Genomic DNA, 113,408 nt, shown 5'->3' on the forward strand with positions numbered 1-113,408 from the left:
GCGGATCAGTCCTGCTTGGCTGACGAGTTGTTTGACGTGGAAGAAGCTTTTGGGATCACCGGGTTTTACGGTGGGAGCTGGAGATTCCAGCAGAGAACTGCGAGGCAAATAATGTCCTTGATAGGGGCGACTCGCGATGTCTTGAAAATGTTTGAGCAAGATTCGGAGCCAGTAGGTTACAGTCTAGCCGGGCGTAGGAGCTTTACGATAGCGCCAGACTCATGTTGACCATCATAGAATCGCAGTCTTTGAAAAGACCGCGATCGATTGGTGCACGCCGAGTCTGTGCTCAATGCTACGCAGCAAGGCTACCCAGGTCTCACTTGTGGAGGTTCTGTTTCTGACCCCGATTTTTGGCGCTAGTTGTTGCTCAGAGCGATGGAAGCTGCAATACGCGTGAGCGCTTCCTCATTGCTGATCTGCAGCAGGTCAGCAATCATGGCAACCATCGCCTCGCCTAGCCGCGCGAGGATGGCCACGGCTTGAGCATTACCGCCATCGAGCTCGGAAGCGATGGTTAAGAAGGCTTCACGGTCTTGGCGCACAAGTGAAGTGAGAAGTGCAATTCCTAGTGCTGCTTCAGGGCTATTGCCCATGAGATATTCCCGTCGATGAAGATGAAATCGGATGATTCTTCAGTACTTGCGGCGTAACGTCAGCGGCTTCTTGAGCCTAGCAGGATATTGAACCCTTATAAGCTTCGTATTCTTGTCCGGTGAAGGCGTGCTGCATAACGACCCTGGTGTTGTAGCTGTGCATAACCTCCGAGTGGGGGGCAGATTCCTAATTGCAGGCCTACAGTTCCAGGAGTGAGTAATCCAATGAGGCCGCCCCCCGCTGAGGACCCAAGTGAGCGCAAATTCCAATACCACGGTGTCACCTACGATGTACTGCGCTTCAACCCCAATGTGAATGCCACGACGGTCTTTTACTCCCCTTTCAAACAAGTATCGGCAACACTGCCCATCTTGGGTGCCAACGTGTGCCTGGAAGCGAAAGCCACCAAGCGCGCCCAAGGGCTGGTCTATGTCCTCGCCAACGATGACACCGGCGAGCTTTTCGGCATCTGGTGTTTTGCTGAGGACATCGTCTATCACGATTGAACACCATCAGCCCATACTTGACGAGAGAATTCTAGACCTAGCCCGGGGCAGTAAGGACCGTCACCTGTGGCGAGCCATTGGAGCCCTCCTACTTAAGTTCGATTTACAGCGAAAATAGGAGCTGTTAGCGTCGGGGTGAGAGATTAATCCATACGATAGTTAGGAAAACATCTTGTCACCAAAAACTGTGACCAGGCCATCCATCGCTATCCTTGCAGCTGCTGCGTTAGCTGCGACGTTTGCGGCTCCAGCTAACGCAGCGCCAGTACAGAACTCAGCTTCGTTAGCTGTTGAAGCTCAGAACATCATTGAGGATCAGAAACAGGCGGAGGAACTGCTTCGAATCATCGACGACATTCCAGAGTCGGTGCTCTTGCAGGGAGACGAAGCAACGCGTCAGTGGATTTCAGAGCACCTGGTGCAAGGAAGCAACATTGAGGGAGTTGCCACGCGAGCAGGTTTCCTTGAGTGCTCGGGAGCTATCCTTCTTGCCATCGGTACTACTGCGATCCCCGTAGCCAAGGTTCTCAAGATCAAGAAGCTCATGAACTCTCTCGGCGGCGTGAATGAGGCCATCAAGATCATGTGGGGAGCAAGTTTCTCCTACGAGAAGCTCCAGGCACTAGGCGGAGCCGCCGCAGCTCTCGGAGCCGAGCTTCTAGGCATTGCTGCCATCAAAACTGCTTGCACCTAAGGAGTAATCGCCATGAAGAACTACATCAGACCTGTTCTTACGTTGCTGTGCGTTGTTGCTGCAGCAGTAACGTATTTCGCATTCAACAACATCCTTATTGCGCTGCTCTTCGCGGCCTGCGGTGTGATGCTCTGGGCCTTCTTCGGGAAGGAAAATGATCCTTCTGTAGAGATCACGAAGAAGGTGGATCCCAAGGAACTGAAGGAATATCGTCGTCAGAACCCAGAGGCTTCGATAAGCGACGCGATTCGAGCAACTCAACCATAGCTTTTGGAAAGCTCCTATTTTTGAGGGTGCTCCATTTTTGGGGCACCCTCTACCAGTTAAGATCGCCGCCAACGCTGGTTCCACAGGGTCTCTTCTTATATACGGTTAGCTCATGAAAGAGACACTTCGCCAGGGATCTCGGGAAGCACCATAGTATTCGTGCCGGGGGTTTTTATGAGTCAACGCGCGGGGTAGGAACCTCATGCGAAGAGGAGTATGCTCAAAGGATGCCCATCGATGGGCTCTTCGCACTGTTTTAACATACGGCATGTAGGAAGTCATCGACGGTAGGCAATCAGAGGCATCTTTCTCTGAAGCCTTAAACAACGGAGACCCGCATGTTCCAGATACAGCCACCAGCTCGGATTACCCAAGAACTTCGCCAACTATTCGACGGTCCAGAAACACGGCATCATCTTGCCACTCATGGCGGACTAGCCGATAAACCGAGAATTTTTACTCCACCGCATGAGCTCCTAACTGGCGTCCTAGGAAAATCACTTAAGCTCAAACCATCTCTAATTCTCGCTGTTTTTGATGCAGCCACGGATGATTTGAGTCTGTGGCTCGTCTCGCGCTCTACGGCTGTAAATAAGCCAGTACAAGCTCAGCCGCGGGGGATCACCATCCGCGAATTCTGCCAGACCATGCGGGGACTATCACCTGGGCTTTTTCGTTTGGCTGGGTGGGCGGAGAACGCAGTGATTCATGAAATCCCTTGGAATGTTAGAAACGATATTCGGCACTCCTTCCGCTACACGCACACGTGGTCTTAAAAGTCGGAGCCTATTAGCAGCGAGGGTTCTGACTCTGGCTCTCGACAATACTCACGCCCGATCGGTTGTAGCAATACACGGAATTCTCCAAGTTTATTGATTGGGTTTCACGGATTCGAGGCTCCACCACCCCTTGAGTGCGCGTTTTGGTTCCTTCACTCCTTGAAGCTGTATGCCGCAGTGCGATCCTGAGGAGTAATCGCTCATGTACCCCACCAAATACTCGTAGTCATGTTTTCGAGGTTCTGCTGGAAGAGTAAGAGAATTTTTCGCAGCGATCCGGAACTTGCCTCGTTATTGGTTTTTGTCCTCCATGCGAGAGTGCAATGGAGCGGGGCACGGCCATGGGCTGCCGCCCAGCTTTTGGAAGTTGCGGGGAGCCCTCTCGGAACCTGAAGACATTCTGAGTGGGGCGGGCTTTGATTTTCTACAGCTTGTAAAATTCGGGGTATGGAAACTCAGAATTTAACGCCATTTGATGCGGTCGTCCTAATGTCCTTCGGTGGACCGGAGAAAAACGAAGATGTTCTTCCGTTTCTCCAGAACGTCACCGCAGGGCGGGGTATTCCCGACGATCGCCTGGTTGAAGTCGGCGAACACTATTACGGGTTTGGCGGTAAATCGCCCATCAACGACCAGAACCGCCGATTGCTTGATGCCCTGCGTCGGGAGTTTGAGCGACGTGGAATCACGACTCCAGTACTATGGGGAAACCGAAATTGGGATCCATACCTCACGGACACTGTCCGTGACTTCGCTAAGCGTACGGGAGGCTCGCGATTCCTTGCTATCGATACCTCCGCATACTCTTGTTATTCATCATGCCGCCAGTATCGCGAAGACTTCGCCAACACTCGGAATGTCCTTGCCCAAGAAGGACTGGCAGTGTCTTTCGAGAAGGTCCGCCAGTACTACAATCACCCTGGTTTTGCGTACGCAGAACTGGACTGCGTACATCGTGGACTAACCAATTTGATCCAAAAAGTCGGCCCTTTGGATCCACAGAAGCATCGCCTGCTCTATGTCACTCATTCCATTCCACTGTCTATGCAGCAAGCTTCTGAACGGCAGACCGCCGGGTATCGCGAGCAGCACCTACAACTGATTAAGTGGATCGATCAGGAACTTGGAGAAAAGCAACCGTTGAGCGCTGAGTTGGTGTTCTGTTCCCGTTCTGGTTCCCCTGAAACACCATGGCTGGAGCCAGATATTAACGATCGCCTCGAGGAACTCGCCGCCGCCGGGACGGAGGGGGTTGTCGTCGTTCCGTTGGGATTCGTCTCCGATCATATGGAAGTAAAATACGACCTTGATACCGAGGCCGCGCAAACCGCCAAGGACCTAGGGCTGGTCTATGTGCGTGCAGCGACTGTCGGGGTTGACCCGGTGTTCGTATCGGGACTTGTCGACGCCGCGCTGGAACGGTCGGCCCAGTATCGTGGCGAGCCTGTCGATGCTCCGGCGGTCACCCCCGAGGGTCCGTTGAGCCCTGGCAGCGGTTCATGTTCAACGACCTGCTGCTTGGGAAGACAGCAGAAGCCCACAACGCCCAGTTGGGATTCCCTAGCGGACATCGACTGATCCTATTAGTTGATGGAGGAAGTTCGGATATAAGAATTCAGGAAGAATAACGCTCGTGCAGGCCATGAACCACTTGGTTCACGGCCTGCACTTTTCTCAACGATAGACAGTGGACTTCGCAAGAACCGCATTCGCGGATGTCGGATCCGAGAGATCCAACGATCAGGTTGGTGGCGTTGGAGCGAAATTGCCCGCCACCTTCGCGCCGCTACCAAATTGTTTACAGTTGAAGGTTGATATCCGCTCAGGAAAGTACATGAGAGGACGATTGGCAAGCTCGTGAGGAGAGAGTCCCTACCAGCGGTTCGGCTAAGAATTGGGTTCCGAGCAACTCTCCCAATATTGGTGTGACATGCATTGTCATGGCGACGCGGGAAGCGCCCAATGATCAAAGCAAGCGGCTATTCCAGATCCCGCGAACACCTGTTCAGCCACCCCGGGCACATTCACCCCCAAACACACCGCGGTAATGAGAACCATTCTTATGCCCAGCCAAGGAGGCGGCCTATGCGGCGGCTACGACTCAATGAACGACTGGTCCACCCGCTGAACTCGGATGAGGTCACCGACGAGGTGAACAAATGCTGGGACCTGGGCGCGGGTTCCGCCACGAGCCCCTGACCTGGCCGGGTGGCTGTGCAATATATGGAAGCCAGTTCGAGTTGAGAACCCGTGGTTCAAGGGCGGCAACTTGCACCGGTTGCGCCGTTGATCCAAGAATCCGGGGTTGCTACTGAAACTTGGGGATGCATTACTGCCTATTCGGCTTTGGCCCTGGCATTCTCATTCGGTATCTGTTCGACGTCCGGCGTGCCGTTGGCCGGGCGGAACCGAATCTCGCTGACCAGCGTGCCGAGAACGATCACCGCAGCACCGCACAACGCCAGAGCGGACATCCGGTCCCCGGCCAGACGGCCGAAGATGCCAGCCCACACCGGTTCACCTGCATAGATGATGGTGGCGCGGGTCGGGGAGACCGACTTCTGTGCCCAGTTCATAGTGGCCTGGATCAGGCAACTCGCGGCACCCAGCCCGACAGCTGGAAGCACCCAGTACCAGGATAAGGTCGGCGCTGTCTCGCCCACGGCAGGCATTGCAGCGAAGCCCAACAGGCCCGCAACCAGCAGCTGCACCACGGTAACCCGCCCCAAATCGACCTTACGGGCGAAGACGCTGATCAGAACGATTTCCGCGGCCATGGGAAGGGTGCTGATCAAGGTAGCGATCTCTCCTGGACCTAGTCCCGTGCGCACCGCGTCGGGGCCGGCGAGCAACAGCAGCCCGACGAACGCCAACCCGGCGCCAGTCAGCATCACGGCACCGGGCCTCTTACGGAAGACGATCCACTGCAGCAGCGGCACCAGCGGGACGTAGAGCGCGGTGAGGAACGCCGAAGTGCTGCTGTTGATGGTTTGCAGCCCTTGCGTCTGCAGGCCGTAGCCCAGGAAAATCATCAGGCCAATCGCCGTGCCGGCACCGAGTTCCAATCGCGTCATGCCGCGCATGGAACGGCGGAAAACCAGCGTCGCAGCCAGACCGGCCACGAGGAAGCGGACGCCGACGAAGAACATCGGCCCGCTGTGGCGCATGGCCAGATGGACCAGGAGAAAGGTTGAGCCCCAGACAGCGGTGATGGCAAGCAACGCGGCTTCCTGGCGGCTGATCGAAACATACTGCCGCACCGCGGAAATTCGCATCATTCTACATATCTTGAAGTGACGATCACCGGACCGGCAAAACCAACGGCTGCCTCAGCTCGGATCCGATCGTGCGCAAGAAGCTGTCGTGGAAGTTCGGGTCCGGCACGAATGCACGTCGATTCCAACCGCTGGCGAATAAATGAATGATTATGAACGCATCAGTTCGGTTTGGGTCGAATGAATACTTGAGTATTTCGATTTAAGAAGCGAAATATTTGACCATATGGCGTAACCGCCCATATCGTTCTAACCAGAATCAAGAGCGTCAGCTATAAGCCCTGGCTTGCTGGCCGGCAACCCTCTCAACGGTAGTGGGGTGCTCCAGGTGAGGATTCGGTTCCACGCAAAAACGCGTGGCACAAGTACCGCACATCGAGTGTGCCAACATTTGGCATCGCGCAGGGGAGTCCGTGCGCCACCGCCGGACGTTCACGCTCGCTGGGCACGACCCGAAGGAATCGAGCCATGTCTTTGAATCAGGATCTTGACCCGCTGACCTTGCGCAAGGTTTTCGCGCAGCATCCATCCGGTGTCGCCGCATTATGCACCGTTCTCGACGGAGAGAAAACCGGCCTTGTTGCATCATCCTTTACCGTCGGCGTATCACTGGAACCGGCACTGGTCATGTTTGCGGTGCAGAAGACTTCCAATACCTGGCCCAAGCTGCGTACCGCGGACCGCATCGGTGTCTCGGTGCTCAGCGAACGCAATGACGGGGTTTGCGGGCAGATTGCCTCCAAGCATGGCGACCGTTTTGCCGGCGTGGAAACCCACGAAACGGAACAGGGTGCACTTTTCATTCAGGAGTCCACCCTTTGGCTGGAGACCTCAATTTACAAAGAAGTGGAAGCCGGAGATCACTGGGTGATCTTTCTGGAGGTGCATGGCCATGATTTCTCCAACCATTCCCCGCAGATCTTCCACGATTCGCGATTTCACTCATTGCCAGTGCCCGAATTCGTTTAACTGATATCACTTGACGCTGCGGCGCGGAGGGAGAACTTTCGCGCCGCAGCGTCATTTAACATCGCGAGTGACGGGTGCCCATGGGATGGAATGATTTTCATCGCCGGCCGCGCGCCGAGCCGCTGGTTTTCACGGCCGGTCGGGCGATTGTGACAGAACAGCTGTCCACAACACTATCCACAGCTTTGTGGATAACCTGTTGAATATGGTTGATAACTTGTGAGAAACGCCTTGATTCCGGGTATTTGGCTGTTGATAACGCCTTAGGGGTCTATGGGTAGTGGAACAAATTAACCTTCTATCCACAGCTGTGAGAACACGAATGTCCAAGTCAAAGCTTAGTTAACGCCCATTAAGTGGGGTAATCCACAGGGTTATCCCCACGTAGTGAACAGGGGAATCCACAGGTAGGTGTGTGTTATCCACACATTCTGTGGATATCAGGGTTTACCTCTGTTAACAACCCACCTAGTGTTGGCACTGGGAACGACTATCCACAAGGGCCTTAGGCCTAATTGTCGGTTGGTACTGAAACGATAGGCAGTTGCCGTCGGGGCAAGAGTGGTTTCCCAGCGTGTACATAGGGGATGGAAGTGTCTGTAATGAGTGCAGAGCCGATCTACGAAGAACGAGGATCCGATGCGGCGCGCAAGCCGCCGCAGGACATCGAAGCGGAAATGTCAGTTCTTGGCGGCATGATGCTCTCCAAGGATGCCATTGCCGACGTCGTCGAGGTCCTCCGCGGCACCGACTTTTACCGCCCCGCCCATGAAGCAATCTATGAAGCGGTGATCGACCTCTACGGCCGTGGCGAACCCGCGGATGCCGTGACCGTGGCCGACCTGCTGACCAAGCGCAATGAAATTTCGCGTGTCGGCGGCGCCGCCTACCTGCACAACCTGATCCAGCAGGTTCCTACCGCCGCTAACGCCGGCTACTACGCGGAAATCGTGCGCGAACGCGCCGTGCTCCGCCGTCTGGTGGACGCCGGCACACGCATCGTCCAGATGGGCTACTCGCCGGATGGCGAGGTCGACGCCATCGTCAATGAGGCGCAGGCCGAGGTCTACAAGGTTTCCGAGAACCGCGGCAGCGAGGACTACGTGCGTCTGTCCGAGATCATCGAGGGCACCGTCGACGAGATCGAGAACGCCGCCAACGCCGGCGACGGCATCACCGGCGTACCCACCGGCTTCTACGAATTCGATGAACTGACCCAGGGTCTGAAGGGCGGGCAGATGATCATCATCGCCGCCCGTCCCGCCGTAGGCAAATCAACGTTCGCGCTGGATTTCGCCCGGTCCGCGGCGATCAAGCACAACATGGCCACCGTGTTCTTCTCCCTGGAAATGGGCCGCAATGAGATCGCGATGCGCCTGCTCTCTGCGGAAGCTTCCATCCAGCTGCAGGACCTGCGCAAGGGTTCGGTGGAAGACGCCCAATGGACCAAGATCGCGACCACCATGGGCCGGTTGAACGAAGCCCCGCTGTTCATCGATGATTCGCCGAACATGTCCATGATGGAGATCCGCGCCAAGTGCCGACGACTGAAGCAGCGCAACGAGCTGCGCATGATCATCCTCGACTACCTGCAGCTGATGAGCTCGGGCAAGCGCGTGGAATCGCGCCAGCAGGAAGTCTCCGAATTCTCGCGTAACCTCAAGCTGCTGGCCAAGGAGCTCGACGTGCCGTTGATCGCGCTGTCGCAGCTGAACCGCGGTTCCGAGCAGCGTACCGACAAGCGGCCCATGGTCTCGGACCTGCGTGAATCGGGCTCGATCGAGCAGGACGCCGACATGGTCATCTTGCTGCACCGCGACGACGTCTACGACAAGGAAAACCGTCCGGGCGAAGCCGACGTGATCATTGCGAAGCACCGTGCCGGCCCCACCAAGACCATTACCGTGGCGTTCCAGGGCCACTACTCGCGCTTCAGCAACATGTCCTCCGAGGGCTAGGCGCAAGTAAACATTCCATGGCACCCGCTGGGTTGGCTGACCGCCAACTATAGTGGGTGCCATGTTCGTTTCCCTCCAAGCGTTGCTCTGGGGCACCGCGGCCGGATCGGCCCTGCTGATCGGAGCGGCCGCGGCCTGGTGGCTACGAATTTCCCGGGTCTGGGTCTGCGCCGTCATGGCCTTCGGCGCCGGCGTGCTGGTCAGCGCGCTGAGCTTCGAGCTGGTGCTGGAAGCCTTCACCCTGGGCGGGCTGGCCGCGACCGTCGCCGGAGTCGTGGCCGGCGCCCTGCTCTACTTCGGGGCCAACACGCTGCTGGCCAAGCGCAGCCGCAGGAAAAGGCGTGCGCGGGGTGCCGGCGGAGCCGAGTCCTCCTCGGGGTCTGCCATCGCCGTCGGTGCGCTCATCGACGGCATCCCCGAATCCGTGGCGCTGGGCCTGGGGCTGGTCGCGGGGGCCAGCGTGAATCCGACGATGCTGATCGCCATCTTCGTCTCCAATATTCCCGAGGGCCTGGCCAGTTCGGCCGACATGAAGGCCTCCGGGCGCAGCGGACGCTCGGTCTTCACCCTGTGGGCGTCGATCGCGCTGGCCAGCGGCCTGGCCGCCTTCATCGGGGCGATCGCCCTGGAGGGCATGCCTGCGGAGGTGCTGGCCTTCACCACCGCCGTGGCGGCGGGAGGCATCCTTACGATGATTGCCGACACCATGATTCCCGAGGCCTACGCGGTGGACCACGACTACACCGGGCTGCTGGTCACCGCCGGGTTCCTCAGCGCGTTTTCGCTGCATGCCATCGGCGGATAGCCGCCGGTCCCGGGGGCGGAATGAAGCCTTCGCGGTTCTGCGAGAATGAACCCATGCCCCTGAACAAGAGCTCCCGCACCGGTGCGCCCGGCATCGAGACCATCTACGCGCCGCAGTACCTGTCCACGACCCTGGGCATGTTCATCCTGGTGTTCCTCGTCGCGTTCGAGGCCATGGCCGTCACCACGGTGATGCCCTTGGTGAGCGAGATCCTGGATGGCGAGCGGCTGTTCGCGCTGTCCTTCGCGGCGCCCATGGCCAGCGGCATGCTGGGCATGGTGGCGGCCGGAGAAATCACCGACCGCTGGGGCCCGAGGATTCCGTTGTTCGCCTCGGTAGCGGTCTTCCTGGCCGGGCTGCTGGTGTGCGGCACCGCGGCCAGCATGGAGATCCTGATCGCCGGACGCATCCTCCAGGGAATCGGCGGCGGCGCGATCACCGTGGCGATCTACGTGCTCATCGCCCGGGCGTACCCCGGCAGCCTGCACGCGAAGATCTTCGCGCTCTTCGCCACCGCCTGGGTGCTGCCCGCGCTGATCGGCCCATGGCTGGCCGGGATGATTGCGACGTTCATCGGCTGGCGCTGGGTGTTCCTTGGCGTCATGGGCTTGGTGGCCCTCGCCTTCTGCGCCATCGTCCCGGCGCTGAACCGGCTGCCCAGGGAGTCGCACAGCGAGCTGGGCCCGGTCTCCGCGAAACGACTGCTGCTGGCCGGGCTGACCGGAGCGGCGGTCATCGCCATGAACCTGCTGGGAAGCAGCGGCAGTTCCTGGTCGTTGCCCGCCCTGCTTGCGGCCCTGCTGCTGGCGCTGTTCACCATCCGTCCGCTGCTGCCCAAGGGCACCTTCAGCGCGCGCCGCGGTCTGCCGGCCACGATGAGCACACGGACGCTGACGGCCGGCGCATTTTTCGGCGTCGAGGTGTATCTGCCCTACCTGCTGCGCGAGGACTACCACCTGAGCCCGGACCGCGCCGGGCTGGTGTTGACGGCCTCGGCGCTGAGCTGGTCAGTGGGCTCGTGGTTGCAGGGAAAGCTGGGCGAGCGGCTCTCGAATTCGCGCAGCATCACCATCGGCGCGCTGGCCAGCACCGTCGCGATTTCGACGGCGCTGCTCACCGCGGTGTACCACCCGCCGGTTGCGGTGCTGATCCTCGGCTGGGCGGTGGGAGGCTTCGGCATGGGCATGATCTACCCACGCCAGAACGTGAACATGCTCAAGCTGTCGGCCGAGCATGAGCAGGGTTTCAATTCTTCGGCCATGACGTTGGCCGATTCGCTGGGCACCGCGGGCGCAACGGCGCTGGGCGGAGTCATTTTCGCCGCGGCCGCCGCCGGGTGGGGCTTCATCTCGGTGTTCAGCTTCTGCCTGATCCTGGCGCTGCTCCTCATCCTCATTTCGCCGCGCACCAAACCTGTCGCCCAGCCTTCCGCGTGACTACGCTGGGGCTATGGACACCGATCTTCCGAAAACCAGCAACCCCGCCGCCAGGGCCTTCGAGCAGGCCGGCATCACCAGCCTCGAGCAGGCGGGCAAGGCCGGCGCCGCGGCGTTGCTTGCGCTGCACGGCGTCGGTCCGAAGGCCATTCGCATTCTCCGCGAAGAGCTGGCCGCGCGCGGACTGGAGATGAACCCCTGAAACTCCGGGCTTAGCCGCGCGGCAGGATCCCCAAGTGGCTCGGGGCAGGCTGCACCAGATGCGTCTGGTACTCCGGATGCTTGGCGACGTATCCCTTGACGTACGGGCAGACGGCCACGATCTTCGCCCCGCTGGAGATGGTATTTTCCAGTGCGAACTTCACCATGACGCTGGCCAGGCCCCGCCCGCCGTACTCCTCGTCCACCGTGGTGTGGAAGAAGACGCGTTCCACCCCGTCGGACCCGTCGTAGTCGCGGTAGTGGGCCGCGCCGATGCGTTTGCCGTTGTCGTCCAGGGCAAACCGCTGGCACTCGGGGAGGAATACGGGCTTGATTTCACTCATGACTTTGTTTCCTTTGCAGAGTTACTAGGACGGGTTGACGCGTGGGCGCAGCTTGACGGTCGGCAGCGCCGGCGCCGGAAGTGCTGCCGGGGTATCCGGCGGGAACGGGCCGAAGCGGTCTTCGCTGGCGTCGCCGGGTTCGGCGCCGATTTCCGCCTGCCACTGCGCGCGGAACGCCAGTACCTCGTCATGGGAGCGTCCCACGAAGTTCCACCACATCAAGATGTCTTCGTTCAGCGGCTCGCCGCCGATGACAAGGGCGAGAACGGGTTCATTCCCGGCCTTGAGGCGCAGGCGCGTGCAGCCGGCCCGCACGTAGCCCAGCTCGCGGGCTTCCAGCTCGTGCCCGTTGACTTCCAGGCCGCCGGAATCCAGCAGGACGCCGTGCTCGTGATGCTCCGGAACCATGATCTCGATTTCGGCTCCCGGTTCCAGGCGCAGCTCCGCGCCGGAAAGTTCGGTGTGGGTCTTGACCGGAGAGGTGGAGCTCTGCGAGCCGACGGCATGGCTGCCCAGGAATACCGACAGGGACCAGCCTTCGCCCTGCAGCGGTTCCGGGCGGTAGTTCTCGAAGGTCGGCTGCATGTTGCGCGCGCTGTCGGGCAGGGCGGTCCACAGCTGGGCCCCATGCAGGATGGTGGTGCCTTCGGTGAGGATCTCCGAATGGCTGATGCCGCGCCCCGCGGTCATCAGGTTCACTTCGCCGGGGCGCACGGTGGCCGCGAAGCCTGCCGAGTCCAGGTGGTTGATGTTGCCGCTGAAGAGCCAGGAGACGGTTTGCAGCCCGGTGTGGGGGTGCCGTGGAACGTTCATGCCGCCCGTAACCTTGACGTCGTCCGGTCCGTAGTGGTCGAGGAAGCACCACGCGCCGATGAGGCTGCGCTGCTTCTGGGGGAGCGTGCGGAATACCGTCATGGCCCGCAACCCGCCCAAGGGAACCTCGCGTGGTTCGAGGATCTCGATTTCGGACGGGGATTGACCCGCGCAGCAGTCGATTTCTGCCGGTGCCTGCTCAAGGTTGCTCATAGGCATAAGGCTATGCAGTGGAACCGGCTTTCGCTACCTATTGGCCGGCGGCGTGGCGACGGGTCTCAGGCACCGTTGGCGGCAAGATTCGCGGTCGCCAATTCCCGGCGACAGCGTACGATCATTAGAAGGACAGCGTCGTGACGAGGAGAAGTAGAGGCCGTGGAGAGCATGAATCTGCAAGACGAGGAACTGCTGCAGCTGGAGAAGCAGGTGTGCTTCGGTTTGGCGGTCGCCTCACGTGCGGTGATTTCGGCGTACAAGCCCGTACTCGACCCCATGGGATTGACGCATCCGCAGTATCTGGTCATGCTGGCGCTCTGGGAGTTCGCGCCGATGAGCGCGCGAGAGCTGAGCGGCCAGCTGCACCTGGATCCGGGAACGCTATCCCCGCTGCTCAAGCGCCTGGAGACCGCCGGCCTGATCACCAAGACCCGCAATCCGCACGACGAGCGGGCCATCGTCATCACGACCACCGAACGGGGCGCAGCGCTGCGAAACGAGGCCGTGAAGGTGCCGAAGGAAATGATGGAGCGCTTGCACCTGAGCCTAGAGGACGCGGTGGAGCTCCGCACGATTCTGGACCGGATGATCGCCGCCGGTTCGGCGGCTCCGAAGGAGTGAACCGTCAATTCGTTGGTGCACCAACTAATATCGTAGACTTGGGATACCAGGGGATGCTGACGGCGTTTCCGATAACACCGAAGAGGAAAGACCATCATGGATGAGTCCCCGCTGCCCATCATCGAAGACACTACGGGCCTGAGTTTGGGTTATCGGGCGCTGTGGCGTCTGAAGTACCTTGGTTTGAGCATCTTCGGCCCGGCCGAGCGCAACCTCGGCGACAGCCCGCGCGAACGGCACAAATGGGACCGCGCCTACAGGGTGCTCAAGGCCCACGAGGCTGCTGGCACCCAGGCCGATGAGCTGACCATATATACCGCCAGCCGCATGGAGCCTCGTCGCCGCCCAGGGCAGTAGATCTCACATCGACCAGGGCGGGCGGAACGCGATAATCTACTAAGCATGGATTCGATGACTGAACTGGTTTTGTCCCGCCAATTTTCCGCGCCGCGCACCGCGGTCTGGGCGGCTTTCGTGGAACCGGAAATCATCTGCCAGTGGTGGGGCCCCCATGGCTGGTCCATCGAAGATGACTCGATCATTTTCGAACCAATGGTCGGCGGCCGCCATGAACTGACCATGGTGCAGGTCGACAACCCGGAGGCCAGGGTCCCGCTGAAGGCGGTCATCACCGCCTTTGACGAGTACACATGCCTGGTCAGCGATGACGGGCCGCACGAAATGACCTTGGACCTGGTGATCAGCACCCGCGTCGACTTCCGTGAATTCGCCGGGAAGACCAGCATTACGCTGACGCAGGGCCCGCTGCCCTACGAGGTCATCGAATCCAGCACCAAGGCCTGGAACTCGGCGTTCTCCAAACTGGAGAACCTGCTGTCCGAGTTCTTCTAGCCTCGCCCGATGTACGGCATGCCGCCGGCGGTGATGGTGAACTGGTTGATTGAGGTTCCCAGCGGCATTTGGGCGATGTAGGCCACCGCATCCGCCGCTTCGGCCAGCGGGAAGGTCGGTTCGACCACGCGCTGGCCGCTGGGCTGCAGCGCGCCCTGGGTCGCCCCGAAATCATCCAGCAGGTCGCTGGCGGTGTTCCCGATGTCCAGCTGGGTTGCGCGGATTCGATACGGACGCCCGTCGAGCTCCAGCGACTTCGTCAGGCCGGCGATTGCATGCTTGGTCACCGTGTAGGCGACCGAATTCACCCGCGGAACCTGTGCGGAGATCGAGCCGTTGTTGATGATGCGTCCGCCGCCGTGCAGCTTGAAGTGGGCGAAGGCCGCCCGCGCCGCATTCATCGCGCCGGTGAGGTTGATGCTGCAGACTTCGTCCCATGCTTGGGAGGTCAGTTCGTCGATGGCCACCGCCGGGCCGAAGATCCCGGCGTTGTTGAAGAGCACGTCCACGCGGCCGAAGCGCTGCGTAGCCTGCGCGAACACCGAGTCCACCGCCTGCGGGTCGGTGACGTCGGCGGGAACCACCAAGGCATTGGGGTGGCCTTCGGCGGCCTGGACCAGGGTGGCTTCGGTCCGACCTGCCAGCACCGCATTCCAGCCACGGGCCAGCAGCAGCCGCGCGGTGGCCTTGCCGATGCCGGTACCGCCGCCGGTAATCACGATGGTGCGGGCGGCCGGCGGGTTCTCGGGTGACGGGGTCATCAATTCTCCTTGGAGTGTTCAGCGGGACATTGGTGAGGCGTCTGCTCTCATCCTAGGAACCGCGGCACCCAAGTCCCAGAACCGCCCGGGATGTTGCGCCCGGAGCGGCTTAAGCAGCCGGGCCCCGGGGGAAATCCCCCGGAGCCCGGCTGGCGGCAATGCGGCTAGACGCCCAGCGGCTCCTTCTCCCGCTCGGTTTCGGCCGGCTGGCCGGCCTCGGCGTCGACCCCGTTCGGCAACGCGGCGGCCTCGGCGGCCTTGGGCTGGTGCTTCCCGCCCTTCAAGGCAGCGAGCTCCTCCTCGGGCACCGGGTGCAAGAAATCGACGACCGGCTTGAGCTGGTCCAGGACCATGACCACGGCCAGGCTGGCCAGACCCCAGATGGCCAGGGTGGTCAGGTGCGTTCCGAGGCCGGCCGCATCGAAGTAGAGGATCGAGCGGATGGCTTCCGTTGCGGCAGGCATCGGCAGAATGCCGTGCAGCCAGCCGAAAGCCTCGGGCACCATGTAGATCGACAGCGACGCGTTGGAGGCTGGCACACCCAGGAACATCACCACGGCCAGGATGGGCAGCATGGCGATCATGCCCATGAGCCGGCTGAAGATCGTACTGAACATGGCCACGGCGCTGATCGCCAGCATGCCGGTGCCCCACAGGGACCAGAAGTGGCCCTGGACCGCGCCGGTGAACGGGCCGGCGATCAGGTAGAGCACCGCGGACATGAAGGCGGAGTAGCCTGCGACCAGTGGCAGCAGGTTCTTCAGCCGCCGGGCGTGCGGGGCGGCGGTGTCACCGACGATGATGACCATGAAGCCCGCCATGATCCAGCCCATGCCCAGGTACATGGCGGCCATGCCGACGTTGTCGCCCTCGGGCAGCGGGGCCAGCTCCTGGTGATCCAGCGGCAGCTGCTGTGCGCCGGCGACCTGTCCGAAGACGGTGGTCAGCACCTGCACCGCGGAGTTGCCCGAAGCCTGTGCGGTGTAGAGCACGGCCTGCGGGTTCTCCTGCGACGGCAGCACGAACGCGCCGGCCAGCTCCTGTTCACGGATCAGAGCCTCGGCTTCGCCGGCGTCATCCAGCGCGGTGAAGTCGAACATGCCCTCCATATCGGCTTCCAGCCCGGCGACGGTTTGCTCGGCCTGCTCGATGGTGGAACCGACTACGGCTACCGGCATGTCGCGCACGGCAGGGGACTGCATGGCGCCGAGCATGAAGGTCAGCATGATGCCGATCATGCCCAGCGGAATGGCGCCCAGGGTGATGTAGCGCCAGGCGCGGCGCTTCGGGCGCGGACCGCCATGCAGGCCCGCCACATTGACCTCGGTCGGGGTCGGGCTCTTGCCCTTGGCGGTGCGCACCGCGTCCAGCACGTTGGTCAGCAGCAGTGCCGCAACGGCTCCGCCGACCAGGATCAGCAGGTGGATTCCCGCGCCGTCGCCGTTGAAATACATTACCGAGCGCAGTGCCTCGCCGAGCGCCGGCATCGGCAGGAACTGGTGCAGGAAGGTGTAGAACTCGGGCAGCACATGGATGGACATTCCCAAGTTGGAGGCCGGCTGGCCGAGCACCATAAACAGGAACATGCCCGGGATCACGGCCATTGCGCCGAACAAGCGGGTCAGCAGCAGCTGCCCGGCGCCCACGGCGAACACGCCGAGGGCCAGTACGCCCATGACCTGCAGGCTCTGCGCGCCGTCCAGCACACCGAGGATCGGGCCGGCGATGAGCGCGCCCAGCGCGGACATCAGGACCGACCAGCCGGCCAGCAGCGGGAAGGCACGGCGGCGGCGCAACAGCTCGGGGGAGTTGGAGAACGCCAGCGACCACGGCATGTAGCCGGCGGTGACCATCGCGGTGGCGAGGAACATGGCGCCCATGCCGCTCGGGTCGTTCTCAGGGAGCGGCGCGACGTCCTCGGCCGAGATCTCCAGGCCTGCGTCCAGCAGCACCGGCGTGAGCGCCGACTCCACGGCGGCGGAGGCGGAGACGCCCGCGCCGCTGGCGGTGTAGAGCATGGCCGTCTTGCCGTCCAGGTAGATTGCGGCGCTGGCGTCGCGGTCGTAGACCTCGTCACGGGCCTCGAGCTCGGAGCCGACAATGCTTGCCTCCAGGGCCGGGCCGTTGGCCTGCTCCAGGACGGCCGCGAAGTCCTCGGCCTCCGAGGAGCTGGCGGCGGCGATCGCCACCGGCATGTCACGGGCTTCCTGGTGGTGCATGGCGCCCAGGTAGCCCCAGATCATCATGCCGACGATCAGCAGCGGCATGATGAACACGGCTGCAGTGCGCCCGATCTTTTCAGCTTTGGCGCGCTTGGCTGCGACAGCCTGCGGATCGGGGGCTTCCTCCTCCCGCCTGGACTTCCGCCGGAGCGGAGTCTGGTGTCCGGGGCCGGTGGTGTGGTTGCTCAAGCTGTCGTGCTCCTCGATGTTGATCGTTTTCGGCGGCGTTCGAATAACGCCTTCGTTGCAGTCTATCAACTAATTTACGCCACATGGCGTAAAATTTCCTGTGAAGGTCATGAGGATAGACTTGGCGACCGGAGCAAGTGGCGCGGGGAAGGAGTGTGCGGGCATGAGCCGGCATAGCGAGAAGGCGCGCGAAGCGCTGATGGATGCGGCGGAAGAACTCTTCGCCGTCCATGGGATCGACGGCGTTTCGAACCGCAGGATCACCGAACATGCCGGCACGGCGAATCATTCGGCGATCAAATACCATTTCGGGACCCGCGACGACCTGCTCAATGCGCTGATCCGGCGCGCCATCACCGAGGTGTCCAGATTCCGTGCAGGACTGGCGGTGAGCGAGGACCGTGACGGCGGGCTGCGCGAGGTGGTGACCCACCGGGTGCTTCCGTGGATCTACTACTTGTCCGACCAGCCTGCGCCGTATTGCCGGGCGCAATTCCTCTATCAGGTGCGCGGTTATCCCGGGTTGTCTAATATCGGCACGGAATTGCTCAGCGGCGATGAGCTCCAGGCCGATCTGGTGGGACGAACCCGTGCTGAGCTGGAGGGAATCCCGGCCTCGGTGATCCGCGCGCGGGCGGGAATTCTGGGCTACATGACGCTCGGGATCTGCGCTGAATTCGAACGACAGGTCGCCGACGGTGCGCGCGAAGCCACCTGGGATGAGCTCGGCTATTTTCTGGTGGATGCCATCGTGGGCATGGTCGCGGCACCGAGCACCGCGAAATCCGACTTCCTTGATTTCGGCGACCCGCCCTTCGGGTAGGCGCGGAAAATTAGGCTGCAGATCAACCCACTTATCGAAGGGCACTATGAAAAGCTACGGAAAATCCCGAGGCGATGATCAGTCCTCGCCCCAGGAGCTGGCCAGCAGGCTGAAGGAGCGCGTTTACGTCACCTTCACTGCGCTCGCGGTGCTGCTGGCGATGAATTTGCACAGCCATGACCCGAAGCCCGGGGCCTCGGCCGTGAGCTTGGTGGTGACAGTGGCTGCAATCCTGATGGCCGGGCTGGTGGCCGACCTGATTTCCCACTCGACGGTCCATTCGTCGCTGCCCACGCGGGCGGAGCTGCGCCATCAGCTAGAGGTCGCGTGGGGAGCTGGCGGAGCCATCGTGGGGCCGCTGGTCCTGCTGGGGCTCAGCGCGTTCGGGGTCTTCTCCACCTCCACGGCGCTGATCTGGGGGCAGTGGATGCTTGTGGCTGCGTTGGCGTTCTTCGCGTGGCTTTCGCTGCGCCGGAGCAAGCTCGGATTTTGGCGCACCTTGTGGTTGATGTTCGTGCTCGGCCTTGTCGGCGTCGTGGTTATCGCGCTGCAGCTGCTGGCCCATTCCTAAGCCCCGCACAGTGCGGCGCGGGTCGCCCCCGATTCCCTGTTTACGCGAATTCCTTGACCGCCCGAGAACTCCGGGACATGCTGTTATCCAACGTCGCGGGGCGGAATGCCGGCGGCGTCGGGCGCTTAGGCTCCCTGATACCTGAAACGGGGATGACATGAAGAAATTTTCACTCGCAGCCATTGCGCGCAGCGAATTGCGCGAAGCCGTGAATGCCAGCAATGGCCGTGCGGCGCGCACGGTCTTCGGCGGGCACGAGCACGTCATGCGGCAAACCGTGATGGCGCTGGCGCAGGGCACCGAACTGCAGGAGCATGAAAACCCGGGGGAGGCCACCATCCTGGTGATATCCGGGAGGATCCGTGTCAGCTCCGGCGGAGAGCAGTGGGAAGGGCGAAGCCAGGATCTGTTGATTCTTCCCAGCGGCCGCATCCAGGTCACTGCCTTGGAGGAATCGAGCATTCTCTTGAGTGTGGCCAAAAGCGGACGTTGACTGTTCCTTAAATAACGTAGAGACCATGCCCGACGCCTCAGGAGAATGGTCTCTACGCAGTTCTTGGGTGCACCTCAGGTGCAGTGCTGGTTACCGGCCGAAGAGCTTGGCCCAGATGCTCGGCGCTTGCGGGGTGATGCGAATGCGCGGGGCGATGTCGGGGTCCAGGTTCTCGATCGGTTGAAAGAGCCCTGTCCGCAGTGCTTCGGTGGCCGCGACCAGGCTCTGTCCCTCCGGTGAGCAGTTGAAATTGGCTGGATTGATAGCGGTCATTGCGACCCTCCTTCAGATCATTCAACTTCCGAATGGTGGAAGTTTTATTTTGCTTTACGAAACCAGTATGAGACCCGTTGAGGGCGGATGGCAATAGCCGCAGGCAAAAAAACTTATCCACGGTGCGGAAGAATCCTTAAAGTCTGACATATCCAAGATTTTTCGCCGCCCCACTTGACGGCCATGGTGTGAACTGGATTACAGTGGTGAACAAGTTCCACGGAGCCAACATCTAGTCGAAGCCGAATTTTTCGGTGGTAAGGGTGTTCAGCTAAGGCTCCCTGGGTTAACCCCTGAGTTAGAAATGAGCTGAGCACCCGATGCATCTGAACGTATTCAATGAAGTCTCCGCCGCTGAAGCGGCCGAAGTTCTGCGTCCATGCATCGATGTTGAGCGCTGGATCAATGATCTGGTTTCTGCTCGCCCCTTCTCCTCGTTCGCGGACCTCGAAGAGTCTGCAACCCGCAGTGCCGCCCCATTCAGCCCCGACGAAATCGCCGCGGCCCTGGCCCACCACCCGCGCATCGGAGAACAAGCCGGCGGAAACAGCCAGGAAGCAGCGCTCTCCCGTGGCGAACAGGCAGCCCTGGACCTCAACGCGGGCATTGTCGAACGCCTTGCCGCAGCCAACCGCGCTTACGAACAGCGTTTCGACCGCGTCTTCCTCATCCGCGCCGCCGGTCGAAGCAGCGAAGAAATCCTCGCTGAATGCCAGCGCCGTCTGCAAAACACCGACGAGGCCGAGCTGGCCGAAGTAGCCGACCAGCTGCGCCAAATTGCCCTGCTGCGGCTGCAGGATGCGGTCAAGAACTAAATTTCAGACCACCTTCCCTCCATCGACCGACCTCATTAGCCAGGAGACGAACACATGGCAGCTGACAGCGCAGAGCGCAGCCATATCACCACCCACATTCTCGACACCGGGACCGGGAGGCCTTCCTCCGGTGTCAAGGCCACGCTGGAAGCCAAGACGGCATCCGGCTGGCAAGAAATCGGCTCGGGGATCACCGATGCGGACGGCCGCATTAAGAACCTCGGACCGGCTCAGGTTGAAGCAGGCCACTACCGGGTTTCATTCGAAATCGGGGACTACTTCGGGAAGCAGGGAACGGAAAGCTTCTTCCCCGGGGTAACCATCGACTTCTACGTCAACAACGTCGATGAGCACTACCACGTACCTCTTCTTATCAGCCCGTTTGCATATTCCACGTACCGAGGGAGTTAGAGAAATGACTACCGAAATCACCGCCCCAGCATCCACCGTCATCGTTCTTGGCGAGAACCAGTACGGCAAGGCCGAGGTCCGCCTGGTCAAGATCACCCGCGACACCGCCCGCCACCAGATCGAAGACCTGAACGTCACCAGCCAGCTGCACGGCGACTTCACCGAAGCCCACCTGGAGGGCGACAACGGCAAGGTCGTGCCGACCGACACCCAGAAAAACACCGTCTACGGACTGGCCCGCGACGGCGTGAACAGCCCGGAGGAGTTCCTGCTCCGCCTCGGAGCGCACTTCACCGGCGAGTTCGAGTGGATTACCGGCGGCCGCTGGGCGGCCCAGCAGTACTTCTGGGACCGCATCAACGACCACGACCACGCCTTCTCGAAGAACAAGAACGAGGTCCGCACCGCGGTGCTGGAAATCGCCGACGACGGCTCCAAGAGCATCGTCGCCGGCCTGGAGGACCTGACCGTGCTGAAGTCCACCGGCTCCGAGTTCCACGGGTTCCCGGTCGACCGCTACACCACCCTGAAGGAAACCAGCGACCGCATCCTGGCCACCGACGTCACCGCCCGCTGGCGTTACACCTCGGAGGCCATCGAGGCGGGCATCGACTTCAACACGGTGTACGCCTCGGTGCGGGAGCAGCTGCTGACGCTGTTTGCCAACACCCACTCGCTGGCACTGCAGCACACCATGTTCGAGATGGGCAAGGCAGCGCTGGAGGCCAACCCGCAGATCGCCGAGATCAAGTTCTCGCTGCCGAACAAGCACCACTTCCTGGTCGACCTCGAGGTCTTCGGCCAGGACAACCCGAATGAAGTGTTCTTCGCCGCGGACCGCCCCTACGGGCTGATCGAAGCCACGGTGACCCGCGAGGGCGGCGCGGCCAAGCACCCGATCTGGGCCAACATTCCGGCATTTATCTAACTGAAAAGCGGCGAGGGTGTGCCGGTGCGGACACATCGGCACACCCTTGGCAGCGACTGACTTAGGAGGTCAGCCATGAGCGCTACACAAGATGAATCTATCAAAGGGACGCGTCCCGAAGATGCCAAGCTACCACTAGGCAAGACTTTCGCCTACGGCCTGCAACACGTCTTGACCATGTACGGCGGCATCATCGCCCCGCCGCTGATTATCGGCAGCACAGCCGGTCTTTCACCCGCAGAAATCGGCCTGCTGGTCGCCAGCTGCCTGTTCGTGGGCGGCCTGGCCACCATCCTGCAGACTATCGGCATCCCGTTCTTCGGCGCGCAGCTCCCGCTGGTGCAGGGCACGTCCTTCGCCTCGGTGGCCACCATGGTCGCCATCGTCAACGGCGGAGGCGGCATCCAGGCGGTCTTCGGCGCGGTCCTTGTCGCAGCGCTCATCGGTTTCCTCATCGCACCGTTCTTCGCAAGGATCGTCAGATTCTTCCCGCCGGTCGTCACCGGCACGGTCATCACGATGATCGGCATCTCGCTGACCCCCGTGGCCGCGAACTGGGCCATGGGCGGCAACGCCAAGGCGGAAGACTACGGGTCGCTGGCTAACATCGGCCTGGCCGCCGGCACCTTGCTGGTAGTCATCCTGCTCTCAAAGGTCGGCAACGCCGCGATCTCCCGCATGTCAATCCTGCTGGCGATCGTCATCGGCACCGTCGCCGCCGCGCTGCTGGGCATGGCGGACTTCTCCAAGGTCGGCAACGGCGCGATCTTCGCCTTCCCGCAGCCGTTGGCCTTCGGCATGCCGATCTTCGAAATCGGCGGCATCATCTCGATGACCATCGTGGTGCTCGTCATCCTGACCGAGACCACCGCCGACATCCTGGCCGTCGGGGAAATCGCGGACACCAAGGTCGACTCCAAGCGCATCGCCGACGGCCTGCGCGCCGACATGGCCTCCTCCGCGATCGCGCCGATCTTCAACACCTTCACCCAATCCGCCTTCGCGCAAAACGTCGGTCTGGTCGCCATCACCGGCATTACCAGCCGCTTCGTGGTCGCCGCCGGCGGCGGCATCCTGGTGGTCCTCGGCCTGCTGCCCATCCTGGGCCGCGTGGTCGCGGCCATCCCGACCCCGGTCCTGGGCGGTGCGGGCATCGTCCTGTTCGGCACCGTGGCCGCCTCGGGCATCCGCACCCTGTCCAAGGTCAAGTACGACGGCAAGAACCTGATCATCGTGGCGGCGTCCATCGCCTTCGGCTGCGTGCCGATCGTGAAGCCCGACTTCTATGAGAGCTTCCCGGTATGGTTCCAAACCATCTTCCACTCGGGCATCTCCTCGGCCGCGGTCATGGCCGTGCTGCTGAACCTGCTGTTCAACGTGCTGAAGGCTGGCAACACCAAAAACAACTCGGTCTTCGCCGCGGCCCCGCCGCGCATGGTGAGGGAAGAGGAGATCTGCGGCCTGATCGATGGCGACCACTTCGAGGGCGGCAAGCTGATTGACAAGGACGGCTACGAGATTCCGGTGGTCACCTCCGAGGACTACGAGAAGATCCAGACCGGGGCGATACAGATGCCTGCACCCAGGCTCGCCGGGAACTCGGAACACTGAGTCGAACCCGGGAGAACCCGAACAGGACCGGAACGACCGCGAAGAGATCGGCAAGGATCCATCCTGAGCGGAATCAACGCCCGCAGGCCCCAAGCCTGCGGGCGTTGTCTGTTCTGATGGGAGCAAAGGGCTGGCCGAAATGCCACGGCAGGCCTAGCCCCGGGCCGTGCGACTCGGAAACGGTTCCGGGCGCCCCGCATTCAGCCTCTGCTCGGTGGCGCGTAGTGCCGACTGCGTGCGCCATGCGGCGACCGCTGCGCCCAAGGCGACGAACGCCGCGGCCGGCAGCAGGAAACCTGCGCCTTCCCAGCCGACGAGCCCGGCTACCAGAATGCCCGCAGGAAGGCAGAGGACCGCCGCAGCTGCGGCGGCTGTCGGAACTAGCCGCTGCATGACACCGTCGGGCCTGCGGCGATGACGGAAGGCGAGGACGGCGTAGACCCCGCCCGCAACCAGCAGCCCGTACAGCGCCCCGAAAGGTACGCCATACAGGATTGAGATGACAGCGTAGCCGTCATTCTCAATGAGTGTCAGAACCGCGATGCACAACGAGGCCACGGCAAGACCTGCCGAGGTTCCGCGTGCCAAGAGCGGGAACAGCAGCTCCGAAGGATGCATCAGGCGCAGACGGTTCATCTGCCCAGACTAGGCCATCACACCTCGGCCATGCGCGCTCGCCGGCAGGCACCCTGCCGATGCTCAGGCGGTCAGCAGCGGGTCGCCGGTGTTGACCGGCTGCCCGTCGACGTACGTTCCCAGCACGCCAACCGTGCAAAGCTGCTCGGGAGCCAGCGAGAGCGGATCTTCCGCGAAGACTGTCAGGTCCGCAGGTGCGCCGAGCACGAGCCGTCCGCCAACAGAACCCGTGCTGGCGTGCACGTTCACGGTGTATCCTTCCAGAGCCTCGCGTGCGCTGAGCTTGTGACGGGGCTGGGCCGAATCGCTATCCGGGACCTCGGTACGCCGGCGGGTCTGGGCATCGGCCAGGATCAGGCGCGGGTCGTACGGGGCGATGGGCCAGTCGGAACCCAGAGCCAGGACCATGCCTGCGTCCTGCACATCGCGCAGGCGGAAGGCGAACGACGCGCGGTGGCCGCCCAGCCGGCGGGACCAGGCGTCCGAACCGTCGGCGCGCACGAAGTGCGTGCAGTGGGTCGGCTGCATGCTCACCGTGGCGCCGCTGGACTTGAGCGCGGTGAAGTCTTCGTCGTTCATTTCCTCCAGGTGCTCGATCCGGTGCAGGACGCCATTCCCAGGCAGCTCGCTGATGGCCTTGATGACGAAGCCGATGCCCTGGTCGCCGATGGCGTGGGTCGTGGTGGTGATCCCTGCTTCGGCCAGCGTCCGCAGGTTGTCGACGTACCGCTGGGGCTCAAGGTACAGGGACTCGGTGGACTCGCCCTCGGTGTCCGGTTCGTAGAGCCAGGCGGTGCCGTTGTCGACGGTACCGTCGATCATCAGCTTCACGCCCCGCACCTGCCAGCGCCTGCCGTGCTGTCCTTGCAGCTCGATCAGATGCCGCAGTTGCTCGGGAGCGTCGCTGGCCATGATCCAGGGAGCGACTCGCAATTTGATCGGCAGTTCCGTGCGTTCTTCGAGCCTGCGCAGGATCTCCAGCGAGTCGGGATCCGCCAGATCCAGCATTTCACCGCCGGTCAGGCCGCTGGCGGCCATGCCGCGCAACAGGCGTTCCAGTCCGTCGACCTTGTCCTCGATGGTCAGTGGAGGCAGAGCCTCTTCCACCAGGGCCATGGCGGAGAATTCGCGGATGAAACCCGTAGGCCGACCCTCGGAATCCACCACGATGCTGGAGGCATCGTCAAACGTCTCCGTGCCGGTGATGCCGGCTGCTGCCAGCATGGGCTGCGAAGCCAGAGCCGAGTGCGCATCAAAACAAGTGACGTAGCTGGCCCGTCCGGGAGCTGCCTCGTCGAGCAGCCCGCCGTGGGGTTCGGCTTCGCCGAAGACCGCTACGTTCAGGCCGTAGCCGAGCACCGGTGCATCTCCGGACTGTGCCTCGGCATGGCGGGCGAAAATCTCGCGTGCGTCGTCCAGATCCTTCGCATCGCCCAGGAATACTCCGCGGGCGACCGACTGGCCGAAGATCGGATGAATGTGCGCATCGACGAGACCTGGGGTGATGGTTGCCGTCCCGTGATCGATCAACTTGGTGTCCGGTCCCGACCACTCAGTTGCCTCGGAGCGGGAGCCGAGGTGCGTCACTACTCCCGCAGTGATGCCCATGGCGGTGTACTGCTTTTCGCCGTCCAGGCTGTGAATGGTGTCCGCGAAGATCACGGTTTGGGGCGTCTGCGTCAACTCGACTCCTAAATGAATGGTGTTAATTATCGTTGAGTCTAACCACTGGGTCCTTTGCTGTCCATGATTGGATAGGAAATAACCAAGGGAGTTAGTGCATGTCTTCTACGCCGCATCGTGTTGCCGGACGCCCGGCCAAGCCGATCCTCACTCAGCAACGCATCGTCGAGGCCGCCTTCTCGCTGCTCGATGAGGGTGGGGCCGAAGACTTCTCAATGGGTAAGCTCGCCCGTTCGCTGGGCGTGCGAACACCGGCGCTTTATAACCACGTGGACAACCGGCAGCACCTGATCAACCTCATGCGTCGCGACATGATTCGCTCCATTGACCAGAGCCTGATCGCGGTGCTCCCGTGGCCAGAAGCGCTGTTCCATTTCGGCCAGCTGTTCCGGGACGCCTTGCTGCGGGTTCCTGCGGCCGTCGAGCTGATAGTAGCCACGCCGATCACGGAAGAATCCGAATCGGGTCTCATCTATGAGGAGCTGGGTGGCATTCTTCGCCGCGCCGGAGTGGCCGTTCCTCGGATCCTCATGATCATGATTGCCTTTGAATCCCTTGTGGTTGGCGCAGCTCTGGACATCGTAGCTCCCGGAGCCCATGTTGCAGTGGTGCCCGAGGGGAATTCTGCAGCCCGCGAGACCCGCCATGTGGAAGTCCTGGAGCTGGGTGGGAAATTTGCGCGACAAGCGCGCTCGACAGTCAGCGAGCAATCGTTCGACTTCGGGCTGCGCGCCATCATCGCAGCCGTTGAGCGAGAAGTGGGACAGCGAGATCACGGCGGCATGTAACGCCAATGTTGCGTGTAAATTAACAGTATAAATTTTCTTTCACGGGCGCACACTCGGTGTTCAGCCGGCCGGTTCTAGCGTCGGCGATCCTCTGTTTCGCCTAGTCGAATGCCCTTTATCCCTGAATTGAGCGCCACATTCACTATGCTGGACGGGCTTTCCGAGACCCCTTGCGCTGCTGATGGTGCCAGTCTCGCCCTTGCGCCAAGTGACTCCAGTCACTACCTTTAGTGAACGTTCTTCATTTAAATCTGGCCCTTGGCTTCCAGCCCCTGCACTTCTAGCAGGTGCATTATGCCGGGTAGCGGACGGAAAGGTGCCCATTATGTCGAAATCTCTACTCAAGCCACCGGGTGGCGCAGTGCTTGCCACCGACCAGATGAACCGGGTTCTAGGCCTGCCCAATCTGGTGCTCTTCGGCATGGTCTACATGGTTCCGTTGACTATTTTCAGCACCTACGGCATCGTCACCGAAATTACCGGCGGGCGATTGCCGCTGGCGTACCTGATTACCATGGTGGCGATGATCTTCACCGCGCGCTCCTATGGTCTGATGTCGCGGGCCTTCCCAGTCGGCGGGTCGGCATATGTGTACACGCAGCGATCCTTCGGCCCGAATATAGGGTTCATGGCCGGCTGGGCCCTGCTGCTGGACTACCTCTTCCTGCCGATGATCAATTACCTGCTGCTCGGGATCTACATGCATGAGTTCTTCCCGGCCGTCCCGCCGTGGGCGTTCATGCTGGCTGGAATGGTAGTGGTGACGGTGCTGAACGTCGTTGGAATTGTCTCCGTGGCGCGGACGAACATCGTTATCATCGGCTTCCAGTTTCTCTTCATCATCCTGTTCGTCATTTTTTCGGTTGCCTACCTCAAGGAGCAGGCCTCCGTGGATCTCTGGGCGCCGTTCCGGGGGAACGGAGAGCTCGGCGGCTTCGCGCCACTGGCTGCGGGAGCAGCGATCTTGTGCCTGTCGTTCCTCGGGTTTGACTCCATCACGACCTTCGCCGAAGAAGCACACAACCCGAAACGGGACATGCCGCGGGCAATTCTACTGACCACATTGATCTGCGGACTCATGTTCGTGGGCCTGGCTTACCTGTCTCACTTGGTATACCCCGGCCACGAATTCGAAAATGCTGACTCCGCATCGATCCAGGTGATTTTCGCGGCGGGCGGAGACTTCCTGACCATCTTCTTCACGGCAGGATTCATCTGCGGCGCACTCGGATCCGCCCTGATTTCGCAGGCTTCGGTGGCGCGTATTCTCTACAGCATGGGCCGGGATGGAGTTCTCCCGCGCAAGGTGTTCGGCTATCTGCACCCACGATTCAAGACACCGACCTTCGTGATCCTGATCGTCTCGCTCATTTCGCTCACGTCCTTGTTCGCCAGCCTGGAAATGGTGTCGGCGATGATCAGCTTCGGCGCTTTGGTTGCATTCTCCGCAGTCAACCTTGCCGTGATCAAGTACTACTTCCTAGCACACCGTCAGCGAGGTCTGGCTTCGACCGTGAACTACCTTTTGCTGCCGCTGGTCGGCCTGTGCCTGACCATCTGGCTCTGGACCAGCCTGAGCCCGCTGTCTCTCCAGATCGGCTTGGCATGGATTGTATTGGGTCTTGCCTACCTCGGCTACGTCACCGGCGGATTCAAGCGCAAGGCACCAATGCTGGATCTATCCGAGTAGCGGGAGAGCATCGCCTGCCCGGGTAAGGCCATACCCGTGATCCATGCAGCTCTCTTCTGGGGAGGGCATCTGGCTATCGCTGGTGCCCGCTCCGTCGTGTTATCCAAGGGTTCCCGGCGCGCGAGACTAGAGGTCGACGGCGTTGGCCAGCACCGGAAGCTTCCTGCGGGCCTCATCGACCAGGTTCAGGTCAAGGTCCACGATGAGCAGCTCGGGCTCGCGCCCGGCCTGCGCGATGACGCGGCCCAGCGGGTCGACGGCCATCGAGTAGCCCACGCCCAGCGGCGCGGCGCCCTTCAGCGGGCGGCCGACGCTTTCGGGATCCGCCTGGTCCACCGCGATCACGAAAGTGGTGGTGTCCAGCGCGCGGGCCTGGGCCAGCGCCTTCCACTGCTCGGCCTTGCCTTCTCCGCCGCCCCAGGAGGCTGAGACGATGTTGATCTGCGCGCCGGCGCGGGCGTTGCGCACGAACAGCTGCGGGAAGCGCAGGTCGTAGCAGATCGCCAGGCCGATCGTGGCGTCCTCCAGCTCGAACTGCACCGGGGTGTCGCCCGGGGTGACGGCATCCGACTCCAGATAGCCGAAGGCGTCGTAGAGGTGGATCTTGTCGTAATGGGTGTCCACGCCGGGGCCGACCACCAGCAGGGTGTTGCGCACCCGGCCGCCCTCGCCCGGGGTGAACATGCCGGCGGCGATCGCGATGTTGTGGTCGCGCGCCTGCTGGCGCAGCAGCCCGGCCCAGCGGGCGTTGACGGGCTCGGCCAACTTTTCCACGGGGTTGCCGAACGCGACCTGCATGGCTTCGGGGAAAACGATCAGCGCCGCGCCCGCCTCGGCGGCCTGCTTGGCATGGTCGCGGATGATCGCCAGATTGCGCTGGGGATCGCCGGTGCTCAATACCTGTGCCAGCGCGATCTTCATGATGTTCCTGTCCCTTCGCCGTCGGCGCTTGAAGCGCGCCGCATCTACTTCGACTCTACGTAGGCGGGCTGAAAAATGGCAATGCGACCAGTCGCGCGCGCCGGATTCGGACTTATGATGAATGCACGCAGTTCGTACTCGTTGCATGGAGGTGGTACCCGATGTCCGCACGACCGACCGTGGGCGCACCCCTGTCCCGTACGACGGCCCGGCACTCCTAGCCGCGGCCGCTGGTGAGCCCTGAGGACTTCTTCCGAAAGGCACCCGCCATGAACTTTTTCTCCTTTCCGACATCCCGCGCCAGCTCGGCGTACCCCTACCTTTCCCACCTGCCCGAAACCACCGGCGCACGAGCCCTGGTGCTCGGCGGCGGAGGGGCCACGGGGAACGCCTGGCTCATCGGTGTGCTCGCAGGTCTGGCCTCCGAAGGCCTGGACATCAGCACACCGCAGCTGACCGTGGGAACCTCCGCCGGCTCCACCGCGGCCGCCCAGCTGGCCGGCTCCACCCCGGCAGAGCTCTACCAGGCAATCATCGGCAGCCCTGCGCCACCTGCGGCAATCCCGCGTCCTGCGGCCGCACCGGGTGCGGTCCGCGTTCCCGAACAGCTGTCCCGCATCAAGTCAATCAGCGCAGCTTCCTCCGGCCCCGGGGACATGCACCGCAGGATGGGTGCTGCGGCGCTGGATCTGCCCGGTGCCGGAGACAGGGAACTGAGCGTTCGCTGGAGATCCATCGTCCAATCACGCATGGTGGAGACGGACTGGCCGCAGCGGCTGGTCTACCTCACCGCGGTGCAGGCGCAGGGCGGCGAGCCGGTGGTCTTCGACAACTCCAGCGGGGTTCCGCTGGTTGATGCGGTGGCCGCCAGTTGTTCCAGCGGTCCGCCGTATTGGCTCGGGGAACGCGCGTACATTGACGGCGGCTACCGCCGGAATGAGAACGCCGATCTGGCGCAGGGCTACGGCAAGGTGCTGGTGCTTTCACCGCTCGGCGGGCGGAGCCTGCACCCGGAGCGCTGGGGTATGCAGCTGTCGGCGCAGGTGGACCAGCTCCGCGCTTCCGGAAGCCAGGTCCAGGCCATCGTGCCGGATGCCGCCGCCGAAGCCCATCTGGGAGTCAACGCCATGAACCAGGCACTCCGCCCGGCGGCTGCCCGCGAGGGATTTCGCCAAGGCCGGGAACTGGCCGGAGAGCTCCGGGCATTTTGGTGCTGATCCGCCGCGGAACCCTGCACCGAGCAGGTCAACGCAGTAGTTTGGCCTGCTGCAGAAATAGATGTCCGGCTGGCGCTCGCCGGCCGCCCGGGCCGCGAGCGCGTATCCAGCCTTCGAGGCTTTGGGCGGACAGCGCCACTTTCGGCGGCAAGATATTCGGTAGGCGGCGACCGGGATCAGCCTGAAGCTGCCTGCCACAGGTGCATGGAGGCGTAGGAGCGCCAGGGGGACCAACGCTGGGCGTAGTCCTCGAGCAATCGGTGGCTGGCGCTCTTCGAATGCGGCGGCTCCAGAATGCCGAGGCGTGCCGCTCCTGAAACCAATGCGACATCGTTGCGCATCCAGGCATCTGGATCAGCGAGCACGCGCATGGAGAGATAGGCGGCGGTCCACGGCCCGATGCCAGGGGTGCGAAGCAGGTTCTGCCGCAGCAGTTCGGGATCGCTTTCGAACCCGATAGCCAGTTCACCGCTCTCCAACGCACTGGCTGCACCGCGAAGTGCGGAGATCGACCGGCGGGGGAGCCGCAGAACGCGCTGGGGATCCAGCGGGGCTTCTGCTGCCGGTTCGGGCACGGTTTCAATGATCTCCCGGGAGGTGGGAAAGAGCCTGTCCAAACCGTCGAAGCTCGACGTGTAGAGGCCTCCGGCTTGAGTTGCGAGCCTGGAGAGATGAGTGCGAGCTGCCTTGACCGAAATCTGTTGGCCGACAATGGCTCGGATAACCAGCTCATGCGGGTCGATCGCGCCTGGCACCCGGATTCCCGGGGTGCGAAGAACACTCGGAGCCAGTGCGGGGTCTTCCTGCAGCGCTGCATCGATGGCGCTGGAGTCGGCGTCCAGATCCAAGAGGCGTCGTATCCGGGAGATTGCAGCAGTCTGATCGCACAAATCCGCGAGTTCAAGCTCAGCAGTCAGGGACCAGCCTTCGGATCCATGATTGCGTGCGACAAGTCGAACGGCGGCGGGCCCACTTGGGAGTATGAATGATCTTGCATATATCAATTTGTCTTGCTGTGAAAGATCCGCAATCTCGACCCCAGCTATCGCCCTTGCTTCCAAGAACGAAAAAATCCCCCGGGCATCAAAGGGGTGCCGAGTGGGCAGCTCGATGTTGAGAACCGGGGTTTCAGCGCTGTCGGGGCGTTGCTGGCCAAAGGGTGACCCCACACGGGGGAGCGCATGGTTCCTATCAGCAGTCACGTTGCCATCCAAAGAATACGTCGAGAATTCGAAATCACAACGAGCGTAACCATTCGATGCAGAATTCACTGTGGATGCGAAATAGGAAGAAAAACGTGGTGAAAAATTCGAATTAACTGCATCATTGTTGTTCTAGATTCGTCTAGATCTGGTGCCAGTTCCCGTGAGATGCGGGTTCAGATCTCGCCAGACTACTCTGAAAACCCTTCCGAAAGCACTGAACTGAACAAATTTTTTGTTCAGTGGTCGCTGCCTGTGGAATCAACGTGACTGTTCGTTGGGGTGTCGATCCGCGAGCAGAAAACCGCACTGAACAAATTTTTTGATCAGATTCCGTTGCCAGCGGCCCAGCCAATGCCAGTTGCATTGGCGGGAGGGTTTCTGATGCCCGATTCGAAGCTGCCAATCGGTGGGTGTTCGAGCTGGGTCTCATCTGAACAAATTTTTTGATCAATTCGCCGATGGGCCATTGGTAGAAGTCCGGCAAGGATGAACAAATTTTTCGTTCAACTTCGCGCGGCAACCTTAGGCTTTTGGCCGCGGTGAAGGATTGATGTCGATCGAATCCAAGTTCGCGCGGCCACCCAAAGCAAGCGCGGTCATGAGAGCCTGGGCAACTTGTTCGGGGCGGACCCAGTTTTCCGCGTCGTAGGCCTTCTCTTCCCAAGAATGCAGTTGCTCCTGCATCGGTGTGGCAACACGCCCCGGATGGATGGAAGTGACTTTGAGGCCATTCGAAGCTTCTTCGAGCCGGAGGGTGTCAGCAAACGCTTTCATGGCGAATTTGCTGGCGCTGTATGCACCCGACCCTGCAATGGTGCGGTGCCCGAGGCCTGAATTGATCATGAACACATGGCCGTGCGCCCGGCGCAGGGCTGGCAGTAGGGCGCGGGTGAGCTCTACCGGAGCAAGCACATTAACCTGCATGCTTTGCTCCCAGTCATTCTGAGCTGTCTCTTCCATGGTTCCCATGCGAAGTATCCCGGCGCTATGCACCAAGACATCAAGGGAGGAGATCTGCGCAGCGAGCTGATCCATGCCGCCCGGGAACCCGAGGTCGGCGAGCAGTGGCGTGGCGGACGGAAAGCTGGCAGCAACGAGCTGTAAAGCTTCGATATTCCTCCCCGCCAGAAAGAGGTGATGGGTCGGTGCCAACGCTCCGGCGATGGCGTGTCCAATGCCGCCGGTGGCTCCGGTGATCAGGGCGCTGGGTGTCATGCTGTCATCCTTGCTTGATGGGACGGTGCGATAGGGGTGTTCCGGAAGTGAGCGCTACTGCGGGCCATGTGTGGGGGCCGCGATTTCGGTGAGTTCGCCGCTGAACTTTCGCGCTCCATCCCATTGGGCGGCGGCGCCGGCGATCACGACGATGACGACGCCAATAGCCTGGTAAGTCGAAGGGGCTTGGCCGAGAACCAGCAGGCCGATGAGCACGCCAAAAGCCGGTTCGACTGACAGGAGCGTGCCGAAGGACGTATGATTCATGCGCTTCAGCGCCAGCATCTCCAGCCCGAAGGCGATGACCGGCGTAATCAAGGCGATCCCGGCCGCCGCGGGCAGTACCCACCAGACGAGATTGCCGTTGATTACCTGGGGAAGCCCGACCGGAAGGGTGGCCAGCGCGGCGATGGGAATGGTCAGCGACAAGCCGCTGATGCCGGCGAATCGGTCGCCGACGCGCTGGGTGAGGATGTTGTACAAAGCCCAGCATGCGCCTGCGGCCAGAGCCAGTCCGACACCGATGGGGTCGAAGGAACCGGACCAGGGCTCGGTCAACAGGATGATGCCGACCAGTGCTGTGGCGGGCCAGATCAGGGCCCTGCGGTTGCCGCTCATGATGCCGGCAACTGCCAGCGGCCCGAGGAACTCGATGGCTACCGCCGTGCCCAGCGGGATGCGTTCCACTGCTCCCAGGAAGAACACCGTCATGAAGCCGGTGACGGTGCCCAGAATCAGCAGCGAGGGAAGGTCCTTGCGGCGGATGGAACGGATCGCCGGGCGGGAGATGATCCAGAGGAACACAACGCCGAAACAGAGCCGGAGCCATGCGGTGCCCGCCGGGCCGACTTCGCGCAGCACTCCCACGGACAGGGCGTTGGCCAGCTGGATGGAGAGCATGGCGGCGATCGCCATGCTCCATGGAGGAAGGCTGTAGCCGGTATGGCGCGCCGTCATCGTCGACTCCTCAAGCGGTTCCCGGCCGTAGCCCGGATGAAGTTAATTGGCAGGTGCATCGGAGCCCAACTGGCGGTGGGACGTTCCGACCCCCGGCTCGAAGACGGTCAGCGTGAAGCGCAACGGTGCGTTTGAATTGTTCTCGTAGGCGTGGGGCTCGTCGCCCGGGAAGCACAGTGCATCGGATTCTCCGAGCACATGGGTTTCGGCGCCTACCCGCACCGTGAGTTCGCCCTCCAGTACCTGGAGGAGCTCTTCGGTGCCCGTGACGTGCGCGTCGCTGTCATGGCTTTCGCCCGGCTTGAGGGTCCAGTCCCAGAGCTCGATGACATTGGGGGAGCGTGTGCCACCCAGAAGCACGCCGCGGCCGCCGTGTTTGCCGGCCCACAGTACCGCGCCCTCACCCCGGCGGGTGATCTTGACGGCTTTGAGCGGCGGTGGTTCAACCAGCGCAGGCAGGCCGACCCCGAGGGAGTCGCTGAGTCGGAGCAGCGTTCCGACGCTGGGGTTCGCAGCTCCCTGCTCGACATTGACCAGCATGCGCCGGCTGATGCCGGCATGTTCCGCCAGCTGGTCCAAGGTCCACTGAAGGGACAGGCGCTCCTGCCTGACCCGCGCGCCAATGGAATTGGCAAGCCTCTGGGTATTCTCGTCCATGGATGCATAATAGTGCACTTATGGTGCACTGATCCACATTTGCTGCGCGCCCGCTCTCAGGAAGCGCGTCGAAGGTTCCTGAGAGCCTGCAGATTTTACATAGCCAAGCTATGTGATCGAATGTATAGTGTCACTATGTAATAGCTCATTGCCCTTGAGCTCCACGGGTCGGCAAGTGGGCGGTGCCGGGGCAGCCGCCATGAATATTCACGAAGAGCGCAGATCGCGCGCAAGAGAAAGACATCGCATCAGCGGGAAATGAGAACGATCGAATGACGCAAGCCGGAAGCACACGGACGTCGCTGCTGAAGCAGCCGGGCTCGGTCTGGGCCATCGCCTTTGCCTGCATGGTCTCCTTTATGGGCATCGGCCTGGTCGACCCCATCCTCCCGGCCATCAGCCGGGCGCTTGAGGCAAGCCAGTCCCAAACCATGCTGCTGTTCACCAGCTACCTGTTCATCACCGGCATTGCGATGTTCTTCACCAGCTGGGTGTCCGGGCATCTGGGTGTGAAAAAGACCCTGGTCATCGGGCTGGTCCTCATCGTCGCATTCGCTGCGCTGGCCGGCGCCAGCTCCAGCGTCAACGAGATCCTGGGATTCCGCGCGGGATGGGGCTTGGGCAATGCCTTGTTCATCTCCACCGCGCTGGCCGCCATTGTCGGCGCCGCCAGCGGGGGCAGCCGCCAGGCAATCGTCCTCTACGAGGCGGCGCTGGGTGTCGGCATGGCCGTCGGGCCGCTGGTTGGCGGAGTGCTGGGCAACCTGTCGTGGCGCGGCCCGTTCTTCGGCACTGCGGTGCTCATGGGCATCGCCCTCGTGGCGATCCTCGCCTTTCTCAAGCTGCCGTCTGGGGCCCCTGCACCTGCCAAGATCTCCATAGCCGCCAGCTTCAAGGCGCTGCGCAACCCGGCCCTGCTGGCCCTGTCCCTCACGGCGGTGTTCTACAATTTCGGCTTCTTCATCCTGCTTGCCTACACTCCCTTCCCCCTGGAAGCCGCGGCGCATGCTGCCGGGCTGGACTTCGGCGCCACCGAGCTCGGACTCGTGTTCTTCGGCTGGGGGTTGGCGCTGGCGATCACCTCGGTGCTGGTGGCGCCGCCGGCAACCCGCAAATTCGGGCTGCGTCCGGTGCTGTTCGCCATGCTGGGTCTGCTTGCCGCCCTGCTGGGCTCGATGGGGCTCTTCCACGAGCAATTGACGACGCTGGTCATTCTGGTCATCGTTGCCGGCCTGGTGCTTGGCGTCATGAACACCGCGTTGACCGAAGCGGTCATGGAAGCGACCGATCTGCCGCGGAACGTGGCCAGCAGCACCTACTCCGGCGTGCGATTCCTCGGCGGCGCGGTGGCCCCGGCTGTCGCGGGCCCGCTGGCCGCAGCCCTGGGCGCTGCGGCTCCGTACTGCTTGGGCGCCGGCGCGGTGGCGGTGTCCATCCTGGTGCTCGCCCTCGCCGGACGCAGGCTCAGCCACATCGGCGCCGTGCACGAGAGCGCGCAGGAAGTTGCGCAGGACGTGCTGCTCGGTGAGGCCCAGTAGCTTATCTGCGCAAGCCGTAGATTATTTGCCGCCGTGCTTCGTATTCTTGAGCAGCAGATACTTTTTGGACTCAGGAACGAAGCGTGGTCGCCGTGCCGGACAATCATCCCTACGCCCCGGGCAAACTGCGGGTCAAGCGCATGCGCCCGAGGGATCCCTCGGAGATCTTCAGGTCCTCCAGTCCGCTGGAACTGTTCTTCGACCTGATCTTCGCGGTATCCGTCTCGCTGGCATCGGCCCAGCTGGTGGCCGCCGAAACCCACGTCGATATCGCCGGCGGGCTGCGGGCCTACCTGATGGTGTTCTTCGCGGTGTGGTGGGCCTGGATGAATTTCACCTGGTTCGCCAGCGCCTTCGATGCGGATGACTGGCTCTACCGGGTGCTGGCGCTGACCCAGATGGCCGGCGTGGTGATTCTCGCGGTGGGAACCACCCCGGCGATGGCCGACGGGAACTTCCACCTCATCATCGCCGGATATGTGGTGATGCGCCTGGCGCTGGTGGCGCAGTGGATCCGGGCATCGCGCAGCCACCCGGGGCTGCGGAAAACCGCCCTGCGCTATGCGGTGGGCATCGCCGTGGTGCAGGTTTTCTGGGTCTGCTATCCGCTGACTCCCGCCGGATGGGCCATTCCGGTGTTCCTTCTCCTGGTCGCCCTGGAGCTGCTGGTGCCGTTGATCGCCGAGCGGAGCGGCCAGACGCCGTGGCATCCGGAGCACATCGCCGACCGCTACGGATGCTTCACGCTGATCGTGCTGGGCGAATCGGTGCTGGCCTCCACCGTCGCGGCGGCCAACGCGGTCGAGAACGCCAACCAGCTGCTCCAGTTTTCGCTGCTCGGCGTGGGCGGATTCATCCTGGCCGCCGGGCTCTGGTGGGTGTACTTCTCTTCGAACGCCAGCACCTGGCTGCGCACGCGGCGGGCGCCGATGATCTTCGGCTATGGCCACTACTTTGTCTTCGCCGCCGCCGGCGCATTTTCCGCCGGGGTCAAGGTGCTGCTCGACCATGAGGCCGGCAGCTCCGGGCTGAGCTCCGCCGCGGCGGTGGCCACATTAAGCATTCCGGTGTCGGTTTTCCTCCTGGGCGTCTGGGCGCTGATCCTTCGGCTGTGCCTGCGCGGGGCGTATAAGTGGCTCTTCCCCGTGGGCGCGCTGCTGATCGGCGGCGCTCCGCTGCTGGCGCAGCTGACGCCCACCGCCGAATCCGACGTCCAGATTGCGGTGATCTCGGTGCTGGGCGCCGCGGCAGTCATGGTGCTGCTGGTGGTGCTGATCGAGGCCTCCGGGGTCCGCGAGCAGGAGGAGTCCGCCGCGGCCCCAGCGGCCGGGTAGCGGCTCAAGGGCATCCTCCGCTTTCCGGGTTGGGCGCGGCCGGGTTTATGCTGTGTGACTATGCAAACCTCCGAACCTTCCATCGGCGTCGACATTGGCGGAACCAAGATCCTTGCTGCGTTGGTTGATGCCAGCGGCGCCGTCACCAGTCAGATCCACCGCCCCACGCCGGCCCGGGACGTTGCCGCCACCGAACGGGCCATCGTGGGGCTCGTCCGGGAGCTGGGCGACGGGGACCTGCGCTGCCCCGTGGGCGTGGGGGCCGCAGGGTGGATGAACCGCGATTCAAGTCGCGTGCTGTTCAGCCCGCACCTGTCCTGGCGCGACGAGCCGGTGCGCGACCGGCTGGAAGGCCAGCTGGGCCAGCCGGTCACCCTGGTCAACGACGCGGACGCGGCCGGATGGGCCGAATACCGATTCGGCGCCGCGCGCGGCGTCAATGACGTGGTCTGCCTGACCCTTGGTACCGGGATCGGCGGATCGATCATCCTGGGTGGCGAGGTGCACCGCGGCAATTCAGGCATCGCCGGCGAGTTCGGCCATCAGGTGATCGTGCCCGGCGGACACCGCTGCGTCTGTGGAAACCGCGGCTGCTGGGAGCAGTACGCCTCAGGGAACGCGCTGGGCCGCGACGGCGCGGAACTGGTGCGCTCCAAGTCTCCCATCGCCCACAACCTGCGCGAGGCATGCAACGACGATCCGGAGGCCGTGACCGGCGCGCTGGTGACCGAGCTCGCGGCCAACGGGGATCTGGCCTGCCGGGATCTGGTCGAGGAAATGGGCCAGTGGCTGGGGCTTGGCATCTCGAACCTGGTCTCCGTGCTGGATCCGGGCATGGTGGTCATCGGCGGCGGGCTGGGTTCGGCGCAGACCGAGCTGCTCGCCGTGGCCGAAGCGCACTACCGGCGCACCCTGTCCGGGCGGGGATACCGCCCCTTCGCGCAGGTCTGCCGCGCGCAGTTGGGCTCTTTAGCCGGATTGATCGGGGCCGCGGACCTGGCTCGGGCTTCGGCCTCAGCGGCATGAAAAAACGCGCCGAATCTCAGAAATGAACTGGAGCGCGGGTCTCGGCGCGCGGCGTGGGTGGTTGCCAGCGGGTTGGTTGACAACGGAGTTTCGAGGAACGGCATAGCCAGGAACAGGCCAATGCCGCGCAGTCCCCTCCCGGACGGGAAGCTGCTGCGGCATACGCGGCGTTAAGTCAGAGGGCTCTTTTGCCTGCGTAGCCGACCCTGGAGGGAGCGCCGGAGCGGCTCGGGAAGTGCGTCGCCCATCTGCCGGAGCCTGCGAGGCTGGCTGCGCCCGGCAGCCGCCCTGCGTGCGGCTGGGGGAGCGCTCCGGATGGGCGTCTGGATAATTCCGCAGGCAGGAGCTCCTGGAATGCAGGTCGTCGCCTAAGCTGACCCTAGCTGGAAGCAACGGCCCGCTTGCTGACACCATGGGCAGGTAAGTTGCAGCATTGGCCCGAGTAGGAACGCGAGAAGACACAATGAGCATGGAAAATGCCGCTTGGCATTCCCTCTGGAGGCTGTCGGGGGACAAGGGCAAGGCCTACGCCCCTACGACGCCGAAACGCGTTCTGAAATTTGCCGCGGGCTACAAGACCCGACTGCTCATCTTCGTGGTCTTTTCCATCTGTTCGGCGGTGCTGGCGGTCATCACCCCCGTGCTCGCGGGCCGGATCGTGGATGAAATTGTGGCCCAAAGCGGCATTCGGATCATCATCAACCTGGCGCTGATCATCGCGGCGGTGGCGGTGCTGGACGCGATCGTCTCCGTCGTGGTCCGCTGGTTCTCTTCCAAGCTCGGCGAGGGAATCATCTTCGACCTGCGCACGGCGGTGTTCGACCATGTGCAGAAGATGCCGGTGGCGTTCTTCGCCCGCACCCGCACCGGCGCGCTGGTCAGCCGCCTGAACAACGACGTGATCGGCGCGCAGGCCGCCTTCGCGGGAACCTTGTCCGGACTGGTTTCCAATACCGTGGCGCTGATCCTCACCGCGGCAGTCATGTTCACGACTTCCTGGCAGGTCACGGCCATCGCGCTGGTGCTGCTTCCGCTCTTCCTGCTTCCCGCGCGGCATTTCGGGCGATCCGTCGCGATGCTGCGCAGGGAATCCGCGGACCTCAACGCCGCGATGGGCAACCAGATGACCGAGCGGTTCTCGGCGCCCGGCGCGACCCTGATCAAGCTTTTCGGCCGGCCCAAGGATGAATCCCACCAGTTCGCGCTGCGCGCAGGCCGTGTCCGGGACATCGGCGTGAAGATGACCATGCGCCAGTACTACTTCATGGCGACCCTGACCCTGGTCGCCGCCTTGGCCCTGGCCTTGGTATATGGCTTGGGCGGCATGTATGCGGTGCGCGGGGAACTGGCCGCCGGCGACGTGGTGGTCCTGGGAATGCTGCTGACCCGGTTGTACGCTCCGCTGACCGCACTGGCCAACGCCCGGGTGGAGATCACCAGCGCACTGGTCAGCTTCGACCGGGTGTTCGAGGTGCTGGACCTGGAACCGCTGATCAAGGATGCACCCAACGCCCGCCGCCTGGAACCCGGGCCGGTACCGGTGAAGTTCTCCCACGTGAACTTCTCCTACCCGAGCGCGGACAAGGTGTCGCTGGCTTCTCTGGAAGAGGTCGCGGTGCTGGATACCCGCGGCGGACAGGAAGTCCTGCACGACATCGATTTCGAGGTGAAGGCCGGGCAGACCGTGGCGCTCGTCGGCTCCTCGGGCGCAGGCAAGTCGACCATCGCCTCCCTGCTGGCCCGCCTCTACGACGTGGATTCCGGGACCGTTGAACTGGCGGGAACCGACATCCGCGAGCTGAAGCTCGATTCGCTGCGCGAAACCGTCTCCATGGTCACCCAGGACGGGCACCTGTTCCATGAGTCGATCCGCTCCAACCTGCTGCTCGCACGCCCCGGAGCCGAAGATTCGCAGCTCTGGGAAGCGCTGGAACGCGCCCGGCTGAAGCCGGTCATCGCCGCCCTGCCCGACGGGCTGGACACCGTGGTGGGAGAGCGCGGCTACCGGCTCTCCGGCGGCGAACGCCAGCGCATGACCATCGCCCGGCTGCTGCTGGCGGCCCCGCAGGTGGTCATCCTGGACGAGGCGACGGCGGCGCTGGACTCGGCGAACGAGGCGGCGGTGCAGGCTGCCCTGACCGAGGCACTGGAGAACCGCACCGCGCTGATCATCGCGCACCGGCTGTCGACCATCCGTTCCGCGGACCAGATCCTGGTGGTCGAGGGCGGGCGCATCATCGAGCGCGGCACGCACAGCGAGCTGCTGGCCCTGGGCGGGAAATACACCGAGCTTTACGAGACGCAGTTCGCCCAGTAGATTCTGCATTATTTATCACCGGCGAACCCGCTACTTTCAGCAGGCCCCTGCGGATCCGTGTATGTGCAGGGAAGGTGGAGTTTTCCGGGCGAAGGATGATTGCAGATCCTTCGGGCGGCAATTACCTTCCCGCCGGCCCGGAAGCCGTCTGCCCTGCCGGCGCAGACGCGCTGGGCCGGAGCGGCGGCAGCGGAGGCTGGGTCCGAAGACCCAACGTCCGCTACTGCCAGTCCAGCCCAGCGCGGCCGATTTCCATCATTGTCCGCAGCCGCGCATCTCGCGCAGCTGCCCGTGGTGCAGGGCGAAGACTACGCGCTGGCGACCAGGTCGCGGGCCTTCTGCGCGGCGTGGGTGGCGATGATGGTGCCGAAGACCAGCCCCTGCCCAATGGTGGCGCCAGCGCCCGGGTACACGTTGCCGAAGATGTTCGCGGCGGTGTTGCCCTGGGCGTAAAGGCCCTCGATGACGTCGCCCGAGGTGTCCAGTGCGCGGCCGTGGGCGTCGGTCATCACGCCGCCGCAGGTGCCCAGGTCCGAGAGCACGATCTTCACCGCGTAATACGTCTTGCCGTCCAACGCGCGCAGGTTCGGGTTCGGGTGCTGGGTCGGGTCGCCGTAGTAGCGGTCGTAGGCGGACTCGCCGCGGCCGAACTGGTCGTCGATGCCGGTTCCTGCCCCCTCGTTGAATGCCTCCAGGGTCTTCTCCAGAGCCTGCACGGGAACCTCGATCTTGCTGGCGAGCTTGCTGATCGACGAAGACTTATGTGCGACGCCGGCCTTGTACCAGGACTCGGGAAGTGCCATGCGCGGGTAGCACTGCCCGGCGAAGATGTAGCTGTCGCGGTAGGTCTGGTCGAAGATCAGCCACATCTGGCCCACCGGGTCGCCTTCCGCTTCGCGGCGCAGGATCTCCTGGCCGAAGCTCATGTAGTCGGTGGACTCGTTGATGAATCGGCGTCCCGACTGGTCGACCATGAAGGATCCGGGCAGCGAGCGCTCGGCCAGCAGGATCTTTGCCGAGGATCCGGGCTTGAGCGGCGACACTGCCGGGAACCACCAGGACTGCTGCATGCTCGCCAGCTGGGCGTTGTGCTTCTGCGCCACTTCAATGGCATCTCCGTGGTTGCCCTTGGCGCCCAGGCTCAGGTCCTCGACGAGGGAGGGGCTCTGGTGCTCCTGGCGCATCTTCATGTTGTGGTCGTAGCCGCCGGCGGCCAGCACCACGCCATACTTGGTGCGCACGCTCACGCGTTCGCCGGCCTGCTCCAGGAGCGCCCCGGTGACAACGCCGTCGGTGAATTCCAGATCCACCAGCTTTGCTTCGGTCCAGACCGGGATGCCTGCATCCAGCGCCCCGGCATACATGCCCCCGGCGATGGCCTGGCCCCCGGCGCTGTAGTTGCGGCCGATCAAAAGCCCTCCGGCACCCTGGATGAGACGCTTGACAATCAGCGGGAATGCCTTGTGCGGCGCCTTGGCAATGAGGTTCATCCACTTGTAGTCAGCGCCGGTGACCGGCATCGGCATGGGAGCGGCCATGGTGGCCGGCTGGAAGCGGCGCAGCTGGTCGCCGAGCTTGTTCAGGTCGAAGGGGCGCGACTCGACCGAGCGGCCCGCGGCGCTGCCTCCTGGCTTTTCGGGGTGGTAGTCGGAGTATCCCTTGGACCAGAAGAAGCTCAGCTGGGTCATGCGTTCGAGCATCTTGACGGTCTCGTCGCCGTACTCCAGGAAGGCTTTCCAGCGCTCGGCCGGCCCCGAGCCGTCCACGACGGACTCGATGTACTTCTCACCGCGGTCCAGGGAGTCGACGGCTCCGTCGCGCTTGAGCACCGTGTTGGCGGGAATCCAGAAGGCACCGCCCGAACGGGCGGTGGAGCCGCCCACGTATTTGGTTTTCTCGGCCACGGCTACGTTCAAGCCGAGTTCCTTGGCGGCCAACGCGGTGGCCAGGCCGGTGCCGGAGCCGATGACCAGCAGGTCGACTTCGAGCTGGTCGATTTTGACGGGTGCAAGAGCGGTTTTCGATGCCATGAAGCGGTCTCCTATGAACGACGCCGGGCGTGAGCCCTGAGTTAGTTCATGCTAGCCAAGCGACAGCCCTGTCCGAAGTGCAGTCCCGATAACAGGGATTTGCAACCTGACGACCGGGGAACTGTCCTATAGGGGTGCGGCGCCGCCTCCCCGACAGGGAGCTGGCTCGTCGGCCGGCCGCTGATGATCGTGCGGCAGCGCGAAGACCACGATTCCCGGCAAGGAGTTGCAAACATCGATAGATTAATGAACGATGGGCGGAACGGACCTATTCCGATATCTATGGAGGTAATCCATCCATGCCACCATCGACTCGAACATGCTGCCCTCCGGCTGTTATCGCCGGGTTATGCGGACTTGGACTCTTGCTGGCCTCCTGCTCCACCGGAGGAAACGGCATGGAGCAGTCTGCGGAAGCCTCGAATCCTCCCAGCGTTTCCTCCAGTGCTTCGAGTACCGCGACTACGCAGGATGCCAGCCCGCCTGCGGCTGAACAGCGACGCCGGATCGAGGGCCTGAGCTGGGCGGACGGCACGCCGGTTGAAGCTTCGGTTGTTTCGGTGGGGGACGCGGTGAAGCGGCCAGACGACGAAATCGCCGATCGCGCAGCGCACGATCTTCCCGAGGGGGAGCAGCTGCTGGGCGTCTTGAGTGATGCCCGCCCCGTCGTGATGCGCAAGGGTCTGCCTTACACCGTCGACGAATCAGGCACGTACTCGTTGTACTGGCCCGATGCCAAGCGAGACGCCGCCACGGACGACTCCTCGTGGTCCATCCACGGCGATACCGTTGTGGCAACGGTCCGCGGCGGCGACGGCGGAAGCTCCACCACCCTGATGGCCTACGACGACAAGGGCGGGATCCAGGAGATCAGGGACTTCCAGAAGGTCAGCGACTCGAACAGCGAGTCCCTCGTCCTGGACGGCGGCAAGGTGTACTGGAGCGAAGCGGACGCGAATGCCTACCGCGTGGCTTCGATCCCTTTGGCCGGTGGAAGCAAAAAAGTAGAAGCCGAGAACGCGGGGGCCGTTTACCGCACCGACCAGGGCATCGCCGTGCTCAAGCAGGAAGAGCCTCGATCCGCGGACAAAATGAACCAAATCGGCGGCGTGCGGCTTCTCGACGGCACCGAATTGCTTCGTGCCACGGACGAGTTCGAACTGGGAGGATTTAGCGGCGACCCGTATAGCCCGAGGCCGATCATGAAGGGCGGTTCCAGCATGAGCTTCAACCTTGACAGGGGTGAAAACAGCTTTGACGTGGCCGTGCTGAATATCGAGACTAGACAGGCTTGGCTCATCGAGATACCGGATGGCCGGATCCCCTTCGGGCAGTCAACCTCGGGACCCTACTCCTTCATTGCCTGGTCTGCAGAGCAGATGGATGAACTGGGGGCCTTGGGCAATGAAGCGGTGACTCTCGATGCTGCGACGGGCGAGCTCTTTGCCTTCAGCCCGGAAAACAACTTCGAGAATATTTTCGGCAACGACAAGGCCTTGGCGTGGAGCACCAAGAACGGCTCGGGCTCTGTGAGCTTCGCCAGCGAGATCCTCAAGTAGGGCGAATCCAGCTTCGCGCCCCTTAAAGAGAAACTGCCCGGGAGCCACGCATGGTGAAATGCGGGCAGCCCGGGCGGCTGGATCCGATGCGCTAGTCCGCGGCGGCAACGAGCTGGCGGCCAAGCTCGCGCGCGGCCTCCTGGAGCTCGGGCACCGCGTGCGCCATGAAGGCCTCGTCCACGCGGGTGACCGGGCCCGAGACCGAGATGGCCATCGGGGTCGGCGCACCGGGAACCGGGACGGCGATGCAGCGCACGCCCAGCTCCTGCTCCTCCTCGTCGATGGCGTAGCCGCGCTCGCGGGTCGCTTCGACATCGGTGAACAGCTTGCCCAGCGTAGTGATGGTGTTCGCGGTCTTCGGCGGCATGCCGGCCTGGGCCACCAGGCGCTGGACGCGGTCGTCGTCGAGGACGGACAGCACCGCCTTGCCGACGCCGGAGTTGTGCAGCATGGCGCGTCGGCCGACCTCGGTGATCATGCGCATGGAGTGCGGTGACTGGACCTGCGCGATGTAGGTGACCATGTCCCCGTCCAGCACGGCGATGTTCGCGGATTCGCCCAGCTTGGCAACCAGCTCCTTGAGGACAGGGGAAGCCAGGGCCCCCAGCTGGCGGTTGGCGACCTCGCCGAGGCGGATCAGCCGCGGGCCCAGCGAGTAGCGGCGGTTGGGCAGCTGCCGCACGTAGCCGACACCGACCAGGGTCCGCAGCAGGCGGTGGATGGTTGGCAACGGCAATGGCGTGTCAGCGGCCAGTTCGCTCAGGGCCGCTTCCCCTCCTGCGCGGGCGATGACTTCGAGGAGTTCAAACGCGCGTTCAACGGACTGGACGCCGCCAGTCGTCGACTTGCTGGTTGTCTGCGTCATTTATGACTCCTCGTAGCCTTTGGATCGTGGAAGTTGTTGGTAGTTAACTTCTGCGATGCGAAATCTTTTCTCTAAGAATAGCCCCATGGCGAGCAAGGATTCCATGATGCGAAAAAAATAAGCGTGAAAAGTTGTGTCACGCTGCACAAAATGACCTTGCGTTTTCATTTTGAGGATATTAGTATCCACTATACGGAAACTTTTACAGGAGGACCTCATGGCAGCACCTAGCCCGGGATATTCATTGACGCTTCGCGTGGAGACCCCAGCGTCGATCACCGCGACCAGCGAATTGGCTGCAGCGGTTGGCTCGGCTGGTGCCCACATCACCGCCCTCGACGTGACCGAATCCCACCACACCCACATGGTGGTCGACGTTTCGTGCAACACCATGAATGTCGCCCACGGCGAGCAGGTGCGCGACGCGCTGAACGAGCTGGATGGCGTGAATGTCCGCAACGTTTCGGACCGCACCTTCCTGATGCATTTGGGCGGCAAGCTCGAAGTGGTCCCCAAGGTCGCGCTGCGCAACCGCGACGACCTTTCCCGCGCCTACACCCCGGGTGTGGCCCGCGTCTGCATGGCCATCGCGGAGAACCCTGCCGATGCCCGCAACCTGACGGTCAAGCGCAACACCATTGCCGTGGTCACCGACGGCTCCGCCGTGCTGGGGCTGGGCAATATCGGCCCGGCCGCCGCGCTTCCGGTGATGGAAGGCAAGGCCGCGCTGTTCAAGCAGTTCGCGGACGTCGATGCCTGGCCGGTCTGCCTGGACACCCAGGACACCGACGAGATCGTCATGATCGTCAAGGCCCTGGCCCCGGTGTACGGCGGCGTGAACCTGGAAGACATCGCCGCCCCGCGCTGCTTCGAGATCGAAGCCCGCCTGCGCGAAGAACTGGACATCCCGGTCTTCCACGACGACCAGCACGGCACCGCGATCGTCACCCTGGCCGCCCTGGCCAACGCGCTGAAGGTCGTCGAGAAGAAGATCGAGGACGTGCGCATCGTGGTCTCCGGCGTGGGCGCCGCGGGCAACGCGATCATCCAGCTGCTGGCGGCGCGCGGCGCGAAGAACATCATCGCCTGCGGCCGCAACGGCGCGATCACCCGCGACGAGCAGTACGCCGACGAGCACCGGGTCTGGCTGGCGCAGAACACCAACCCCGAGAATTTCTCCGGATCGCTGAAGGAAGCCGTCGTCAATGCGGACGTCTTCATCGGCGTTTCCGCCCCGAATGTCCTGGACGAAGTCGATATTGCCGCGATGAACGAGCGCGCGATCGTCTTCGCCATGGCCAATCCGGATCCAGAGGTGGATCCGGAGGTTGCGGGCCGTCACGCCGCGGTGGTCGCCACCGGGCGCAGTGACTTCCCGAACCAGATCAACAATGTCCTGGCCTTCCCGGGCTTCTTCCGCGGGCTGCTGGATGCCGGCGTCGCAGACATCACCGATGAGATGCTGCTGGCCGCCGCAGACGCGATTTCCGCCCGGGTGGGCGACGATGAGCTGAATCCCGGCTTCATCATTCCCTCGGTGTTCGACCCACAGGTCGCCACCGACGTAGCCGTCGCCGTGGAACTCGCTGCGAAAAAGGACTAGGCAAGACCCGGGGCTCGTCACCCCTGGCCCTTCGGGGCCGCATCACTGGAACAGAGCACAGAGGTTAAGGAGCAACCCACATGAGCATTTCACTATCCCGCATTCCCCAGTTCGAGGGCGCGGCAGAGATCCTTTCGGATGACGCGCTGGCATTCATCGAGAAGCTGCACCAGAAGTTCGCCGGTACCCGCAACGAGCTGCTGGCCCAGCGCGACGTGCGCCGCAAGCAGTTCTCCGATGCCCGCAGCATCGACTTCGACCCGGCGACCGAAGAGGTCCGCAACGGCGACTGGAAGGTCGCGCCGGCCCCGGCCGCGCTGACCGACCGCCGCGTGGAGATCACCGGCCCGGCCACCCCGGCCAAGATGGCCATCAACGCGCTGAACTCCGGCGCCAAGGTGTGGCTGGCTGACCTCGAGGACGCCTCCACCCCGAGCTGGAACAATGTCATCGACGCGGTGAAGAACCTGTCGGATGCCGCGCGCGGCAACCTGGCCTTCACCGATGCGAAGACCGGCAAGTCCTACGCGCTGCGCACCGACGAACCGCTGGCCACCGTGGTGGTCCGCCCGCGCGGCTGGCACCTGCCGGAGAACAACGTGCTGATCGACGGCAAGCCGGGCGTCGGCGCGCTGGTCGACTTCGGCCTGCACTTCTTCCACAACGCGAAGGTGCTCACCGAATCCGGCCAGGGCCCGTTCTACTACCTGCCGAAGATGGAGCACTACCTGGAGGTGCGCCTGTGGAACGAGGTCTTCACCTTCGCGCAGGCCGAGCTGGGCATCCCGTACGGCACGGTGCGCGCCACCATGCTCATCGAGACCATCCCGGCCGCCTTCCAGATGGACGAGTTCCTCTACGAGCTGCGCGACCACGTCTCGGGCCTGAACGCCGGACGCTGGGACTACCTGTTCTCCATCATCAAGACCTTCCGCGAAGCCGGCGATGCCTTCATCATGCCGGACCGCGCTGACGTGTCGATGACCGCGCCGATGATGCGCGCTTACACCGAGCTGCTGGTCAAGACCTGCCACAAGCGCGGAGCCTTCGCGATGGGCGGCATGGCCGCCTTCATCCCGAACCGCCGCGAACCGGAGGTCACCGCCGCTGCCTTCGAGAAGGTCCGCGCGGACAAGACCCGCGAGGCCAACGACGGCTTCGACGGCTCCTGGGTGGCCCACCCGGACTTGGTCGGCACCTGCATGGAGGTCTTCGACTCCGTGCTGGGGAGCAAGCCGAACCAGCTGGACAAGCAGCGCCCCGAGGTCGAGGTCACCGCGGAGCAGCTGCTGGACATCGCCAGCGCCCCGGGCTCGGTCACCGAGGCCGGCGTGCGCCTGAATCTCTACGTGGCGGTGGCCTACACCGCCGTGTGGCTCTCGGGCAACGGCGCCGTGGCCATCCACAACCTGATGGAAGACGCCGCCACCGCGGAAATCTCCCGCTCGCAAATCTGGCAGCAGATCCGCAACAAGGTCGTGGCCGCCGACACCGGCAACACCATCACCGCCGAACTGGTGGCAACCATCCTGGCCGAAGAGGTCGAGAAGCTGCGCGGTGAGGTCAACGACGCCGAGCGCTTCGCGAAGTACTACGAGCCGGCCGCCACGCTGATCGGCACCCTGGTGTCCGGACGCGATGAGGACTTCGCGGACTTCCTCACCACCGGCGCCTACGAACTACTGGAAAAGGAATACGTGACCAAGCCATGAGCAACGTCTTCGATGAGTCAACGCTCGCCGCGGTAGAGGCCAAGCTGGCCGCTACCGACCAGCTGCTGGCATCCGCCTACCCGGGGGATTCCGGCGCCCGCCAGCCGGTGCACACCGTGTACGTGCCGGGGGACAAGTTCACCGTCGGCCTGCCGGAGGCCTGGGGCTCCAACGCCCTGGCCGCCGCCGGCAACGCCGCGGGGCTGGCCAAGCTGGCAGCCAAGCTGAACCTGGCCGAACCGGAGCGCCTGGGCGAGCTGGTGGCCGCGAAGCTGGCGAGCGAACCCATCGAAGATTTGCGTCTGGACTTTGAAGACGGCTACGGCAATCGGCCGGATGCCGAGGAGGATGCAGCGGCCTTGGCCGCCGCCGACTCGGTATCCGCCGCCGTAGCCGCCGGCAAGGCCCCGGCCTATATCGGCATCCGTTTCAAGTGCTTCGAGGCCCCCACCCGGGCCCGCGGCATCCGCACCCTGGACCTGTTCATCTCGCGGCTTCTCGCCAACGGCCCCCTTCCCGAGGGGCTGCGCCTGACGCTACCCAAGGTCACCACCGTGGACCAGGTCGAAGCCATGGTCTTCCTGGCCGAAAAGCTGGAGGAAGCGCACGGCCTGGAGGCCGGGCGCATCCGCTTCGAGGTGCAGGTCGAGACCCCGCAGGTGATCATCGCCGCGGACGGCAGCCACCCGGTCGCCGCCCTGATCCACGCCGGCCAGGGACGGGTCTCCTCTCTGCACTACGGCACCTACGACTACTCGGCCTCGCTGGGGGTGGCCGCCGGCTACCAGTCCATGGAGCATCCGGTGGCCGACTTCGCCAAGGACGTCATGCAGGTCGCCGTGGCCGGCACCGGCGTGGAATTGTCCGACGGCTCCACCAACATCATCCCGGCCGGCGATCCGGAGAACATCGCCGCCGCCTGGGCGCTGCACGCCCGCCTGGTCACCCGCCACCTCACCCGCGGCATCTACCAGGGCTGGGACATGCACGAAAACCACCTGGTGACCCGCTACCTGGCCACCTTCGCCTTCTTCCGCGAAGGGCTGGAAGCGGCCGGCACCCGCCTGCGCAACTACGTGCACAAGATCGAATCGGCCATCATGGACGAGCCCGCCACCGCCCGTGCCCTGGCGCGCTACATCCACCGCGGGGTGGCCTGCGGCGCGGTGGGCGCGCAGGAAGTCACCGATCTTGCCCAAATTACACTTGCCGAACTGGAAGCGATCGCGCTGAATCGCTCCCACGCAAACTAGGAGATTTTTCCATGACCGTTCCAGCCCAGGTGAAGAGCCCGTACTACAACACCTACGGCGGCCATCCGCCGCAGACCGACCTGCTGACCGACCGCGCGATCGTCACCGAGGCCTACACCGTGATCCCCAAGGGTGTGCTGCGCGACATCGTCACCAGCGTGTTCCCGGAGTTCACCGACACCCGTGCCTGGGTGCTGAACCGCCCGGTCGCCGGCGGTCCCACCACCTTCTCGCAGGTGATCGTGGAGATCGCCCCGGGCGGCGGTGCAACCAAGCCCGAGCCGCAGGCGGGGGTGTCCAGCTTCCTGTTCGTCGTCGGCGGTGCGCTGACCTTGACGCTCGACGGCGAGGAGCACGTGCTGGACGAAGGCGGCTTCGCCTTCGTTCCGCCGAACGCCGTCTGGTCGCTGAAGAACAATGAGTCCGAGATCGTGACCTTCCACTGGATCCGCAAGCGCTACGAGGCGCTGGACTACGTTCCGGCGCCGAAGGCCGTGGTGGGCAACGAGAAGGACATCGAGCCGGGCCACATGCCGGACACCGACGGCAAGTGGCGCACCACGCGCATGCTGGATCCGCAGGACCTGGCCTACGACTTCGGCGTGAACATCGTGACTTTCGAGCCGGGTGCATCCATCCCGTTTGCCGAAACCCACGTCATGGAGCACGGCCTGTACGTGCTGGAAGGCAAGGCCGTCTACCGCCTGAACGACGACTGGGTCGAGGTCGAAGCCGGCGACTACATGGCGCTGCGCGCCTTCTGCCCGCAGGCCTGCTATGCCGGCGGACCGAGCAACTTCCGCTACCTGCTGTACAAGGACCAGAACCGACAGATCACCTTGTAGGCGATAGCTCTTCAGACCGCCGGGGGCCGTACCCCGCGCTGACCCGCCGAAAATCGGCGCACCGTGTCCACCTCATGTTCCAGTGATGTTTCTCTTTGCTCGGACATGGTGGGCCGACGGTAGGGGCGCGCGGGATGCGGCCTCCGGTTTTCGCATTCGCGGTCCGTGACGTCAGGATCAATCGTTCAGTGGCGGAACGACCTCTGAGACCCCTGGAATCGCAAAAACCATTCGTAGATGGAGAACCAAACCAGCCAAGTAATGAATCGGGACCATGTGCGTAATTGGCCCTTAGGCATCGTCGCGCAGAATTTGTGGCAGGAATTCCAGTTTGTCCAACTGGCGAAGGATGAATGGTGTAAGCGGCCCGGGAGCCATGACTAGTCGGTAGCTTCTCTTGCCCTCGGCGATCGGTTCCACTAGTCGCCGGTTAATCAACCGTCGAATAAATTGGCTTCTTACCACCGAACTACCGAGGACGACGTTTGAAAGATCTGTGGCCTTGACCGTGGTTCTGACAGCAAAAATTTTCAATGCTTCGAACTCTTCCAAACTGATGATGCCGGCTTGGCGGGCTCGCTCAAGGGAAGGGACCAGTAATTCGTCGACGACGAAGTCATGGTTACCGAGCTTGTTGAGCTTCCGAAGATCTTTCAACATCCCGCCCAACAGATACGTACACCATTGAATGGTGGTTGCTGGTTCGAGTGAATCCGCCGCCTCTAAATGTCTATAGTAGGACTCCCTATCAGCGCCAAATACTGCAGTGGGGTCAACTGCCCGGTAGTCGGTAGTTGCAGTGAATCCTTGACTGACCATAATGGCGTAGGTCAGCAAGCGGCACGTACGACCGTTTCCATTGCCAAATGGGTGGATCCATACGAACCGATGATGCGCTATGGCGACTTTAAGCAGATCAAACTTGCGATCCATTTCTTGATTGATGAAATCAAGCAACTCCTGCATATCCGCCTGAATGGAGGCGAACGGTGGTGGACGGTGATCTGATCCTTGGATCACGACATCCGTCGTACGGTACGACCCAGGGGTGCGGTCCCCTTCGCGTTCGAGCCCGCTGACGGCGATCCGATGCAACTCTCGAACTAACGCATGCGAGATAGTTGTGCCCGCATGAATGTGCTCGTCAATGAACTTCGATGCCTCTTCGAGAAGGATGATTTCCTTAACTCCGTCAGAAAAGTCGGGAGCCGCACTCCTGACACTGCGATCACGGGCCGTATTCTCCTGGGCACCTTCGACGATTTCAAGAATTGACGTGCGGTTACCCTCGATGCGTGCGCTCATGATGCTCGTCATGAGCTGAAACAGCTGCTTCAACTGCCCGAAGACTTCACTCGGAGTTGTAGAAGTACCCAGGTCGCCACGAAGCCGTTCAAGTTCGATGACCACATTCGCCAGTGGACTGTTGAATGAAAAATCCGGAATCTCGATCGGTCTCATACGGATAATTTACCAGCATCAAGACAACAATTAAATGGATACCCCTCGGATCCCTTTATTTGCAAGGAAGTTCAACGAGGCGCTTGGGTGATTAATTAAAGACGGGGCATCTCGTATTTTCAAGAAGCTGGAAACGAAGTGCGGTGGGCAGGGGAATTTGGATAACGGAGAAACGGTAGTCGGGCATCGCTGGTCATGGATCATCTTGACCGAAGTTACACCATTGAAACTCCGCCACCAGCGGTACAAAGACCTCAGCGGCAAGATCGCCTTGTAAGATCTCCATTGCATGATCCCGCCGAGGCTGTACCTGCGTGGCGCGCCGATTATCGGCGTACCGTGTCCACCCCTTCTTCCGGTGAAATATTTTGCTCGGGCAGAGAAGGACCGTGCGGGTTGCGCCGTCCGATTTTCCATTCGTGGGTTTTGATTCTAAGAGCACCGTGCTCACTCAAGATATGTGTTGACGCCAGTTCAGATCCTCGACCTAACTCGAGCGTCCTTCGTTGTTAGCTGTTTCAGGCTGGCTCGTCCGAGGGTTCAGGAATCGGCGAACGGCATCCGTTCCTGTAAATACTGACGCTGGACTCTTTAATTGTTGAGTTCGTCGTCGAACGGAAAATCCGCGTGAATCAAGGGATCAAGCGCCGTCGTTCTTAATTGTTGAATGGGGGCAAGTTAAATGTTGAGCTAAATGTTGGTCCGCTACGACCGAGATTTCAGCCGAACTGCGCGCAGTAGCGGCAACCTCTACGTAGCCTAATCCAGAGCCAACGATTCATCGCTTCACTACCTTCTGGTCACTCGCCCTCGGGCTTGCCGCTGAGGATCAGCCGCCGTTCCAATCTGGTCAGCGAGTGCTCCGTGGGCGCGTGTTCTGCCGGTGCCAGCGCGGTGCGAAGCGCTCGCTCCACCGCAGGCTCATCCAGGTCCATGCCGATCGCAACCAAACCGTCATCGGCAGAATCGCTGGCAGGGTGTGCGGGGCCAAGATGCGCGGTCCGGCCGACCTGGTTGACCAGGTAGCGGCGGGATCCGGTGCCATGGCGCAGCCTGACATGCCCCTTCAACCGGTAGACCCCGGTTGGGGGCGCTTCGAGCAGATCCAGCAAGATTCCCGGATCCGCGGCCTGGTCGGCCGGAACGCTCACCGCATGAGCGTGCGGTGCGGAAGCGTGGTCGTGTGCTGCGCGCGCCGCGGCGGCCAGCGGCAGTTCGTCGACAGGGTCCTCGGACTGCGCAATGTCGAAGACCAGCTGCGGGTCCAGGGCTGCCCGTTCCACTGGCACGATGGCCACCCCGGGGTTGCGTTCGCGCACGCGTTCGCTGATCCGGGCCACGGTGGCCGCGCGCTGGTCTGCCGGGAGCTGGTCCATCTTGTTGACGACCACCAGGCTGGTGGCGGAGAAGCGGGCCGGGGCCAGGGCTGCGGTGTCCACCGTGTGCTCATGCTCCACCGCATCCACCACGTCGATGATGCCGCCGTAGCGTACCCCCTTGGCCTTGCCGTAGCGCAGCAGCCGGTCCACGTTGATCGGATCCGCGGCGCCGCTGGCCTCGACGATGATCGCGTCGAGCCGCAGCTTGGGCTGGGCCAGCTGCTCCAGCAGCTCATCCAGGCTGCCGCTGTCGGCCAGGCAGCAGACGCAGCCCCCGGCGATCGATTCCGCGGCGTCGACCTGGCCGGTGACCAGCCCGGTGTCCACATTGATCTTGCCCAGATCGTTGATGATGACCCCGACCCGGGTTCCCGGACGGGTCAGCAGCCGGTTCAGGATGCTGGTCTTGCCGGCACCCAGATAACCGGTGAGGACGACGACGGGAATCATGCGCGGCTCCTTCGACATGGGGTGGTTTGCAGTTTCATTCTTCCGGCTCTGCACCGTCGGGGCGGCCTGCCAAGTGGTTGTTACTGCGCGCTAGTGCGGTGCCCAGCGCCGTCAGTGCGTAGTCCCAGGGGATGCGTTCCTGCTCCAGACGCAGGCCACCTTGGGTGCGCAACAGTTCGTAGGCCTCGACCTCTGTGGGCAGCAAACCGGTGGGCGCTGCCCGGGTCAGCCCCTTGTCATGGGGTACCGCCAACTGCGCGAAACGCTGGAGCGTGGCAGGGTCCATCATCACCGATCGGGCATCGGGCCGCACGCTGCGCAACGACGCCAGGATTGCTAGTCCATCAAGGTCCAGATCGCCCCAGTACAGCACGGCGGCATCTGCCACCCAGGGGATCGGCGCGCACCAGCGCACGTCATAACCGCCCCCGTGAAGTGCGACCACCCCGGGAAGTTCGGGCAGGGACAGCAGGGTCTGCAGGTTTTCCACAATGAGCACGGTTCGGGCCGCCAGATCGATCCGGCTGAGCGTATCCTGGCTTGCCATGAGCTCACCCATTCCAGCGGGAGCCAAACGCGGGTCCAGGAACCTCACCCGGTAGAGCTTGGCCGGGCTCAGCAGTCCCAAGCCGGGATCGCCCCCGGTAGCCACATGCAGGGTGCGCACGATGTCCGCATGGCGTTCGAGCCACTTGGAGTCGATGCCCTCCACCGGCAGCTGGCGCGGGTAGAGGCCTGAGTCCGGGTGGGCGGCCAGCCAGGACAGGACATGGAAGACCCGCTCGAAATCCTGCTGCGGCAGGGCAGCCGCCTTGCCGATGATCCGGGCCAGGGCGCGGTCGAAATCTTCCCGTGCCTCGGAATCCTGCGGTGCCAGCGACTGCAGCCGCAAGGCCCGCATACGGTACAGTTCCCATTCCCTCCCCCGGTTCAGGAAGCGGGCGAGGGCCTCGGGAGATGTGGCGGCAAGCCGGACGGGGATGCTCTGCGTCCCGGAGTTGGGCCAGCGGCGCTGTTCCCAGTCGATCCGCAACCCGTCCACGGCCACCGCGCTCCACTGCTTCAGCCACCCGGCGACCGCGGGCATGTCCGCCGTGGTCTTCCGGTCGGTGGGCGGCTTCAGCCCCAGCGCCACCGGGGAGGACGCGTCGAAGGGGCACACCGACCAAGCCGCCAGCTTGCGCCGGTAGAGAGTGGCCAGGCGTTCGCGGGCATCGGCCACCCCGATCATGCCGGGCTCCCACCCTCGGCGGCGTCGAAGTCGAACAACACCTCGGGGACCGCGGTAGCTTCCGGATCGGGTACCGGTTCTTCCTCTTCCTGCTCGCCATCTGCTGGGGCGAAGGGCACCTGGGCGATATGCGAAGCCTTGGAGTCCTCGCAGGTCACCAGTGCCACCCCGCCCACATAGTCCTCAAGGGTGCGCAGCAGCTTCATGGGGGTAGCCAGGATCATGTGGAACCCGAACTCGGTGAAGATGTCCATCGCGGTGCGGGTGAAGTTGGAATCCGCCTTGTCAAAGGCCTCGTCCATGACGATTGACGCATAGCTGGGCAGCTTGGACTCCCCGGCCAGCTGGTAGCGCAAGGCTGCGGCCAGGCAGAACACGACCAGCTTCTGCTTCTGTCCGCCCGAGCGGCCGGCGCCGGAGTCGTAGACGTCTAGCACCTGGTGTTCGGCGTCGACCTCGATGGCGGTGAAGCGCACGTGGTTGCGCACGTCCAGCACCTGCTGCCGCCACGAACGGTGGGCGGCTTCCGAGGAGCCCAGCTGGGTCATGAGCCGGGCGAGGACCGCGAAGCGTGCCTCGGCTTCGGCTCGGTCTTCCTCCGGCGCCAGCGCCCCGGTGGTGACCGTGTTCAGGTCGCGCAGGAACTCCGCGGCCATAGCCGGGCGGGAGTCCTCCACCCGGATCTGCAGGTAGCGGCCGGGGGAGTACTGGCTGCGCAACAGGGAGGAGTTGATCGGTTCGATGCGCCGGCGGATCTCGCGCACCGCCCGCTGGATCAGCTCACGCAGCTGGGCGATGTTCTGCTGCGTCTGGGTGCGCAGCATCTCGAAGAAGCGGTTCTCGAATTCCGGCAGCCGGTCAGCCTCCAATGCCCCGAGCAGGCGCAGGTAGCCGGCGCGGTCATCCACTGATTCGGCCAGGTCAGCTGCGGCCTCCGGCCAGGAACGCTTGAACGCGGAGATGGCCTGGAACATCAACTGGTGCAGGTCGGCCATCCGGTTGCGCAGCTCGTCCTTGGACTTGGACAGGGCGGTCTGCGCCTTGCGGGCATCGGCCTCGATGGACTCGTGCGTGGTGGTGCGCTGGGTCTTGACCTTATCGAAGACCTCGTGCAGCGCTGCGGCGGTGGCCGGCGGCACCGGTGCGGCCGGAAGCTCATCCAGCCTTTCAAGCGCGGCGCGCAGGTCTTCCAGCCTTCCCTGGGCACCGAGCTGGGCCTTCTGCGCGGCCTGATGCGCCGCCTCGGCGCCGGCCTCACGCTCCAGCGCACGTTCCAGCTGGTGCTGGGCGGCGCGCAGGTCCCCGTCGTCGGCCAGCAGTTCGGCCCGGCTGCCCTCCAGGTCGGTGACCCTGCGATGCTGGCGCTGCACATCGACGTGCTCCCATGGCAGGCGGACCAGGTCTTCGGCCACGAAGCGGCGCTTGGCCAGCAGCGCCAGCTGACCCTTGGCCTGGCGTTCGGCGTTTTGGCAGCGTTCAAGCTGCGCCGCGGCGGCCTTCAGATCCAGCTGGAGCTGTTCCAGCTTGGCGTCGGTGTCGAAGCCCAGCACCCAGTTGCGGCGGTCATCCACCCGGTGGCGGTCGTTCTTCTCAAAGGAGGTCGGCCCGCGCTTGACCTGGCCGGCCAGGGTGACGCCGCGGGCCACCTGCGCCAGTTGGTCGGCATCGTCCACGCAGGCGTAGTCGTAGCGTTCGGCCAGACGCTGCTGCAACCATCCCTGCATGGGCGTCTGCGCGACCTGGACGCGGTACACCAGCGAGTTCTGCGCTGAGGGTCGGCGCTGGGCAGGGGCCTGCGGGCTGACCGTCTCGAATTTCAGCGACGCATTCAGGTGACGGGCGTTGACGGCCCGGGAGACCGCCAGCGTGTGGGCGGAAGGCACCAGCATCACCAGGGCGAGCGGGCGCAGCACGCGCTCGATTGCACCGGTCCACGCGGCATGCTCCTGCTCCACTTGGAGCAGCTCGCCGGCAAAACGCAGCGTGTCCGCGGACAGCCCGGTGTCTTGGCAGATCAGGGCGCGAGCGGCGAGCAGGTCGCGCGGCAGGTTGGACCGGCTAGAGCGCAGCGCCTGCATGTCACGCTCGATCTCCGCCAGCGCTTCACGTGCCCGCAGCGCGTCCTCGGTGGCCGCGGAAGCACGCTGTTCCAGCTGCTGCTCCGCGGATGACCCTTCCAGCAAGCGGGTGCACTCGCGCACCAGTTCGGCGTACTGGGCGGCGTCCGCGGGCATCGTTAGGTCCACCGAACCCAGTTTGCGTTCCAGCTCCGCACCGTCGGCCTGCACCCGGTCCAGGTCCCGGCGGGCCGAGTCCAACTGCGCTTCGATCAGCGTGAGCTGCGCCCCGCCCTGCTGTTGCACCGCGGCCCGGTAGTTCTCGCTGTGTTCCCGGGCGCTGTGCAGCGCCTCGGCGGCCTCGCGCAGTTCGCGTTCGCGCTTTTCGGCCAGCTGGTCGGCTTCCTCCACCGCCTGCACGGTTAATTCGCGGCGGCGGGCGTGGGTATAGTCATCCAGGCTGTCCAGCAGAACGCCCACGCGTTCTGCCTCCGCGCTGGACGCGGCATAGTCGCGATCTTGGTCGCGCAGCGGGGCCAGATGCTCAACCTGGCGGCGTGCCCGCAGCACCGCGGCATGGGCGGCATTCAGCTCGGTGAACTGGTCCACCGCGGCGTCCGCCTTGGCGAAGGTCTCCGGTTCATCCAGCATGAACTTGCGGAACAGCTCATCGAGCGAACCGAGGTTCTTGGCCGATTGGGTCTTGTGCAGCAGCAGCGCGGCGCGCTCGCCGGTCAGCCCCAGGGTGCGGGCAATGCGCCGGGCAAAGCGGGAGTGTTCCGCGTCCACCGTGGCGTCCGGGAAGGCGGCCTTCAGCTCGCGCATCTTCAGCCCGTTGGCGGCGAAGGGCTCCAGGTCCTTCAGCGACAGGTTCGTGTCGGTCAGCAGCGAGAGGTCCCTGACGTCGGCCGGGGTGTTGTCCCCGGCCTTCAGGTGGAAGAGCTTGACCAGCGTGTGCCGTTGCCCGCGGCCATTGGCATAGCGCAGCAGGATGCCGGACCAGGTGGCCTTGGGACGCAGGTACTGGCTGGTGATTTCGCCGGTCTCGTCATCCGCGCTGCGCCGCCAGGCGCCGCGCACGTAGGTGAGCACCGAACGGTCCGAGCCGCGGGTGCCGGTGTCCGCGGCGGCGGCGTTGAACCTGGTCTTGCCGCGCGGGGTCAGCACGGCGCTGATCGCATCGACCAGCGAGGACTTGCCGGAGCCGGATTCGCCGGTCAGCAGGAAACCCTTGCGTGGCACGTCGACCGAGTGCAGGCCGCCAAAGGTGCCCCAGTTGGCCAGTTCAATGTGTTCCAGGCGCCACTGCCCGGGATGCGCGAGCGCGCTCATTCCTGCTCCTCGGTCTCGTCCGGCTCCATGTGCGCGATGACCCGCGCATGGCCCGCCAGCCGCTGGTATTCGTCCTGCACTGCCTGGATCTGCTCGGTGGAGAACACCAGCCGCAGGATGGGCGAGATTTCCACCCGGTCCTCGGTGTCGGTGCGCACCAGCAGCGAATGCTTGAGCATCTTGGTCCAGGCAGAATCCACGCGCTTGCGGAACCCCGCCTCGTCGGTGGTGTCCGCGGCGCGGTAGCTGTTCAGGTGGTCGTAGACCTCGTCGCGGCCGATAAAAACCCGCGTGGCGCCGGATCCGCGCAGCAGCTCGCGGCGAAGGAACAGCAGCAGGGCGCTGTCCATGAAGGTCAGCGGCATAGTGCGCACCACCTGCGGCGCCTCGGTTTCACCCTGCGGGGCATTGCGCACGAACGCCACCCCGAGGGATTCGTCGAGGACCAGATCCAGGAACAGGTCGGCAAGCCGCGAGCGCAGCGCGGCGGTGTCGGTCAGCAGGACCTTCCACGCTTCTGGGTGGCGTTCTGCCGACAGGTAGGGCCCCTTGACCAGTTGGACGAGCACGCGGCGCGATCCGGCGGCCAGTTCGCCGGAATCCCCGGACCACAGGCTGGCATCCCGGTTGGCGGTGTCGTCCTCTGCCATCTCTGAGGGTGCTGCGGGAAGCTCGGTCATGAAATCTTCTCCTGGAAGAGGAAGCGGGGGACGGTGGCCAGGCGGGTTTGCGCGTCGCTGACCCAGTGCACCGGTTCGGGGGTATCGCCGGCGCGGACGCCGTGGTTTTCGGCCAGCACCAGCAACCCGACCACCGAGGCGATGCCCTGGGTGGCGGGAAACGTCTGAAGCACCTCGGCGATGGTCGCGGCGCCCTGCTGGGCGAGCACCGCGTTGACGTTCTCGCTCAGTTCGGTAAAGTCGATTTCCGAGGCACGTACCGCCTCCCGCAGCGCGGCGAGGTCCGCGGTCCCGGAGGCATGGATGCGCAATGGTTCGGCGGTCTGGGATTCGCTGGGATTGTGCAGTTTCATCGCGCTGGGCGAGGCCACCTGCAGGCCGGTCAGCTCCAGTTCGAGATCCAGCTTGGTGAAAGGCCGCAGCGACTTGGCCGCCTGGACGGCAGCTGCCATGGTGCCGCGCAGCTGGCGATGCACGGCGCGTTCCTCGGCCAGTTCCTCGGATTGGACGAAGCGGCGCAGGCTGCGTCCCAGCGCGGTCATGACATTGCTGATGTCAGCGCTGGAACGCTGCATGTCAGGCAGCAGATCGCGCAGGGCCAGCCGCTGGGAATCCTTGAGTTTCCGCGCGAAGGGGCGTGAGAGCAGTTGGTCAATGTCGTCATCAACAGCCACAGTGCGCTCCGGGTCAAGCAGTAGCGCGTGGAATGCGGCAAAGGACCGTCCGGCATCTGATTCAGAGAGCAGGTCCACGCCGCGGAAGATGTCATCGAGCACGCTGCCGCGGGACTCGGGCTCCTCGATCAGCTTGCTGCGCAGCGAGCGGTTGATGGTTTCCAGTTCCGCGCGCACCCGGGCGAAATCCTCGGGCAGTTGGCTGGCCAGGGACAGGATGTCCGTGGCGGCGTCCACCGAGCGCTGCTCGTCAACCTCGGTGAGGTTGCCCGCGGTGAGTGCCTGGATGCGGGCGTCAATGGCGTCGCGTTCGGCGGTCAACGCCGCCACCCGCCGGGTAATGTCCGGGTCGGTGTCCACGTTCAGCGCGCGCACTCGCTGCACGATGGTGGTCAGCCGTGATTCGGTCACCGAGGTGCGCGGGGTGGCCAGGTCTTCGATGAAGCGCAGCGCTGTCAGGGCGCCATCGCTGAGTTCGTAGAGTTCCTCGCGGGCTTCGCCGGGGCGGCGCACCAGGTACCCGCCGGCCAGCCAGGCGCGCACGTAGTTCGGGGCCGTTTGCGGCAGGTCGAATCCGCGGTCACGCAGCAGGTCGAGGTCGCCATCGACGGCCTCCATGAGTTCCGGTGCGGGAACCTGGCGGCGCTGGCGGGAGAACCGTGCGCCGAGAACCCCGAACGCCACCGGTGCGTTGTCGGCGCGCAGCAGCGCCCAAGCGGGACTTTCGTCGAGGAGCCGCCGTGCAGTGAGGGCGGCGTGGACTGCAGACATGCTTATAAGACTATCGGCGCCAACCTACCTGACGGGACTACGAGTGGCGTGTGACGCGCCGCGGGGCCCACGAATCCGTGGGCCCCGCAACGTTATGAACTTGTGCCTCAGCCCTTGCCAGTCGGGCTGTCGTTGGTGGCGGCCCCGGTCGGGGTGGCGCCGCCCTCGTCGGTCCAGTCATGGCCGACTTCGTCGCTCAGCGCCGGATCGGACACACGGTCCAGGTCGGCGGCATCGGGCTTGGCAAGGAATTCGTCGGAATGATTCGTGGTCATTGTCGCCTCCTTCATTGTCGATGGTCTGCCACGCTATCAAGGCGGTCGAACTGAATGCCAGCGGCTTTCAGGAAGCGGTCAGCATCGGCATCCAGCTGACGCATTGGAGCGGTCATGGCCGCGGACAGGTCAGTTGACGATCTGGCCTTCGGTGATTACCGGGAGGCTTCCCGTTGCCGGTCCGGTGGGCGTAGCCCCTCCTTCGTCGGTCCAATCGTAGCCAATCTTGTCCGAGAGAGCGGGGTCCGAAACCACGTCGACTGCGAAGTCCTCGCCCGACGGGCTGCTTACGTCTGGGATGTGTCTCATGTACTGCTCCTTCCACGCAGGCTGGACTGTCAATTTAGCAAGTTCGTCATGGACTAGCTAGCCATGCCTGCGGGACAGGTCGTCGATACGCCGCAGTGCCGGGAGGACAGCTCCTGAGCGGGGATCATTTCCAGCGCGTCTTGAGCCGATTGGTTTTCCAGACCACCGGCAACAGCGTGTAGTACTGCCCCATCGTCGCCGTGCAGACAATGCTGATTGGCAACAAAAACGGTAGAACTCAGTGGTCTCGGCTTTGGCAGATCTTGCTGCCAATAGTATTCGTGCACGATTGCGCTACAGCTTCCGGCGGTGGCCAGTTGAGCGGGGGAATAGTGTGGGAACAGAGAAAGCCAGCTGTGGAACCACTTGCCGCGCAACGTGTTTTCCGTTTTGCCCCCACCTTGCCAGCATTCCGTCAAGCGCCGCATCCGCCCCGCGGGTCGTTCGGGGCAGAAAGACGCTCCCCGGGGCCTGGCTGTTTCCAACCAGGCCCCGAGGAGCGTCATGCGCGTCTGCGACTAGTTTGCCGCGGCGACTGCTGCCGGCGGCATGAAGGCCGCCAGCGGTTCGGCGCCCTCGTGCGAGTGGCCCCAGTAGCTCTCAGCGGTGATTTCCTCGGCGGTGTAGTAGGACTCGTCGACGAGCATGCCGTCGGTGCCGTACTCGATGTCCCAGCCGCCCGGTGCGCGGACGTAGAAGGAAACCATGTGGTCGTTGGTGTGGCGGCCCAGGGATGCGGTGATGTTGAAGTCCATCTGGCGCACCTTGTCGTAGGCGCGGCCCACGGTGTCCAGGTCCTCGACCTCCACCATCAGGTGCACCAGGCCCGGTGCCTCGCCGTGCGGTGCCGGGCCCATGGCCAGCGAGTGGTGGCGCTGGTTGCAGCCGTAGAAGCGGAAGCGGGTGGCCGGGCGCTCCGGGCCCAGGCGGACGGCGCCGCGCGGCAGGAAGCCGAGCACCTCGGTGTAGAAGGAGGTGGTCTCCTCCATCTGGGTGGTCGGCAGCACCACGTGGCCCATGCCCTGCGCACCGGTGACGAACTTCTGCGCGTAGCCGGTGATCAGCGGGGTGTGGTCCAGGCGCGGGCCGAAGAAGATCTCCACCGGGTGGCCGGCTGGATCGGTGAACGTGATGACCTGCTCCAGGCCGCGCTCGTCGTTCTCCTCCTCGGTCAGCCAGGTCACGGGGATGCCTGCGGCCTCCACGTCCTTGGCCACGGCGGCCAGCGCGAACTGGTCGCGGACCTCCCAGCCCACGGCCACGACCTGGTCGACGTCGCCCGGAAGCACGATCAGGCGGGCTTCGCGCTCGTCCATGCGCAGGTACAGGGCGTCAGGGTTCGGGCCAACGGTTTCTGCGAAGCCCAGGGCTTCGACGGTCAGTTCACGCCAGCGCGCGATGTGCTGGGTCTGAACCTTGAGGTATCCAAGTCCACGGATATGAGTCATTATCTGTCCTTGTTCGTATCTAGTGAGTTGTCGGGCGGTTCCCGGTGATGTCGTTGCCTAGGAACCGGCGGGTGCTGGTGAGCGGTGCGAGTGGCACCGGCCGGTTCCCGATGGGCGGCCAGAGGCCGCTAGTTCAGGGACGGGTCGGCAATCGGGCGAATGGTGAATCCCATGCTCTTGTCGATCAGCGTGCGCTGCCGGAAACGCTCGGGTTCCAGCCAGAGGACATCGGCGGAGTCAAGGACATCCTTGACGAAGCCGGTGCGGACTACCTGTCCGCCCTTGCGCAGTTCCACTCGCTTGCCCGCGAGCTTCTTCCAATCTGTTTGACGTGCCATGGGATGTTCCTTTCAGTTCCTTGCCGGGCGGCTAGACGCCGGCTGCGAGATTCGCTGGTGGTTCGACGCCGATCTGGGTCATGATGGCGGCGTGGTAGCTCGGGCCCGGGACGTGGATCGCGTGGGCCAGGCCCATGTGGGCGTCGCGCCAGAAGCGCTGGACCGGGTTGTTCATGCGCAGCCCGTTGCCGCCCGAGCGGGACAGGATCATGTCGATGGCGTTGGTGGCGCGCCATGCTGCCTGGATCTGGGTGCGGCGGGCCAGGGCACGTTGCTCCAGGGTGATCTCGCCGCCGGCTGCGACCGTGTCGTAGAGGCGGGTGACGCTGGCCAGCAGGGTGTCGCGGGAGGCGCTGATTTCGCCGGCGGCCTCGCTGACCGCGTACATGGTGTACGGGTCCTCGACGGACTTGAAGCCGTTGATCTGCACGCGCTCGCGCTGGTAGTCCAGGTGCGCCTGCAGGGCGCCCTCGGCGATGCCGATGACGGCGGCGGTCAGGCCAACCGGGAAGATGCTGTAGAACGGAAGGCGGTGGATCGGCTCGTTCTTGCCGGCCTTGCGGGCCACCTCGCCGGCGAACAGCTCGGCCTGGTCGATGGCGCGGTACTCCGGGACGAAGACGTTGTCGATGATGACGTCCTTGCTGCCGGTGCCCTTCAGGCCCACGACATCCCAGGAATCCTCGACGATGGTGTAGTCCTTGCGCGGAACCACCACGTGCAGGAACTGCGGAGGCTGCACAGGGTTGCCCTCGGAGTCGCCCAGGAAAGCGCCCAGGATGACCCAGTCCGAGTGGTCGGTGCCGGTGGAGAACTGCCAGTGGCCGCTGAAGCGGTAGCCGCCCTCGACCGGGGTCGCGGTGCCCATCGGTGCGTAGGGGGAGGAAACCCAGACCTCATTGCTTTCGCCCCAGATTTCTTCCTGCAGCTTCGGAGACATGAGCTCCAGCTCCCAGGGGTGCACGCCGACCACGCCGGCAACCCAGCCGGCCGAGCCGTCCAGGCTGGCGAGCTTCATGACGGTCTCTGCGAATTCAACCGGGTGGGCGCGGGTTCCGCCGTACTCCACCGGTGCCAGCAGCTTCATGACGCCGGACTCGCGCATGATCTGCACGGTCTCATCGCTCAGTTTTCCCAGCTCTTCGTTGACGGAGGCCAAAGCGCGCAGCTCATCGGCACGGGTGGTGAGGACGTCGCTCACGGTGGTAATCGTCATGGAATTCTCGCTTCCTAATCAAGCTCGTAAAACTTTGCTGCTGGCTAAAATCTAGGCAAAGAATCGATCGAACGTGACCTATGTCTCAGCCATTGGGATTGTTGGTTTCACGTCGATTTCCCTGGCTGGAATACGGCATCCCGGTCATCGGGATCCGGCCTGTTTCGCCCGGTGTCGCCGCAATAAGGTTCACCAAAGACCAATTTGTATCCGCAGATCGAGGAGCCAATCAGATGACTACGGAACTTCGCAATGCGCCGGGCGGATCGCCTGCATCCGGCGTCGACGCAATCCTGCGCGAACTGCCCACCGAGCAGGGCACGCTGCGCTACTGGGAAGCCGGCCAAGGCCGCCCCTTGGTGTTCCTGCACGGCTCGGGGCCGGGCGTCAGCGGATGGCAGAACTTCGGCGACGTGCTGCCGGCCTTCGCCGAGCACTTCCATTGCTATGTGATTGAATTCCCCGGCTTCGGCGTCAGCGACCCGACCGACAAGCACCCCATGCCGGCCGCCAGCCAGGCGGTCATCGACCTGCTGGACGGGCTGGGCCTGGACAAGGTCGATATCATCGGCAACTCCATGGGCGGCATGGTCGGCACCCTGTTCTCCATGAGCCACCCCGAGCGCGTGCGCCGCCTGGTGACCGTGGGCGGACTGGGCCTGAACGCCTTTGCGCCGTTCCCCGCCGAGGGCATCAACCTGCTGATCGCCTTCACCGAGGATCCGACCCGCGAACGGCTCATCCAGTGGCTTCGCTCCATGGTGTTCGACGAGGAAACCGTCACCGAGGAACTGATCGAGAAGCGCTGGGCCCTGGCCACCGAGCCGAAGACCCTGGAAAGCGCGCGCCGCATGTACAGCGCCGCGGCCATGAAGGCGCAGATCGCCGCGCAGGCCGAATCCGATCAGCCGCCGGCATGGTCGATGCTGCACAAGGTCAAGGCCAAGACCCTGATCCTGTGGGGCCGCGACGACCGAGTCACCCCGATGGACGCCTCGCTGATCCCGATGCGCACCATCCCGGACGTGGAACTGCATGTGTTCCCGAAGTGCGGGCACTGGGCCATGATCGAGCAGAAGCAGGCCTTCGAGAGCGTCGTCGTAGAATTCCTGAACCGTGAGGAGGACGCGTCATGACCAGCACGGTCAGCAGCCCGCGGATCACCGCGCTGGTCACCCGAGTCGTCGAGGTGATCAGGGAAACCGCCGATGCGCACACCCTGGTGCTTCAACCGCCGGCGGAGCACGCCGACAGCTTCCGCTACCGCCCGGGCCAGTTCCTGACCCTGCGCATCCCCAGCGACCGCGACCACGATGCGGCGCGCTGCTACTCGCTGTGCAGCTCGCCGGAGCAGGACGAGATGCTCAAGGTGACCATCAAGCGCACGCGCGACGGGTACGCCTCCAATTGGATCTGCGACAACGTGGAAGCCGGACATGAGATCGAGGTGCTCAAGCCCGCCGGCACGTTCGTGCCCTCCAACCTGGACTCCGACTTCCTGCTGTTCGCCGGAGGCAGCGGCGTGACCCCGGTGATGTCCATCCTGAAGTCGGCGCTGATCTCCGGAACCGGCTCGATCACCCTGATCTACGCGAACCGCGACGAGCAGAACGTGATCTTCAAGGACGAGCTGGTGGCCCTGACCAAGGCCTACCCGGGCCGTCTGACCGTGATCCACTGGCTGGAAAGCGTCCAGGGAATTCCGGACCTCGCATCGATGACCGCGCTGGCCAAGCCCTACGCGCAGCGCGAGGCGTTCATCTGCGGCCCCGGCCCGTTCATGGACTGCATTGAAACCGTGCTGCAGAACCTGGGCGCCGACCAGAGCCGGGTGCACATCGAGCGCTTCGTGTCGCTGGATGCCGACCCGTTCGCTCCGGTCGAGGCGCTGATCCAGGATGCGGAGGGCGAAACCGCGCAGGTCGAGGTGGAGCTGGACGGAAAGACCAGCAACGTCGCCTGGCCGGCCGGCAACAAGCTGCTGGACGTCCTGCTCAACGCCGGGCTCGACGCACCGTTCTCCTGCCGCGAGGGCGCGTGCAGCGCCTGCACCTGCATCGTGCTGGAAGGCGAAGTGGAGATGGAGCGCAACGAGGTGCTCGAACCGCAGGACCTGGAAGAAGGACTGATCTTGGCCTGCCAGGCCAAGGCGCTGAGCCCGAAGGTGAAGATCACCTACGAAGGCTAAAGCCACCTGCAGATGCCCCGCCAATGGCGGGGCATCTGCTGCTTTGACGGCAACTACTGATCCAGATTCCGCTGAAATGTAGTATGAATTGCCCGCTTCCCACCTTTCTCCACACCGCTGTAAACTTGTGGGAAAGGGGATGAATCCTATGGCCTTGATGCCTCAGGTGCCACATTCGGCAGACAAGAAAGTGCGTGAAAGTGCCGACGCGTTGGCAATCGCGCTGCGCGCCAATTTCGATGGGGCCGCGCTCGTAGAGGCTGTCCGTGAACTGAGCTCCCGCGCCGATATTGTCCAGCTTCCAGTTGATGCGCAAGGTATTTGGGAAGCGGGGCTTCGCGGTGAAAAACTCGACGCCGCGCAGGCATCTGCAAGGAATGTAGTCGCTCGCGCCCAATTCTTGGACTCCACCCTGTCGGCTCGAGATACTGCCGAACTGCTCGGCTTGGACCAATCCACGGTTAGGCACTACAGCTCATCCGGTGCCCTCCATTCGTTTGTCCACAAAGGGAGATTGAGGTTTCCTCGCTGGCAGTTTGTCGGTTCAGAGGTTCTGCCTGGGTTGTCCGAAGTGCTAGCGGACCTTTCGGACGGGGTCCACCCGCAGATGGTCGAAGGGTTCTTTACTTCAGAAAATGCGGACTTGGTTGTAGAGACGTGCCAGTACACCCCTGCGCAATGGCTGGCCGAGGGGCGGGATCCCTTGCCGGTGGCTAGACAGATCGCCTCGCTTGGAATGATTATATGACTTCCCTCGGGGACGGTCTGAGAGACGTGGCACCGTCTTATAGGGTAATCCCCGACGGAACCGTACGTTGGCGAATCCATGCTGCTGGGGGCGGCTACCCGATGCCGTGGAATGGGTTGCGAACGTTCGGTCCGATGACCAGCGCACGTTGGGATCCCCATCCTGAACCAGCGCAAATCATGCGCCGCTGGGTGTGGCATACCTTGGATTCGACGTGCTCACGTGCGTCGCGGAGGTCTTCCACGAGGGGCGATTTATCGATGTGCACTTCGGGAATCCATACGTCACGGCTTTTCAGCTCGATGAGGAACTAACCTTGCTGGATCTAACCGATATTTGGTTTTTGCGAATCGGCGGAACTGCTGCGGGCGCTCTCGGGCCGAAAGCTGAAACAAGAGCGTGGGCCAGGGAGCTCCACCGGGTATTTCCCGATGCTTCTGGACTGGTTTCGGCCTCAGCGGTCGTGCCTGGTCGTGAAGTGATTGTCTTGTGGGAAGACCGCTTCCCCCAAGAAACCATTTTTGCTAGTTCGCTCGATAACCCGGCGATCGTGCTGGATATTGCCGCACTCGCCGATAGCATCGGCTACCGCAGCAACATGGCCTAAGCGAGCTCAGGCCATGTTCTGCGGAACTCGGGCAGTATGGATTTGGATTCACTTGGAGTGAACGCTGACGCCAGTGGAAACTGTCGTTCCATACCTTGCACCTGCTTCGGGGTGCGCTCAGGAAGCCGCGGCCTGATCTGCGAGCTTCAGATTGCCCTGAACCGTCTCATCGCGCACCGCCGCGCGCAGGGTCTCGCAGCCCACGAACTGGTCACGCGGCAGGTTGCCCGTAGAGCGGGCGGGGCGCTCGCGGCACAGGTCCAGCGCCTCGTTGTTCCACTGGACGCTGGTCTGCTCCCACGCGCTCTTGCGCACCTGCACCTTGGCCAGGCATTCGATGCAGCGCACCTGCTGCACTGCGGTGTCTTTTTCTTGCTCGCGGTTCGACATTACGCCAGCTGCTTTCCGTTGACTCGGCGGAGGATCAGGTTGCGGGCCGATGACCTGGTCCACAGGTCCATCGGCATGGTGGTGTCCACCTCGTACTCGAAGCGCTCGGTCATCTGCGGGGAGACATCCTGCTCGTCGACGAAGAACTGGGAATACCAGCGGTGCAGTGCCGCGACGGGGCTGCTGGCCCCGCGTGCGGCCCGACAGCCCGTTGCGGCTGCGTCGTCCAGCTGCGCGCGCACGGCCCCGGTGATCGAGCGCAGGATCTGCGTGGCGTGCCCGGCGGCGGCGGTCTTCAGTTCAGGGGCCGGAGGCTGCTCGGTGCGGACCATGACCCCGGTCATCAGCACCAGGTGCTGTTCATCGATGGGGTAGTGCGCGGTGAGCACGATGGCATCGAGATTGCGGTCTTCCATCACGTAGTCCAGCTGAGCAATCATGACGGCCGGCCCGTAGTAGCTGGCCACCGAGTCCGCCAGCTGGATCGCCGCGGCGTTGGGCGCCGGATCCTTCAGCTGGTAGCTGTGGTGCAGCGGCCCCTCGAAGTACTGGGTGGCCAGCTGTCCTTCGAAAACGTTCTTGAAGTACAGCTGCTCGCCCTTGGTGACGTGGGGCGAATCGGCCAGATGCACCACGTGCTCCATGACCTGGCCGGTGCTGGCGGCGAGGGTGGTTTCCTTCCACGCCCAAGCCGACCATTCAAGGTCCTCGTCATCCTCCGCGCCAGTGCCGCTGCGCAGGCGGGGGATCGCCAGGTTCTGCGGCGGCGGATTGCCCTGCGGGTCGTGCCACACGTAGAACAGGCCGTCCTGCTCAAGGCAGGAAAGATCCTGCGGGGACTGTTCGGTCTCCAGCCGGGCCGCCAACTGGTCTTGGCCATCGGCCTGCACCCGCAGGGTTGCGCCGAAGGCGGCGAGGCGGTGCGCGCCGCCGTCGCGGAATCTGTGGGACAGGCCAAGGCAGTGCCAGCCTCGCGCGTAGCGCGCGGGAACAGCGTTCGGCGGCTGATCGCCAAGCGGCTGCGGATCGACCCGAACCATGTGCATCCCATTCCTTCGTCACAACTGACCTGGAGACGCTCTTCCGGAGACCTGGTCCCGGAGAAGGCCTAAATCTATATCTAGCCATAAATTTCCGTTTTGGAAACGGTGAATCCCGGTGTGCGGGACGTCACAAAAACTGCCGGCTTGGGTTTGTCCCGAATTGTCCTACTGGGTGGGATGCGCCATCCGCGCATCCTGCCGGGTCTGATTGGGTAGCGCTCACACCCATGTGGACGACAAAGGAGAAACTATGTCCAACAATCAGGTTTGGGACGATGAATACGAGGTCGTAGTTGTCGGCTCCGGCGCTGCGGCCTTGGCCGGCGCCTACACGGCGGCACGGCGCGGCCTGAAGACCCTGCTCGTGGAAAAGACCAACCTTCTGGGTGGGGCCTCGGCCTACTCCGGCGCCTCCTGCTGGCTGCCGGGCACCCAGGTGCAGCAGCGCGCGGATGTCCAGGACTCCGGCGAGTCCGCCAAGGCCTACCTGCAGGCCGTCATGGGTGACCACGAGGTCGAACGCCGCGAGGCGTTTGTGGACACCGCTCCTGAACTGGTTGAATTCTTCGAGTCGGATCCTGCCATCGAGTTCTACTGGACGGCATTCCCTGACTACTTCAACGCCCATGAGAGCAAGCCGCTGGGCCGCTCCATGATGCCGGTGGACCTGCCGCGCGAGGAAATCGGCGAGCTCGCCGATCTGGTGCGTCCGCTGGTCGAATACGACCGCTACAACCAGCCGCACCCGGACGGGCCGCTGACCGCAGGCCAGGCGCTGATTGGCCGCCTGCTGCTGGCGCTGACCAACACCGGCAACGGCACCATCCAGCTGGAGACCGAGCTGGTGGATGTCATCTCCGAGGACGGCCGCGTGACCGGCGCGATCGTCAAGAACGCCGAGGGCACCCGCCGCATCCGCGCCACCGAGGGTGTCATCCTGGGTGCCGGCGGCTTCGAGGCCAATCAGGACCTGCGCACGTTGAACGGCACCCCGGGCAACTCCGGCTGGACCATGGCCCCCGCCGGCGCCAACACCGGCACCGCCATCCGCGCCGGCCAGAAGGCCGGCGGCGTGGTCGAACAGCTGCACCAGGCCTGGTGGTGCCCGGGCGCGGCGCAGCCCAAGGGCAATGCGGCCTTCGCGCTGGGCTTCCGCGGCGGCGTGTGGCTGGACGCCAACGGCCAGCGCTTCGCCAACGAATGCCTGCCGTACGACCAGATGGGCCGCGTGCTGGCCGCCGCGCCGGAGCGCATCCCGTCCTGGTTCATCTTCGACTCGCGCTTCGGCGGCGAGCTGCCGGGCATCATGCGCCCGTTCAACACCACCCCGCAGGAGCACCTGGACGCCGGCACCTGGGTCAAGGCGGACACCCTCGACGAGCTGGCGGCCGCCACCGGCCTGCCGGCCGACGCGCTGCAGGCCAGCATCGAGCGCTTCAACGGCTTCACCGTCACCGGCGTGGATGAGGACTTCCACCGCGGCGAGAACCCCTACGACCAGTTCTTCGCCGACCCGGCCTACGGTCCGGGCCCGACCCTGATCCCGGTCGACCAGGCGCCGTTCTACGCGGCCCGCATGGTCCTGAGCGATCTGGGCACCAAGGGCGGCCTGCGCACCGACGTGGACGCCCGCGTGCTGCGCGAGGACGGCACCGCCGTCGAGGGCCTGTACGCGGTGGGCAACACCAGCGCCTCCTTCTCCGGCGGCTTCTACCCGGGTCCGGGCACCCCGCTGGGTTCGGGCATGGTCTTCGCCTACCGCGCGGCCCAGACCCTGAAGGCTCCGGTCCAGGCGCAGGTCGGCTAGTCTCCGGAACCGTGCAGCATGAGGGCCGGGGCCGGTGGGAACAGCATGGTGTTCCCGCCGGCCCCGGCCTTCGGCATACCTGTCGAATGCGCCACCTGGCCGGTGCAACGGCGGCGGGCGCACCAACGAGGAGGGCCGGAATCCCTGTGGATTCCGGCCCTCCTTGCGCCCGTTCAGGCGGCTGGCTGCGTTAGCCCGCTAGCGCTCCGGCGGGGCGGTGCCCACGTTCCAGCGCGGACGCCGCGTCGGCGTACATGATTTCCTTGACGGCGCCCAGTGTCTGGGGGTGGGCCGGTACGTGGGCGGAGGCCAGCTGGACAGCTCGTTCGACAAGCTGATCCACCGGTACTGCCTCGTCCACCAGTCCGGCGGCCGCGGCCTGGTCGCCGTCGAAGCGGCGCCCGGTCAGCATGGCGTCGCGCGCCTGCGCCGCGCTGAGCTTGGACTGCACCAGGGCGGCCATGCCTTCGGTGAAGGCGATGCCGATGTTCACTTCGGGGAAGCAGAAGAAGCCGCGCTCCGTGCGCATCACCCGGTAGTCGTGGGCCATGGCCAGCAGCGCCCCGCCGCCGAAGGCGTGGCCGTTGACGGCCGCCGCGGTGGGCATGGGCAGCGTCAGCACGCGCCGGTACACCGCCTGCAGCCGGCGGACGTAGTCCGGGTCCAGTTCCACCGGGCCCTCGGCCTCGGCCACGTCCAGGCCGTTGGAGTAGAACTTTCCCGTGCCGGTGGTCACCAGCGAGGTGGCCGGTGAGGCGAGGACGTCATCGAGCAGGTCGTTGACCTCCTGTAGCCAGATGACGCCCTGGCGGTTCTGATCCGCACCCAGATCCAGCACGGCGGTGGCGCCAATGAGTCGCAAGCTAGGCACGGGCACCTGCCGAGGCCGGTGCGAGCGGGCGGATGCTGCGCTTGAGGATCTTGCCGGCCGCGTTGCGCGGCAGCTGGGCGGTGATTTCCACGCTGCGCGGCACCTTGTAGTTGGCCAGCCATTTGCGGCAGTGGGTGATCACGTCCTGCTCGGTGAGCTGCGAGCCCGGCAGCACCTCGACCACCGCGTGCGCGACCTCGCCCATGCGGTCGTCGGGCTGGGGGAGCACCGCGCAGGCGGAGACCCCGTCCAGCGATCCGATGGTGTTCTCCACCTCGGCCGGGTAGACGTTGAACCCGCCCACTGTGAACATGTCCTTGATGCGGTCCACGATGCTCAGGTAGCCGTCCTCGTTGAGCTTGCCCATGTCCCCGGTGTGCAGCCAGCCGTCGGCGTCGATGGCCTTGGCGGTGGCTTCCGGGTCGTCCAGGTAGCCGAGCATGACGTTCTCGCCGCGGACCAGGACTTCGCCGGCGGTGCCCGCCGGGACGTTGCGTCCGGCGGTGTCCACCACACGCACCTCGAAGCCGGCGGTGGGCCGGCCTGCAGTGCTGGTTACGGTGTGCGCGCTGTCGCCCGGACGGCACATGGTGACCACCACGGCCTCGCTCAGCCCGTAGGCGGTGGTCAGCTGCTGGACCCTGGCCTCGGTGCGCAGGCGCTCAAGCAACCGGTCCGGGACCATGGCGGAGCCGAGCACGGCCAGGCGCCAGTTGGTTTCCTCGGCGGCAGGGAAGTTCGGGTGGTCGAGGATCGACTGGTGGATGGTCGGGGCGCCGGGGATCACGCTGATCTTCTCCTCGCGCAGCAGCCGGACCGTTGCATCCAGGTCGAAGGTCGCCATGGGGTAGATGGCCGCGCCGGTGGCCAGGCAGACCAGGATGCCGACCTTGTAGCCGAAGGTGTGGGAGAACGGGCTGACCACCAGGTAGCGGTCCTCTTCGGTGATCTGCGCGTGGTCGGCCCAGGCGTAGCTGACGCCCAGGGACTGGCGGTGCGCGGAAATGACGCCCTTGCTGCGCCCGGTGGTGCCGGAGGTGAAGATGACATCCGCGATGTCCTCCGCGGTAACCTGCGCGGCGCGTTCGGCCACCAGGGCCGGATCCGCGCCGAGGCCGGCCGCCAGGAAGTCGTCCCAGCCGGCCAGCGGGAGCACCGCGGTGCCCACCGGCGCGCCGGACTCCCCAGCTGGCAGGCTGACAAGGGTTTTCAGCTTCGGCAGGCCCGGGACCACGTGGGCCTCGTCGGTGTAGCCGAGCTGTGCGGCGCCCTCGACGAGCAGCCGGGTGTAGGAGGTGTCCAGGAAGCCTTCGGCCACGAACAGGACCCGGGCCTCGGCCCGGGAGAGGATCTGGTGCGCCTCGATGCCGCGGTAGCGCGAGTTCAGCGGCACCATGGCCGCTCCCACGCTGGTGGCCGCGAGCGCGGCAATCACCCAGCGTGCGGTGTTCGGCGCCCAGATGGCGACCTTGTCCCCGTGCTTCACGCCGCTGGCGATCAGCGCCGCGGAGGTCTGGCGGACCTGCTCGGCCAGTTCGGCGAAGCTCAGGCGCGCCGGCCCATCGACCAGCGCTTCCCGGTCGGTGAAATGCTCGGCGGCGTAGGCCACCAGGGCGGGAATGGTTTGCGGTTGCTCATGGCTCTGCATGCACGTGGCTCCCTTGTCTTTTCGCAGCACCGTCCTCAACTGTTGGGACGCTCTGTATTGGCGTAATCCAGCTGGAACTTCACCCCGGGCAAGCCTGTCGGGGCGTGCGCGGGGGAAATAGTTTGAGGCTACTGAGGTTGGGAATGCAACGCGGGAGCTGTCCCGGTGGGCGGGAGTCGGGCAAACCACGGTCCGGCGGTTCAAGCAATGCCGGCCAATGGTTCATCCAGCGGAACTCCGGAGAGCGGACCTACTCCACCAGGCCCTTGTTTCCGTGGAGGGTGCCGGTCGGGAAACCCAAGGCGACCGGTTGCGGCGTCGCGCAGCAGGATTCGGGCTCCGGCTGGCCAGTTTCGCAGCCCGATGCGTCCTGGGCCGGGGCATCGCAGGATCCGCCGAGATCCGTGGAGCAGACCCCGGTCTCCGGCAAGGAGAGCTGGACGCTCGCGGCGGCCTGCAGGTCGCCGGCCAGATGGGCGGCGATGGATCGGATTTGTTCGTAGCCGGTGGCCAACAGGAAGGTCGGGGCGCGGCCGTAGCTCTTCATGCCGGCAATGTAGAAGTTCGGCTCCGGGTGGGACAGCACGCGCTCCCCGTGCGCGCTGACGGTGCCGCAGCTGTGGAACTCCGGATCGATCAGCGGTCCGAGCTCGCGCGGAGCATCCACCGCGGGGTCCATCTCCAGGCGCAACTCGGAGAGGATCGACAGATCCGGGCGGAAGCCGGTGGCCGGAACGATGTAGTCCACGTGCAATTCCCGCCCGTCGGCGCCCACGACCAGGGTGCGCTCGCCGTTTTCCAGGCGCACGATGGAGAGGTTTTCAATGAGGTCGACCTGCCCGGTATCGACCAGGCGGCGCAGGCTGGTGCCCAGCTGCCCGCGGGCCGGGAGCTGGTCCGCCGCGCCTCCGCCGTAGAGCTTGACCGGGTTGGCGGTTCCGCGCAGTCCCCACAGGATCTTCGTGTCCGCCTGGGCGCTCTTCAGCCGGCCCAAGGAAATCAGGGTGTTCGCCGCCGAATGCCCGGCGCCGAGCACCAGCAGCGTTTTGCCTGCGAAGTCGTCCCGGTCCGCGCCCAGCGGATCGGGCAGCGGCGAGGTGATGGCGCCGCGGGAGCGGGCCTCTGCCTCGCCCGGGGCTTCGAGCCCCGCCCGTCCGACGGGATTGGGGGTATTCCAGGTGCCGGAGGCGTCGATCACCGCACGGGCGGTGACGTCACGGATGCCTTCGGGGGACTGGGTGCGGACAAGGAACAGCGCCTGGTCGCGGCCTGTCGTGCGGGTCTTGTCCAGGCCGATCCCGTCGTCTAAGACGCGCGAAACGCCGATGACGCGGTGCAGGTAGCGGATCGAGGGCGCCAGGGCGGGGTGCGCGGCCAGCGGCAGCAGATAGTGCTCCACCAGTTCGCCGCCGGTGGGCAGGGAGGTTTGCCGCGGCATGTCCCAGTCGCCCAGGCAGTTTCCCGCCGGTGTTTCCAGCAGCCGCCGGGCGGCCGCGTCGACATTGAATTTCCACGGGGAGAACAGCTTGATGTGCGCCCATTCATGCATGGACGCCCCGGCAGCTTCTCCTGCTTCGAGGACCAGGAACTGTTCTCCGCGCTCGTTGAGGTGCGCGGCGGCGGCCAGTCCGATGGGACCTGCGCCAATGATCACGATGGGATGGCTGTTGTTCACGGGGGTTCCTAACGCTGTGGGAGAAGTTCGCTGATGAGATGTTCGATGCGGGTGCGGATCTCGTCGCGGATCTTGCGCACCGGCTCGATGCCCTGGCCTGCTGGATCATCCAGCGTCCAGTCCTCGTAGCGTTTGCCGGGGAAGATGGGGCAGGTGTCCCCGCAGCCCATGGTGATGACGACGTCGGAGGCCTGCACGGCCGCCGTGGTCAGGATCTTGGGGGTCTGGGCGGACATGTCGATGCCCTCTTCCTGCATGGCCTGGACGGCGGCCGGGTTCACCTGGTCGGCCGGGGCGGAGCCTGCCGAGCGGACGTCGATCCGGCCTTCGGCCAGGTGCTGCAGGTAGGCGGCGGCCATTTGGGAGCGTCCCGCGTTGTGCACGCAGACGAACAGCACCGAGGGCTTGGTATTCATGGGTCAGCCTTTCAGCGGCGAAGATGCGGCGGGGAAGAATTTGCGCGACCAGAGGGCCACGTAGACCAGCGCCACGAGGATCGGCACCTCGATCAGCGGGCCGACCACCCCGGCCAGGGCCTGGCCGCTGGTGGCGCCGAAGGTGGCGATGGCGACCGCAATGGCCAGCTCGAAGTTGTTGCCGGCGGCGGTGAAGGCCAGGGTGGTGGTGCGCTCGTAGCCCAGCTTCAGGGCGCGCCCGATCAGCATCCCGGCGCCGAACACCACAACGAAGTAGATCAGCAGCGGCAGGGCCATGCGGGCCACGTCCCAGGGGTTGCTGATGATCGCATCCCCCTGCAGCGCGAAGAGCAGCACGATGGTGAACAGCAGCCCGTACAGCGCCCACGGGCCGATCTTGGGCAGGAAGACGCCCTCGTACCAGTCGCGGCCCTTGGCCCTTTCGCCCACGGTGCGGGTGAGGAACCCGGCCAGCAGCGGGATGCCCAGGAACACCAGGACCGAGAGCGTGATCGCCCCGACGGAGAACTCCGCGCTGGTGGTCGGCAGGCCCAGCCAGGCGGGGAGGACCTGCAGGTAGAACCAGCCCAGGACGCCGAAGGCCACGACCTGGAAGATCGCGTTGACCGCAACGAGCACGGCGGCGGCCTCGCGGTCGCCGCAGGCCAGGTCATTCCAGATCATCACCATGGCGATGCAGCGGGCCAGCCCCACGATGATCAGTCCCGTGCGGTATTCGGGCAGGTCGGGGAGGAACAGCCAGGCCAGCAGGAACATGAAGGCCGGGGCCAGCAGCCAGTTGAGCACCAGCGAGGTGATCATCAGCTTCTTGTCGGCCAGCACGCGCCCGGTTTCGTTGTAGCGGACCTTGGCGAGGACCGGGTACATCATGACCAGCAGTCCCAGCGCGATGGGCAGCGAGACGCCGGCGACCTGGACGGAATCCACGATTTGGCCGAGCTGCGGGAGCAGCCGGCCCAGGCCGAGGCCCAGGGCCATGGCCAGCAGGATCCAGACCGCCAGGTAGCGGTCCAGGGTGGAGAGCTTCCCCGGAGTCCGGCGCGCAGCTGGAGTTGTCGTTGGTGGCACGAAGCATCCTTAGGTAATATTGATGTTCATCGATATATGTTTCCGGTTCGAGTATGATGACTTATATCGAAGAATGTCAATTTAGGTAGGTGCTCTAGATGACGGCAACCCCGGTGGCGGACGACGCCGCGAGCGCAGCCTGCTGTGCCACCTGTGCCGCGCCGGCGCTGGCCGAAGCCGAGGCGCGCGAGGCCGCGCGGCTGCTGAAGGCGATTGCCGACCCGAACCGCCTGCGGCTGCTGTCCATCGTCAAGCACGGGCCCGCGGACGGCACCTGCGTGTGCGATCTGACCGAACCGCTGCAGCTGGGCCAGCCCACGGTCTCGCACCACCTGAAGATCCTGGTGGATTCCGGGCTGCTCGCCCGCGAGAAGCGCGGGACCTGGGCCTATTACACCCTGGTTCCGGGGTCGCTGGACAAGGCCGCCGCGCTGATCTCGGAGCTTTGAGCGTGAAGCCGCCCGCCGGTGTTCAGCTGCGCCCGATGGCCGCTGGGCAGTGGCCGGGCGTGGAGCGCATCTACCGCCAGGGCGTCGCCGGAGGACTGGCCACCTTCGAGGGCACCGTCCCTTCCTGGGAGGACTTCTCGGCGCGAAAAATTGCACAGCTGGGCCTGGTCGCGGTCGACCGGGACAGCGCCGTGATCGGGTGGATTGCCGCGTCGCCGGTGTCCGCACGCTGGGCCTATCGCGGCGTGATCGAGCATTCGGTATACGTCGACGCCGCGCAGGCGGGCCGGGGCGTGGGCACCGCCCTGCTCGGAGCGCTGGGCGCACGGGCCCGGGCGCGGGGTTATTGGACGATCCAGTGCGCCATCTTCGCGGAGAACCACGCGAGCAGGGCGCTGCACCGCAAGGCGGGATTCCGCGAAGTGGGCTGCCGGGAGCGCATTGCCCAAGCTTCGGCAGGCCCCTTTGCGGGCCAGTGGATCGACACGGTCCTGTACGAGCTGCGCCTGGAGTCGGGCGCAGCAGCGGAAACCTAGGCCACGATTCCGTCGAGGAACAGCGCGCTGCAGTCCTTGGTCAGCTGGTCCAGCGTGTACTTCTTGGACGGGGAGAACCAGCGGGCGGTCAGCCACAGGGCGTCGCGGATCAGGCGGTGCACCACGTGGGCATCCAGGTCCTTCTTGAACACGCCGGAGGCGATGCCCTGCTCGATGACGTCCACCCAGAGCTTGGCGATGTCGCTGCTGATGGCGCGCGCACCGGTGGACTTGGGCAGCTTCTGGATGTACGCGACCTCGTTCTGGTAGATCTGCGTGGCGTACGGGAAGTCGCGGATGATTTCCAGGGTGATGCGGATCAGCTGGTTCAGCGCCTCGCGCGGTTCGGTACCCGAATCGGTGACGCTGCGGTAGCGGCCCTGCAGCTCCTCGAGGAACTCGGTCAGGATCTCCTCGACCATTTCGTCCTTGGAAGCGAAGTGGTGGTAGAGGCTGCCCGAGAGCATGCCCACCGAGGCGGAGATTTCGCGCACCGAGGTGCCGCCGATGCCCTGCTCGGCGAAGAGCCGGGCAGCGTTGTCGAGGATGACAGTCCGTCGGGCCGGGGCGGTCTTTTCAGCCATATGTCGCTCTTTCGCAGAAGGTGCAGGTGCAGGAGGATCCGGGTCTTCGCCGCGCGCCGGGCGCTGCGGGGTCGAATTCCATCCTAACAACTAACCAAGCGCTCGTTATTGGCGCGGGGCGCGTCCCGGCCACCGGGATGCACCGCTCGGCCCGCCATGCGCCGGGATGTAATGGTGGGCGGCGCGAAGTAACCGCCGTCGATTTCTTTCCCCGAAGGAGCAGCCCATGAGGAACTGGACCCACCACTACGCCCGGATCAACGGCATCCAGATGCACTACGTGGAAGAAGGCCAGGGCCCGCTGGTGCTGCTGCTGCACGGTTTCCCGCACACCTGGTTCAGCTGGCGCCACCAGATCACCGCGCTCGCCGAGGCCGGCTACCGCGTGGTGGCACCGGACCTGCGCGGCATGGGGCAGACCGAAGCACCCGAGGAGCTTGCGGCCTACCGGGCCGATGCCATCACCGCGGACCTGGTGGGCCTGCTGGACCACCTGGGCGAGGAGCAGGCGGTGGTCTCCGGCATCGACTACGGCATGTTCGCCGCCTACGACCTGGCCGCCGAACACCCCGAACGGGTGCGCGCGCTGATCGGCCTGCAATACGCCGGCCTGCCGCACTACGACGCGCTGCCATCGCAGACCGAGATCGAGCGCGGCAAGGAAGCATTCAACCACATGGCCTATTACCATGTGGACCCGCAGGGCGCCCGGGCGGACTACGACGCGCACCCGCGCGAGATCATCGCCAAGATTTTCCACGTGCTGTCCACCGAGGGAGACTTCGCCGCGGTGTACGCCAACCCTGCGGGCACACCCTACCGCCAGGCGCTGCCGCAGCCGCCGGCCCTGCCCTGGTCCTGGCTGGGCGAATGGGAGCTGGAAGCCTATGTCAGCGACTTCGCCCGCAGCGGTTTCGGCGGCGGCATCAACTGGTACCGGGTGGCGGACCTGAACTGGGACTACCGCAACGACCGCGCCGCCGGGAAGAGCACGGTTCCGTACTACTTCCTGGGCTCGGAAACCGACCTGCAGCTGGCCGAACAGTACGGCGAGGGCATCCAGGCGCAGCTCGACGCGCAGCACGGGGACGTGCGCTCGGTGGCCACCGTGCCCGGCGGCGGCTACCTGATCGCCATGGAGCGCGCCGCCGAGGTCACCGAGAACTTCCTTGCATTCCTCCACGATATGGACCGCGTGAGCGTCTAACACTGCGCCGCACCTAGAATTGCCGCAGGGCAGGGACCGCGACGCGGCCCGCGACGGCGGCAAAGAGGAGTTCGTGTGCAGTGGATCGAGGCCGCATTCGTCCGCGGCGGAACGAGCAAGGGCCTGTTTTTCGCCCACAGCTGGCTTCCCGAAGGGCGCGAGGCCCGGGACCGGGTCTTCGCCGAAGCGCTGGGCTCGCCGGACCGCTTCGGCCGCCAGCTGGACGGGATGGGCGGCGGCAGCTCCTCGCTGTCCAAGGTCATGGTGGTCGCCCGCTCGCAGCGTAAGGGGGTGGATCTGGACTACACCTTCGGGCAGGTCGCGGTGGATACCGGGGTGACCGACTACGCCGGCAACTGCGGCAACCTGTCCTCCGGGGTGGTGCCCTTCGCCCTGGAAGCCGGGCTGCTCCGGGCCCCGGATGGGCGGCAGGCCTTCACGCTGTTCAACACGAACACCTCGAAAATCGTCCAGGTGAGCCTGCAGGTGGTCCAGGGGCGCGCCGCCGTGGAGGGCGACCTGTCGCTGCCCGGGGTGCACGGCGCCGCCGCACCCATTGAACTGAGCTACCCCGACCCGGCCGGAAGCCGCAGTCCGGGGCTGCTGCCCACCGGCAATCCGGTGGACGTGCTGCCGGTCGATGGGCAGGAGTATCCGGTGAGCCTGGTGGACGCCGCGCTGCCGACGGTGGTCATCGAGGCTGCGCGGCTGGGCCTGGAAGGCACCGAAAGCCCGGAGCAGATCGATGCGAACAGGCCGGTGATGGCGCTGCTGGAAAAGATCCGCCGGGCCGGGGCGGTGGCCATGGGGCTGTGCGCCACTCCCGGGGACGCGGCGCAGGTCATGCCCAAGATCGTGCTGGTTGCCGCACCGGCTCCCGCGACGCTGCTGGACGGCTCGCTGAGCCCGGCCGGGGACTGCGACCTGCTGGTCCGGGTAATCTCCATGGGGCAGACGCACAAGGCGGTTCCGGGCACCGGGGCCATGTGCCTGGCGGCCGCCGCGCAGATTCCCGGAAGCATCTCCGCGGTGCTGGCCAGCCGGCGGAACAGCGACGTCATCAGGCTGGGCACGCCTTCCGGCGCGGTGTCCGCCGCCGCGCACTTCGACGCCGCCGGCGCGCTGGTGCACACCTCGCTGCTGCGCACCGCAAGGATCTTGATGAAGGGCTTCGTGCAGCTGCCGCGGTAGCACTACCGCGGCGGCTGCACGAAGCGTCCGGAATGAACGGCTACCCGACGCTGCTCAGCGGCAGCAGCCGCGCGCGGTCCACCGCGTACGGCGAGTTGCGATCCGGGACTGCGCCATGGTGGTCATCGGGCTCCATCACGCAGTGGGTGCGCCCGTAGACCGTGTACATGCACTTGTTGCAGTGGATGCAGCGGCTGGTGACCGTGGAATCCTCGCGGATCCGGTTGGCCAGGTCCGGTTCGCGCAGCAGCCCGCGGCCCATGGCCACGAAGTCGAAGCCCTCGCGCATGCCGGTGTCGATGTGCCCGCGGTTGGTGATGCCGCCGAGCAGGATCAGCTTGGTGTGCTTCATGACCGGAACGAACTGCCGGGCCGCGTCAAGCATGTACAGGTCCTTGTACGGGAAGCTGCCCAAGGCGAGCTTGCCGAACAACCGCACGCCGGTCTTCATCGGCTCCTTCACCACGGCGGCGAAGTCGGACACCGGAACATCGCCGCGGAACAGGTACATCTGGCGGATGATCGAGGACCCCTGGGTCAGCTCGATGGCATCCAGGTTCCGGTCCTCGTCCAGCAGCTGCGCGGTGCGGATCGAATCATTGAGCCAGATGCTGCCGGGCAGCCCGTCGTCCATGCTGATCTTCGCGATGACCGCGATCTTGTCCCCGACTTCCTCGCGCACGCGCTGCGCGATCTCGCGCACGAAGCGCGAACGGTTCTCGATGCTGCCGCCGTAGTCGTCCTTGCGGCGGTTCAGCAGCGGGGAGAGGAAGGAGCTGGGCAGGTAGTTGTGCCCGAAGTGCAGCTCCACGGCGTCGAAGCCGGCCTGCACCGCGATCCGGGCCGCCGCCCCGAACTGCTCGATGACCATGGTGATTTCCTCGCGCCGGATGGCGCGGCAGTACTCCATGGAGGAGGGGTTCACGAACTTGCTTGGCCCCATGGAGGTCACGCCGGTGATCTTCTTGGAGGCGACCATGCCCGCGTGGCCCAGCTGCGCGGAGATCGCGCCGCCCTCGGCGTGGATCGCATCGGTGAGCCGCTGCAGCCCTGGCAGCGACTTCTCGCTCATCAGGATCTGGCCCGGCGCCGAGGCGCCCTCGGGGGAGACGCAGCAGTAGGCCACCGTGGTCATGCCCGCGCCGCCGCGGATGAAGTCCAGGTGGAAGTCGATCAGGTCGTCGGTGACCAGGCCCTTGGGGGAGCGCCCCTCGGAGGTGGCGGCCTTGATGATGCGGTTGCGCAGCGTCACCGGGCCCAGGGTGACCGGGGCGAACGGATCGGGAATTGTGGTGGTCATGCTCATCCTTTTCGCGGCACGAGGCCGGGTGGTGGGATAGGGAATAACAAACAAAGACAAGGGGCCCCCACCATGGTGCGGACCGTGGTGGGAGCCCCTTTGCCGGGTGCGCCGCCGAAATTCCTAGAGGGCGTCGGCGACAAGCGCGTCGCCGATGACCGGCTCCACGCGGGACTTGATAGGCAGGCGGCCGTCGCGCACCGCGTCATCGATGCTCTGGCTCAATGACGAGCAGCTCAGTGCGGTGGTGCCGCACACGCTGTCCCGGGCATCGGCCGTGGCTTCGGCGAAGCGGGGGCACGAGGTCGCCGCATCACTGACCCACTGCACACTGGTGTGCGGGATGCTGAACTTCTCCACCAGAACGGCGGTCCCGCACTGCTGGCAATCGATCTGTTTCATGAGGTGCTCCTCGCTGGCCCGTTTCCGGGCCGATAGTACTTTTCCCCTGCATCGATGCGCCGGGTGCGTGGTTTATCGGTAAAGGCTAGGCCTTGGCCTTGGTTGGATCCTGTTCCGGAACGATGCCCTTCGCCACGTTTTCAGCGACCTCGACCTTCCAGGTTTCCAGCGCCTTGGTGGTGTCCACCTCGAACTCGAAGCGGGCGACCATGTCCTCGGTGATGTCCTCGACATCCACGAAGAACTGCTCGTACCAGCGGCGCAGCTGGTAGACCGGGCCGTCCTCGGCGGTCAGCAGCGGGTTCTCGATGCGGGTCTTGTGCTTCCAGATCTCCACGTCCTGCTTGAACTGGGTCTCGACGCCTTCGGTGAACATCTCGGCCATGCCGTCGGCCTGCTCCTGGGTGACGCCGTCGATGGTGTGCACGGTGGTGCCGAACATCAGCACGAACGAATCCTGCGAGATCGGGTAGTGGCAGTTGACCAGCTTGGTCTCAACGGTGGTGTCGCCGGCCACGGTGTACACGGTGTCCAGCATGAAGGACGGGCCGTAGTAGGCCGCGTCCGAGATGGTCTCCGAGTCCGGCATGTCCAGCTGCACGCCGGTGTGGATGTCGTCGCGGCCGGTCGAGCGCATGTGCTGCGCGGCGACGTGGCCCTCGAAGATGTTCTTGAAGTACTGCGGCATCTGGTAGTGCACGTAGAAGAAGTGCGCCATGTCCACCACGTTGTCCACGATCTCGCGGCAGTTCGAGCCCTCGACCAGGAAGGTGTTCCAGGACCAGTCGCTCCACTCGCTGGTGCCGAAGCCCGGGATCTCGGGAATGGTCACGTCAGCCGGGGGAGGGTTGCCCTGCGGGTCGTTCCAGACGAACAGCAGGCCGTTGACCTCCATGGTTTCCCAGGCTGCGGTGCGGGCACGCAGCGGCACACGCTGCGCGTACGGCACGTCCTTGCACTTGCCGTCGCCGCCCCAGCGCCAGTCGTGGAACGGGCAGGAGATCTCGTCGCCCTTGATTTCGCCCTTGGACAGGTCGCCACCCATGTGGCGGCAGAAGGCGTCCAGCACGTTGAGCTTGCCCTTGGTGTCGGCCCAGATGACTACCTTGGTGCCGAAGACCTTCACGGTGTGCGGCTTGCCGTCGCGGAAGTCCTTCGAGCGGCCCAGGCAGTGCCAGCCGCGCGCGAAGCGGGTCGGGTTGCTGCCCGCGTCGATCAGGCGGACTTCGTCGAACTGCTCGGAATCGGTGACTTCGGTCATGTCAATGGACATGGCTTCTCCTATTCGTAGGTGTGGTGCCGGCGATCCGTGGTGTTTCGCCGTAGGGTAGCTGCGCACCGATGGCAGGGCCATCATCGGTGAAGGCCTGTTGGTGCAGCGAGCCGGGGTCTTGCAGGGTTGCTCAGCGCATGAGCACTTGCCCGCCGTCCACCGGCAGGGAATGCCCGGTGATGTAGCGGGAGTTTTCCGAGCAGAGGAACACGACCGCCGGGCCGATGTCCTTCTCGGTGTCGCCCATGCGCCCCAGCGGAATCGTCGCGATGTACTCGCGCGCTTCCTCCGGGTTGATGCGCTCCCAATGCTCAAGGGAGGGCGAGGTGGCCAGCGGAAGAATTGCGTTGACCCGGATGCCGTCGGCTGCCCATTCGCAGGCCGCCGTGCGAGTCAGCACGCGGATCGCTTCCTTGGCGGCCGCGTAGCCGCCGTAGCCGGTCGGGTTCCACCGCACGCCGGCGGCCGAACCCAAATTCACGATGGCGCCATTGCCCTGCATGTGCGGGTGGCAGGCGCGCATCAAGCGCCAGGTGGCCAGCGGGCCGGATTCCATGCCGCGCAGGTAGTCCTGCTCCGCCAGGTCTAGCAGCTGTCCGTGCACGGTGGTCTGCGCGTTGTTGACCAGGATGGACAGGGAGCCGAAATGCTCCACCACGTCCCCGACCAGCTTTTCGATCTGTTCCGGGTCGATGACGTCGCACGTGAACGCGTGGGCGTCTCCGCCTTCCGCGCGGATCTGGGCGGCCGTGTCTTCCACCTTCTGCGCGGTGCGTCCGGCGAGCGCTACCCGCGCTCCTTCGAACGCCAATGCGCGGGCGATGCCGCGGCCTACGCCCTGCCCCGCTCCGGTGATCAAAGCCACCTGGCCGTCGAGTACACCCATGCCTGCTCCTTTTGGTTGCCAACGCTTCAGCACTCAGTGTGCCAAGCGGATGTGACGAGGATCTCCTCTTATCCCACTGTCTGGGACTTTGCGCGGAGCGGTTTTCGGATCGGCAACATACTAATTTCACGCTCGCGCAGGGCGGCCGGCATCCGGTCCCCGATCCACGCAGTTAACTGCGTCGCGCAGGACGCTTGGCGATCCGCGCACTCCCGGGGAGGAAGTCCCGGGAACCACCGATGCACCGCGGGCGTACATCACTCACACCGCACAGAATAGGAAGCGCCATGGCGTCCTCCGGGCAGCATGCCTCACCGAAAACGGCCAAGTTCCCTGGCTACGCAAAAATTGTCAGCGTCCTGCTGGTCGCCGAATTCGTCGGCACCTTTGAATCAGCGATGATCTTCATCGCGCTGCCCAGCATGATGCACGAGTTCAACGTCGACGCGGCCGCCATCGGCTGGGCCGCGACGGCCTTCCTGCTGGTGGCCGCCGCCTCCGCCGCGGTCTGCGGTCGCCTGGGCGACATGTACGGTCGCAAGAAGCTGCTGGCGATCGTGCTGGCGATCTCCGTGGTCGGCTCGATTATCAGCTTCACCTTCGGCTCGCTGGAGGGCGTGATCCTGGGCCGTGCGCTGCAGGGCGTGGCCGGGGCGACGCTGCCGCTGTGCCTGGGCCTGGCCCGCCAGGAACTGCCCAAGGAAAGGGTGCCGAACGTGATCGCGCTGATCGCCGGGTCCTCGTTCCTGGCCGGCGCCGGCGGCAACCTGATTGCCGGGGTGCTGCTGCAGCTGGGCAACTGGAAGGCGCTGTTCATCGTTTCCGGCGCCATGGGCCTGATCGCCGCGCTGATGGTTATCACCTTGCTGAAGACCTCACCGGTGGCCCGCGGCGAAGCCCGCGGCATCGACTACGTCGGCGGGCTGCTCTTCGCGCCGGCCGTGGCCCTGGTGCTCTACGGCCTGACCAATGCCAGCGCCTGGGGCGTGTTCAGCGGACGGACCCTGGGTTTCGTGCTCGGCGGCCTGGCCGTGGCTGCCCTCTGGGTCGCGTGGGAGCTGCGCGTTTCCAACCCGATGATCAACCTGCGCCTGCTGAAGACCAACAAGATGGCCCTGACCCAGCTGTGCACCGCGGTGCTGGGCATCGGCCCGCTGGTGGCCGTGGGCATCCTGACCCCGCTGATCCTGCTGGCCCCGGCCACCGACCCGGCCGGCCTGGGCGTCTCCCCTGCCGTGGGAGGCCTGATCATCTTCAGCGCCGCGACCCTCAGCTTCGTCGGCTCCCCGTTCAGCGGCAAGGTCGCCGCGGCCGTGGGCGCCCGGCGTGCGCTGCTGATCGGCATCGTGATCAGCTTCGTTGGCTACTCGATGATGTTCTGGGCCGATAACAACCTGCTCACCTTCGTCATCAACACCTACGTGATCGCCATCGGCGTCATGTTCACCTACACCGCGTTCCCGAACCTGGTCGCCGAATCGGTGCCGTTGGAGAACACCAGCGAGGGCATGGGCATCAACACGGTGACCCGCACGATCTTCATGGCCGTGGGCACCACGGTGCTGACCGTCGCGCTGGCCTCCTCCACCGTGGAAGGAACCATGGTCTCCACCGAGTCGGCGTTCAACACCGCCTACATCATCATCAGCGTTTCCTGCGTGATCGGCTTCCTGCTGGCGCTGCGCATCAAGGATACGCCGCGCACCGACGCCGCGGATCCGCAGGACTCCACCCTGAGCGTCCAGGGCCACTAGGCCCCGCGCACCCGCGGGTCTGGCACCGCCCGGACCCGCCATATTCCACCCGCCCCGGCTCCCTCGACGCATCGAGCGGTCCGGGGCGGGGACCCGTCCGCCGGTGGCGCATCCCAAATCTCGCGCGCCGTTCCGGACTTTCTTTCAGTACGCATTACCCAGCGCCCGGTTCCCCGGGCGCTGTCGCAACCATGCACTGACAACAGCAAAGGAAACACGATGGCGTCGTTTCTAGACAAACAACAGGCCGGGGCCACCCGGTCAAGCTATGCAAAGATCATCACCGTGCTGATCGCCACGGAGCTGGTCGGCACCTTTGAATCCGCGATGATCTTCATCGCCCTGCCGAGCCTGATGGCCGAGTTCCAGACGGACGCGGCCACCGCCGGCTGGGCAGCCACCTCCTTCCTGCTCGTCGCCGCGGCCTCCGCCGCGATCTGCGGCCGCCTGGGAGACATCTACGGACGCAAGAAGATGCTGGTGATCGTGCTGGGCATCTCGCTGGTCGGCTCGATCATCAGCTTCACGGCGGGCTCCATCGAGGGAGTCATCATCGGCCGTGCGTTCCAGGGTGCGGCGGGCGCAACGCTGCCGCTGGGCCTGGGCATCGCCCGCGCGGGGATCGAGAAGGACAAGGTCCCCGGCGCCATCGCGCTGGTCGCCGCGGTGTCCTTCATCGCCGGCGCCGGCGGCAGCCTGGTGGCCGGCGTGATGCTGGACCTGGGCAACTGGCAGGGCCTGTTCATGGTCTCCGGCATCCTGGGCCTGATCGCAGCGGTCATGGCCATGACCATGCTTGACCGCTCCACCGGGCTGAGCAAGGACAACCGGAGGATCGACTACCTCGGAGGCTTGCTCTTCGCTCCGGCCGTGGCCCTGGTGCTCTACGGCGTTTCGAACGCGGCCGCCTGGGGCATCACCAGCGCCCGCACCCTGCAGTTCGTGCTCGGCGGCCTGGCCCTCGCCGCGATCTGGATCTGGTGGGAACTGCGGGTCCAGAACCCGATGATCAACCTGCGCCTGCTGAAGACCAACAAGATGGCGTTGACCCAGCTGGCCACCGCGATCCTGAGCGTCGGCCCGCTGGTCGCCGCGCAGATCATCGGCCCGATGATCATGCTCTCCCCGGCCGGATTCGGCGTGGGCCTGGGCCTGTCGCCGACCATGGGCGGCCTGGTCATCTTCGGCGCCGCGTCAGTGGCGTTCATCTGCTCGCCGATCAGCGGGAAGATCGCCGCGAAGGTGGGGGCCCGCCGTTCGCTGCTGATCGGCGTGGTCATCTGCGTGATCGGCTACGGGGCGCTGTTCTGGGCGCAGTACAGCGTGCTGAGCTACATCATCGCGATCAACGTGGTGTTCGTCGGCACCATGTTCGCCTACACCGCGTTCCCGAACCTGGTCGCCGAGTCGGTGCCGGTGGAGAACACCAGCGAGGGCATGGGCATCAACACCGTCACCCGCACCATCTTCATGGGCGTGGGCACCACCGTGACCACCATGGCGCTGGCCTCCTCCACCGTTGAGGGCGTTGGCGTTCCGTCGGAATCCGCCTACACCCTGACCTACACGATCGTCCTGGTCACCAGCGTGATCGGCTTCGTGCTGGCCTGGCTGATCCGCGACCGGAAGAACGGGAAGCGTGCCGCCGGCACCGCTGCCGCCGGCAACGAGGACCTGGTCGGAGCCGTCGAAAGCTAAGCCCAGCAGGCAACAGGCAACACAGGCAAGAGGCCGGGGAGGGACCCAGTAATCGGTGTCCCTCCCCGGCCTCTGTGCTGTGCGCGGGGTGCGACGCGGATCAGGCGCCGGTGCGCTTGATCAGCGCGGCCAGCGCCTGGCCGCCGCCGATGCACATGGTGACCACCGCGTGGTCCAGGCCCCGGCGCACCAGGTCCTTGGCCGCGCGCAGCAGCAGGATGGCACCGGTGGCGCCGATCGGGTGGCCCAGGGCAATGGCGCCACCGTAGGGGTTCACGCGTGCAGGATCCAGCTTGGCGTCCCGGATGACTGCCAGCGCCTGCGCGGCGAATGCCTCATTGACCTCGAAGGTGTCGATGTCCTGCGGGGACAGGCCGGTTTCGGCGAAGAGCTTGTGCAGGGCCAGCGTCGGGGCGTAGCCCATATAGGCGGGGTCCAGCGCGGCGGTGGTGACGTGCTCCAAGGTGGCCAGCGAACCCAGGCCGAGCTCCTGCACGGTCTGCTGTCTGGCCAGCAGCACCGCGGCGGCGCCGTCGTTGATGCCCGAGGCGTTGCCTGCGGTCACGCTGCCGCCGGCCCGGAAGGCGGGCTTCAGCAAAGACAGGCTTTCGGCGGTGGTGTCCGGGCGCGGGTGCTCGTCGACGCTCACCGTGGCCGGCTTACGCCCGCCGGTGGTCACGGCGGTGATTTCTTCGGCAAAGGCGGCCAAGGCTTCCGGGGTGCCTGAGCGGCGCTGGCTTTCGGCGGCGAATTCGTCCTGCTGCTCGCGGCTGATGCCGTACTTGTCCGCCACGTTTTCAGCGGTGGCACCCATGTGCTGCCCGGAGAACGGGTCGGTGAGCATGGCTACCGTGCCGTCCAGCACGGTGCGGTTGCCCAGCCGGGAGTTGCCGCGGGAGTCGTAGTCAAGGAACGGCATGCGGGACATGGACTCGGCGCCGCCGGCGAGGATGAACTGCGAGCCGCCCCAGGCCAGCTGCTGGGCGCCGGACCAGATGGCCTGCAGACCGCTGCCGCACAGGCGGTTGACGGTGAATGCCGGAGTGGACTCGGCCAGCCCCGCGCCGAGTGCCACCCGCCGGGCAAGATACGCGTCGGGGCCGACCTGGCCCACGCAGCCCATGATGACCTCGTCGACCTGTTCCGGGGCGACCGAGCTGCGGGACAGCGCCTCGCGGGCGGCAATCTGGCCCAGCTCATGGGACGGCACCGAATTCAGGCTCCCGCCGTAGCGGCCTACGGGGGTGCGTGCGCCGTCGAGAATGGCGATCTTTTCTGTAGACAAGTCGGCTTCCTTAGATCCTGGTAGTTAATGCAGGCCCACGGCCATGCCACATGCCTGCCACGTTACAAAAAAGTCCTAGTGGCGGGCCTGAGATGATCCCGTTCTCCGGGATCCTTCCGGCGCGGCCCGCCGCAGCTGCGCGAGCATGGAGGGCGGGGACCCTCACCGGGTCCGCGCGGCGACCCGGAGGCTTCCGGAGCAAGGATTTTCATGTTCTCCGATTTGGCGTTCTTCTCCTTCGTCCAACTGGACGATGCCTCGCTGCATGGCGCGTACAACCGCTGGCACCAGCTGGATCACCGCCCCGAGAACCTGGCCCTGCCCGGCGTGGCCTGGGGAGATCGTTGGGCCCGGATCCGTGAAGAGGAGCCGGCGCATGCCGCCGACTCGACGTTCGCGGACACCGATTTCGTGGCGATGTATTGGTTCCGGGATCCGGTGGAGCACAGCGTGGATGCCTGGGATCGCCTGGGCGAAGCGTCATTCCAGTGGGGCCGTGGGCCCATCATTCCCGGGGTTGAACGCAAGCTGCTGGCATTCTTCCGCCCGGTCAAGGGCTACTCCGCGCCGCACGCACTGGTCAGCCCCGACGTGCTGCCGTTCCGCCCGAACCAGGGCATGCACATCACGCTCACCCGCTACCCGGAACCGCACGGTCTGGACGCACACGACAGCTTCCGTTGGGAAGACACCACGTTGATGCCCGCACTGCTGGAGGTTCCCGGCGTCGCCGGAGGCTGGACCTTCTCCTTCAGCCACGCGCAGAAGCACAGCACGCTGCCTTTCGCGGACACCGTCAGCCACCAGCCGGGCGAACTGCGGATCCGATTGCTGTACCTGGACGGGGAACCGGAGAGCACCGGTGCCGCGATCCGCGGTACCGAACAGCAACTTGCCGCCGAACCCTCGGCTCCACAGGCCGGAGAAGTCCTCTTCTCCTCGACACTGAGCACAATCGTTCCTTGGAGGGACTGGTGAAAAACATCGAAGAGCGCCTGCAGGCGCTGGAAGACCGGGCTGAAATCCTGGACCTGATCGCAAGCTACGGACCCTTCGCCGACTCCGGCAACGGGCAGGCCATCGAGCGGCTCTGGGCCGAGGGCGGGACCTACTCCTTCGACACCACCACGCTGCAGCACGAAGACCTTGCGGGGCTTGTCGAATTCGACACCCACAAGGACTTCATGGCGGCCGGGTGCGCGCACGTCGGCACCGCGCCGTCGCTGCGCATCGACGGGGACACCGCGGTGGCAACCAACCATTCGCTGGTTTTCGCCCGCCGCGGCGAGCCATGGACTGCCGAGCGCGTCAGCGCGAACCGCTGGGAGCTCACCCGCACTGCCGAGGGCTGGAAGGTATCCAAACGCGAGAACCGTCTGCTGACCGGCAGTGAATGGGCTCGACAGCTGTTCAGTAACTAACTGTGGACGTGAAAAGGCCAGCAGATACGGTATTGAGAGTAACCCCTGCAGTGAAATTGCAACTGGTAGTGGGAGCTCGGTTATAAGGGCCAGATTCTAGCACTAGCGTTCCCATTGAGGCTGCTCAACTTCGGCCTATTTCCGATTTGTAAAATTAGTTTCGGCAAGAATGACTGTCTAAAGTATGCGGAATTTAGTGCGCCTGCACCTTATAGGTCTTTGACTCAACTTTTGTTGCGTTTCTGCTGAGCGGCAAGCCTCGATGACTTTTGGACTAGCCCAGAGCAGGATGATAGCGAATGAACGGCTTTACCGTGTAGTGCAAAAGCCCTCTTATCTTGTTCTGTCGTGCCTGGGAGATTTCATTCTTGTTGCGTTTGTTGAACATATCTAGGAGAAACCGATAGTCGTTTCCGCCATCGTTACCGTTGTAAGGAGTGGCCGGGAAAGCACCTTCGTCATACAACCAAGCCAAGATCCCCCGTGAAAAGTAGTCTGATGTGAGGGAAATATGCTCCCCTGCAAGGATCTTCTTGCGAAGCTCGAACAAGCCCCGGAAGATAGTGACCTGAAGGTTCAGATCACCTCGTTGGAAGTGTTGCACACACTTGCTGCCGATGTATTCCAAGGACTGCCCAGTGTGATGGTTTTGGATGGTGTACATGTAGAGCAGGTGCTGCTGTCCGCAAACGCACTCACCCTCATTCGAAGGATGTTCGTCGACCGACGTTATGCCCCATTCCTGTGCGGCATTGTAAAAATCGTTTGCTACTGAATTGGCCTCGATTACCTGCTTTAGCGTTTCGAAACTGTTCGCTGCCATGCCACGCTCCTTACTTTGGTCAAATTTTACTGGAATTTGTAGGCCCAAAGACCGGTCGCTGAAGCGTTCGATAGAGGAACGGCTAATGAGATGCACATAAAGGGGGAATATGGCGGTGCAACTGCGTTTCTGGGAAACGCCGCTGCAGTTTGGCACCAACGTATGCAATTATAATTTCTGAACCAGCATATTGAGAGAATTCACGCAGTTCTGGAGGTACTCGTCTTTAACCCGAACGCGGCGTCCCATCACGTCGGCGCGGCCAGCACGTTGCGCGTAGAACGGGCAGCCACGAGCGAAAGCCACAACGCCAGCCGTCTGGAAGTCGCGAACCTCCACCAACGCCTCCGAAGTATCAGTGAAGTTGAACATATCGGGGTGCTGGGAAATTAGGACGGATACGTCTGTGTCGATCGATCGCAGCACGGCGGAGTATGCCGACGCAGATCCCATGTACTGAGTCAGTCGGTTCTTTGCGATGACATGTACTTTCGGCAGAGCTCGGTTGGCCTCGCGCAGTTTCGTTGCAAAAGCGTACTGGGAATAGATTGCTGATGGTAGCTTGAGTCCGTAGACCAGAGAGAAGGCGTTCTGAATAGCGCGACGCGAGGAGTCGTCAGCCATTACTGGCAGCACAAGACGATCGGCGGCTGACAGTGCAACCTGAGTGTAGATAGAGAACGAAGGATTCGCATCGATGAATACGACGTCGTATTCATCGCGAATCGTGTCTAATAGGTCTTTGAGCCAGTCAATGATGGCAAGCCATGCGTTAGTTCCTGGCACGGTTGTGCTCGCTAAGGTTGACATGGCGGTGCTTTGCAGCTCAAGGAGAGGGTCTCCTGCAATGAGATCGATGTTCTGCGGGATTTGATTATTATGGTCGGCAGGATGCGAAATGTATGCGTCCGCACTAATCTGTGGTGGCGAGAATGGAGCCGGCAGGCGCCGCTCGAAGTAACCACCGATCGTGCGGCGCGTTGCTTCTCCTTGTAAAGCTAGGAGTTTGGTGCTGCCGCCGTGCGCAAGTCCTCCGAGCATCAGCTCGGAGAGGTTCGCTTGGGGGCAAACATCGATAGCTAGGATGCGTTCATCTGGGTGTTCGTGTGCGTAGGTGGTAACGCTCTGGAAGCACAGGCTTGTCTTGCCGGTGCCGCCCTTGTTGTTCCAATAGGCATATGTCAGCACGCTAAATCCAATCGTTGAGTACTTTGCTAGCGTACCATTAAGGCTTCAATGTAGTCCATTTTGGACATTTCTTCCGGCCCGAAAGTCTAGAAGTGTTGTGTTGTCAATTTGAGTGCAGATTCTCAGGCGGGATTGTTATCGAGTTGCCGTATATAAAGTGAACGGTTTCTGAGCGTAAGGAGCACCTTTTCTGTACAAGGCGGGTCAACTGATTAGCTGCTCTGACAAGGTGGTTTACCTATGCATTTTGTCAAGCAGGTTGCACTGCCGGAGAATTGTCAAGCGACCCGGCACGGATCAGTGCGAGCAACACCCTCAGCCAGCGCAATCAATGCCTGGGTGTGGTGTTTGCCTTGGGCTCGTCTCCGATCATGAAAGGCGTGGCTGGCGGGGTTGAATCGAATGGACGCGAACGCGGAAGGGAACGGCGCTCGTTTCAAGCGTTTATTGCCAGAATGGCTGACGTGTTCGGAGTTGGTCGAGGTCCCCGATTGGCGAATGCTTTGCCGGAGGTCTCGTCGATGAAGTCCGAGGCAGTCCTGACAGTGACCCTTGGTATGGAAGCCAGGACCGGGCAAAGAGGGTGGGCCTCCACCATGGACTCCATATGCGTGGCTACGACCATCCGTTGAGCATGTAGAGCGATCAGCTGCCGGGCATTGGTGACGCTCAACAAAAAGGCGTGATTAAGCTATTAAGAGTCAACTGTCGGACTACGGAAGGGCTAGGCTCCGCTGTACTGCTCGAAGCGCGTCAGCGGGGTTTCCCCGGACTCTGCCAGTCGCTGCAGGGTGGACAGGCGCGGGCCTAGGGCGCTGCCGAAGCGCTGGTCCCAGTGGTCGAACTCGTCGGTTGCCAGCGCGCGCCGGGCATGGTGCACCCAGTTCGGGTTGTCCAGCATCTCGCGTCCCAGCAGCACGATGTCCGCGTCCTGGTCTTCGATCATCCGGCTGGCCTGCTCCGGATCCACGATGAAGCCCACACAGGCCACGACCGCGTCGGTTTCCGCCTTGATGGCCCGGGCGAAGTCCGCATGGAAGCCGAAACCGCGGCGCACGCGGGTGTCGCTGGAGCGGTCGGTGGTGATGCCCCCGGAAGAGGTGTCGATGACGTCCACGCCGGCGGCGTTCGCGTGCCGGGAGAACTCGACGATGTCCTCGATGCCCAGGCCGCCGTCCAGCACGCCGTCCACCGAGGACACCCGGTAGGCCAGGATGATCTCGTCGCCGATGGCCTCGCGGATGGCGCGGATGACCTCCAGCGGGTAGCGCATGCGCCCGGCGGTGTCCCCGCCGTAGCAGTCGGTGCGGGTGTTGGAAATGGGGGAGAGGAAGGAGTGCAGCAGGTAGCCGTGGGCCCCATGCAGCTCGATGTAGCGGAAGCCCGCCTCGGCAGCGCGGCGCGCTGCGGATGCCCACTGGGCCACCGACTCGGCGATCTCCGCCTCGCTCAGCTCGTGCGGCACCGGCCAGTTCGGGCCGGCCGGCAAGGCCGAGGGGCCGACGGTCTGCCACGGCGGGTTGCCCGCCTGAGCGTCCGTCTCATCCAGCGGGGCGCCGGCATGCCACGGCTCGCGCACCGAGGCGCGGCGGCCTGCATGGCCCAGCTGGATGCCGGGGACCGAACCGTGGGCGTCGAGCAGGCTCGCGATGCGGGCCATGCCCTCCACGTGGGCGTCGTCCCACAGGCCCAGGTCGAAATGGGAGATGCGGCCGCGCGGCTCGATGGCCGTCGCCTCGACGATGACCAGCCCCGCGCCGCCCAGAGCGAAGCGCCCCAGATGCGCCAGGTGGAAGTCGCTGGCAAAGCCGTCAACCGCGGCGTACATGCACATGGGCGAAACGCCGGCCCGCAACGGCAGCGTGGTGCCGCGGATGGTCAGGGGCGTAAAAAGCGCCCGGTCCTCGGTGTTTGCTGTGCGCGCGTCAATAGTCATGCCAGCACTCTACCGAGCAGCCGGGCGGCCCGGGCCGCCAGTCCCATTTCCCGGAACCGCCAGCTCAGCGCCGTGCGGTGTCCCGCGACGAAGGAAGCATCAGGGCCAGCACCGAGGCGAACAGGCAACTGGCGGCGACGGCTGCGAAGGCAAGCGCCAGGCCGGCCTGGGTCAGGAACTGCGACCCTCCGGCGGACACCGCGAAGCCGGAGAGCAGGACGGCGAACAGGGCGCTGGCGGCGGCCCCGGAGAAGGTGCGGATCAGCGAGTTGATGCCGTTCGCTGCCGCGGCATCCTGCGCCGGGCTGTACCCCATGACCAGTGCGGGCATGGCCGCGAAACTCAGTGCCGTGCCCACGCCCACCAGCGCCGCGCCAACCACGATGGCGGTGAGTGAGCCGTGCGTGAACAGGCGGAAGACGAAGGACAGCGACATGACCAGCGCACCCAGGGCCAGCACCTTGCGGCCGTCGATGCGGTTGAGCAGCATGCCGGCCACCGGTGAAAGCCCGGCCATGGTCAGCGATGCCGGGATCATGACCAGCCCGGCGTCCACCGGGCTGAGGCCCAGCCCGGAGCCGAGGCCCGCCGGGGCCTGCACCTCGTGGGCGGTCAGCAGGTGGTTGGCGAACATTCCGGCGGTGGCGAAGAAGGTGGCGATGTTGGTCAGCAGTACCGGACGGCGGAAGGCGGTGCGCAGATCGACGACCGGGCGGGCGCTGCGCAGCTGCTGCGGAATCCACAGGCAGGCTGCCAGGATCCCGAGGCCTGAAATCACCGTGAGCGGCAGCGGATGCGTGCTCCACCAGCCGGACTTCGAGAGGACAAACAAAACGCTGCCCAGCACCACCGACAATCCCAGCGCACCGAGCACGTCGAACCGTCCGCCGGGGTAGGCGCCCGCATCGCGGACCAATGCCAGTGCGCCGGCCATGGCCAGGATCCCTCCGGCGGCGGAGAACACGAAGATCCCCGAGGTGCCCAGGGCGCTGCTGCCCAGGATCCCGGAGAGCAGCAGCCCGGTGGCCGACCCCAGTCCGACGGTGGCGCTCATGACGGCGATCGCGGTACCGGCACGGCCCGCCGGCATGATGTCGCGCAGCAGGCTGATGCCGATGGGGACGATGGAGGAGGCGCAGCCCTGCAGCGCGCGTCCTGACAGTACCCAGCCGAAGCCCGGCCCCGCCGCGGCCGTCAGCGAACCGGCCACCAGCAGTCCCAAGGCGACCAGCAGCAGGCGCCGCCTGCCGTACATGTCCGCCATGCGCGAGAGCACCGGGGTGCCCACGGCCCCGGCGAGGAGGGTAATCGTCACCAGCCACGAAGCATCCTCCGCCGAGACCCCGAGGTCTTCAGAGAAGCTGGGCAGCGACGGGACGACCAACGTGAACTGCATGGAGGAGAGCATGCCGCTGACGGCAAGCAGGAGGACAGTGGGCCACCGGGCGGCGGCCCACTTGGCCTGGGGCTCGCCGGTTTCGAGGCTGCGGGTAGCGCTCATGGCAGCAACCGGCGCTCGCCGGCGGTTGGGCTGGCTACGGCGATGGAAGTCATTGGGCGGCGCTGGATTCAAGGAAGGTGCGGAAGACTTCCGGCAGGCGGATGGCTTTCTGCTCGGGGCTGACGGTCACCAGCCAATTGGAGGCGGTCGCCACTAGGGTCTGGTCGCTGCGCCTCCACATCTGGAAGTCGAAGCGGACCGAGCAATTCCCGATTTCACCGACCCGCAGCTCGATGGTGATTTCCTCGAAGAGTCTGGCCGCTTGCAGGTAGTCGCAGTGGGTGGCCCGTGACACCGTCCACCAGCCGAAGCGTTCCAGCAAGGTGTCCTGGCGGAATCCGTTGAGCAGCAGCCACTCGGTCTGCAAGGCTTCCATGCGCGGGAACCAGGTGGCGTAGTACAGAATCCCGGCGGGGTCGGTGTCCGCGTAGCTCAGGCGCTGGGTGTGCTCGTGCACGGGTTTGAGTGTCGTAGTTGATGCGGCGGAATTAGTCTGCATATGCCTGTGAATCCCCTTGAATTGCTTGTCGTGGGAGGTGCTGTGATCTGCAAAATTTTCCCAACCAACCAAACGCATGCTTGGTATTGAGAGATTAAGCCTTTATGCTCAATGTAGCAAGCGTTAGGTTGATGGTTCGCCGCACCGGAAGCAAACCTCGGATCCACCCCGGCTTTCCGGCGAATCGACGGCTATCTGGCCATTCTCGATGATCGAGCCGTCTCGGGAGCCCGGCTTCGTCCCCGCGAACCATCACACGCAAACAACTATCGGCACACGGTGGGCTGGTCATCCCAGCGGCACCGCTGTTGAGAAGAAGGGCGGGAAAACGATGTCAGTCGTTATTGACCTCAAGGATCGGGTGGTGCTCGTTACGGGCGGCGCCCGCGGAGTCGGTGCCGGAATCACCCAGGCGTTTCTCGACGCCGGGGCAATCGTGGAGATCTGCGGCCGCAGCCTCCCGGCGGCCGACGGAATCAGCGAACATCCTTCGGTGCACTTCACCCAGCTGGATGTGCGCAACGCAGAGCAGGTCCAGGACTGGGTTGCCGACGTGCACAGCCGCCGCGGCCGCATTGACGTTGCCGTCAACAATGCCGGCGGATCGCCCTTCGGGCGTTTCGAAAAGGGTTCGGCCCGCTACCTGCAGGCGATCACGGAACTGAACTTCCTCTCGGCCGCGCACGTCGCCAGCGCTGTGCTGCCGGTGATGATGCGCCAGCCGGAGAAGGGTTCCATCGTGAACATCACCTCCATCAGTGCCCGTCGTCCGAGCCCGGGCACCGCGGTGTACGGCGCGGCCAAGGCGGCACTGGAGAGCCTGACCGGAAGTCTCGCCGTGGAGTGGGCTCCGCATATCCGCGTTAACGCGGTCAGCTGCGGCTTGGTCGCCACCGAGGGCGCGGTGGGCCACTACGGCGACGAGGAAAGCTTCGCACGCGTGGCTGCAACTATCCCGCGCGGGCAGCTCGCTGCCCCGAGCGAGATCGGCGCGGCCTGCGTCATGCTCGCTTCGGACATGGCATCCCACATCACCGGCGCGGTGCTGGACGTGGACGGCGGCGGGGAATGGCCTGCCTTCCTGGCGCACACCCCGAATGCCGACGAACTGAAACCACTTGAACTTGAAGTAGAAGGAGCACTCTAATGGCAGAGGCAGTTATTGTTTCAGCGGCGCGTTCGCCGATCGGCCGAGCCTACAAGGGCTCGCTGCGCGAAATGCGCGGCGACGACCTGGCCGCGCAGATGGTCCAGGCAGCGCTCAATGCGGTGCCGGAGCTGGACCAGCACACCATCAACGACCTGATGATGGGCTGCGCGCAGCCGGCAGGCGAGCAGGGCTACAACATCGCCCGCATGGTCGCCATGCAGCTGGGCCTGGACTCGGTTCCTGGCACCACGGTGCACCGCTACTGCTCGTCCTCGCTGCAGACCACCCGCATGGCATTCCACGCCATCAAGGCCGGTGAAGGCGATGTCTTCATTTCCGCCGGCGTGGAAACCGTGTCGCGCTTCGGCCTGGGCAAATCCGACGGCATGCCTGACACCAAGAACCCTGCCTTCTTCGCAGCCATGGACCGCACCAAGGCGCTGAACGAGGACGCCTCCTCGCGTTGGAGCGACCCGCGCGCCAAGGGCGAGCTGCCGGACATCTACATCGCCATGGGCGACACCGCGGAGAATGTCGCACAGCTGCGCGGCGTCTCCCGCGAAGCCCAGGACGAATGGGCAGTGCGAAGTCAGAACCTCGCCGAAGCCGCCGGATTGCGCGGATTCTGGGAAAAGGACATCACCCCGGTCACTCTGGGCGACGGCACCGTAGTGTCCACCGATGACGGACCGCGCGCCGGCGTGAAGCTGGAGAAGCTCGCCACCATGGCCCCGGTATTCCGCGAACACGGCACCGTGACCGCCGCGAACTGCTGCCCGCTGAACGACGGCGCCGCAGCACTGGTGATCATGAGTGATACCAAGGCCAAGGAACTGGGCCTGAAGCCGCTGGCACGCATTGTGTCCACCGGCGTGGCGGCCATGACCCCCGAGCTCATGGGCCTGGGTCCGGTCGATGCGGTGAAGCGCGCCCTGGCCAACGCCAGGATGTCGATCAGGGACATGGACATCATGGAGCTCAACGAGGCCTTCGCCGCCCAGGTGCTGCCGTCCATCGACGACATCGGCATCGACCCGGACAAGGTCAACGTCAACGGCGGCGCGATCGCCTTGGGCCACCCGTTCGGCATGACCGGCGCCCGCATGACCACCACCGCGATCCACGCGCTGCAGGAACGCGACGAGCAGTTCGCCGTGGAAACCATGTGCGTGGCCGGCGGCCAGGGCATGGCGCTGGTGCTGGAGCGCTTGAACTAACACCAATCCACGAGAACCGTCAGAACCGCGCATGCCTGGGGAGAAAATTCCCGAGGCGTGCGCGGTGTCGTCTGCATGTATGAGCCCGGCCCTGCTTTTTGTGGCGATCCAGAATCACACTGAAGTTTTGTGGCTTTGAATCTATGGCAATTCAAGGTTCTTGCGAATACGGCTAACGCTGATCGCCAACGGGCTGCGGTAATACATCCTCGATCATTCTTGCCACGACAAGTAGATCCTTTTCGTAATTGCGAACAATTTTCCCCTTGACGTTCTCAAAATCACGGTAGTCAATGATGAGCAGCGTCAATCCTTGCTCAGGAATCATTGTGGCCTTTTGGGCGTCGTATAGCTTGCGCTGTTCACCGCGCAGGTGCCCTGTTGCGGTGACCTTGTTGTCGAAGAATGGGACGGCCTCTGAGTGCTGTTTCTCGTGGTACTCGACCACGAGTCCCCGGTCTTCCCAATAGCCATCGACCGGGAGCGGCGCTCGGAGCCCGGTCTTTTTCGAAGGCAGTCCCAGAAGCCAATCGAATGTTTTCTGCTGCTCGCAACCAGAACCTAGCACTTCATTGCACAGTTTGAGTACGTAGTACTCATCGCTCTTTGCCCGTTTCGATGTCGGCTGCGGTTCGGGTGTGTACTTTGGTGGTTTGGGGAAATACCGGTCTGTTCCCGAACCCAACCCCCAAGCTTCGTCGAAGTCCCCGTAATCGCCGTAGGTGATGGGTAGATCCGTAAGTTTGCTGACCTGGCTCATGAGTTGTGAATACCAGTCCACGTAGGCGCGGTTTCCGGTTTCTTCGAAGCCACTTCGCTTCAGGGAAGGCATCGCATCGACAATGGCCTCGGCAACGTCGACGTGGCTCACATCGGCGGGGAATTGAATAGATTCGTTGAAGACATTTCCGTCGGCAGTTGTATACCGACATGACTCTTTCGCGTCGTAGGGAGCGCCAAACTCATCGCCGACGTGCCACTCGGTGACGTTGAAGATGATAATGCGCCAAGCGGTGCCCGAGACATTCCATCCGGGCAAGATTCTCAAGCCCCGGTACCCGAGACGGTGAAGCAGCCTGACTGCTTCCAAAATCCTGAGGGGGAGTTGCGGATCCATTGTCCTCCTTGAAACTGTCTACTTATCGAATGTTCCCACGGAGTTCCGACACACTAAAAGCCGGGCCGGGAAGCTGTGAAACAGCTCCCCGGCCCGGCTCAATCATTCGATTGACTAGCCTACTGGCTGCGGTGCCGGTACCTCACGATTGCGTACCGCGCGCGGGTCGATGACCTCGCGGATCAGGCGCAGCTCCTCGTCGGTTGGCAGGCGCGTTTCCGGCGCGTTGGAGGCATCCAGCGGGAAACCGGTGTTGTCGGTGACTTCCTGCGGATCCACGCCCGGGTGCACCGAGAGCACCTTCACGCGGCCATCCTCGTCGTAGTCGAGCACGGCGAGGTTGGTGATGATGACACCCAGGTGGTGATGCTTGAGACCGGCGGCCTTGGCGCGGTCGTTGCCCACGCCGGAGACCATGTCCACGGAAGGGACGAACAGGCGTGCGCTGTGGCGTGCAATCCAGTAGTCCACGCGGTGGTTGGCGGTATTGCCAGGGGCCCCGCGCACGCCGATGAGCTGGCGCTTCGGCTTGTCCCAGTCGCCGATCAGCGAGATGTTCTGGTTGCCGTACTGGTCGATCTGGCTCGCGCCCATGATGCTCTGGCGGCGGCCGGTGGCCACGATGTCGAAGATGCGGCGGAACGGAGCCCAGCCCTCGATGACACCGCCGGCGGAGGCCGGCTTGCCCAGCGGGGAAGCCTCGCTCATCATGAACGCCTCGCCGTCGCTGAGGATGATGTCCGGCGAGTGGGTCAGCTTGGCAAGGCGTGCGCCAATGGATGGGACAATGCCCACCGCATGGGCGAGCAGCTCGCCGGATTCGCGGTAGATGTCCGAGCAGGCTGCAACGCAGATCTCGGCAATGGTGACGTCGTTAGACATTGGCTTTCTCCTTTTCTGCGTGGAAGCGCTCGACGGCTGCATGGAATGCCGCCTCGTCGCCTGCCAGGAATTCTGCGGTGAAGGCATCCCACGCCGCCGGGTCCTTGGCGGATGCAGCGTAGTGCTTCTGGAAGACTTCGTCGCGGCCGTAATCGGGCTCGCAGGTGGTGAAGTGCGCACCGCGCGGGGTTTCGATGACGCCGGTGACGTACATGCGGCTGAGCATCAGCGTGTGGTACGAGCCTTCATCGAGCAGGTTCTCGGTCGGTACGATCTTCTCGGTGCTCACGAAGGTGCGGTCAGCGGCCATCGCGTAGAGGTCGTCGAAGTACGGATCCGGGCCCAGGAACTGGACGTTGCCGGCTGCGTCGGCGCGGTTGACGTGGATCAGCGCGACATCCATGCGGATGGCCGGAACTGCAACGTACTCGTCGTCCGAATAGGGCGACTTGACGGTCTTCAGGTGCTTGTTGGCCGGCAAGACGTCCGAACCGATACCTGCCAGGGTCGGCAGGAAGGAAAGGCGTGCGGCTCCGGCGCGCAGGCCGGTCACGAACATGCCCTCGTCGTATTCCTGCAGCTCCAGCTCGCCGCGTTCGCGGGCTGCGGTGAACAGCGGATCCAGCGGGATGCTGTCCAGGGTGACGAAGCCGTAGATCAGCTTCTTGACCTTGCCGGCCGCGACCAGCAATCCGACGTCCGGGCCGCCAAGAGAGACCACGGTCAGGTCCTTGACGTCGGTCCGCAGCAGTTCGCGGACGAAGGCCATGGGCTTGCGCCGCGAGCCCCAGCCGCCGATGCCGATGGTCATTCCAGACTTGATGGACGCTACCGCGTCACTGAGTTCCAATCGCTTGTCAGGCATTGGGTTTCCCTCATTTCTTCAACGAATAATAAACCTAGCGCTCGCTTGGTTGTAAGGCTAGCATGAATGAAATGAATTGGTCAGGGCAGTCCCATTGGCCAGCTATCGCACTGCTTTGGTTTTCGTGAAGCTTGCCGACTATGCAGGCGGGGAGTTCCAATGGATTCGTCCTGGTACTCAGACTTCGGTAGCCGCCGCACCAGGCGGCACCCTAGTAGTTGTCGGTGCGGCATCTATTTTCGCGTATAGGACGCTTTGCTACAGGACTCGCGTCAACGATGCCGATCACTGCTGGAATCGCGCGTAGTACGGGATGGATGTAGTTCACGGGAGTGCCGAGCAGACGGCTGCCGGAAGCTATCTCACCAAGTCGCTGATCGTCCCGTGGGCAAAAGTCACCCGGCCGGAGCCCGAGCGAAGAGGGCAAGGCGAGCGTGCCGGATCCTCTGGATGGCGGTTGTCAGGGAACGAAATAGAGATGCTGATCCGAATTCCCTAAAGTGCTTCGGAAGGCGGCGCTCCGGGCTCCTTGGCTGACAAAGAGAGAGGCGTTGTGATTGTTCATGCCGTTGCATTAGAGAACTTGGACCCGAACTCCGATAGGTGTTTCACCTGCCGGTGGCACAACTTCTGAGGCAAAACAAGGATCCGCTCGTAGAATGAGCGTGGGAGAGGAAGCTTCAGATGCGCCCAAAAAAGAAGGCCTCGGATACGGTTATTCAGCCAACGACCAAGGCTCGCCTGGTTAAACTTGGGGACAACTACATTGTGCTCGGCCAGAACAATGAGCCACTGACTGCAAGGTATCCCGCCGACAGCTTTCGATACATAACGGACGGGGCGAAGTCAGCCTACCAACTGGCTACCTTGGACGGTAAGAGGCCAAGCGACGCGATTATTGCCTTGGCAAATTACGTTCCTCCCGGACAAAGAACTGCATGACAAAAAGCCCCGCCAAATGATAGGGCTTTGTCGTAGCTAGAGGCGCTGTTGCCGGGGAAAGCCGGGGCTAGGCGCGGCCGCCTGGAGGGCCTAGGATCAGCATGACGGTGAAGATCAGTGCGACCATCACGACTGCGATCACCGCGGTCAGGATTGGGCGGCCGACCATCCAGCGGAACAGGGTGTCAATCCACTTGTCATCGTCCGGGTGGTCGCTCTTGGTGGTGCGCCATTCGCCTTCCAGGCGTCCCTGCTTCTCCAAGCGGCGTTCATAGGGAATCGTCAGGTAAGGGACGATCGAGGTGGCTGCGGCAAGCACGATGGATCGCTTGGTCCAGCGCTGGTTGATGCCGACGAGCACACCGGTGGCAACGTAGGACAGAAACACGAAACCGTGCATGAATCCGGCAATGGAAACCGGCCAGTCGCCCACCTTCACGACGTACTTCAACAGCATGGCGATAATCAGAAGCGTCCAGGTGACTGCCTCGGCCCGGGCAACGATGCGGAATAGGGTGCGTGGTGACATAACCTGATTTCTGTCCCTCGGGATTGCGAATAAGTCGGTTCTCCATTTAGAACCCACCCAAGTCTAACGGGCGCTCCTGTGTGCACAATTTGAACGATGGGCCGGCTACTGCTCCGGCAAGAGACGAAAAAACGCCATCCCGTCCGCCGCGAATCTGCGGCGGACGGGATGGCTGTTGCGAGGCCGAGGCGGTCAGGCCGCGGTCAGGCCCAGCAGTTCGCCGAGACGCTGGCGGTGCGTCCGAGCCTGCCCGAAGAGCTGGCTCGTGGCATGCGCACGCTTGAAGACCAGCTGGGCATCGTGCTCCCAGGTGATGGCGATGCCGCCATGCAGCTGCACGCACTCCGCGGCGATGTGGTCCAGCGCGTCCGAGCACCAGGCGGCGGCGGATGCAGCACGCTGCGGCAGGTCGTCGGCTCCGGTGCCGGCGGACCATGCGGCGGCCCAGGCTGCGGTGCGCGCGGTCTCCACCTGCACCAGCATGTCGGCCATGCGGTGCTTGAGCGCCTGGAAGGACCCGATGGCGCGGCCGAACTGCTCGCGCTGCTTGGAGTATTCAACCGTCATGTCCAGGCCGCGCCGGGCGGTGCCCGCCTGCCAGCAGGCCAGCGACACCAGGGCGATGTCGCGGACCTTGGCCAGGGCGGCCTCGGCGTCCAGGGCCAGCGCGCGGGCCGGCACCTGGTCCAGGGTGTAGGTGGCGAAGCGCAGGGTGGTGTCCACCGCAGGGGTGGAGATCCGCCCGATCGCTTCCGGATCCAGGATCTCGAAGATGCCCGGTCCGTTCTCGGTCTGGGCCACGGCCAGCACCAGGTTGGCGCCCAATCCGTCGATCACCAGGGTTGCCTCGCCGTTCAGCACCCAGTCCTCACCCTGCCGGGTGGCGGCAAGGTCGTTGGATGCGGGATCCCACCGGCCCTTGGAATCCGCCCAGGCGAGCGTGGCCAGGGTTTCGCCTTCGGCGATGCCCGGAAGCAGTCGCTCGCAGGCTGCGGCATTCCCGGATTCAAGGATGGCCGCGGTGGCCAGCACGGCCGAGGAGAGCAGCGGGGACGGAGCCAGGTGGTAGCCGAGGGTCTCCAGGACCAGTCCGGTTTCCAGCCAGCCGCACCCTGCCCCGCCGAATTCCTCCGGGACGGACAGGGACGCGACGCCGATTTCCTCGGCCAGCACCTGCCACAGCTGCGTGTCGTAGCCGAGCTCCGATTCGGCCGCGCTGCGCACGGCCAGCGGGTCGGCGTGGCGGGCCAGTACCGCGTGCAGGGTCTTGGCCAGTTCGTTTTGTTCGTCGGTGAGTGAGAAGTCCATGATGTCCTCTAGCTGGCGGGCGACAGGATCGCGGCGGGGGTCAGGATCGACGCGGCGATGCGCGAACGGTGGTAGCGGGTGGTGCCCCAGGCCGAAGCCAGCGCATGCACGCGGGTGAGCCACAGGCTCAGGTCATGCTCCTGGGTGTAGCCGATGGCGCCGTGCACCTGCAGTGCGGTGCGCGCGGCCAGGATGGCTGCGTCCGAGGCGGCGACCTTCGCGGCGGACATGCTGCGTTCGCCGGACGGGGTGCCCAGGTCCAGAGCGGCGCCCTTGAGCAGCGGGCGGGCGAAGGTCAGCGCCACGCGGACGTTGGCCAGCTGGTGCTTCAGCCCCTGGTATTCGCCGATGACCCGGCCGAACTGCTCGCGCAGCTTGGCGTAGGCCACGGCCTCTTCCAGCAGTCGTTCGCCGGCGCCCAGCAGCATGGCGGCGCTGCCCAGGGTGGCGCGGTCGATGGCCAGCGCCACTGCCTCCGGATCCAGCGCGGCGGCCGGGCCGGCAGGAGTCAGCTCATGCAGGGTGCGGGCCGCGTCGATGGACTCCTGGCCTTCCCCGGCCTCGGCCGGGGTGATGGAATCGGCGGTGACGATGAACTGCTGCGAGCACAGCTGCGCATCCAGTGCGTAGGGCACGAAGCCCGGGATGGCAGCGGTGGCGATGGCCGAGCCGTCGGCCAGGGATTCGCGCAGCGCAGGGTCCACCAGATCCGGCAGCAGCGCCGCGGATTCCAGGTACGGGCCCGGAGCCGCGTGGTAGCCCAGGCGTTCGAAGGCGACGATCAGGTCCACCGGGGTGCCGCCCATGCCGCCGTCGGCCTCGTCGATGCACAAGCCCAGCAGGCCGAGCTCGGCCAGCTGCTCCCACAGGGCGCGGGCCGGAGCCGCATCGCCTTCCGAGGCCGCGCGGGCCACGGCGGTGCCGCCCAAGGATTCGATGACCTGGTCGATGGCCTCGGCCAGCGCCCGCTGTTCCTCACTGATTACGAATTTCATGACGCCTTCCGTCCGTCGCCGCCGCGTGGCAGGCCAAGTATGCGTTCTGCAATGATGTTGCGCTGGATTTCGTTGGTGCCCGCGTAGATCGGGCCGCCCAGGGCGAAGATGTAGTCATCCACCCAGCGCCCGCCGGCTTCCGCGGAGGCGGAGCGCAGTTCCGCGGCCGGGCCGAGCAGGTCCAGGCCGGTCTGGTGGATCGCGATGTCCAGTTCGGACCAGAAGACCTTGTTCACGCTGCCTTCGGCGCCGATATCCCCGCCTTCCTGCAGGGTGCTGACGGTGCCCCAGGTGTACAGGCGGTAGGCCTCGGACTTGATCCAGGCGTCAACCACCGCGTCCTGGGCGAAGGGATCCTGGTCCTGGTTCTTCTGCCACAGATCGATCAGCCGGTCGGTGGCTGCGCAGAAGCGGCCGGGGGAGCGCAGCGACAGGCCGCGTTCGTTGCCGGCGGTGCTCATGGCCACGCGCCAGCCGTCGCCCGGGGCACCGAGCACGTCCTCGTCCGCGACGAAGACGTCGTCGAAGAAGAGCTCCGCGAAGCCGGTGGTGCCGTCCAGCTGGGTAATCGGGCGGACCGTCAGACCCTCGGCATCCATCGGGAACAGGAAGTAAGTCAGCCCGCGGTGGCGCTGCGCCTCGGGGTCCGAGCGGAACAGGCCGAAGCCGCGGTCGGCCCACGGGGCGCGCGAGCTCCAGGTCTTCTGGCCGTTCAGGATCCAGCCGCCGCGCTCGTCATCGCGCTTCGCGGTGCTGCGGATGGAGGCCAGGTCGCTGCCGGCTCCGGGCTCGGACCAGGCCTGGGCCCAGATCAGCGTGCCATCGGTCATGTCGCGCAGGAAGCGTTCGCGCTGCGCATCGGTGCCGTGCCCGAACAGGATCGGGGCCAGCAGCGAGATGCCGTTCTGCGCCACGCGGGTCGGGGCGCCGGCTCGGTAGTACTCCTCCTCGAAGAGCACCCATTCGATCAGTCCTGCTCCGCGGCCCCCGTACTCCTCCGGCCAGGACACGACGGACCAGCCGCCGGCGGCCAGCTTGGCCTCCCATTCGCGGTGGGCTGCGAAGCCCGCCTCGGTGTCCATGGAGGGCAGCGGGGTGGCCGGCACGTTCTCGGCCAGCCAGGCGCGTGCTTCGGCAGCGAATGCGAGCTGCTCTTCTGTCAGGTCAAGATCCATTTACTTTGCCGCCTCCGCCATGTTCTTGGCTCCCATGCCGGCCAAGGAATCCTTGCCGACCTCTGCGTTGTGTGCGTGGGCTGCGTGGTGCAGCCCGAAGACCGAGTCCATGCCGGCACGCAGGCCCTGCAGGTCCTCGGATTGGTTGACCGCCTTCTTGGCCAGTGCCAGGCCCAGGCGCGGCATGGCGCCGATGCGCTCGGCCAGGTTCAGGGTGTGCTCCTCGAGCAGTTCGCGCTCCACCACGTGGTTGACCATGCCCAGTTCGTAGGCGCGGCGGGCCGTGAAGCGGTCGCCGGTGAACAGCATTTCCTTGGCCGCCCGCGGGTTGGTGACCCACGGGTGGGCGAAGTATTCCACGCCGGGAATGCCCATGCGGACCACCGGGTCGGAGAAGAATGCGTCCTCGCTGGCCACGATGAAGTCGCAGGACCAGGCCAGCATCAGCCCGCCGGCGATGCAGGCGCCGTGGACCATGGCAATCACCGGCTTGGGCAGTTCGCGCCAGCGGCGGCACATGCCCAGGTAGACCTCGGATTCGCGGGCGAAGCGCGAATCGACGCCCTCCGCGCCGACATGGTCCCACCAGACCACGGCCTTGCGCTCGAAGCTCTGGTCCGCGTCGCGTTCCGGGGTGCCGATGTCGTGTCCGGCGCTGAAGTGTTTGCCGTTGCCGGCCAGCACAATGGCCTTGACCGCGTCGTCCTCGACGGCGCGGGTGAACGCCGCGTCCAAGGCGTAGGTCATCTTGGAGTTCTGTGCGTTGCGGTACTCGGGCCGGTTCAACCGGATGATCGCCGTGGTGCCGCGCACTTCGTAGGTTACAACGCCGTCACTGTCGTTCAGTGTCATTGCGGGCCTCCATTTCCTGTGTCGCATTTCGGCTGGGAGCCCAGCCGTGAAAACTTGCTTGAGACTACAGTAACCAAACAATTGCTTGGTTTGCTAGCATAAGCGAAGATCAACCGAGAGACCAATGGAAATCGAGAGTGAGGGAGCTGTCATGGATCTGAATTATTCGGCGGAAGATGACGCGTTTCGGCAGGAATTCCGGGATTGGCTTGAAGCGAACCTCGTCGGCAAGTTCGCCGCGCTGCGCGGACTGGGCGGCTCGGGGCGCGAGCATGAAGCATTCGAAGAGCGCCTGGAGTGGAACCGCCACATGGCGGCCCACGGCTGGAGCTGCGTCAGCTGGCCCAAGGAGCACGGCGGCCGCGGGCTGAGCCTGCAGCAGCAGGTCATCTTCCACGAGGAGTATGCCCGGGTGAACGCCCCGGCTCGCGTGAACCACCTGGGCGAGGAGCTTCTGGGTCCGACCCTGATTGCCTTCGGCACCCCCGAGCAGCAGGCCCGCTTCCTGCCCAAGATCATTGCGGTCGAGGAACTCTGGTGCCAGGGCTATTCCGAGCCGGGCGCCGGGTCGGATTTGGCCGGGGTGAAGACCAAGGCCCGTCTGGAGGATGGGAAATGGGTGGTCGACGGCCAGAAGGTTTGGACCTCACTGGCGCACACCGCTGACTGGTGCTTCGTCATCGCCCGCACCGAAGCCGGATCCGTGAAGCACCGCGGCCTGTCCTACCTGCTGGTCCCGATGGACCAGCCGGGGGTGGAGATCCGCCCGATCCTTCAGCTGACCGGAACCTCGGAATTCAACGAGGTCTTCTTCGACGGAGCGAAAACCGACGAGGACCTGGTGGTGGGGGAACCCGGCGCCGGATGGTCGGTGGCCATGGGCACCCTGGGCTTCGAGCGCGGCGTGTCCACGCTCGCCCAGCAGATCGCCTTCCAGCGCGAACTGCAGCTGATCATCGACCTGGCCCGCAAGAACGGCGCCATCGAGGATCCCATTATCCAAGACCAAATCGTCAAGGCCCAGATGGGGCTGGATATGCTTCGCATGCACGGGCTGCGCACGCTCAGCGGCGAGCAAGGCATCGAAGCCTCGATCACCAAGCTGCTGTGGGCGCCGTGGCACCGCTCGCTCGGGGAACTGGCCATGGCCGTGGCCGGCGCCGGCGGGCTGACCGTCGCGCAGGCGCCCTACGAGCTCGACGAGCTGCAGGCGCTGTACCTGTTCAGCCGTGCCGACACCCTCTACGGGGGATCGGACGAAATCCAACGCAATGTAATCGCCGAGCGCGTGCTCGGCCTGCCCAAGGAGGCACGAGTATGACCATCCAGCGCATCGCCCAGCCGGCGCCCGAATATGTTCCCGCCCATGGTCTGCTCGCCGGACGCCGTGTCGTGGTGACCGCCGCGGCCGGCGCCGGGATCGGTGCGGCGGCCGCACGCCGCTGCCTGGAAGAGGGTGCGGAGCTGGTGGTGCTGGGGGATACCCACGCCGGCCGGCTGGAGGCCTCCGCCAATGAACTGGGTGCCGAGTTCGGCGCCGAGCGCGTGCGTTTTGCCGTCTGCGACGTGACCAATGAAGATCAGGTCCAGGCACTGCTGGACGTGGCCGAGGAATTCGGCGGCGTGGACGTCATGATCAACAACGCCGGGCTGGGCGGCACCGCCTCGATCCTGGACATGGAAGACGAGCAGTGGGAAAAGGTCGTCAACGTGACCCTCACCGGCACCTTCCGCTCGGTGCGCGCCGCCAGCCAGCGCATGGTGAAGAACGGCACCCGCGGAGTCATCATCAACAACGCCTCGGTCATCGGCTGGCGCGCCCAGGAGGGCCAGGCCCACTATGCCGCCGCGAAAGCCGGCGTCATGGCGCTGACCCGCTCGGCCGCCATGGACGTGGCACCGCACGGCATCCGAATCAACGCGGTGGCCCCGTCCTTGGCCATGCACCCGTTCCTGGCCAAGGTCACCTCGGATGAGCTGCTGGAGCAGCTGACCTCCCGCGAGGCCTTCGGCCGCGCCGCCGAGCCGTGGGAAATCGCCAACGTCATGGTCTTCTTGGCCAGCGACTATTCCTCGTACATGACCGGTGAAGTGGTTCCCGTCAGCAGCCAGCAGGCCTAAAGGAGAAATGACATGACTGAGGCTTACATTATTGACGCCGTGCGCACCCCGGTGGGCCGTCGCGGCGGTTCGCTGGCCGAGATGCACTCGGCCGACCTGGGCGCCCACGTGATTTCCGCGCTGGTCGAGCGTACCGGCATCGACCCCGGTGCGGTGGACGACGTGATCTTCGGCTGCACCGACACCCTGGGCTCCCAGGCCGGAGACATCGCCCGCACCGCCTGGCTGGTGGCCGGGATGCCGGACCACGTGCCCGGCGTGACCATCGACCGCCAGTGCGGTTCCAGCCAGCAGGCGGTGCACTTCGCGGCGCAGGGCGTCATGTCCGGCACCGCGGACCTGATCATCGCCGGCGGCGTGCAGAACATGTCGAAGATCCCGATCTCCGCGGCCATGATCGCCGGAGCCGAGTTCGGTTTCACCACCCCGTTCGCCGAATCCCCGGGCTGGGTGGCCCGCTACGGAGACCAGGAGGTCTCGCAGTTCCGCGGGGCCGAGATGATCGCGGAGAAGTGGGACATCACCCGCGAGCGCATGGAGCAGTTCGCGCTGGAAAGCCACGAGCGCGCCGCCGCCGCCACGGACGAGGGCCGCTTCGACTCGCAGATCGTTCCGCTGAACGGGCTGGCACAGGATGAGACCATCCGCCGCGGCACCACGCTGGAAAAGATGGCGTCGCTGAACACCCTCACCGAAGACGGGCGGCTGACCGCCGCGGTGGCCTCGCAGATCTGCGACGGCGCCAGCGCCATGCTCATTGCCTCGAAAAAGGCGGTGGAAGAGCACGGACTGACCCCGCGCGCCCGCGTGCACCACATTTCGGTGCGCGCCGACGACCCGGTGTGGATGCTGACCGGCCCGATCCGCGCGACCAAGTACGCGCTGGAACGCGCGGGCATGAGCGTGGATGAGATTGATCTCTTCGAATGCAATGAGGCCTTCGCCCCGGTCGTGCTGGCCTGGATGGACGAGCTGGGCATCGACCGCCAGAAGGTCAACGTCAACGGCGGCGGTATTGCCCTGGGCCACCCAATCGGCGCCACCGGCACGCGTTTGATGACCACCCTGCTCAACGAGCTGGAACGCACCGGAGGCCGCTATGGCCTGCAGACGATGTGCGAAGGCGGCGGACAGGCCAACGTCACCATTATCGAGCGCCTCTAGCACCCACGCAGCAGCCGCTTAACCCAAGATCCCCGCCGGGAAAAACCCGGCGGGGATCTTTTCGATCATCACTCGCACCTTTATGAGGTACTTATAACTGTAGGGTCCGGAACTGTGCCCGCCCTATGCGGGACGTCGGCGCTGGCCGGGGAATTACTTGGCGTTGACCGACAGCGGGGCATCGACGGGCTCCAATTCGCCGTGCGGCGGGTTCTTCGGAATGAACGCTGCCAGGATGACGGCGGCGATGGAGAACCCGGCGCCCAGCAGCAGCGCGGTGCGGAAACCCTGCTCTGTCGGGATCATGGTGCCATGGAAGTCCGTGGACATCTGGGCCAGCACCAGACCGATGACCGCGGCGCTGCCGGTGGTGCCCAGCGAGCGCATCAGCGTGTTGAAGCCGTTGGCGGCAGCGGTTTCGCTGCGCGGCACGGAACTCATGATGATCGACGGCATGGCGCCGTAGGCGAAGGCCACGCCGCTGTTCACGAGCGTCGCGGTGAGCAGCAGGCCCCAGGTGCTTCCCATGCCCCACAGGCCCACCACGTAGCCGACGGCCAGAATGGAGATGCCCAGCATCAAGGTGAACTTGGCGCCCAGCTTGTCGGAAAGCTTGCCGCCCACCGGGGAAAGGACCAGCATCATGAAGCCGGCCGGTGCGACCCACAGGCCGGCGGCCAGGACGGACTGTCCCAAACCGTACCCGGTGCTTGCGGGCAGCTGCAGGATCTGGGGCATGAGCAGCATGCTGACGTACATGCCGAAGCCGACGAAGATCGAGGCGATATTGGTCAGCAGCACGCGGGGGATGACCGCGGTGCGCAAATCGACCAGGGGATCGGTGGTCCGCAGTTCCCAGAAGCCCCAGAAGACCAGGGCCAGCAGCGACAGGCCGAAGAGGCACAGGGTCATCGGCGAGGCCCAGCCCCAGGAAGATCCCTTGGAGATCGCCAGCATCAGCGACAGGATGCCCGCGGACAACGCGATCGCGCCCAGCCAGTCGAAGCGCTGTCCCGCGGCCCCGGCCTTCTGGCCCGGGATGAACTTCCAGATCAGCAGCGCAACGATCAGCGTGACTACGGAGCCGCCGATGAACAGCGAGCGCCAGTCGTAGAACTCGATGACCGCGGCGGAGATGGGCAGGCCGATGGCGCCGCCGGCGCCCAACGTGGCGCTGACCGTGGCGATGGCCGAGGAGAGCTGCTCCTTGGGGACGAGGTCGCGCAGCATGGCAATGCCCAGCGGGATCATGCCGGAGCCGAAGCCCTGCAGTGCGCGGCCGATGATCATGATGGTGACGTTGGGCGCGAAGGCGCAGATGAGCCCGCCGAGAATCAAGGGCAGCGCGAGAATCAGGAGCATCCTGCGCTTACCGAAAAGGTCGCCCAGGCGTCCGGAAATCGGAACAGCCACCGCCCCGGCCAGCAGGGTTGCAGTTACGATCCAGGCGGTGTTGTCGGCAGAGGTATTGAAGATCTCGGGCAGCTGCGGGATCAGTGGTGCAACCATCGTCTGCGTCAGCGCAGAGGCGATGCCGGCTGTTGCCAGGATGCCGACGGCGGTTCCCGGACGAGTGGCGGAATTTTTGGCGCGGTGCGTCAAGGGGTCCTTTCAGGGGGATGTGTAAGATACATACAGTATTCATAATACACATTAAGGGGTACTATGGAAGACCTGAAAGGGCGTGAATATCATCAAGCGACGCACGGCAGATATCGAATACGAGCAGATGCTACTTAGCCGCTACTTCGTGGCGCAGCACCGCAAAGACCACGGCTTGGACCGCAGCGCTTATCTGCTTCTCAGCCAGATCGATGCCCGCGGGCCGATGACGATTGCCGAACTGAGCGCAGCGCTTCGCCTGGACGTGTCCACCCTGCAGCGCCAGGTGACCGCAGTGGTGCGCGACGGTCTGTTGGAGCGGAGCCTGGATCCGGGAGGAAGCGCCGCGCGCAAGCTGATCATGACCTCGCATGGCCGTGCGCTGCTTGAAACTGACCGCCAGGGGTATATCCGCGATCTGGATGCAATCACTGCCGACTGGTCCATGGAGGACGTTAATACCTTTGCCGAGTTGCTGCGCCGCTATAACGGGGCAATCGAACACTTCCGTGATGCCAAGAACTCGAACTGAGGCCTGGCCCCGGCAGGTTTCCCGAGCCGCTGTGGCTTGGCGGACGGTAAAGCATGTGTGAAGTCTGAATGAAACCTTAGTTGCGTCGAAGTCGAACGTAACCAAGCGTAGTCTCGGGACGACCGTTGAGTATTTTGAGCAGCGAGGAGTTCACGATGAATGATGGCGAGCGCAAAAACTACGACCTGTCCCTGTCCCTGACCACAGATCAATATGACGACCTCACGACCGCATTGGAAGACCACCGTGACGGCTTGCGGCGACTGGCGGGCGAAGCCTCCAACGGGTTTGGGCTGGGCGCCGGCTATTGGACGGAGCGGGCCGGTGAAGTCCAGAATTTGCTGGACGCGGTACGCCGTTTGGCCGGAGGGGAGAGTGCTGAAAGCATCAAGGGCGCCTCGGAGAAATCGCCGCGCAACTTTCCCCGGCCGTAGCGGATG

General features: G+C 64.3%; 105 protein-coding genes, 1 pseudogene and 1 riboswitch. Of the genes and pseudogenes, 51 read left to right on the top strand and 55 right to left on the bottom strand.

Features of this window, described 5'->3' with window-relative positions; genetic code table 11:
• Window positions 1–359: 359 nt before the first annotated feature.
• A complete protein-coding gene (locus IEY43_RS07350) occupies window positions 360–596 on the bottom strand; it encodes a hypothetical protein (protein WP_188947958.1) in 237 nt (78 codons plus the stop codon).
• A 213-nt stretch (window positions 597–809) separates the two neighbouring features.
• On the opposite strand from IEY43_RS07350, the gene IEY43_RS07355 reads away from it, so the two are divergent.
• The 4 genes from IEY43_RS07355 (at window position 810) to IEY43_RS07370 (ending at window position 4,421) form a co-directional block, all read left to right on the top strand.
• Window positions 810–1,103 carry a hypothetical protein gene (locus tag IEY43_RS07355; RefSeq protein ID WP_188947959.1) on the top strand — a complete coding sequence of 98 codons (294 nt, stop codon included), beginning with the start codon at window positions 810–812 and terminating at the stop codon, window positions 1,101–1,103.
• Between the two features lie 172 nt (window positions 1,104–1,275).
• Entirely contained in the window at window positions 1,276–1,797 is a 522-nt protein-coding gene (locus IEY43_RS07360) for a hypothetical protein (protein WP_188947960.1), read from the top strand.
• A 12-nt stretch (window positions 1,798–1,809) separates the two neighbouring features.
• Window positions 1,810–2,064, top strand: a complete 255-nt coding sequence (locus IEY43_RS07365; RefSeq protein ID WP_188947961.1) for a hypothetical protein — start codon at window positions 1,810–1,812, stop codon at window positions 2,062–2,064.
• Between the two features lie 1,226 nt (window positions 2,065–3,290).
• A complete protein-coding gene (locus IEY43_RS07370; RefSeq protein WP_188947962.1) occupies window positions 3,291–4,421 on the top strand; it encodes a ferrochelatase in 1,131 nt (376 codons plus the stop codon).
• Between the two features lie 758 nt (window positions 4,422–5,179).
• Here the strand turns inward: IEY43_RS07370 and IEY43_RS07375 are convergent.
• Window positions 5,180–6,121 (bottom strand): DMT family transporter, encoded by a 942-nt coding sequence (locus IEY43_RS07375; RefSeq protein WP_229777311.1) that lies wholly within the window; start codon window positions 6,119–6,121, stop codon window positions 5,180–5,182.
• Between the two features lie 254 nt (window positions 6,122–6,375).
• Window positions 6,376–6,492, top strand: a riboswitch (SAM riboswitch).
• A 94-nt stretch (window positions 6,493–6,586) separates the two neighbouring features.
• On the opposite strand from IEY43_RS07375, the gene IEY43_RS07380 reads away from it, so the two are divergent.
• The 5 genes from IEY43_RS07380 to IEY43_RS07400 all read left to right on the top strand — a co-directional run bounded on the left by IEY43_RS07380 (window position 6,587) and on the right by IEY43_RS07400 (window position 11,488).
• Window positions 6,587–7,087: a flavin reductase family protein gene (locus IEY43_RS07380; protein ID WP_188947963.1), complete on the top strand. Its 501-nt coding sequence runs from the start codon at window positions 6,587–6,589 to the stop codon at window positions 7,085–7,087.
• 602 nt (window positions 7,088–7,689) lie between these two features.
• The gene (dnaB, locus tag IEY43_RS07385) at window positions 7,690–9,045 is read left to right on the top strand and encodes a replicative DNA helicase (RefSeq protein ID WP_188947964.1); all 1,356 of its coding nucleotides are present in this window, start codon (window positions 7,690–7,692) and stop codon (window positions 9,043–9,045) included.
• A 61-nt stretch (window positions 9,046–9,106) separates the two neighbouring features.
• Window positions 9,107–9,850 (top strand): ZIP family metal transporter, encoded by a 744-nt coding sequence (locus IEY43_RS07390; RefSeq protein WP_188947965.1) that lies wholly within the window; start codon window positions 9,107–9,109, stop codon window positions 9,848–9,850.
• Window positions 9,851–9,903: 53 nt separating this feature from the next.
• Window positions 9,904–11,286: an MFS transporter gene (locus tag IEY43_RS07395; RefSeq protein ID WP_188947966.1), complete on the top strand. Its 1,383-nt coding sequence runs from the start codon at window positions 9,904–9,906 to the stop codon at window positions 11,284–11,286.
• Window positions 11,287–11,299: 13 nt separating this feature from the next.
• Window positions 11,300–11,488 (top strand): helix-hairpin-helix domain-containing protein, encoded by a 189-nt coding sequence (locus IEY43_RS07400; protein ID WP_188947967.1) that lies wholly within the window; start codon window positions 11,300–11,302, stop codon window positions 11,486–11,488.
• 10 nt (window positions 11,489–11,498) lie between these two features.
• Here the strand turns inward: IEY43_RS07400 and IEY43_RS07405 are convergent, their stop codons facing one another.
• Window positions 11,499–11,831 carry a GNAT family N-acetyltransferase gene (locus IEY43_RS07405; protein ID WP_188947968.1) on the bottom strand — a complete coding sequence of 111 codons (333 nt, stop codon included), beginning with the start codon at window positions 11,829–11,831 and terminating at the stop codon, window positions 11,499–11,501.
• Between the two features lie 24 nt (window positions 11,832–11,855).
• Complete coding sequence (locus tag IEY43_RS07410; RefSeq protein WP_188947969.1) at window positions 11,856–12,857, bottom strand: pirin family protein; 1,002 nt, start codon at window positions 12,855–12,857, stop codon at window positions 11,856–11,858.
• Window positions 12,858–13,028: 171 nt separating this feature from the next.
• Here IEY43_RS07410 and IEY43_RS07415 point away from each other — a divergent pair, with 171 nt between their 5' ends.
• The 3 genes from IEY43_RS07415 (at window position 13,029) to IEY43_RS07425 (ending at window position 14,333) form a co-directional block, all read left to right on the top strand.
• Window positions 13,029–13,481 (top strand): MarR family winged helix-turn-helix transcriptional regulator, encoded by a 453-nt coding sequence (locus IEY43_RS07415; protein ID WP_188948152.1) that lies wholly within the window; start codon window positions 13,029–13,031, stop codon window positions 13,479–13,481.
• A 96-nt stretch (window positions 13,482–13,577) separates the two neighbouring features.
• Window positions 13,578–13,838: a hypothetical protein gene (locus tag IEY43_RS07420; RefSeq protein WP_188947970.1), complete on the top strand. Its 261-nt coding sequence runs from the start codon at window positions 13,578–13,580 to the stop codon at window positions 13,836–13,838.
• 54 nt (window positions 13,839–13,892) lie between these two features.
• A complete protein-coding gene (locus IEY43_RS07425) occupies window positions 13,893–14,333 on the top strand; it encodes an SRPBCC family protein (RefSeq protein ID WP_188947971.1) in 441 nt (146 codons plus the stop codon).
• Here the strand turns inward: IEY43_RS07425 and IEY43_RS07430 are convergent.
• Together IEY43_RS07430 and IEY43_RS07435 are read right to left on the bottom strand one after the other, a co-directional pair.
• The gene (locus tag IEY43_RS07430; protein ID WP_188947972.1) at window positions 14,330–15,094 is read right to left on the bottom strand and encodes an SDR family oxidoreductase; all 765 of its coding nucleotides are present in this window, start codon (window positions 15,092–15,094) and stop codon (window positions 14,330–14,332) included. The two genes, IEY43_RS07425 and IEY43_RS07430, sit on opposite strands and share 4 nt — an antisense overlap.
• 164 nt (window positions 15,095–15,258) lie before the next feature.
• Entirely contained in the window at window positions 15,259–17,505 is a 2,247-nt protein-coding gene (locus IEY43_RS07435; RefSeq protein WP_188947973.1) for an ABC transporter permease, read from the bottom strand.
• Between the two features lie 121 nt (window positions 17,506–17,626).
• Between IEY43_RS07435 and IEY43_RS07440 the strand changes: the two genes are divergently transcribed.
• The 3 genes from IEY43_RS07440 (at window position 17,627) to IEY43_RS07450 (ending at window position 19,392) form a co-directional block, all read left to right on the top strand.
• Complete coding sequence (locus IEY43_RS07440; RefSeq protein WP_188947974.1) at window positions 17,627–18,328, top strand: TetR/AcrR family transcriptional regulator; 702 nt, start codon at window positions 17,627–17,629, stop codon at window positions 18,326–18,328.
• Window positions 18,329–18,374: 46 nt separating this feature from the next.
• Window positions 18,375–18,899: a hypothetical protein gene (locus tag IEY43_RS07445; RefSeq protein WP_188947975.1), complete on the top strand. Its 525-nt coding sequence runs from the start codon at window positions 18,375–18,377 to the stop codon at window positions 18,897–18,899.
• A gap of 157 nt (window positions 18,900–19,056) precedes the next feature.
• Window positions 19,057–19,392 (top strand): cupin domain-containing protein, encoded by a 336-nt coding sequence (locus tag IEY43_RS07450; protein WP_188947976.1) that lies wholly within the window; start codon window positions 19,057–19,059, stop codon window positions 19,390–19,392.
• A gap of 90 nt (window positions 19,393–19,482) precedes the next feature.
• Here the strand turns inward: IEY43_RS07450 and IEY43_RS07455 are convergent, their stop codons facing one another.
• The gene (locus tag IEY43_RS07455; protein ID WP_188947977.1) at window positions 19,483–19,665 is read right to left on the bottom strand and encodes a hypothetical protein; all 183 of its coding nucleotides are present in this window, start codon (window positions 19,663–19,665) and stop codon (window positions 19,483–19,485) included.
• A 320-nt stretch (window positions 19,666–19,985) separates the two neighbouring features.
• Between IEY43_RS07455 and uraD the strand changes: the two genes are divergently transcribed.
• From uraD to IEY43_RS07475, 4 genes are all read left to right on the top strand, one after another.
• A complete protein-coding gene (gene uraD, locus IEY43_RS07460) occupies window positions 19,986–20,480 on the top strand; it encodes a 2-oxo-4-hydroxy-4-carboxy-5-ureidoimidazoline decarboxylase (protein WP_188947978.1) in 495 nt (164 codons plus the stop codon).
• Between the two features lie 54 nt (window positions 20,481–20,534).
• Window positions 20,535–20,891, top strand: coding sequence for a hydroxyisourate hydrolase (gene uraH, locus IEY43_RS07465; RefSeq protein WP_188947979.1), 357 nt, complete (start codon window positions 20,535–20,537; stop codon window positions 20,889–20,891).
• 4 nt (window positions 20,892–20,895) lie between these two features.
• Window positions 20,896–21,819, top strand: coding sequence for a factor-independent urate hydroxylase (gene pucL, locus IEY43_RS07470; protein ID WP_188947980.1), 924 nt, complete (start codon window positions 20,896–20,898; stop codon window positions 21,817–21,819).
• Window positions 21,820–21,894: 75 nt separating this feature from the next.
• On the top strand, window positions 21,895–23,430 hold the full coding sequence (locus IEY43_RS07475; RefSeq protein WP_188947981.1) for a nucleobase:cation symporter-2 family protein: 1,536 nt from the start codon (window positions 21,895–21,897) through the stop codon (window positions 23,428–23,430).
• A gap of 153 nt (window positions 23,431–23,583) precedes the next feature.
• Here IEY43_RS07475 and IEY43_RS07480 read toward each other — a convergent pair whose 3' ends face one another.
• Together IEY43_RS07480 and IEY43_RS07485 are read right to left on the bottom strand one after the other, a co-directional pair.
• Entirely contained in the window at window positions 23,584–24,066 is a 483-nt protein-coding gene (locus tag IEY43_RS07480) for a hypothetical protein (RefSeq protein WP_188947982.1), read from the bottom strand.
• Window positions 24,067–24,129: 63 nt separating this feature from the next.
• Window positions 24,130–25,749 (bottom strand): amidohydrolase, encoded by a 1,620-nt coding sequence (locus IEY43_RS07485; RefSeq protein WP_188947983.1) that lies wholly within the window; start codon window positions 25,747–25,749, stop codon window positions 24,130–24,132.
• A gap of 98 nt (window positions 25,750–25,847) precedes the next feature.
• Here IEY43_RS07485 and IEY43_RS07490 point away from each other — a divergent pair, with 98 nt between their 5' ends.
• Both IEY43_RS07490 and IEY43_RS07495 read left to right on the top strand, forming a co-directional pair.
• Window positions 25,848–26,537 (top strand): TetR/AcrR family transcriptional regulator, encoded by a 690-nt coding sequence (locus IEY43_RS07490; RefSeq protein WP_188947984.1) that lies wholly within the window; start codon window positions 25,848–25,850, stop codon window positions 26,535–26,537.
• A 208-nt stretch (window positions 26,538–26,745) separates the two neighbouring features.
• A complete protein-coding gene (locus IEY43_RS07495) occupies window positions 26,746–28,227 on the top strand; it encodes an APC family permease (protein WP_308425050.1) in 1,482 nt (493 codons plus the stop codon).
• Window positions 28,228–28,353: 126 nt separating this feature from the next.
• Here IEY43_RS07495 and IEY43_RS07500 read toward each other — a convergent pair whose 3' ends face one another.
• A complete protein-coding gene (locus IEY43_RS07500) occupies window positions 28,354–29,148 on the bottom strand; it encodes a carbon-nitrogen hydrolase family protein (protein WP_188947985.1) in 795 nt (264 codons plus the stop codon).
• A gap of 269 nt (window positions 29,149–29,417) precedes the next feature.
• Between IEY43_RS07500 and IEY43_RS07505 the strand changes: the two genes are divergently transcribed.
• A complete protein-coding gene (locus IEY43_RS07505) occupies window positions 29,418–30,365 on the top strand; it encodes a patatin-like phospholipase family protein (RefSeq protein WP_229777313.1) in 948 nt (315 codons plus the stop codon).
• Window positions 30,366–30,541: 176 nt separating this feature from the next.
• On the opposite strand, the gene IEY43_RS07510 is transcribed toward IEY43_RS07505, so the two are convergent.
• From IEY43_RS07510 to IEY43_RS07525, 4 genes are all read right to left on the bottom strand, one after another.
• On the bottom strand, window positions 30,542–31,636 hold the full coding sequence (locus IEY43_RS07510) for a DNA-3-methyladenine glycosylase family protein (protein ID WP_188947986.1): 1,095 nt from the start codon (window positions 31,634–31,636) through the stop codon (window positions 30,542–30,544).
• A gap of 456 nt (window positions 31,637–32,092) precedes the next feature.
• Window positions 32,093–32,785, bottom strand: coding sequence for an SDR family oxidoreductase (locus IEY43_RS07515; RefSeq protein ID WP_188947987.1), 693 nt, complete (start codon window positions 32,783–32,785; stop codon window positions 32,093–32,095).
• A 54-nt stretch (window positions 32,786–32,839) separates the two neighbouring features.
• Window positions 32,840–33,742, bottom strand: coding sequence for an EamA family transporter (locus tag IEY43_RS07520; protein WP_229777314.1), 903 nt, complete (start codon window positions 33,740–33,742; stop codon window positions 32,840–32,842).
• Between the two features lie 42 nt (window positions 33,743–33,784).
• Window positions 33,785–34,399, bottom strand: coding sequence for a helix-turn-helix domain-containing protein (locus IEY43_RS07525; protein ID WP_188947988.1), 615 nt, complete (start codon window positions 34,397–34,399; stop codon window positions 33,785–33,787).
• 272 nt (window positions 34,400–34,671) lie between these two features.
• Between IEY43_RS07525 and IEY43_RS07530 the strand changes: the two genes are divergently transcribed.
• From IEY43_RS07530 to IEY43_RS07545, 4 genes are all read left to right on the top strand, one after another.
• On the top strand, window positions 34,672–35,937 hold the full coding sequence (locus tag IEY43_RS07530; protein WP_188947989.1) for an MFS transporter: 1,266 nt from the start codon (window positions 34,672–34,674) through the stop codon (window positions 35,935–35,937).
• Between the two features lie 83 nt (window positions 35,938–36,020).
• Entirely contained in the window at window positions 36,021–37,271 is a 1,251-nt protein-coding gene (locus IEY43_RS07535; protein ID WP_229777315.1) for a low temperature requirement protein A, read from the top strand.
• A 60-nt stretch (window positions 37,272–37,331) separates the two neighbouring features.
• The gene (locus tag IEY43_RS07540; protein ID WP_188947990.1) at window positions 37,332–38,297 is read left to right on the top strand and encodes an ROK family protein; all 966 of its coding nucleotides are present in this window, start codon (window positions 37,332–37,334) and stop codon (window positions 38,295–38,297) included.
• A 463-nt stretch (window positions 38,298–38,760) separates the two neighbouring features.
• The gene (locus tag IEY43_RS07545) at window positions 38,761–40,614 is read left to right on the top strand and encodes an ABC transporter ATP-binding protein (protein WP_188947991.1); all 1,854 of its coding nucleotides are present in this window, start codon (window positions 38,761–38,763) and stop codon (window positions 40,612–40,614) included.
• 308 nt (window positions 40,615–40,922) lie between these two features.
• On the opposite strand, the gene IEY43_RS07550 is transcribed toward IEY43_RS07545, so the two are convergent.
• On the bottom strand, window positions 40,923–42,644 hold the full coding sequence (locus IEY43_RS07550; protein ID WP_188947992.1) for a 3-ketosteroid-delta-1-dehydrogenase: 1,722 nt from the start codon (window positions 42,642–42,644) through the stop codon (window positions 40,923–40,925).
• Window positions 42,645–43,042: 398 nt separating this feature from the next.
• Between IEY43_RS07550 and IEY43_RS07555 the strand changes: the two genes are divergently transcribed.
• Window positions 43,043–44,203, top strand: a complete 1,161-nt coding sequence (locus IEY43_RS07555; RefSeq protein ID WP_188947993.1) for a hypothetical protein — start codon at window positions 43,043–43,045, stop codon at window positions 44,201–44,203.
• A 91-nt stretch (window positions 44,204–44,294) separates the two neighbouring features.
• On the opposite strand, the gene IEY43_RS07560 is transcribed toward IEY43_RS07555, so the two are convergent.
• Window positions 44,295–45,068 (bottom strand): IclR family transcriptional regulator, encoded by a 774-nt coding sequence (locus IEY43_RS07560; protein WP_188947994.1) that lies wholly within the window; start codon window positions 45,066–45,068, stop codon window positions 44,295–44,297.
• Window positions 45,069–45,285: 217 nt separating this feature from the next.
• Between IEY43_RS07560 and IEY43_RS07565 the strand changes: the two genes are divergently transcribed.
• The 4 genes from IEY43_RS07565 (at window position 45,286) to IEY43_RS07580 (ending at window position 50,481) form a co-directional block, all read left to right on the top strand.
• A complete protein-coding gene (locus tag IEY43_RS07565; RefSeq protein WP_188947995.1) occupies window positions 45,286–46,671 on the top strand; it encodes an NAD-dependent malic enzyme in 1,386 nt (461 codons plus the stop codon).
• An 80-nt stretch (window positions 46,672–46,751) separates the two neighbouring features.
• The gene (aceB, locus tag IEY43_RS07570; RefSeq protein ID WP_188947996.1) at window positions 46,752–48,383 is read left to right on the top strand and encodes a malate synthase A; all 1,632 of its coding nucleotides are present in this window, start codon (window positions 46,752–46,754) and stop codon (window positions 48,381–48,383) included.
• The gene (locus IEY43_RS07575) at window positions 48,380–49,636 is read left to right on the top strand and encodes a DUF6986 family protein (protein ID WP_188947997.1); all 1,257 of its coding nucleotides are present in this window, start codon (window positions 48,380–48,382) and stop codon (window positions 49,634–49,636) included. The genes aceB and IEY43_RS07575 overlap by 4 nt, the downstream gene beginning before the upstream one ends.
• Window positions 49,637–49,647: 11 nt before the next feature.
• Window positions 49,648–50,481 carry a bifunctional allantoicase/(S)-ureidoglycine aminohydrolase gene (locus tag IEY43_RS07580; protein ID WP_188947998.1) on the top strand — a complete coding sequence of 278 codons (834 nt, stop codon included), beginning with the start codon at window positions 49,648–49,650 and terminating at the stop codon, window positions 50,479–50,481.
• Between the two features lie 291 nt (window positions 50,482–50,772).
• On the opposite strand, the gene IEY43_RS07585 is transcribed toward IEY43_RS07580, so the two are convergent.
• The 11 genes from IEY43_RS07585 to IEY43_RS07635 all read right to left on the bottom strand — a co-directional run bounded on the left by IEY43_RS07585 (window position 50,773) and on the right by IEY43_RS07635 (window position 64,102).
• On the bottom strand, window positions 50,773–51,942 hold the full coding sequence (locus IEY43_RS07585; RefSeq protein ID WP_188947999.1) for a Fic family protein: 1,170 nt from the start codon (window positions 51,940–51,942) through the stop codon (window positions 50,773–50,775).
• Window positions 51,943–52,742: 800 nt separating this feature from the next.
• Window positions 52,743–53,771, bottom strand: coding sequence for a CobW family GTP-binding protein (locus IEY43_RS07590; RefSeq protein WP_188948000.1), 1,029 nt, complete (start codon window positions 53,769–53,771; stop codon window positions 52,743–52,745).
• A gap of 34 nt (window positions 53,772–53,805) precedes the next feature.
• Window positions 53,806–55,002 carry a Wadjet anti-phage system protein JetD domain-containing protein gene (locus IEY43_RS07595; protein ID WP_188948001.1) on the bottom strand — a complete coding sequence of 399 codons (1,197 nt, stop codon included), beginning with the start codon at window positions 55,000–55,002 and terminating at the stop codon, window positions 53,806–53,808.
• On the bottom strand, window positions 54,999–58,391 hold the full coding sequence (locus IEY43_RS07600; protein ID WP_188948002.1) for an ATP-binding protein: 3,393 nt from the start codon (window positions 58,389–58,391) through the stop codon (window positions 54,999–55,001). The genes IEY43_RS07595 and IEY43_RS07600 overlap by 4 nt, the downstream gene beginning before the upstream one ends.
• The gene (locus tag IEY43_RS07605) at window positions 58,388–59,071 is read right to left on the bottom strand and encodes a DUF4194 domain-containing protein (RefSeq protein WP_188948003.1); all 684 of its coding nucleotides are present in this window, start codon (window positions 59,069–59,071) and stop codon (window positions 58,388–58,390) included. Before IEY43_RS07605 ends, IEY43_RS07600 begins: the two co-directional genes overlap by 4 nt.
• Window positions 59,068–60,516, bottom strand: coding sequence for a DUF3375 domain-containing protein (locus tag IEY43_RS07610; protein ID WP_188948004.1), 1,449 nt, complete (start codon window positions 60,514–60,516; stop codon window positions 59,068–59,070). The genes IEY43_RS07605 and IEY43_RS07610 overlap by 4 nt, the downstream gene beginning before the upstream one ends.
• 107 nt (window positions 60,517–60,623) lie before the next feature.
• A complete protein-coding gene (locus tag IEY43_RS07615; protein ID WP_188948005.1) occupies window positions 60,624–60,791 on the bottom strand; it encodes a hypothetical protein in 168 nt (55 codons plus the stop codon).
• 129 nt (window positions 60,792–60,920) lie between these two features.
• Window positions 60,921–61,100, bottom strand: a complete 180-nt coding sequence (locus tag IEY43_RS07620; RefSeq protein WP_188948006.1) for a hypothetical protein — start codon at window positions 61,098–61,100, stop codon at window positions 60,921–60,923.
• A gap of 518 nt (window positions 61,101–61,618) precedes the next feature.
• Window positions 61,619–62,548, bottom strand: coding sequence for a VOC family protein (locus tag IEY43_RS07625; protein ID WP_188948007.1), 930 nt, complete (start codon window positions 62,546–62,548; stop codon window positions 61,619–61,621).
• 128 nt (window positions 62,549–62,676) lie between these two features.
• The gene (locus IEY43_RS07630; RefSeq protein ID WP_188948008.1) at window positions 62,677–62,886 is read right to left on the bottom strand and encodes a hypothetical protein; all 210 of its coding nucleotides are present in this window, start codon (window positions 62,884–62,886) and stop codon (window positions 62,677–62,679) included.
• Between the two features lie 31 nt (window positions 62,887–62,917).
• Window positions 62,918–64,102, bottom strand: a complete 1,185-nt coding sequence (locus IEY43_RS07635; RefSeq protein WP_188948009.1) for an acyl-CoA dehydrogenase family protein — start codon at window positions 64,100–64,102, stop codon at window positions 62,918–62,920.
• A gap of 233 nt (window positions 64,103–64,335) precedes the next feature.
• Here IEY43_RS07635 and IEY43_RS07640 point away from each other — a divergent pair, with 233 nt between their 5' ends.
• From IEY43_RS07640 to IEY43_RS07655, 4 genes are all read left to right on the top strand, one after another.
• Complete coding sequence (locus IEY43_RS07640) at window positions 64,336–65,238, top strand: alpha/beta fold hydrolase (RefSeq protein WP_188948010.1); 903 nt, start codon at window positions 64,336–64,338, stop codon at window positions 65,236–65,238.
• Window positions 65,235–66,290, top strand: coding sequence for a ferredoxin--NADP reductase (locus IEY43_RS18410; protein WP_188948011.1), 1,056 nt, complete (start codon window positions 65,235–65,237; stop codon window positions 66,288–66,290). Before IEY43_RS07640 ends, IEY43_RS18410 begins: the two co-directional genes overlap by 4 nt.
• Window positions 66,291–66,438: 148 nt before the next feature.
• Entirely contained in the window at window positions 66,439–67,038 is a 600-nt protein-coding gene (locus IEY43_RS07650) for a helix-turn-helix domain-containing protein (protein WP_188948012.1), read from the top strand.
• 187 nt (window positions 67,039–67,225) lie between these two features.
• Entirely contained in the window at window positions 67,226–67,645 is a 420-nt protein-coding gene (locus IEY43_RS07655; RefSeq protein WP_245353667.1) for an RES family NAD+ phosphorylase, read from the top strand.
• Between the two features lie 117 nt (window positions 67,646–67,762).
• Here IEY43_RS07655 and IEY43_RS07660 read toward each other — a convergent pair whose 3' ends face one another.
• Entirely contained in the window at window positions 67,763–68,035 is a 273-nt protein-coding gene (locus IEY43_RS07660; RefSeq protein ID WP_188948014.1) for a ferredoxin, read from the bottom strand.
• The gene (locus IEY43_RS07665) at window positions 68,035–69,075 is read right to left on the bottom strand and encodes a 3-ketosteroid-9-alpha-monooxygenase, oxygenase component (protein ID WP_188948015.1); all 1,041 of its coding nucleotides are present in this window, start codon (window positions 69,073–69,075) and stop codon (window positions 68,035–68,037) included. Before IEY43_RS07665 ends, IEY43_RS07660 begins: the two co-directional genes overlap by 1 nt.
• 253 nt (window positions 69,076–69,328) lie before the next feature.
• Here IEY43_RS07665 and IEY43_RS07670 point away from each other — a divergent pair, with 253 nt between their 5' ends.
• A complete protein-coding gene (locus IEY43_RS07670; RefSeq protein ID WP_188948016.1) occupies window positions 69,329–70,885 on the top strand; it encodes an FAD-dependent oxidoreductase in 1,557 nt (518 codons plus the stop codon).
• Window positions 70,886–71,075: 190 nt separating this feature from the next.
• Here IEY43_RS07670 and IEY43_RS07675 read toward each other — a convergent pair whose 3' ends face one another.
• The 5 genes from IEY43_RS07675 to arsB all read right to left on the bottom strand — a co-directional run bounded on the left by IEY43_RS07675 (window position 71,076) and on the right by arsB (window position 76,584).
• Window positions 71,076–71,756 carry an enoyl-CoA hydratase/isomerase family protein gene (locus tag IEY43_RS07675; protein WP_188948017.1) on the bottom strand — a complete coding sequence of 227 codons (681 nt, stop codon included), beginning with the start codon at window positions 71,754–71,756 and terminating at the stop codon, window positions 71,076–71,078.
• Complete coding sequence (locus tag IEY43_RS07680) at window positions 71,749–73,404, bottom strand: AMP-binding protein (protein ID WP_188948018.1); 1,656 nt, start codon at window positions 73,402–73,404, stop codon at window positions 71,749–71,751. The genes IEY43_RS07675 and IEY43_RS07680 overlap by 8 nt, the downstream gene beginning before the upstream one ends.
• A gap of 250 nt (window positions 73,405–73,654) precedes the next feature.
• Window positions 73,655–75,079 (bottom strand): FAD-dependent oxidoreductase, encoded by a 1,425-nt coding sequence (locus IEY43_RS07685; RefSeq protein WP_188948019.1) that lies wholly within the window; start codon window positions 75,077–75,079, stop codon window positions 73,655–73,657.
• Window positions 75,080–75,087: 8 nt separating this feature from the next.
• Window positions 75,088–75,495, bottom strand: a complete 408-nt coding sequence (locus IEY43_RS07690; protein WP_188948020.1) for an arsenate reductase ArsC — start codon at window positions 75,493–75,495, stop codon at window positions 75,088–75,090.
• Between the two features lie 3 nt (window positions 75,496–75,498).
• Window positions 75,499–76,584 carry an ACR3 family arsenite efflux transporter gene (arsB, locus tag IEY43_RS07695; RefSeq protein ID WP_268240057.1) on the bottom strand — a complete coding sequence of 362 codons (1,086 nt, stop codon included), beginning with the start codon at window positions 76,582–76,584 and terminating at the stop codon, window positions 75,499–75,501.
• A gap of 98 nt (window positions 76,585–76,682) precedes the next feature.
• Here arsB and IEY43_RS07700 point away from each other — a divergent pair, with 98 nt between their 5' ends.
• Both IEY43_RS07700 and IEY43_RS07705 read left to right on the top strand, forming a co-directional pair.
• Entirely contained in the window at window positions 76,683–77,033 is a 351-nt protein-coding gene (locus IEY43_RS07700) for an ArsR/SmtB family transcription factor (protein ID WP_188948021.1), read from the top strand.
• A 2-nt stretch (window positions 77,034–77,035) separates the two neighbouring features.
• Window positions 77,036–77,569: a GNAT family N-acetyltransferase gene (locus IEY43_RS07705; RefSeq protein ID WP_308425047.1), complete on the top strand. Its 534-nt coding sequence runs from the start codon at window positions 77,036–77,038 to the stop codon at window positions 77,567–77,569.
• Here IEY43_RS07705 and IEY43_RS07710 read toward each other — a convergent pair.
• Window positions 77,566–78,153, bottom strand: coding sequence for a TetR/AcrR family transcriptional regulator (locus IEY43_RS07710; protein WP_188948022.1), 588 nt, complete (start codon window positions 78,151–78,153; stop codon window positions 77,566–77,568). The two genes, IEY43_RS07705 and IEY43_RS07710, sit on opposite strands and share 4 nt — an antisense overlap.
• 226 nt (window positions 78,154–78,379) lie before the next feature.
• Between IEY43_RS07710 and IEY43_RS07715 the strand changes: the two genes are divergently transcribed.
• Both IEY43_RS07715 and IEY43_RS07720 read left to right on the top strand, forming a co-directional pair.
• On the top strand, window positions 78,380–79,360 hold the full coding sequence (locus tag IEY43_RS07715; protein WP_188948023.1) for an alpha/beta fold hydrolase: 981 nt from the start codon (window positions 78,380–78,382) through the stop codon (window positions 79,358–79,360).
• A 75-nt stretch (window positions 79,361–79,435) separates the two neighbouring features.
• Entirely contained in the window at window positions 79,436–80,551 is a 1,116-nt protein-coding gene (locus tag IEY43_RS07720; protein ID WP_188948024.1) for a PrpF domain-containing protein, read from the top strand.
• A 40-nt stretch (window positions 80,552–80,591) separates the two neighbouring features.
• Here the strand turns inward: IEY43_RS07720 and IEY43_RS07725 are convergent, their stop codons facing one another.
• The 4 genes from IEY43_RS07725 to IEY43_RS07740 all read right to left on the bottom strand — a co-directional run bounded on the left by IEY43_RS07725 (window position 80,592) and on the right by IEY43_RS07740 (window position 84,412).
• On the bottom strand, window positions 80,592–81,851 hold the full coding sequence (locus IEY43_RS07725; protein ID WP_188948025.1) for an NADH:flavin oxidoreductase: 1,260 nt from the start codon (window positions 81,849–81,851) through the stop codon (window positions 80,592–80,594).
• A gap of 123 nt (window positions 81,852–81,974) precedes the next feature.
• The gene (locus IEY43_RS07730) at window positions 81,975–82,253 is read right to left on the bottom strand and encodes a hypothetical protein (RefSeq protein WP_188948026.1); all 279 of its coding nucleotides are present in this window, start codon (window positions 82,251–82,253) and stop codon (window positions 81,975–81,977) included.
• Window positions 82,254–82,338: 85 nt separating this feature from the next.
• Complete coding sequence (locus IEY43_RS07735) at window positions 82,339–83,526, bottom strand: 3-ketosteroid-9-alpha-monooxygenase, oxygenase component (protein ID WP_209550356.1); 1,188 nt, start codon at window positions 83,524–83,526, stop codon at window positions 82,339–82,341.
• Between the two features lie 130 nt (window positions 83,527–83,656).
• The gene (locus IEY43_RS07740; RefSeq protein ID WP_188948027.1) at window positions 83,657–84,412 is read right to left on the bottom strand and encodes an SDR family NAD(P)-dependent oxidoreductase; all 756 of its coding nucleotides are present in this window, start codon (window positions 84,410–84,412) and stop codon (window positions 83,657–83,659) included.
• 287 nt (window positions 84,413–84,699) lie between these two features.
• Here IEY43_RS07740 and IEY43_RS07745 point away from each other — a divergent pair, with 287 nt between their 5' ends.
• A complete protein-coding gene (locus IEY43_RS07745) occupies window positions 84,700–86,166 on the top strand; it encodes an MFS transporter (RefSeq protein ID WP_188948028.1) in 1,467 nt (488 codons plus the stop codon).
• A gap of 219 nt (window positions 86,167–86,385) precedes the next feature.
• Window positions 86,386–87,864: an MFS transporter gene (locus IEY43_RS07750; RefSeq protein ID WP_188948029.1), complete on the top strand. Its 1,479-nt coding sequence runs from the start codon at window positions 86,386–86,388 to the stop codon at window positions 87,862–87,864.
• A 100-nt stretch (window positions 87,865–87,964) separates the two neighbouring features.
• Here IEY43_RS07750 and IEY43_RS07755 read toward each other — a convergent pair whose 3' ends face one another.
• A complete protein-coding gene (locus tag IEY43_RS07755) occupies window positions 87,965–89,149 on the bottom strand; it encodes a thiolase family protein (RefSeq protein ID WP_188948030.1) in 1,185 nt (394 codons plus the stop codon).
• Between the two features lie 210 nt (window positions 89,150–89,359).
• On the opposite strand from IEY43_RS07755, the gene IEY43_RS07760 reads away from it, so the two are divergent.
• Together IEY43_RS07760 and IEY43_RS07765 are read left to right on the top strand one after the other, a co-directional pair.
• Window positions 89,360–90,127, top strand: coding sequence for a hypothetical protein (locus tag IEY43_RS07760; protein ID WP_188948031.1), 768 nt, complete (start codon window positions 89,360–89,362; stop codon window positions 90,125–90,127).
• A complete protein-coding gene (locus tag IEY43_RS07765) occupies window positions 90,124–90,570 on the top strand; it encodes a nuclear transport factor 2 family protein (protein ID WP_188948032.1) in 447 nt (148 codons plus the stop codon). Before IEY43_RS07760 ends, IEY43_RS07765 begins: the two co-directional genes overlap by 4 nt.
• 274 nt (window positions 90,571–90,844) lie before the next feature.
• Here the strand turns inward: IEY43_RS07765 and IEY43_RS07770 are convergent, their stop codons facing one another.
• The 6 genes and pseudogenes from IEY43_RS07770 to IEY43_RS07795 all read right to left on the bottom strand — a co-directional run bounded on the left by IEY43_RS07770 (window position 90,845) and on the right by IEY43_RS07795 (window position 96,517).
• Window positions 90,845–91,393: a hypothetical protein gene (locus IEY43_RS07770; protein ID WP_188948033.1), complete on the bottom strand. Its 549-nt coding sequence runs from the start codon at window positions 91,391–91,393 to the stop codon at window positions 90,845–90,847.
• A gap of 168 nt (window positions 91,394–91,561) precedes the next feature.
• The gene (locus tag IEY43_RS07775) at window positions 91,562–92,581 is read right to left on the bottom strand and encodes a ParA family protein (RefSeq protein ID WP_209550355.1); all 1,020 of its coding nucleotides are present in this window, start codon (window positions 92,579–92,581) and stop codon (window positions 91,562–91,564) included.
• A 250-nt stretch (window positions 92,582–92,831) separates the two neighbouring features.
• Window positions 92,832–93,239 (bottom strand): annotated as a pseudogene (locus tag IEY43_RS07780) (IS110 family transposase); the annotation flags it as partial.
• Window positions 93,240–93,305: 66 nt separating this feature from the next.
• Entirely contained in the window at window positions 93,306–94,517 is a 1,212-nt protein-coding gene (locus IEY43_RS07785; RefSeq protein ID WP_188948035.1) for an NADH:flavin oxidoreductase/NADH oxidase, read from the bottom strand.
• A gap of 64 nt (window positions 94,518–94,581) precedes the next feature.
• The gene (locus IEY43_RS07790) at window positions 94,582–96,018 is read right to left on the bottom strand and encodes an MFS transporter (RefSeq protein ID WP_188948036.1); all 1,437 of its coding nucleotides are present in this window, start codon (window positions 96,016–96,018) and stop codon (window positions 94,582–94,584) included.
• A 49-nt stretch (window positions 96,019–96,067) separates the two neighbouring features.
• Window positions 96,068–96,517, bottom strand: coding sequence for an acyl-CoA thioesterase (locus tag IEY43_RS07795; RefSeq protein WP_188948037.1), 450 nt, complete (start codon window positions 96,515–96,517; stop codon window positions 96,068–96,070).
• A gap of 331 nt (window positions 96,518–96,848) precedes the next feature.
• Between IEY43_RS07795 and IEY43_RS07800 the strand changes: the two genes are divergently transcribed.
• Window positions 96,849–97,664, top strand: a complete 816-nt coding sequence (locus tag IEY43_RS07800) for an SDR family oxidoreductase (RefSeq protein WP_188948038.1) — start codon at window positions 96,849–96,851, stop codon at window positions 97,662–97,664.
• A complete protein-coding gene (locus tag IEY43_RS07805) occupies window positions 97,664–98,884 on the top strand; it encodes an acetyl-CoA C-acetyltransferase (protein WP_188948039.1) in 1,221 nt (406 codons plus the stop codon). Before IEY43_RS07800 ends, IEY43_RS07805 begins: the two co-directional genes overlap by 1 nt.
• A gap of 172 nt (window positions 98,885–99,056) precedes the next feature.
• On the opposite strand, the gene IEY43_RS18140 is transcribed toward IEY43_RS07805, so the two are convergent.
• The 8 genes from IEY43_RS18140 to IEY43_RS07845 all read right to left on the bottom strand — a co-directional run bounded on the left by IEY43_RS18140 (window position 99,057) and on the right by IEY43_RS07845 (window position 107,549).
• A complete protein-coding gene (locus tag IEY43_RS18140; RefSeq protein WP_209550354.1) occupies window positions 99,057–100,001 on the bottom strand; it encodes a hypothetical protein in 945 nt (314 codons plus the stop codon).
• A gap of 114 nt (window positions 100,002–100,115) precedes the next feature.
• Complete coding sequence (locus IEY43_RS07815) at window positions 100,116–100,883, bottom strand: CoA-transferase subunit beta (RefSeq protein ID WP_188948040.1); 768 nt, start codon at window positions 100,881–100,883, stop codon at window positions 100,116–100,118.
• A complete protein-coding gene (locus IEY43_RS07820; RefSeq protein WP_188948041.1) occupies window positions 100,876–101,748 on the bottom strand; it encodes a CoA transferase subunit A in 873 nt (290 codons plus the stop codon). The genes IEY43_RS07815 and IEY43_RS07820 overlap by 8 nt, the downstream gene beginning before the upstream one ends.
• A gap of 1,009 nt (window positions 101,749–102,757) precedes the next feature.
• Complete coding sequence (locus tag IEY43_RS07825; protein ID WP_188948042.1) at window positions 102,758–103,219, bottom strand: DUF3817 domain-containing protein; 462 nt, start codon at window positions 103,217–103,219, stop codon at window positions 102,758–102,760.
• 192 nt (window positions 103,220–103,411) lie between these two features.
• Window positions 103,412–104,527 carry an acyl-CoA dehydrogenase family protein gene (locus IEY43_RS07830; protein WP_188948043.1) on the bottom strand — a complete coding sequence of 372 codons (1,116 nt, stop codon included), beginning with the start codon at window positions 104,525–104,527 and terminating at the stop codon, window positions 103,412–103,414.
• A gap of 8 nt (window positions 104,528–104,535) precedes the next feature.
• Entirely contained in the window at window positions 104,536–105,522 is a 987-nt protein-coding gene (locus IEY43_RS07835) for an acyl-CoA dehydrogenase family protein (protein WP_188948044.1), read from the bottom strand.
• The gene (locus tag IEY43_RS07840) at window positions 105,519–106,697 is read right to left on the bottom strand and encodes an acyl-CoA dehydrogenase family protein (protein WP_188948045.1); all 1,179 of its coding nucleotides are present in this window, start codon (window positions 106,695–106,697) and stop codon (window positions 105,519–105,521) included. Before IEY43_RS07840 ends, IEY43_RS07835 begins: the two co-directional genes overlap by 4 nt.
• Entirely contained in the window at window positions 106,698–107,549 is an 852-nt protein-coding gene (locus IEY43_RS07845; RefSeq protein WP_188948046.1) for an enoyl-CoA hydratase, read from the bottom strand.
• Between the two features lie 151 nt (window positions 107,550–107,700).
• On the opposite strand from IEY43_RS07845, the gene IEY43_RS07850 reads away from it, so the two are divergent.
• The 3 genes from IEY43_RS07850 to IEY43_RS07860 are packed head-to-tail and all read left to right on the top strand — an operon-like array spanning window position 107,701 to window position 110,834.
• Window positions 107,701–108,870 carry an acyl-CoA dehydrogenase family protein gene (locus IEY43_RS07850; RefSeq protein WP_188948047.1) on the top strand — a complete coding sequence of 390 codons (1,170 nt, stop codon included), beginning with the start codon at window positions 107,701–107,703 and terminating at the stop codon, window positions 108,868–108,870.
• On the top strand, window positions 108,867–109,670 hold the full coding sequence (locus IEY43_RS07855; RefSeq protein ID WP_188948048.1) for an SDR family oxidoreductase: 804 nt from the start codon (window positions 108,867–108,869) through the stop codon (window positions 109,668–109,670). Before IEY43_RS07850 ends, IEY43_RS07855 begins: the two co-directional genes overlap by 4 nt.
• A 12-nt stretch (window positions 109,671–109,682) precedes the next feature.
• Entirely contained in the window at window positions 109,683–110,834 is a 1,152-nt protein-coding gene (locus IEY43_RS07860; RefSeq protein ID WP_188948049.1) for an acetyl-CoA C-acetyltransferase, read from the top strand.
• A gap of 153 nt (window positions 110,835–110,987) precedes the next feature.
• Here the strand turns inward: IEY43_RS07860 and IEY43_RS07865 are convergent, their stop codons facing one another.
• Window positions 110,988–112,436, bottom strand: a complete 1,449-nt coding sequence (locus IEY43_RS07865; protein ID WP_229777316.1) for an MFS transporter — start codon at window positions 112,434–112,436, stop codon at window positions 110,988–110,990.
• A gap of 82 nt (window positions 112,437–112,518) precedes the next feature.
• Between IEY43_RS07865 and IEY43_RS07870 the strand changes: the two genes are divergently transcribed.
• Together IEY43_RS07870 and IEY43_RS07875 are read left to right on the top strand one after the other, a co-directional pair.
• Entirely contained in the window at window positions 112,519–112,968 is a 450-nt protein-coding gene (locus tag IEY43_RS07870; protein WP_229777317.1) for a MarR family winged helix-turn-helix transcriptional regulator, read from the top strand.
• Between the two features lie 155 nt (window positions 112,969–113,123).
• Window positions 113,124–113,402, top strand: a complete 279-nt coding sequence (locus tag IEY43_RS07875) for a hypothetical protein (protein ID WP_188948050.1) — start codon at window positions 113,124–113,126, stop codon at window positions 113,400–113,402.
• Window positions 113,403–113,408: the final 6 nt, after the last annotated feature.

It is taken from the genome of Glutamicibacter protophormiae (genome assembly GCF_014647495.1).
Classification (GTDB): Bacteria; Actinomycetota; Actinomycetes; order Actinomycetales; family Micrococcaceae; genus Glutamicibacter; species Glutamicibacter protophormiae.

Bases quoted from the DNA above. Each gene is read 5' to 3' on its own strand.
- IEY43_RS07600 (WP_188948002.1), bottom strand. From the start codon at position 58,391: ATGAGCGCGCTCGCGCATCCCGGGCAGTGGCGCCTGGAACACATTGAA.
- IEY43_RS07815 (WP_188948040.1), bottom strand. From the start codon at position 100,883: ATGTCTAACGACGTCACCATTGCCGAGATCTGCGTTGCAGCCTGCTCG.
- IEY43_RS07710 (WP_188948022.1), bottom strand. From the start codon at position 78,153: ATGGCTGAAAAGACCGCCCCGGCCCGACGGACTGTCATCCTCGACAAC.
- IEY43_RS07835 (WP_188948044.1), bottom strand. From the start codon at position 105,522: ATGAAATTCGTAATCAGTGAGGAACAGCGGGCGCTGGCCGAGGCCATC.
- IEY43_RS07515 (WP_188947987.1), bottom strand. From the start codon at position 32,785: ATGACACCCAGCGCCCTGATCACCGGAGCCACCGGCGGCATTGGACAC.
- IEY43_RS07875 (WP_188948050.1), top strand. From the start codon at position 113,124: ATGAATGATGGCGAGCGCAAAAACTACGACCTGTCCCTGTCCCTGACC.
- aceB (WP_188947996.1), top strand. From the start codon at position 46,752: ATGAGCATTTCACTATCCCGCATTCCCCAGTTCGAGGGCGCGGCAGAG.
- IEY43_RS07405 (WP_188947968.1), bottom strand. From the start codon at position 11,831: ATGAGTGAAATCAAGCCCGTATTCCTCCCCGAGTGCCAGCGGTTTGCC.
- IEY43_RS07545 (WP_188947991.1), top strand. From the start codon at position 38,761: ATGAGCATGGAAAATGCCGCTTGGCATTCCCTCTGGAGGCTGTCGGGG.
- IEY43_RS07450 (WP_188947976.1), top strand. From the start codon at position 19,057: ATGAAGAAATTTTCACTCGCAGCCATTGCGCGCAGCGAATTGCGCGAA.
- IEY43_RS07700 (WP_188948021.1), top strand. From the start codon at position 76,683: ATGACGGCAACCCCGGTGGCGGACGACGCCGCGAGCGCAGCCTGCTGT.
- IEY43_RS07745 (WP_188948028.1), top strand. From the start codon at position 84,700: ATGGCGTCCTCCGGGCAGCATGCCTCACCGAAAACGGCCAAGTTCCCT.
- IEY43_RS07480 (WP_188947982.1), bottom strand. From the start codon at position 24,066: ATGAACCGTCTGCGCCTGATGCATCCTTCGGAGCTGCTGTTCCCGCTC.
- IEY43_RS07660 (WP_188948014.1), bottom strand. From the start codon at position 68,035: ATGTCGAACCGCGAGCAAGAAAAAGACACCGCAGTGCAGCAGGTGCGC.
- IEY43_RS07800 (WP_188948038.1), top strand. From the start codon at position 96,849: ATGTCAGTCGTTATTGACCTCAAGGATCGGGTGGTGCTCGTTACGGGC.
- IEY43_RS07785 (WP_188948035.1), bottom strand. From the start codon at position 94,517: ATGACTATTGACGCGCGCACAGCAAACACCGAGGACCGGGCGCTTTTT.
- IEY43_RS07760 (WP_188948031.1), top strand. From the start codon at position 89,360: ATGTTCTCCGATTTGGCGTTCTTCTCCTTCGTCCAACTGGACGATGCC.
- IEY43_RS07475 (WP_188947981.1), top strand. From the start codon at position 21,895: ATGAGCGCTACACAAGATGAATCTATCAAAGGGACGCGTCCCGAAGAT.
- IEY43_RS07650 (WP_188948012.1), top strand. From the start codon at position 66,439: ATGGCCTTGATGCCTCAGGTGCCACATTCGGCAGACAAGAAAGTGCGT.
- IEY43_RS07795 (WP_188948037.1), bottom strand. From the start codon at position 96,517: ATGCAGACTAATTCCGCCGCATCAACTACGACACTCAAACCCGTGCAC.
- IEY43_RS07525 (WP_188947988.1), bottom strand. From the start codon at position 34,399: ATGGACGAGAATACCCAGAGGCTTGCCAATTCCATTGGCGCGCGGGTC.
- uraH (WP_188947979.1), top strand. From the start codon at position 20,535: ATGGCAGCTGACAGCGCAGAGCGCAGCCATATCACCACCCACATTCTC.
- IEY43_RS07565 (WP_188947995.1), top strand. From the start codon at position 45,286: ATGGCAGCACCTAGCCCGGGATATTCATTGACGCTTCGCGTGGAGACC.
- IEY43_RS07830 (WP_188948043.1), bottom strand. From the start codon at position 104,527: ATGGACTTCTCACTCACCGACGAACAAAACGAACTGGCCAAGACCCTG.
- IEY43_RS07550 (WP_188947992.1), bottom strand. From the start codon at position 42,644: ATGGCATCGAAAACCGCTCTTGCACCCGTCAAAATCGACCAGCTCGAA.
- IEY43_RS07840 (WP_188948045.1), bottom strand. From the start codon at position 106,697: ATGGATCTTGACCTGACAGAAGAGCAGCTCGCATTCGCTGCCGAAGCA.
- IEY43_RS07855 (WP_188948048.1), top strand. From the start codon at position 108,867: ATGACCATCCAGCGCATCGCCCAGCCGGCGCCCGAATATGTTCCCGCC.
- IEY43_RS07740 (WP_188948027.1), bottom strand. From the start codon at position 84,412: ATGGGTGTACTCGACGGCCAGGTGGCTTTGATCACCGGAGCGGGGCAG.
- IEY43_RS07540 (WP_188947990.1), top strand. From the start codon at position 37,332: ATGCAAACCTCCGAACCTTCCATCGGCGTCGACATTGGCGGAACCAAG.
- IEY43_RS07605 (WP_188948003.1), bottom strand. From the start codon at position 59,071: ATGACCGAGCTTCCCGCAGCACCCTCAGAGATGGCAGAGGACGACACC.
- IEY43_RS18410 (WP_188948011.1), top strand. From the start codon at position 65,235: ATGACCAGCACGGTCAGCAGCCCGCGGATCACCGCGCTGGTCACCCGA.
- IEY43_RS07845 (WP_188948046.1), bottom strand. From the start codon at position 107,549: ATGACACTGAACGACAGTGACGGCGTTGTAACCTACGAAGTGCGCGGC.
- IEY43_RS07665 (WP_188948015.1), bottom strand. From the start codon at position 69,075: ATGGTTCGGGTCGATCCGCAGCCGCTTGGCGATCAGCCGCCGAACGCT.
- IEY43_RS07420 (WP_188947970.1), top strand. From the start codon at position 13,578: ATGGATGAGTCCCCGCTGCCCATCATCGAAGACACTACGGGCCTGAGT.
- IEY43_RS07625 (WP_188948007.1), bottom strand. From the start codon at position 62,548: ATGACTCATATCCGTGGACTTGGATACCTCAAGGTTCAGACCCAGCAC.
- IEY43_RS18140 (WP_209550354.1), bottom strand. From the start codon at position 100,001: ATGGATCCGCAACTCCCCCTCAGGATTTTGGAAGCAGTCAGGCTGCTT.
- IEY43_RS07415 (WP_188948152.1), top strand. From the start codon at position 13,029: ATGAATCTGCAAGACGAGGAACTGCTGCAGCTGGAGAAGCAGGTGTGC.
- IEY43_RS07770 (WP_188948033.1), bottom strand. From the start codon at position 91,393: ATGGCAGCGAACAGTTTCGAAACGCTAAAGCAGGTAATCGAGGCCAAT.
- IEY43_RS07725 (WP_188948025.1), bottom strand. From the start codon at position 81,851: ATGACCACCACAATTCCCGATCCGTTCGCCCCGGTCACCCTGGGCCCG.
- IEY43_RS07595 (WP_188948001.1), bottom strand. From the start codon at position 55,002: ATGATCGGGGTGGCCGATGCCCGCGAACGCCTGGCCACTCTCTACCGG.
- IEY43_RS07750 (WP_188948029.1), top strand. From the start codon at position 86,386: ATGGCGTCGTTTCTAGACAAACAACAGGCCGGGGCCACCCGGTCAAGC.
- IEY43_RS07445 (WP_188947975.1), top strand. From the start codon at position 18,375: ATGAAAAGCTACGGAAAATCCCGAGGCGATGATCAGTCCTCGCCCCAG.
- IEY43_RS07350 (WP_188947958.1), bottom strand. From the start codon at position 596: ATGGGCAATAGCCCTGAAGCAGCACTAGGAATTGCACTTCTCACTTCA.
- IEY43_RS07805 (WP_188948039.1), top strand. From the start codon at position 97,664: ATGGCAGAGGCAGTTATTGTTTCAGCGGCGCGTTCGCCGATCGGCCGA.
- IEY43_RS07530 (WP_188947989.1), top strand. From the start codon at position 34,672: ATGACGCAAGCCGGAAGCACACGGACGTCGCTGCTGAAGCAGCCGGGC.
- IEY43_RS07505 (WP_229777313.1), top strand. From the start codon at position 29,418: ATGAACTTTTTCTCCTTTCCGACATCCCGCGCCAGCTCGGCGTACCCC.
- IEY43_RS07670 (WP_188948016.1), top strand. From the start codon at position 69,329: ATGTCCAACAATCAGGTTTGGGACGATGAATACGAGGTCGTAGTTGTC.
- IEY43_RS07560 (WP_188947994.1), bottom strand. From the start codon at position 45,068: ATGACGCAGACAACCAGCAAGTCGACGACTGGCGGCGTCCAGTCCGTT.
- dnaB (WP_188947964.1), top strand. From the start codon at position 7,690: ATGAGTGCAGAGCCGATCTACGAAGAACGAGGATCCGATGCGGCGCGC.
- IEY43_RS07400 (WP_188947967.1), top strand. From the start codon at position 11,300: ATGGACACCGATCTTCCGAAAACCAGCAACCCCGCCGCCAGGGCCTTC.
- IEY43_RS07850 (WP_188948047.1), top strand. From the start codon at position 107,701: ATGGATCTGAATTATTCGGCGGAAGATGACGCGTTTCGGCAGGAATTC.
- IEY43_RS07390 (WP_188947965.1), top strand. From the start codon at position 9,107: ATGTTCGTTTCCCTCCAAGCGTTGCTCTGGGGCACCGCGGCCGGATCG.
- IEY43_RS07585 (WP_188947999.1), bottom strand. From the start codon at position 51,942: ATGAGACCGATCGAGATTCCGGATTTTTCATTCAACAGTCCACTGGCG.
- IEY43_RS07490 (WP_188947984.1), top strand. From the start codon at position 25,848: ATGTCTTCTACGCCGCATCGTGTTGCCGGACGCCCGGCCAAGCCGATC.
- IEY43_RS07640 (WP_188948010.1), top strand. From the start codon at position 64,336: ATGACTACGGAACTTCGCAATGCGCCGGGCGGATCGCCTGCATCCGGC.
- uraD (WP_188947978.1), top strand. From the start codon at position 19,986: ATGCATCTGAACGTATTCAATGAAGTCTCCGCCGCTGAAGCGGCCGAA.
- IEY43_RS07790 (WP_188948036.1), bottom strand. From the start codon at position 96,018: ATGAGCGCTACCCGCAGCCTCGAAACCGGCGAGCCCCAGGCCAAGTGG.
- IEY43_RS07820 (WP_188948041.1), bottom strand. From the start codon at position 101,748: ATGCCTGACAAGCGATTGGAACTCAGTGACGCGGTAGCGTCCATCAAG.
- IEY43_RS07590 (WP_188948000.1), bottom strand. From the start codon at position 53,771: ATGATTCCCGTCGTCGTCCTCACCGGTTATCTGGGTGCCGGCAAGACC.
- pucL (WP_188947980.1), top strand. From the start codon at position 20,896: ATGACTACCGAAATCACCGCCCCAGCATCCACCGTCATCGTTCTTGGC.
- IEY43_RS07730 (WP_188948026.1), bottom strand. From the start codon at position 82,253: ATGAAACAGATCGATTGCCAGCAGTGCGGGACCGCCGTTCTGGTGGAG.
- IEY43_RS07520 (WP_229777314.1), bottom strand. From the start codon at position 33,742: ATGACGGCGCGCCATACCGGCTACAGCCTTCCTCCATGGAGCATGGCG.
- IEY43_RS07680 (WP_188948018.1), bottom strand. From the start codon at position 73,404: ATGCAGAGCCATGAGCAACCGCAAACCATTCCCGCCCTGGTGGCCTAC.
- IEY43_RS07620 (WP_188948006.1), bottom strand. From the start codon at position 61,100: ATGAGACACATCCCAGACGTAAGCAGCCCGTCGGGCGAGGACTTCGCA.
- IEY43_RS07375 (WP_229777311.1), bottom strand. From the start codon at position 6,121: ATGATGCGAATTTCCGCGGTGCGGCAGTATGTTTCGATCAGCCGCCAG.
- IEY43_RS07455 (WP_188947977.1), bottom strand. From the start codon at position 19,665: ATGACCGCTATCAATCCAGCCAATTTCAACTGCTCACCGGAGGGACAG.
- IEY43_RS07635 (WP_188948009.1), bottom strand. From the start codon at position 64,102: ATGACGATTACCACCGTGAGCGACGTCCTCACCACCCGTGCCGATGAG.
- IEY43_RS07860 (WP_188948049.1), top strand. From the start codon at position 109,683: ATGACTGAGGCTTACATTATTGACGCCGTGCGCACCCCGGTGGGCCGT.
- IEY43_RS07365 (WP_188947961.1), top strand. From the start codon at position 1,810: ATGAAGAACTACATCAGACCTGTTCTTACGTTGCTGTGCGTTGTTGCT.
- IEY43_RS07630 (WP_188948008.1), bottom strand. From the start codon at position 62,886: ATGGCACGTCAAACAGATTGGAAGAAGCTCGCGGGCAAGCGAGTGGAA.
- IEY43_RS07690 (WP_188948020.1), bottom strand. From the start codon at position 75,495: ATGAATACCAAGCCCTCGGTGCTGTTCGTCTGCGTGCACAACGCGGGA.
- IEY43_RS07555 (WP_188947993.1), top strand. From the start codon at position 43,043: ATGGAGCAGTCTGCGGAAGCCTCGAATCCTCCCAGCGTTTCCTCCAGT.
- IEY43_RS07380 (WP_188947963.1), top strand. From the start codon at position 6,587: ATGTCTTTGAATCAGGATCTTGACCCGCTGACCTTGCGCAAGGTTTTC.
- IEY43_RS07715 (WP_188948023.1), top strand. From the start codon at position 78,380: ATGAGGAACTGGACCCACCACTACGCCCGGATCAACGGCATCCAGATG.
- IEY43_RS07410 (WP_188947969.1), bottom strand. From the start codon at position 12,857: ATGAGCAACCTTGAGCAGGCACCGGCAGAAATCGACTGCTGCGCGGGT.
- IEY43_RS07615 (WP_188948005.1), bottom strand. From the start codon at position 60,791: ATGACCACGAATCATTCCGACGAATTCCTTGCCAAGCCCGATGCCGCC.
- IEY43_RS07395 (WP_188947966.1), top strand. From the start codon at position 9,904: ATGCCCCTGAACAAGAGCTCCCGCACCGGTGCGCCCGGCATCGAGACC.
- IEY43_RS07430 (WP_188947972.1), bottom strand. From the start codon at position 15,094: ATGACCCCGTCACCCGAGAACCCGCCGGCCGCCCGCACCATCGTGATT.
- IEY43_RS07580 (WP_188947998.1), top strand. From the start codon at position 49,648: ATGACCGTTCCAGCCCAGGTGAAGAGCCCGTACTACAACACCTACGGC.
- IEY43_RS07575 (WP_188947997.1), top strand. From the start codon at position 48,380: ATGAGCAACGTCTTCGATGAGTCAACGCTCGCCGCGGTAGAGGCCAAG.
- IEY43_RS07500 (WP_188947985.1), bottom strand. From the start codon at position 29,148: ATGAAGATCGCGCTGGCACAGGTATTGAGCACCGGCGATCCCCAGCGC.
- IEY43_RS07735 (WP_209550356.1), bottom strand. From the start codon at position 83,526: ATGTCCATTGACATGACCGAAGTCACCGATTCCGAGCAGTTCGACGAA.
- IEY43_RS07370 (WP_188947962.1), top strand. From the start codon at position 3,291: ATGGAAACTCAGAATTTAACGCCATTTGATGCGGTCGTCCTAATGTCC.
- IEY43_RS07610 (WP_188948004.1), bottom strand. From the start codon at position 60,516: ATGTCTGCAGTCCACGCCGCCCTCACTGCACGGCGGCTCCTCGACGAA.
- IEY43_RS07825 (WP_188948042.1), bottom strand. From the start codon at position 103,219: ATGTCACCACGCACCCTATTCCGCATCGTTGCCCGGGCCGAGGCAGTC.
- IEY43_RS07425 (WP_188947971.1), top strand. From the start codon at position 13,893: ATGACTGAACTGGTTTTGTCCCGCCAATTTTCCGCGCCGCGCACCGCG.